We start from the raw sequence: 94,354 nt of genomic DNA, 5'->3' as shown, positions 1-94,354 counted from the left end.
GGGTATCTAATCCTGTTCGCTCCCCACGCTTTCGAGCCTCAGCGTCAGTTACAGACCAGAGAGCCGCCTTCGCCACTGGTGTTCCTCCATATATCTACGCATTTCACCGCTACACATGGAATTCCACTCTCCTCTTCTGCACTCAAGTCTCCCAGTTTCCAATGACCCTCCCCGGTTGAGCCGGGGGCTTTCACATCAGACTTAAGAAACCGCCTGCGCTCGCTTTACGCCCAATAAATCCGGACAACGCTTGCCACCTACGTATTACCGCGGCTGCTGGCACGTAGTTAGCCGTGGCTTTCTGGTTAGATACCGTCAAGGGATGAACATTTTACTCTCATCCTTGTTCTTCTCTAACAACAGAGTTTTACGATCCGAAAACCTTCTTCACTCACGCGGCGTTGCTCGGTCAGACTTTCGTCCATTGCCGAAGATTCCCTACTGCTGCCTCCCGTAGGAGTCTGGGCCGTGTCTCAGTCCCAGTGTGGCCGATCACCCTCTCAGGTCGGCTATGCATCGTTGCCTTGGTGAGCCGTTACCTCACCAACTAGCTAATGCACCGCGGGTCCATCCATCAGTGACGCAAAAGCGCCTTTCAACTTTCTCCCATGCGGAAAATAGTGTTATACGGTATTAGCACCTGTTTCCAAGTGTTATCCCCTTCTGATGGGCAGGTTACCCACGTGTTACTCACCCGTTCGCCACTCTTTTTCTTTCGGTGGAGCAAGCTCCGGTGAAAGAAAAAGCGTTCGACTTGCATGTATTAGGCACGCCGCCAGCGTTCGTCCTGAGCCAGGATCAAACTCTCATAATGATTTGTTTGAATGACCATACGGTCATTAAGCTCATAAAAATTAACTTTGCTAGCTATTGCTTGCATGTATTTGTTTCAATAAATTGAAACGTCCTACACATTGGTTCGTTTGCTTGCTTTGTTCAGTTTTCAAAGGTCTACCGTGCTGTGTTAGCAACTTTTATATCATATCAGAGCGACGTTTGTTTGTCAACTCTTTTTTGAAAAGTTTTTTTCAAGAAGTTGTTATTTAACTTCTTTCTTAACCTCAGCGACTTTTTTATCTTACCATCTCAACCGTTATATGTCAAACACTTTTTTTAAAAGTTTTTTTGATTTATTAGGTTTTTCAGAGAAGATATTTTTTCGACTTTGTTATAATAACACTTGTAAAATGTTTCGTCAACAACTAATTTCAAAAAAAATCAATCAGTGTTTGTTACAAATGTCTTAACAAGGACAAGTAATAATATAGCAATTCTTAAAGGAAAAATCAACTAAAAAAATAGGCTTTTTGGCAACTATTTTTATAAGCGAATTATTCATTGTTAAACGATTCGAACGTTCGTTTATAAGAAGTATTTCGCGGCTAAATCTATCATTAATGGATAAAAAAAGAGAACTTAAGCTTTTCGCCTAACGTTCTCTTTTCGTCCGATCTTCTGATTGGACGATCGGTATATAGATTCGAAAGATCGTTCCTTGACCGATGACACTCTCTGCTGAAATTTTTCCTTTATAGCTTTCCAATAACTGTTTCGCAATAGAGAGCCCTAGCCCGTTTCCGCCTTTGGTTCTAGCACGGGCTTTATCTACCCGATAGAAACGATTAAAGATCTTGTCGAGGTCTTCTTTGGAGATTCCCTCACCAAAGTCTTGAATGGCAATTTCAAAGGATTGCCGATCCAACGAAATGGATAGATGAACTTCTTTTCGATCAGTGGAATATTTCACTGCATTATCCAAGACAATAATAATGATCTGTTCAAAATGATTGCGATAGATTTTCAACTTCAACTCATGATATAAATCATCATCCAATGTAAAAACAAAATCCGGATACAGTATTTTAAAGTTATTGAAGACTTGATAGACAACTTCTTTTGCATTAGTTGTTTCATTTGCATAATGAACATCCACTTGTTCCGCTCTTGAGAGATCCAACATTTCCTGTACGAGCGTCTTCATCCGACTGATCTCTTGCATACTGGCTGCCAGAGACTCATCCAAAATTTCTGGATCGTCTTTTCCCCAACGCTGCAACAGATTCATATGTCCTTCAATGATCGCCACAGGCGTTCGTAATTCATGAGAAACGTCTTCGACGAATCGCTCTTGCTGTTCAATGTACAGGCGCATGCGATCCAGCATTTCGTTAAAGATATCTGCTAAATCAGAGAGTTCATCGTTGGTATTTAATTCTGGCATATGCACCGTTGACTGTGGGTTTTTCCGAACGGTTTCCATCGTATCTCGCAAGACCTTTAACGGCTGAAGGAAATACGCTGATAAAAAGAACCCAAGCACACTACTAAGAATCAGAGAAACGACTTCTAAGATAATCAAAGTCAGCAGCAGTTTGCTGCGTATTTCGTAAAAAGAAGTCAATTCATAAAACGTTTGTGCATAGCCAATCCGCTCTCTGGTGCCTTTTGAATAGATGGGTTGGATCGAGAGAAAGCCTGTGATACCATCCAGCGTTACGATGGTTGGCGCTTTGCGCTGCGTGTCGATCAGTGCTAAATCATTTTCATGGGTTTTAAACACAAGATCCTCATTCAAATTATAAACAAACAAGCTCAACGGCGCTTGGCCTAATTCCGAAATAAAGGAATCGATTTTCATTAAGTTGCCATCGATCGTTGAAGTGCGATCATAAATGCTCGTCGTCCCCGCATCATTTTTGGTTAAATTACGATACGTCCGAACCAATGTTAGTTCTTGATCCGAATTGGCTAAACGAGAAGCGACCTCTGACATCGTTCGCTCCACATTGTTTTCTTCTTTAGCGACGATCAAATTCACCGATGTTTTATAGGTGATCACAGCAAAGATCGTAAATACGACGAATATAAAGAAAGAACTTGCGAAGGCCCACTTTACAGTTAAAGAAGGCCCCTTCAGTTCTTTTAATTTTTTCATTCTTTTTTTAAGGTTCACGACCGCATCACATAACCTGTACCACGAACGGTTTGGATATAGCTTTCCTCCCCTGGCACATCAATTTTATTTCGTAAGTAGCGGATGTAAACATCGACAACGTTGGTTTCAACTTCTGTCTCATAGCCCCAGACTTTGTTTAATAAAACATCTCTGGCTAAAACGACATTGACGTTTTCCATTAAAGTCAACAATAGCTCATATTCGCGTTTTGTTAGTTCAATGACATCTGTTCCACGTCGAACGACACGGTTTTCTTTTTCAATCGTTAGATCGCGGTAAGTGATCGTGGTTTGTTTTGCGACGTTTTTGTCCCCTTCGATATCGATACGGCGAAGCAACGCACGTAAGCGTGCCAGCAATTCTTCAATTGCAAAAGGCTTCACAATATAATCATCAGCACCATGATCCAAACCTGATACTCGATCAATCACAGAATCTCTCGCGGTCATCATGATGATCGGGGTGTTCTTCGATTGACGCACACGTCGGCAAACTTCTAACCCATTTAGCTCTGGAAGCATTAGATCCAATAAGATTGCATCCCATTCATTATTCAGCGCAGCATCCAGTCCCGTCCGTCCGTTGTAATGAACTTCGGTATTATACCCTTCATGCTTCAATTCTAATTCCACAAATCGAGCTAAGTTCTTTTCATCTTCAATGATTAGAATATTACTCATTATTGATAGCCCCTTTATTGATTATTCTGCCTTTAAAATAGACATTATCTGTCTTATTTTATCATGTATCTAAAAAATAAAAAAGAGATTGACCGAAAGTTCTCACTTTCGGCCTTTCTCTTTTGGATTCTCTTAAAGCTTACGCTTCGTCATACCATGAATAATGGAAAATTCCCTCTTTATCTGTCCGTTCATACGTATGCGCGCCGAAGTAATCCCGTTGTGCTTGGATCAAGTTCGCTGGCAAACGATCAGAACGATACGAATCAAAGTACGCGATCGCAGAGGAGAACGTCGGCACAGGGACACCCGCTTGGACAGCTAGCGCAACTACTTCACGTACAGAAGATTGATAGCGTTTCGTGATGTCTTTGAAGTAATCATCTAATAATAAGTTTTCGATGTCAGCATTCTTGTCATAAGCATCCGTGATTTTTTGTAAAAATTGCGCACGGATGATACAGCCTGCACGCCAAATTTTGGCAATCTCACCAAAAGGAAGATCCCAATCGTACTCTTTTGATGCTGTACGTAATTGCGCGAAACCTTGTGCATAGCTCATGATTTTACTGAAGTATAAGGCTTCACGGATCTTATTGATAAATTCTTCTTTGTTTCCTTCAAAAGCAACCGCTTCTGGTTTCGGTAATACTTTGCTGGCATTGACCCGTTCTTCTTTGTAAGCTGAGATATAGCGAGCAAAAACAGATTCAGTGATCAATGGCAATGGAACACCTAGGTCTAAGGCACTTTGGCTCGTCCATTTCCCAGTTCCTTTATTGCCTGCAGCATCTAAGATGACATCAACGATCGGTTTGCCTGTTCCTTGATCATCTTTACGTGTCAAGATATCCGCTGTGATCTCAATTAGGTAGCTATCCAATTCACCTTTGTTCCATTCGGCAAAGATATCAGCCATTTCATCAACAGATAGACCTAAAATGTTTTGCATCAAGTCATAAGACTCCGCAATCAGCTGCATGTCGCCATACTCGATCCCATTATGAACCATTTTTACGTAATGGCCTGCACCATTTGGTCCAATATAAGTTACACAAGGTGTACCATCTTCAGCTTTTGCTGAAATTTGTTCTAAGATCGGTGCAACCAATTCATATGCTTCTTTTTGTCCACCAGGCATGATCGAAGGACCTTTCAAGGCGCCTTCTTCCCCACCAGAAACACCCGTACCGATAAAGTTGATTCCTGAGTTTGCCAACTCTTCGTTACGACGAACGGTATCTTTAAAGAAGGTATTTCCGCCATCGATCAAAATATCGCCTTTGTCTAGATGAGGCAATAGTTCTTGGATCGTAGCATCCGTCGCAAATCCTGCTTTTACCATTAATAAAATACGACGTGGTTTTTCAATTGATTGGACAAATTCTTCTATCGTATAAGTTGCTTTAAAATTTTTATCTGGATGTTCTTTTACTACTTCTTCTGTCTTTGAACCAGTACGGTTAAATAAGGCAACTGAATAACCGCGGCTTTCGATGTTCAACGCTAAGTTTTTGCCCATAACAGCCATACCGACAACGCCGATTTGTTGTTTTGTCATCTTTCATCCTCCTAAGATTCAATTATCTTTTTCATTATAGCGCAAATGTACCTGCTTTTGAACTATTCTCTTTCGCTGGACAAAAAATATTTCTGAAAAGTTCCATCTTTTCCAAAAAAAAACAAAAAAACCTCAGGCTCCATGGTTAGCCTAAGGTTTTAGAATCCTCTTTCTGAAAAAAAGGAATTATGCTTCTTTTGTTGCTACGTCTTTGCCATCGTAATGACCACAGTTAGAGCAGACATGGTGGCTTTTTTTCATTTCACCACAGTTTGCACATTCGTTCAAACCGTTGATTGTCAATTTGTAATGTGTACGACGTTTTGCTTTCTTCGCTTTCGAAGTTTTTCTAGCTGGTACTGCCATTTTGCTACACCTCCTTGTTAATGAACGCAACCTTGAGGCTGCAATTTATTCCAATCCTACGCGTTATCGTCATCTGATTCATTGAATAATTCGGATAATTTTGCAAGACGAGGATCAACTTGTTGAGCTTGCGCTTCTTTTTGATTTGCAAAGTCTTCTTCTGACAAAACAGCCCAATCGTTGCCAGATGGCATTGCTGAACCTTGTTTTTCTTCTTCTGTCAGGACTTGCAAAGGAATCGCAAGTAATAGGTTATCAGCGACCGATTCATCTAAGCTGATGGTTTGACCTTCAATGATCAAAACTTCTTCTTCGACGATCGTTTCATCGCGACGCTGAAATTGCTCTGGTGTCATGAATTGTTCATCCACTGAAAAATCAAAAGGAATCGCTACAGGTGTCAAAGAACGAGTAGATGGCAATGTCATCGTCGTTTCCACTTGATAGTGCAGCAAGTATCCTTGCTTATCAACACTCATCAGCCCTTTTACTTTTACAGGAGACAAATCAATGATCTGTCCATCGCGTTTTATCAGTTGACTTTTTAGGTCAAGTGTTTCTTCAAACATCAGCGGTGTCTCTTGGTATTTTTTTAATTCCAATAAAGACCATTTCATTTTTATCACCCCTAAGCAACAAAAGCAATTATACAGGGCTTCTGAGGCTTTGTCAATGAAATTTTCTTGACACCTTTTTCATTTTTGATCGTGTCATTTTAATGCCTTTTCTCAAGGGATTTCGACACTCTCAAAAAAACAACAGGAAGCGCACAACGTGCACTTGCCTGTTGCTTGATCAATCGTTAAAAATCATTAGATCGCTGTTGTTTCTCCACGATAAACGATACCGCGACGAGAATCAAGAGTAACCAATTCGCCATCTTTGATGGTTGTTGTTGCGTCTTTGGCACCAACGATCACTGGTAGATCTTTCGCGATTCCGACAACTGCTGCATGAGAAGTCAAGCCGCCATCTTCAACAACTAAAGCTGCTGCTTTTTCGATTGCTGGCATATATTCTTTATCTGTTGTTGGTACAACTAAAATCATGCCATCTTTTGCTTTCGCAATTGCTTCTTCGGCACTGTGAGCGATCACGGCATTGGCAACAACTGATTTTTCACCAATTCCTTGCGCTTCAAGCAATTTTGATCCGATCAATTGGATCTTCATTACGTTGGTTGTTCCGCGTTCACCAACAGGAACACCGGCTGTGATTAAGATTAGATCGCCTTCTTTAGCAAAGCCTAAATCAACTGCTTGTTTTGCTGCTAATTCAAACATTTCATCAGTTGTTGATGGTTTTTCAGCAACGGTTGGGTACACACCCCAGTTAAGCATCAAGCCGCGTTTTGTGCGTTCGTCAAATGTGACAGCTAAAATGTCAGCATCTGGACGATATTTAGAGATCATTTTCGCAGTGTAGCCAGATTCAGTGGCAGCAACGATTGTTTTAACCCCTAAGTTTTTCGCTGCACGCGCAACAGATAAACCGATTGTTTCCGTTACATCTGTTTTATCAAATTGGTTGATTTGGAAAGTGCTGTTTTCTGATAAAGCTTTTTCTGCTTCCACGTCGATACGTGCCATTGTTGCTACTGCTTCAACAGGGTAGTCACCGTTTGCTGACTCACCAGAAAGCATTGTTGCATCAGTACCGTCAAAGACAGCATTGGCAACGTCAGAAGCTTCTGCACGAGTTGGACGTGGGTTTTGTTGCATTGATTCTAACATTTGTGTTGCTGTGATAACTGATTTACCAGCAGCGTTACATTTTTTGATGATGCTCTTTTGAACCATTGGTACTTCTTCAGCAGGGATCTCAACACCCATGTCACCACGGGCAACCATGATACCATCAGAAACTTTGATGATTTCATCGATATTATCGATACCTTCTTGTGATTCGATTTTAGAGAAGATTTGCACATGCGTCATGTCTTTTTCTTCTAAAATTTCACGAATTTCTAAAACGTCTTGCGCTTTACGTACAAATGAAGCGGCAATGAAGTCGATATCGTTATCAAGACCAAAACGGATATCTTCTGCATCTTTTTCAGTAATACCAGGTAAGCTGATTGATACGCCAGGAGCATTGACCCCTTTACGTGATCCTAACATTCCAGCATTTTTAACGACAACCACTAATTCACGGGTTGCTTCGTCTTTTTCTTTGATTTCCATGTCGATCAAGCCATCATCAAACAAGATGTGTCCGCCCACATGAACATCTTCAAATAAACCAGGATAAGTTACAGCAATTTTTTCTTTTGTTCCTTTGTGTTCTGGATCCATTGAAATACGTGTTTCATCGCCAACGTTGAATTGGATGTATCCAGCACGACCAAAGTCTGCTTCTGTCGTATTTTGTACAGTTGTACGGATTTCAGCACCTTTTGTATCTAAAAGGATACCGACATCTTTACCAGTTTTCTTTACGGCTTCACGAACCATTGTCATACGCGCTAATTGTTCTTCATGATCTCCATGAGAGAAGTTAAAGCGGAAGACATTCGCACCGGCTTCAATCAGTTGAGAAATAATTTCCACACTGTTACTTGCTGGTCCTAATGTACTTACGATCTTTGTTTTTTTCATTACTAAACGCTCCTATTCATTTATTTAAAATAGCTAATAAGCTTTTTTTACAAAATTACTGTTGCGTTGCTTAAAAATCTCTTTAGAATGAGATTTCTTTGTTCAAGTTATACAAGCTAAGATCTGGTTTGTGACGATTGTTTTCAAGGGTATCGATGATATCAGAAGCAATCATTTCATTGTTTTCGATACCGATACATAGACCGCCTTTGCCTTGTTGCAATAATTCAACGGCATATGAACCAAATTTACTTGCTAACACACGGTCACGAGCGCTTGGTGAACCACCACGGACAACGTGTCCTAGAATTGATACACGGGTATGGAAATCGCCGTATTCAGAAAGTTTGTCAGCAAAATCATTTCCGCCCATCACACCTTCGGCTAAAACGATCAAGCAATGTTTTTTCCCGCGGTCGCGTCCTTCACGGATACGATCAGCAACAACTTGCATGTCAAAATCATGTTCTGGGATGATGATTTCATCCGCACCACCGGCCACACCTGACCATAAAGCGATATCGCCAGCACCACGACCCATTACTTCGATCACGAATGTGCGGACATGTGATGTCGCTGTATCACGGATACGGTCAATCGATTCCAAGACAGTATTGATCGCTGTATCAAAACCAATCGTGAAATCTGTTCCTGGAATGTCATTATCGATCGTTCCTGGAATCCCGATCGCTGGGAAACCGTGACGAGTAAGTGCCATCGCACCATGGTAAGATCCATCTCCACCAATCACGACTAGCCCTTCGATGCCAAATTTCTTTAATTGTTCGATTCCTTTTAATTGTCCTTCTTGTGTCGCAAATTCTGGATAACGTGCTGAATATAAGAATGTTCCACCACGTTGAATTTTGTCACCAACATCAGCAACATCTAAGCGACGAATGTCGCCTGCGACTAGTCCGGCATAGCCATAGTTGATTCCGTATACTTCAAGTCCGTCAAAAATACCCTTTCTGACAACTGCGCGAATCGCTGCGTTCATTCCTGGTGCATCGCCGCCACTGGTTAGAATTCCAATGCGTTTCATTATTCTTTCACCTCATCAAAAGATTTTGTTTAGGGAAGCCCCTGTTTGCTAGTTTTCAAGTAATAACCACGAGACATATTCTACCATTATTCCATGAAAATGTCTTGAAATAGTGGGAAAAAGTTGAAAAAAGTGTAAGTTGAATTACCGTTTTCGGAAAATTACTTGTAAATTACATTTCCATTTCCTAATAATGCGATCAGTTGTTTGACAAAGTTCGGCTCATCCGTCACCCAGTTTTCTTCTGCTAATAACACTTTTTTGCCACTGCTTTCATAGAACATCACCACTGGAATATTTCCGTGGTGCTGCTTCATTTCCTTCGACAATGCTTGCAGGTGCGACGTTTCAGCTTCAGCAGAAATCTTTAAGTAACAAGTTTGTGACGCAATTTTATTTTGAACGTTTTCTGCTAAGTCTATTTTATCAGCAATGAGTTGGATTTCACCATTGTAACGACTTACCTCGACCTTTCCTTCGATGTAGAGAACAGCATTTTCTTCAATCAAGGAACGTACTTGTCGATAAACGATGGGAAAAATCGTTACTGACACTTCTTTGCTGGCATCTGTTCCTTCGACAAACGCCATTTGTTCGCCCTTTTTCGTTCGAATCTCTCGAATCTTGCGCACATATAAAAGGATACGCACCCGTTCATTCGGAACCAGATCAGCAATATCAGTGATTTGTTTTAATTGGTGCAATTTTTGAAACTGTTCCACGGGATGGCCAGACAAATAAACACCTAAGTATTCTTCTTCCAAAGCCAGTTTTTCTTCTAGTTTGTAATCGGCAACGGCTTCTTCTTTTAATGCCATAGTTTCTAAGAGATCCAAACTGCCGCCACTATAAGTAATGTTTTGGATCTTTCCTTCTAGCTGGATCAGTGCTTGTTTTCGATTGGGGGCGATCCCATCGAATACGCCGATGCTCAAAAGCGGCAATAAATAATCCAATTTTAACCATTTGCTGTTCCGCTGATTCAAGCGAAGCAAAAATTGATCCATAGACGTGAAATTACCATGCTCTTTTCTTTCTGCCAAAATGTCTTGGATCATGTCGCGTCGGATTCCTTTGATACTGTTGAAACCAAAACGAATTTGTTTTTCATTTTGCAGTTGAAAACTAAACCCACTGGCATTGATCGAAGGCGGCAGTACTTCTACGCCATAACGTGCGGCTTCATTTAAATATTCTTTCATTTTGCTGGCGGTGTTGCGTACCGAGTGTAAGATCGAAGCAAAAAATGGTGCAGGATAGTGTACCTTCAGATAGGCCATTTGAAAGCCGATAAAGGAATAGGCAAACGCATGGGATCGATTAAACCCGTAATTGGCGAACCGCTCGATATAATCATAGACCAAATTGGCGGTCTTTTCATCGTACTGATTGGCTAAGGCGCCTTGCACAAAATGACGACGTTCCTCATCCAAGACGTCTTTTTTCTTTTTACTGATTGCTCGACGCAAAATATCTGCTTGTCCTAAGCTGAAACCAGCCATTTTGGAAGCTACCTGCATGATCTGCTCTTGGTAGACAATGATTCCGTAAGTGTTTTGCAAAATCGGAATCAAGCTGTCATCTGGATAAGAGACACGCTCTTGTCCTTTTTTCCGCTTAATAAAGGTATCGATATTTTGCATCGGTCCTGGACGATACAAGGCATTGACTGCGGCAATATCCTCGATGCTTTCTGGTCCTAACTTACGCAGCACATTGCGTATCCCCGCTGATTCAAATTGGAAGATCCCTGCGGTCTCGCCTTTTTGAAACAAGCGCAATGTTGCTGGATCATCAAGAGGAATCTCCTTTTGGGTAACGATTTGTTGGCTGATTCGTTTAATGCCTTTCAAGGTATTATCAATGATCGATAAGTTTCTCAAGCCTAAAAAGTCCATCTTCAATAGGCCGATGGCTTCTACGTCATTCATGGTAAATTGGGTCAGCCAGATCCCATCGCTGCCTTCTTGTAAGGGAACCAGATCAAGCAAATTCTTGTCACTGATCACCACACCAGCGGCATGAGTCGATACGTGACGTGGCAAGCCTTCTAAAATTTTGGCGACTTGAAACATTATTTGGTTTCGCTCATTAAACGACACCAATTCTCGCAGCTGATTGGATTGTTCATAAGCAAGATCTAAGGTCATTTTCAAGGCATTGGGGATGGCTTTTGACCAGCGATTGGCTTCACTTTGCGAAAGACCAAAGACACGAGAAACATCTCGCAGAACCATTTTGGCCGCCATAGTGCCAAACGTCGCAATCTGTGCCATATATTCTTGCCCGTATTTTTGGCGCACATACTGTAAAATCTCGTCTCTGCGATTGTCAGGAATGTCTAAATCAATATCAGGCATCGTGTAACGTTCTGGATTCAAGAATCGTTCAAACAAAAGATCGTATTTGATTGGATCTACGTCGGTGATCGATAAAACATATGCCACCAGTGCTCCAGCAGCCGATCCCCGTCCAGCGCCGGTAACGATCTCTTGTTGGTGGGCAAAGTCCATGACGTCCCAAATAATCAAGAAATAGTCATCAAAGCCCATCTTATGGATGACGGACAACTCATAATCCAAACGCTGTTCGTACGCCGATGTAACGTGGGCAACACGCTGAGGCAGACGCTCAAAACAAATTTTCCGCAAATAGTCCGCAGCACTTTCTTCGGCTGGTAGCGGGTAATGAGGCAACAGCCGCTGATGCAGCGGCAGCTCGACAGCGCATTCAGCTGCAATCCGCTGATTATTCATCAATGCCTGCGACCATTCTTCAAATGCCGCGGTCAGTTGGTCTGCTGGTTGTAGAAAAAGCTGCGCAGCCCCTTGCTCTTTAGCCTGACGAAAGTCTTCAATTTGCGAGCCCTCTTTGATATGCGTCATCACTTTGACTGCAAAGGCTTCTTCTTGTGCTAAAGCCGCGATTGGTTGATACGCACATGGTGCAATGTTTTGCTCGTTAAACCAAGCGATCGTTTCTGGATCTAACCCTTTGCTAGTAATACCTAAAAACAAGCTCTCAGAATCAAATTTATGGCTGATTGCTCGCAGTGCTTCTTGATTGGCTTCTAGATCATCGTGCTGAGAAGGCAGAAATCCCTCGCCTTCAGGCAGCAAACCAAAGAGGTCCTGCAAAGAATCACAAGAAGCCAAATTCAACTGCTCGGTGATCATTTTTTCACTTGATAAACGCATCAAGGTTTGATAGCCCTTGAGGTTTTTTGCAAATACGTACAATGGAAAGGACATTGATCCCTCTCCGAAGGTACAGTCGAACAAAGCGCCAAAAATCGGCTTGATGCCCTGTGCTAGGCATTGCTGATAAAACTCGACCGCGCCATAGAGAACATTATGATCGGTCAGACCCAACGTCTGATAGCCCATCTTTTTGGCTTGCTCTATATAGTGAGGAATTTTGATCGTACTTTGCAGCAACGAATAGGCGCTTAAGGTGGTGAGCTGTGAATACATTGAAATCCCTCCAAAAATGAAAATTCTCTTTCTTTCTGCTAGTAATTAGATTTGAAAAACAAAATGAAAAAGTGAAAATCTTTACAATAAATATTTTTGTGATAAACTAAAGTCGAAATGGAAGATACGCAGAAAAGAGGTGTCGTCATGCGTTACTTAGTCACTTTATTTTGGACTTTTGTATTAGGTCAAGTCGTTGGCTATCTAGGCAGCTCACTTGCTGGAGCAACTTATGATTTTCAATTAACTTCAATCATCTCTTTGGTCACAGGTGTGGTGATCATTCTTGTTGGTATTATCGCACCAGCGCCTGAAAAGACAAGCCATTAAAAAAAAACCAGTTACCTTTATTGTAACTGGTTTTTTTTTCTTTTCAACTATTCACTGATGTCCGTTTTACGCAAGCTTTTACGGAAATTAAATCCTGAGATAAAAATATTGATCAGTACAAACCCGCTAGTTACCCAAAAGACGGCGGGATAACCAAAGCCAGCTGCCACCGTTGAGCCGACCATCGGACCTAACACTTGTCCAAAGTTAGAGAACATTTGGTTGTAGCTGTAGATGCGGCTGACCCCTTCCATCGGGGTGATCTTGCTGATCAGTGTGTTGATCGACGGCATCAACGCACCTGTCGAAAAACCAAGCAAGAAGCGCAGCACGCCCAACTGAAACGGTGTGGAGACAAAGCCCATCGGAATGAAACAGAAAAATGACAGCAATAAACCGCCTAACAATACCTTGTGATTGCCGTAACGATCACCGATTTTGCCTAAAAATGGCGAAGAGATGATTGCCGAAACACCAGCAACAGAGACGATCAATCCGCTGACAAACAAAATATTGCCACTGTTCCCGCTTAGATCACGAATATACAATGTAAGGATCGGGCTGATACTCGTTACACCTAGCTGTAAAATCAGTGACGTAATAAACAAACCGACAAGCAACTGCATATTTTTGATTTGACCAAAAATTTCTTTGATGGACAGCAAATCGCCCTTTTCAACCGGCTCAAAATCTTCTTGAACGAGAAAAATCGTAAGCAAGAGCGTAATTAGCAGCACAACACCAGTAATGATAAAAACATTTTTCATGCCGAACCATTGCGCCAACGCCCCACCCATCGATGGACCGATCAAATTCCCTGCGATGGCTCCTGTAGCCAATGTCCCAAGCGCCCAACCGCTTTTTTCTCGAGGCGCCTGCGAAGCAATCAATGCAGTCGCATTGGGAATATACCCCGATAAAATTCCGGTAAAGAAACGCATGATCAACAACCAATAGACATTCGGTACAAAAGCCAAAGACCCCATCGTCACTGTCATCCCCGCAGCCGCGCGAATCATCATTAAGCGACGACCTTTTTGATCTGCTAGATTTCCCCATACTGGAGCAATGATAGCCGCCGCAAACGCCGTTACTGAGATTGCTAATCCAGAAAACAACTCAATTTGACTCTCTGGAGCGCCTAACTCTTCTATATATAAGGGAATGAATGGCATGACAAGACTAAAACTGGCACCCGTAAAAAAACAACCTACCCATGAAATCAGTAGATTTCGTTTCCAATCAATCTTCATTTACAAACCTTCTTTCACAAATACTATACCGTATCGTGAGTAATAATCAAATAAAAAAATCTTTCTGCAGGTAACATACAGAAAGATTTTCTTCATTAAACTTAACTGATCAAAGCCAAAATGACAAAGTTTAGGATAAACAACGCATTGACGACCCAGATGATCGGAGACACTTCGTTGGCTTTTCCTTTCACTACTTTCACTAATGCGTAGAAAATGAAACCAACAGCGATCCCATTGGAAATACTGTAAGACAAGCCCATAAAAATAGACGCGAAGAAAGCGGGAACTGCTTCTTCTAGATCGGTCCACTTGATGTCTGCAAACGAAGCCATCATCATTACCCCAACTAAGATCAACGCTGGTGCTGTCGCTTGTGCGGGAACGATTGAGATCAGTGGAGAAAAGATACTGCTGATTGCAAAGAGTGCTGCCACTACAACAGAAGTCAAGCCCGTGCGTCCACCAGCACCGATACCAGCTGCTGATTCCACATAAGTCGTTGTATTTGAGGTCCCTACGATGGCACCTACAGAAGTGGCTACGGCATCTGCAAAAAGGGCTTTATCCATCTTCGTGTTCAACCCGTTACTGTTTTCAACCGCTTCTTCATCTTTTTTCGAAAAGATCCCTGTACGACGTCCAGTCCCGATAAAGGTACCGATCGTATCAAAGACATCAGATAAGCTAAACGCTAAAATCGTCATGATTACTTGAGGGATTTTGGCAGAATCACTGAATAGTGAGCCCATTCCTTCAGAGCCAAACGCAGCGCCAAATGTGATGCCTAGTTCGCTGATGGAACTTCCTAATGAGTTCCCGTGCCAATCAATGGCACTTAAATCCACCACACCCATCAAAATACCGATGATCGTCGTTCCTAAAATACCAAAAATAATTGCCCCACGAACATTTTTCACCACTAATAAAGTAGTCACTACTAAACCAATCACTGCTAACAAAACAGGTGCATTATTGAAATTCGCCAAAGCTGGGACGATCCCCCCATTAAAATTGGCACTCACGATCGTCTCACCGTCGACAACTGAACCCGTCACTGCCGCAGTGTCTGCACTGAAGTTTAGCAAGTTGGCATTTTTGATCCCTACATAAGCCACAAAGATCCCGATCCCGCCGCCGATTGCATGCTGCATGCTTTCTGGAATCGCATGGATGATCATTTTTCTGATACGAGTGACCGTGATAAAAATGTTGATCAAGCCGCAGATGAAAACCATCGCTAATGCTTGCTGCCACGTATACCCCAAACCAAAAACGACGGTAAAGGTGAAGAATGCATTAAGGCCCATTCCAGGTGCTTGCGCGTAAGGCACATTTGCAAATAAGCCCATGATCAGGGTACCAATCACTGAAGCGATGATCGTTGCTAAGAAAACAGCTTGAAACGGCATGCCTGCAGCAGATAAAATCGTCGGATTCACAAACAAAATATAACTCATCGCGAAGAAGGTGGTGACCCCAGCCATCACTTCTGTGGAAACCGTCGTTTTATTCTCCTTTAATTTGAAAAACTTTTCCATGTTATGTTTCACTCCTGAACTTTAATCGTTTCTATGAAAAGAAAAAATGAATAATTGCGCTTTTCATCGAACAATTACAAATTATAAGGGAATAATTTTCGCTTTTCAAACCTTTTTCCGAATAAAACTAACCAAAAACGTTTAATGTTCGTGTTTTGCTTTGTAAATATTATGAAAACTTATCGAAAACTTACTTGTATTGTGAAATGACAGAAATATGTTACACTTAAGCCACTACCATAAGAGAATGGAGCGAGTCTTTTGAAACCAAAAATCATCGCCATTGATTTAGATGGCACAACCTTAAATACTGAATCCCAACTTTCCCCTCGCACACGTGAGGTACTGGTTCGCGCCACCAAAGCGGGACACTTTGTTACCATCGCTACAGGAAGACCTTTTCGTATGAGCGATCAATTCTATAAAGAATTGGCGCTCACAACACCAATGGTCAATTTTAACGGTGGGTTAGTCCATAAACCTCGACAAGTCTGGGCAAATGAAATGGAGCACTCGATCTCTCGAGAAATTGCGTTTGAGCTCATGGCGCAAAAAGAGCAGCTGGGGCTGACGTTTGTGGCAGCAGAAAATCGCGAAACCTTTTTCATCGATGACCTAAGCGGATTTGATCAGCACTTTTTCTTTTCGGGCAATGCTTCCGAAAAAAATCTATTAGCAAATTTAAAAACGGACCCCACTTCATTACTGGTGAAAACCGAAAATGAATTAGCAGAATCTGTTTCTTTACGTATCAAGGATCAATTCGACGATGCGGTCGATGTTCGAACATGGGGCGGACCTCAAGCTATCTTAGAGATCGTACCAAAAGGGGTCCATAAAGCACTTGGTCTTTCGGTGATCGCGGATTCTTTGTCTTTGGATCGACAAGATATCATCGCTTTTGGTGATGAACACAACGATTTGGAGATGCTGGATTATGCGGGTTGGGGCGTTGCCATGGCGAATGGCACGCAACAATTAAAATCGATCGCCAATGATGTTACCGACAAAACCAATGCGGAAGATGGCATGGTCGATTACTTGGAAAAATATTTAGGTCTATAAAAAAAGCCGATGCGGGATGTCCGCATCAGCTTTTTTTCTGCCATATTCAAATCAAAGTGTTTCATAAACGATTTCTTTGGCTTCTGGAATCGATTCATCAATAAAGAATACTTTATACCAGGTCAAGAACGTAAAGATCGTCCAGATTTTTCGCTGAAGATTCGGTTTTCCTTGGCGATGGTCTTCAAGCATTTGTAAAATGGCTGTTTGATCGAAGAAGGTTGCCGCAAAGTCTGACTCAAAAAGGCTCTTGACTGCTTCATATCCTGTTCCTTCTTTCAGCCATGCCTTGATAGGTACAGGAAAACCGAGTTTTTCACGGTTTGCCCACTCTTTTGGCAAATGACGGTTTGACGCTTGTCGAAACACATCTTTGGTGTTGTTTTGATTGATCAAATATTTCGTCGGGATTGTTTGCGACAGCTTTTGCATCTCAATATCCAATAAAGGAACGCGTAATTCCAAGGAACTCGCCATGGACATTTTGTCTGCTTTTAACAAGATATCCTTTGGCATCCACTGATGAAGATCCAAATATTGCATCTTATTGACCTCGTCTTTGAGACCATTGACTTTCTCATAATGAGGCGCAACGATTTCAGCAACAGAGGGTCCTTTTTGATAGGTTGGTTTTAAAAGCTGCAGTGCTTCCTCTTCTTCAAAGACCAGTGCTTGCCCGATAAAGAAGTCTTGGGCAGGTGCCGTTGCTTCATAAAGATGGATTCGACCATGGAAGTTTTTCATTTTGCCGATTTGACGTCCCAAACGAAAGCGGATGTTTTGTGGCAATTTTTTCAACCCTTGGGCAAAAACGCGCACCGCTTTAGAGTTTGTGTGGAAGCCATAAGCAGCATAACCGGCAAATAATTCATCTGCCCCTTCCCCAGATTGAACGACTCGCACTTGCTGTGCTGCCAGATTGGCTAAAAAGTACAAAGGGACACAGCTTGGGTTAGAATCTGGTTCGTCCAAGTGATACTGAATCAACGGGAATGCCTCAAAGGACATTTCACCATCGATGACCGCTGCTGTGTTGTTCAAACCAAGTTTTTCCGTCAATTTGCGGGCCTCGATCGCTTCGTTGTAGGTTTTGTCATCGAACCCGATTGAAAACGAGCGATCTGGTCGCAAGACAGAAGCTACGTAACTTGAATCGACACCACTGGATAAAAATGAGCCGACTTCAACATCACTGATTTGATGAGCGGCAATTGATTCTTGGACTGCTTGATCGATTTTGTCGACCCATTCTTCTCTTGAATGATTTTCTTTCACTGAAAAATCTGCATCCCAATACTGCTTGATCGTCAATCCCTGTTCATTAAACAAATAATAATGCCCTTCTTGCAAACGATGAACGCCTTTAAAGAAGGTTTCTCCGTTCAAAGGCGAGTATTGAAACGTCAAATAAGGTTTCAACGCCTCTTGGTTCAACTCTTTCTTGAAATCTGGATGAGGCAAAAAGCTCTTGATTTCAGAACCAAACATAAAACTGCCATTCATTTGCGCATAGTAATATGGTTTGATCCCAAAGTGATCCCGTGCGCCGAAAAGCTCTTGTTTTTGAGTATCCCAGATGGCAAAAGCAAACATTCCCCGCAGGCGCTGCAAAACATCAATGCCCCACTCCTCATAGCCATGTAAGACTACTTCGGTATCCGCATGGGTAGAAAAAACATGACCCGCTTGGATCAATTCTTCCCGCAACACTTGAAAATTATAGATTTCCCCATTAAAAATAATGACTTTTGTTCGATCCTCGTTAAAAATCGGTTGTGAGCCACCTTCTAAGTCGATGATCGATAAACGACGAAACCCTAACGCTACTTGGTCGTCGGTAAATTTTCCTGAACTGTTTGGTCCGCGATGAACGATCCGGTCCATCATGCGTTCAATAATGATTTCTTTTTGGTCTTTTGAATTGACAAAGCCGACAATTCCGCACATATTTTCACATCCGTTTTCATAATCCATTTTCATTTTTCTAAAGTAAATCATACCATAGAATTCAAGAGATACGATCTCTTTTCCAAAAAAATACAATCAATATATTTTTGCACAAAACATAATTTGGAGATAAACCTTATGATATCAAGGTTTCTAACCAACTCATACTCTCAATCTTACAAATTTGTTATCTAAGAAAATAGCTATCCTCAAAATTCTTAAGAAATTTTTTATGAATTCTATTTTTCTGAAAATATACAAAGATACTTTTCCCGAATTTACTGACTCCAGGAAACTTCTTTTGCTGCCATTCTCAGGCATTGATTTCTTGAAAAGGATCAGTCAGATTCGTTCGTTTGATAGTTTTATTGGACGAATGTGAAAAAAAGTGTTATTCTAACTATGGAATTTCGTTATCAACTAACCGTTGCCTTTCAATGACAAGTTTTAAGAAAGGAGAATGACTATGACATTCTATAACACAGATCTACAATATCGTGTAACTCTGGATACCAAATTGAATTTATTTATCGTTTTCGATAAAAAAGATGCGAATCATTTTGCGACTGGAATTACGATCGAGCAAGCTGTACAAGAATTGAAAAAAACTGCATAAGGAGTTTATCCAAATGAAGGATACCGATTCGTACTGAAAGCACCTCGCTAAGGAAAAAATTAGCTAGGTGCTTTCTTGTTTTTTGGCTCGCTTTTGTCTTTTGCAGTATCCGCTTTTTGCTTCTGTCCACTTTGCTGTTCATCTAGCTGTAAGATTTCATCAACAGATCCTTGCGTAATAAATTTGCTCAATCCCTGTGCCGCAACTTTTGTGTAACGCATAAAATAATCTTTTTCTTGAAAATCCATCTTCTTCCCTCCTACTGATACAACCATACTTTCATTTCGTTTACTAGCGATTTTACCAGTAATTCTTGAGCGTCACTTCTTTAATACATATGAATGATCCATTAATAGCATACACGTTACATTTGTCAAATCATTCTTTTCCTCTATTCATGAAAAGACAAATCTGTTTTCTGATTCCAGACATAGTACTATTAACTTTAGGAAACTGTTTTATTAGGGGGGATGCTTATGGCTACATTTTTCGCTGGTTTGTTTTTTATCGGTTTGATCGGTTTCATTTTTGGCATTATCTTATTTTATATTGGGTTGATAACTCAAAAAAACAAACGAGATCGAAATGTTTTTCTCATTGTCGCTTCCGCCTTTATTGTCTTGTTTTCGTATGGTGGCTTGTCCTTCTACCAAGATGTGACGTCTTTCGATAGCATCACTGCGCAATTCAGCCTTTCTTTACGTAACGAAGCAAGGAAAAATGAATCCTTTGGCGATGCCACTGCTTCCATGGAACAACCACAAGGAGAACAAACAGCTGGCAACAACGAAGCAAGCAGCGCGCAACAAGAAGAACCCGCAAACAACGAGCAACATACACCTCAACTTTCTCGTGAAGAAAGAAATGCACTGAATCGTGCAGAAAGATACTTATCCAGCAATGCGTTTTCTCAGTCGAGCTTGAAACGTCAACTACTCTATGAAGATTTTTCTGAGAGCGCAGCAGACTTTGCCGTAGCCACCGTGGATGCCGATTGGAACGAGCAAGCTTTGAAAAAAGCAATTCGCTACTCGCAAAATTTATCCTTATCAGATGAGCGTGTGGCGAGCCAACTTTCCTTTGAAGGCTTTACTTCTGAACAAATTGAATACGCCTTAGCGCGTTTGCCCGATTGATTCTTTTCGTTTGTTGCCGCACCACAAGAAAAAAGGGTCCAGCGAATTGGCGTACATTTCTGTTGATTTCCCGATTGAGTGTAAGCTGAGGGTTTTTCAGATGGTCATCGAGCAAACTCGGCAGTCAGTTAGCTTCTCGGCCCATTTTTCTGCCCACAACAAACAAAAAAGCCTATCTCGAAAGATAGGCTAAACGCTCCAAAGCGTTGATATAAGGAGAGTACAAGCCTAAAACCCCCATTAGAAACATTGATTTATAAGCTATTTTTCAGAGTTAATGCAAAATTGATGCAAAATAAATTTTCTTAGTGATAACTGTTTTTTTCACATTATTATTAGTCACTCTTTACATAAAGAACATTCGTTCGTATAATTCTTGCAAGGAGTGATTGATATGCAAATACCTTTAGCAAATAAACGGACATATGCTTTCGAACGATACTACTATGAGTTTATAGAAAGAATGGGCCCAGCGCACTTGCTATATGAACATTTTGCTAAAACTATGCAAAATTTTGGTAAGCCGTACTTTACCGTCCCCGTCAGTTATAGCGGATATTCGGAAGAACTGGCGTTTGTATTCAAGATCGATGGCGAAGATTATTTATTCGATCATGTTAGGACACAAGACAAGATACTTCGAAGATATGATTCTAGTATTAAGTATAAGCCCGGAGGTAACTGATATGAATGTAATCAGCCAATACGAGCAAGGATATTTATCCTATTCCGAGTTTATAAATGAATTCCCAGAAAGTATTTCTGAATCACAGGAAGCTTTATACGGCGCAAGATGTATTGAATTTTATGTCGCTGTCACTTTAGGTAAAACGGATTGTCGTTATTATGTACAAGCTTACGGAGGCGATTGTTATGAAATCGAGGAAAGGTGTAGTTTCAAAGATACGTGTGTTGAAGATGAGCAAAACCCCTTTGGTGCGATTCTCGCTTAATGGAGTGAACTGTTTGATTGCTGCGCATAGTTTAAGCTTCTTAGCCGATGTGGATGAAGGGATGCGGATTGTCGTTGGTGGTGAGTACAACGACTGCAAACAGTTTGTTGTGAAGAAATACGGAGTAATTGGTAAGACTAAGATTATGATTGAGTTTGAATCAATGAAAAAATCCCCCTACTCTAATTGAGTAAGGAGTTTCTCTATTGTGTTATGAATTTACAATTATAATATGCTGAAAAGCTTAAAAGTATTTTAGACGATATTCTAAACAAGAATATCTATTAAATAATAATCATGATAAAATATAGAAATCGAGGAGCATATAGGTACACTTCCCCAAGCATTACCGCCTAATACTCCTCGTATAGTATTGCACGCACCTACTAATCTATAGGATAAACTTAGTTACTGCAAGTAAAATGAATAGGATTTATGCAAACGCCCGCGTAGCGGACTATTTTATTTTTCTTCATTATCTACTTTACGATTTATAGATGAATTAAACGTCTCTATTATTAATTTCATAGAAATTTATACGTTAGTTTTTTAGAAACTTCTTTTAAAATAAATATAAAATATAATACACATGACCAAAGCTATAATTGACGATATCAAACCTAATTTGATAAATGGGTTTGAATAAACAAATCGCACACTATTTTCTCCATTATCTAAGATCACATACATGTAATTCATAGGTCCAATTCTGGGATCAACTTTTTTACCATTTACATAAGCATTCCAGTTTTCATGATATGGAACTAATAGCAAAAGTTTTTCTCCTAAAGAAGCAGATGCTTTTATTTCAAATGTGTTTCCACTATAAACTATATCTTCCACTTTTCCATCTGCGTCATTTCTTGATTTGATGAGTAATTCCCTGTCTTCTGGATTGTTTATTGCAAATCTTCCCTGTTCTCCCTCACTTAAAACAAACGCAATGCTCTGAAAGTTTACATTTTTATAAACAAACCAGTTCTGGTTATTAAAAGAAACATTTTCGATAAGTTGGTACCCTGTAGGATCAACTAGAGGTTCTTTTGAAAAATAGTACTTGACGCCGCTTAATGTATTCATCGTATTATGGCTGGCAAAACCATAGGAGCGCCACTTTAATGATGATTGACTATATTGATCAACAATTTCTTGCGAACGATTATTAATAACGCTAAACCAATAAGACAATCCATAGTAATCGTTAATCATTGCTACATTTTCAGGTCGTCCATTTATACCCGTAAGAATATCATTTGATACTCTATACAACTCAGAATCTTTTTGTACTTTAGTTGAAAAGTTTACGGGTGAGTTGGTATAAACTTCAGAATTTTCATATGCAATAAATTCTTTTGTCCAGTCATAACCGTAGCTACTATAGACACCCCATAAATTGATAATAATATTCACAAATACCATCAATCCTGTTAGAGAAAAAATAATATTTATTTTTTTGCCCTTACTTTTATGTTGAGCAAACTCTTTCTCCAAAATCTTTCTGTATTCGGTCAATACATATGCTAAAATTCCTGACAATAATAAATGAACAATAAATACCCACCTATCATTTGTCTGACCAAAACCATTAAATAGATACCCAGTAATTGGTAATGAATAAGCGACAAAAGTAATTACAAAGAAAATCAAACATTGTAATTTTCTTCTATTGTTAGGTAAAAACAACAATAATACAACTGCCAATAATTCCAGTATGATAATTCCGGACAAAAAATTTGGTGGTTCTACTGCTTGTAGACTAATTAATTTATCAAATTTTATTGAAACATTAGGAATATAGTTATTTGAATTAAAAACTATATTTTGAATTGGCTCGCTTTTTCTTTCACTTAAAAAATAACTTTGAAGAGTTGGAAAGAAAAATGGTGCCGCTAAAAGTATACCAACAGTATAAGCAAAAATAGATTTTACTATTTCTAAAATCATTATTCTAAAACTCTTTTTCTGAAACAAAAGTCTTATAGGGAGGTAAAAAGCTAGAACAACTGAAATCATGAATAAAAAATAAAATCCGCATAGGGCAGCGTACATTACCGATACAATAAAAAGAGTAAACTTTTTATTATAAATAATCTTTTCAACACCTAACAAAATCATCGGAGAAAAAATTAATACGGACAACCACTCAACGTACCTTGTTCCACCCATTACGGAAAAGCCACAAAATACATAAGCCAAAGCACTTATATTAACAGCTACTTTATCAAGATTAAAGTTCGATAGATACTTTATAAGTGATAAACCTGACAACCACATCCTAAATACAATCATAAAAGAAAATAAATATGGGGCATTTCTATCATTTACTAAAATCGCAAATATGTTTAATGGATCACCAAAACCATAGTAGTTTAAGGAACCAATTATGTCTTCTCCCATACCAATTGCAAGATCAAAACTTGGAAACTTTAATTGTCCATTAAAAATCCCTAAAAATATTTCTTGGAGGTATTTTCCAGTATAGATGAAAGCTGGATAATACTGTCCTAAACCATCTATATTCCAAACTAAAGATAAGTTTTGACTCCACAGAGGATAGTATCCTATAAGAATTATCATAACAAACAAAATTGTATACACAATAATATCATGATACCTCATACGTGACTTGTTAATTTTTTTCAATAGTAGTACTCCTTTTATCATATTGGTACATGAATATTCCCTAACACATAATATCAGTAAAATTAACACAGTTCAATTCTATTATTAAACTAAAAATATAAAAAACCCTCATACTCATTTAAAGTATGAGAGCATGTTTCAATTGCAGTAAGAATGTGAGTAGCATGTTCCACAATGCTTTTAATTCTTTAACAGTCACATCAATCTGCTCCTTATTTTTTATGATTCTATGTACAAGCCCGCCGAAGCGGGCTATTTTTGTTGACAAAAAAATCCACTCTTTGCATGAGCAATTCTAAAATCAATTAAATTAACTCACCTTTTGCCTGATCGTTATGTGACAATTCTGTAAGTTGTATTTTTTTACCCTGAGTGCTATTTTTTATTCAAAGAAACTTATTTCAGATAAAAGGTGAAAAAATGTCGACCGTAACCGCACTCACAATTGTTGTCCCTATTTATAATGCTGCAGAACATTTGACTCGATGCATTGATTCAATAACTGCAAATACGTTTAGAAACTTTGAGTTACTGTTAATTAACGATGGGTCAACTGACAACAGCTTAGAGATCCTAAAAGAAAAAGAAATGGAAGATTCAAGAATAAAAGTTATTACAAAAATCAATGAAGGTGTATCTAAAACTAGAAATCTTGGAATAAAAGAAGCGACCGGGAAATTCATAATGTTTATAGATAACGACGATTATATTGAGAAGGATTACATTCAGACATTTATTGATAATTGTATCAAGAACGATGCTGATTTGGTAATCGGTGGTTATAAGCGTGTGAACAAAAGCAAAATCATGTTTTCTGATTTTCCACGGGATTGTGATTGGGGAAAATATGTTATTCTTGCGCCGTGGGCAAAAATTTATAATCGCCAGATTTTGATAGACAACAATATCTTATTCTTAGATTATCCAATTGGTGAAGATGTTTACTTTAATTTAAAAGTATTCAGCAACACCAAAAAAATAGTGTCAATTGATTATATCGGATATAATTGGTATTTTAATGGCAACAGTATCTCAAATACTAGTCAAAAAGGTTTTAATAAAGATATTGATATTCTTTTCTTATTAGATAAGTTAATTGAAGCTGCACATGGCCAATCAGATGCCTACTTAAAATACTTTATTAAGCGTTATTATGTTTGGTTCCTTCTGTTCTCAGGAAGACAGGCTCATAGAAATGATTTTCTAATTGAACATAAACGAATTAAAAAATGGATTTCTGACAGGAAATTTGATAGTACACTCAACCCTTTATCTAATGAACTAAAAGGAGAGGGAATAAAAAACAGGTTAATAGTTTTCGCTTTTCGATCACTCGAAAAATCGCATCTAATTCCTCTTTTTTCTAAGTTTTATTGTAAAGGAACTATCGGCTGCAAATCAAAACAAGCAATTTAATTGAAAACTTTCTTTTCCTAATAATAAAAAAAATGCCCACTCAAAATAAAAGAGTGGGCTTTTTTTTATGCTTCTGTTGCTACTTTGCGAAGATACGCAACTTGAACTGGATCTGTGTGAATCCAAGTGTCGTATCCTGCTTTTTCCATCATCGTTTGGATTTTTTTCAAATCGCCTTCTGATTTCACGTGAGTAAATTTGTTTCCTGTCAAAAAGTAAACTTTCGGATCATTTTGATTTCTAAATAGCAACATGGTTTCTCCTACTTTCTTTGTTTGAATTTGTGGTGTGTTCGCTTGTGTGCTGTTGCTTGTATTGCTGAAAACTGCGTTCTTGAATCGTTCGAATTCACTTGGTTTTGCCACCCAAGGAGCTGGACAGTTTTTGCCTGTTACGTCAAAGTGGCGCCAAATCTTCTCTCTCGTAATATGAGGATAAATGGCGATCAATTCTTTGACTACCTTCACAGCATTTTGGAATGTCTTTTCCGTAATGTTTCCATTCTTGTCTAAGCACATTTCAACACCGATCGTTGAATAGTTGGCGTTGCCTATCTTAGAATACAGTGGACGATAGCGTGAACCATCTGCATTGTATTTGCTGATTTCGTTGGCGTGATACGCAACTTCGTTTAAGGGAATGATACAGAGTGCTTCAATATCATCTATAAACAGTTGAGCAGAAGCATAGGTTCCTTTTAGATTATTAAAATAGTTCTTGTGGTTTCGTGCCGTACCACCATTGTTGGCGGTGTAATGCATGACGATACCATCAATACCGTTATTCCTGATACCTGGTCTTGAGTACTCATTAATATTGATATACTCGTATTTGATGAAACTCATATCAATCATCCTCTCTAAAAAAAGGAGCAGCCGACCGGCTACTCCTTCTTTTCTGTAAATTCTTGGCCATCGCCATATTCTGGAACATTTTCACTATCCAGAGCTTGGGTTTCAGATTGACCATCACCATAATCGATTTTGATTTCTGTTACTTTAGGTTTTGGATTTTCAGTACTATCTTGTAATTTAGTTAGTCTTTCTTTTACCCAGTTTGGAATTGGAATCCCCAGTTGTCCAAGATTTTCAATAATTGAGATTCCATAAACTGCGATATAGAAAAAGACGAATGCGGTCGCAAACGTCTCGAGATTCATAATCTTTAGGTACGGATAAGCAATGATCACTAAGCACACAACTAGCATATGCTTAACAATGCCAAGTAATCCTTTTGTACTATTAGCGTCTTTGATAAATACCCCTTTGCAAAGTCCTGTCACGATATCTCCTACCACTACCCACAAGAACAGCTGAACATAACCATTTGTCAACAACCCTCGAAATTCATTTAGTAACACTCCATTATCAATAATCACCATATTTACCACCTTTTCTATTATTTAAACAAAGTCCGCGTTCCAAAAACTCTTTCATTCTGTTTTCCCCCAACTGAACATACACCTACTTTCCAATAAATTAAAAGAGCAACCTATTCTGGTTGCTCTTTCGTAAATGTTTCTCCGATTTTTTCCTGAACTAGATTCAGAATGAAAGATAGATCCAATTCATCTTTACCAATATTCACTTGACCAGAAAAAGACTGTACATCTCCTACCTTTCCGTCGACATAAACAGTATATCCCTTTACTTGTTTTTGCGCGTCATAATTAAATGTAATACTTGCAATATTCATCGTTTCACCTCCCCTATATACTAACAAATCTAATCCCTGATAGTGAGATATAAGTCACACCACTGTCTGCGGAAGCTACCATCAAATCACCATTTAATTCTACTTGTATACGACCAGATCGACCAGAATTTGCCCCACATAAAAAAAGTTCAAGCATTGAAGCAGCATAAGGAATCGACCCGATTCTTCGTCCGGTTAAATCGAAATTCCCACTGGACGGTCCCACACGACCTCTCAACTGGACTTCATAACTACCATCTATAAGTCTAATTCTCCGATATTGAGGAGTGGCCCCTTCTATTGTGACAAATCCACTTGCTAATGGAATATTTACCCAAGGTGCCGGATTTAAAGCGGCCGCTGGCAAGTAACCACCGACTCCACTTTCAACCATGTATAACTTCCCTTGTCCTAACTGTGTTGTTCTAGCCGGTGCAGAAGAACTAGCTTTGTAGGTATCAACAAATCCTTGGACACGATCCATTGTGGTCGTCCATGTTGACCCGTCCGAACCGGTTCGTGCAATAGTCACATTCCCATCTTTCATAGTAGTAGTTCCAGTATAAGTTACACCAGAATCTGTATAGGAAAATATATTTACAATCTCTGCTCCTTCTAACCTTTTGAACACCCCATTCTCAGAAAGAATGTTGGTAGCAAGCAAGTTATCAATAGGCATCCCCCACATACTCCAAACAGTTCCGTTAAACACTTTAATGATTTGAGGAGTGACGCTGCTGTCTTGCCATAAAGTTCCTTTTGTTGGATTGGCAGGTGCTGTATCAGAGATAACAATCGCATCTTTCCCTTGTTGAGCGACAAGATAGAAATAAGCACTGTAGGTATTATCCGTATATTTGAACCTTGTTCTTGTCCACATATACCAGCCCGCTTTAGGTGTGGGTCTTGTCCCTGACCATCCAGACGTTGGCGGAGTTGTTCCATCTTGAGAAATAGCATAGCTGATTTCCTCTGCAGTAACCCCTTTGCCGGGGTTCCCTGTTGCCCCTTGTAAAGATAGAGCGTAAGAAAACTGCTTCGTAAATGTTTTTCCATCAGCTGTGATTGTGATTGGCACGGTACCGCTTTTTGATACTAATGCAGTTGTAGCTGTTAATGTGATTATTGATCCACTCACACTAGAGGAGAGTCCTGTCGGCTTAGTTCCTACAGTAATGCTAGTAGGCGTAATTTTATTGATGCCTTTATATACGATCACTTCTGTTGTTGTTGATCCAGCCAATGCTGCAGTTGTTGATCCAGCAAAGGTGTAGGATTCGTTCGTCAGAAACACAGTATAAGCATCTGATCCAGGAGGTCCTTCTCCACCGTCTTTGATTCTAGAAATAGTGAATACATCGCTCACAGTCGCATCAGCCGCCTTGATGGTGAATGTATCAAATACAGCTTTTGTAGGATCGATCGTAACAGTGTTGCCTGCTCGAGTAACTCCTGTAGGAACAGCTGAACCAAAATTACCACCGTTTAGACTATACGTCCAATTTAATATAGCGGTATTCACTGCAGTTCCGGTCACAGAAAAACTAGAAGCTGGAGTGATCTTTCCATCTTTATCAACTGTGATCGCTTGTGTTGTTCCTGACAAAGAAATGAGTGGTGCAGGATCACCTTTGTCCCCTTTGGAACCTTTCGTCAATGACCACGTATAATCACTTGGCTTTTTACTATCTGCTTCCGTAAAATCAACATACTGCCCAATATAATCCCCACCGTCTTCTCCGCCATTTCCCGTAAAAGTCAATCCGCCATCATTCGAATATTTGATATGCAGATATGACGTCTTTCCGTCTGGTCCTGGTTCTCCGGGAATACCAATACCAGGATCGCCTTTCGTTTGTTGCCACTTATAAACGCTTGGACTGGTAGGTGCAACGTTCGTTTCCGTTGTAGCATAACCAGTATATTTAGCATTTGCCGGATCTGTAGTCATTCCTGATCCATCGGCATTCTGAGAGTATCTTATCCATAGATAAGCACTCTTCCCATTTTGACCGGGTTGTCCGTCAAAATAATCAACATTTTTTACCGGTGTATAGCCGTCTTTTCCTTGCGGTCCCATGAATGGTATCCATGGTTTGTAATCGTCAGGATTATCAGACCCAACTTGATTCGTATCTGAATAGAATCCTTCGTATTTTGGATAGGCATTTTCGTAGTCTTCATCTGGTCTTGGGGTCCAAATAGAGTTGTAGGTTCCATATGCAAACTTAGCTCTCCATACAATAAATTCAATAGCAGCTCCTACTGACAATCTTGTAATGGAAAATTGCCTAGCTGCCCCAGTAGGGTGCGAGTAGTCTTTAGCTAAGAAAGTAACCCATTTAGCTTCACCTGCTTCAATTCTTGTTGAAGTAGTGATATTACCACCTATATTAAAATCTATTGTACCTGTATTCTTAATATAAATAGAAATATCGTAATTCTCTTTTACCCCAGCAGTGGTCATACTTCCAGCTGGCATCGTACAGGCTATAGTCGAAGTACCACCACTGATTGCATATTTTACAGCTGTCGCGGCATTCCATTCTGGAACTGATAAGTTGGCAGTCTTAGTTGAGGTCGCTCCAGCATAAGCAATAGCATTAGGTGATTCCGAATTTCTAAACAAATTCTCATTCGGATAAACCTTGGTAAAGGTACCGTCTGCCATCAAATATCCACGATGTGGGTAGTATGTTTCGCCTGGTTCTCCTTTCTTACCATCATCGATATTGGTAACTGTCACCTCAGCGCCACCACGCACATTCCCCGAATCGTCTGCTACTTCAAAACGAAAGACTGCCTTTTCTTCGATATCTGCAGCATTGATTGTCACTGTCTTGGTATTTGAAAACAAAGTGCCATCTTTATACCATTTCAGACTAAAGGTATCTGTTACATCCTTGATACCATCTCTAACACGAGCAGTTAATGTGGTACTGCCGAATCCATTCTTAAAAGTCACCCCATCACTAGTGATGATTTCATACGTAAAGACTTTATTTGCTTCTATCAATGCTTGAACACGAGCAAGTAGAGTAGTATCCACTTCTGATTGTAGAATCTGAGCATTAGTAAATTTTGTTTGGTTTCTATTCGGCTCATCAAAATAAATATCTTGTTCACTTACTCGAACAGATAAATTCAACGCCGGCTGATACTCTGTATTCAAAGCCCTGACTGTATCGCCGATTCCAAGATATTCATACGACTTTATTGTTACTGTAACTTCCACCTGTGATAGTTTTTTCAACTGTGCTAATGCTTGGCCTGCTAAGGTGTTTTGGTTTTTAGTTTCATAGGACCAATTCTTTTTGATATACCCTTCGCCATTCATTTTTGCCATAAAAATGTTTCTTGCTTGAACAGCATAAATTATCGCGGAAGCTTTAGGACTGTAAAAAAGTTGATTGCAATCCTTATCTCGTTCATCGATTTCAATACCCGCTATTGTTAAACCATCTGTTCCGATCGGCTTAATGGCAGTTTTTAGGTTATCAATGTTATCTTTCACTTCGATTGTTTCAACATTGTTCCCCCACTCAAGAAGAACATCCTGTCGATTATTTCCTACACCTTGGTTTTTATCATCATTCGCTTTGTACACATTCAAAACAATTTGAGATAGGCCCCAGTGCTGATTCAATTGCGTAACAAACTCAATCTCTGCATCAAACCTCGTTGCTAAACTAAACAAGCGAGCAAGAAGATCATCTTCGCTGCCTTCCCATTCTAATTGCAGTTTTTTGTCCGCTACTTCATTGATCCCCATAACCAATGGATTGTCACCAGCAAACAAAAAGACCTTGAGGTATTCCTCAAAGGTCATCGCTTTTGCGGCTTTATATTCAGAAGCATCTTCATTTCGCAATTCCAAAGTCAGGCTGTCAGCTTGTACGGTAACATACTTCTCATTTTTAACCATATCCGTAATATCAAAATGATAGGCAGTGTTTTTATAAATAAAGGAGATCTTGTTTCCAACTTTAAAATAAGGTGACATAGCAGATTTTTGTAAGATGGAACATCGAAAGAATGCAGCAGTACCTAACAAATAGGTATGTAAATTCCCACCTTCATATTCATCAGTCACACAGAGTAATTGGTCTTTATTATCTAAGATTGCGATTAATGGTCGTTCCATTCTAAACAAACCTCTTTTCATACGTCCCAGTTATTTTAGGCGGAACGGTAGTAAATGGAGAATAAGGGAATTCAATATGATTTTTGCCAGGTACAAGATATGGAAAATTACTTCCCGTGATAAAATCTTCAAGTGTTTGGATTCCGTCCCGATAGATCATGTTCATGCCATTTTCTTTGGTGATAATCACATCTGATCCAGCTGAAAAGCGATTGGGAAGATCTTGCCAATACTGTGATTTCAAATCTGCAACCAACACATCCCTAAGTCCCATATTAGGAACAGCTTGTTGTGGTGTACGATCTGCATATTGACCAGTATAGAACTGGACTCGTTTCACTTTTTTTCCTTTTAAGAAGGGAACATTGACAGAATGATAGCCGCCATTCCAGAAAAACGTGATTTTCTCGCCTTCTTTTCTCAGATCAAACATATTTCGATTGTCATTTCTTGCTTGCGATCCATACGGGTTTGGAGGCAACCAATAAGATGGAGTCAGTGGGATACTTTTATAAATCTTTGTGCCGGCTCCTTCATTAATCAGAAAATACACAGTAGCACTATTTCCGTTCTTGTCTCTTTTGGAAATTGCCATCCCTGCCACAAATAGATTATTCTCGTCAACATAGGCTAATGTCCATTGACCAGTTTGCCCCATTTTTCCTGTTTCAAACCATGCCCTTCCCCACAAGTACGCACTTTCAATTGGATTTGGAAGAATCAGTTCCTTGGCTGTTCCATACCATTTTTTTGTACCTGATTTCTTGGCATCCGCTGGGATACCACCCATCCATCCACCATACGCAGTCGTTACCGGCATCTTGGCAACAATCGCCTTCTCTTGGTTCTCATAAAATGTCGTCGCATCCGTCCAATTGCTAAATACGCCGCCATCCTTTCCGATAATGATCTGCGCTTTTTCTCGGATCTCGCCATCTGCTTCATCAACATAACCAAGTTGTGTTAGAAAGGTATTTTCATCACCATGCATGCCAATAGCACCTAAAAATCCAGTTTCGGCATTATTATGGATCGTAAGTGTTAGCGGGGTTTTATCTGTTCCTTTATAATCAATATCCATCGCAAGAATTCCATTGGAATCAACTTTCGCGACTACACTATCCAGTGAATTATTATGAGCAACTCCATCAGTAATTTGAAAAGTTATAGTTCCTGTTCCATAAGTTTTTTTATCATCAAAACTTTTATCACCTTGAGGTATAGCATAATAAAAGAGATTCGGTTCATCACCAAATACTAATTTCCGAGGTACTTTAGTATTCAAAACACCCGCTAATCCTCTTCTCTTCTCTATCACATTACTTTTTATAAAAAAGGACATCTTGATTAAGGCTTCCTCGTTTGTACTGGAAACAAAAGCGTTACCAGCCTCACCAAAAGATTTTGATTCAATTGTGGTTGAAGGTCCAATCCCTCTGTCTAATGAGGTAATCTCGTCTATAAAAGAAGATAAGTCAACCTCACCAAAGAACACCGGTATTTTCATAACTTACCCCCTATTTCTATAAACTTTGTTTTCCATAATTTCTATACGATCATTTTCAATTTTTACCATTGGTGCTAAGATAGTTCCAGTCTTTTGACCATCTAATAACACTGTACCCTCTATAGTGATATACATAGGTTCATTTTTCTTTTGAGCGAGTGCGCCATCAGCAATAACTCTTTTAGCGGTATAGTTTCCATCAGATATAGTTTTAGATACATCCATTTGAAGTGTTTTATTAGAAAATGCATCTATTTCATCAGCAATAAAACTACTAGAAATACTTGCTGCCATACCTTTTACTGTTGCCTGTACATCTTTAAATTTATCTTTTAATGACTCGTTAAACCCTCCCATTATTGCTTTACCAGCTGGTACTAACAATTTTCGGTCATAAGAAATCGGTCCTTTGTGTTCTTTGATCCAATCTGCAATTCCTCCAACGAAGTTCTTTACTCCTTCCCAAGCAGCTTTTAAACCTCCTAGAAAGCCTTCCATTATCGCAGACCCTGCACCACTGATATCTATATTTTTCAGTCCGTTGATAACATTTTTTACATTATCAATAATGCCTGTTACTTTTGATCCAACGCTTGAAAATATGTTCCCCATAGCACTGAATCCAATACCAACTGTCGATAATACAGATTTAATGATATTTCCTGCAGCTGAAATTACTGATCGAATTGCGCCCCATATACTAGACATAACTCCACTTAATACACTCCCAGCACTTCCTAAGCCACTAAATACGACACGAATGCCGCTAATTGCACCTGATATCAAACTTCCTGCTATAGAGATAGCACTTTTTATATTTGACCATGCACTACTAAGAATAGAACTTAATGATCCCCCAGCACTGCCTAAATTTGTAAAGTACCCAATGACAGTTCCAACCCATTCGGCAACAGTTGTTAATGCCGGTACACAGGCTTTGAACGCTTCAACTAGCCACGTAATAACTGGCGTTAAAAATCCGATTGCACTTGTGATCATGTCGAATGTCGCAGAAACACCCATTAGAATTCCTTTGAAAACTCCTCCTAAAAATGCACCTACAACTTGTAAAACAGGCATCAGCGCACTAGCCAACACAGTGACGATAGGCTGAGCTGCATTCCACATTTTTACAAAAGAATTGACGACCATATCAATAGCAGGACTAACAATTGTCATCATTGTGCTGAAAGCATTCGTTATAGCAGGAATGATTGCAGAGATTACTGCTTGAAGCCCACTAAAATCAAGCTTAGTAAAGGAAGTAGCAATTGTGTTAATTATTGGCGTAAGTGTAGATACCACTGTTTGAAATAGCTGTGGAAGTTGACCAAAGGCTGTTTTAAATGCTTGAATTATTGGATCGATTGCGCTTCGAACGTTTCCTAACAACGTTGATAAACCTCCATCGATCCCAATTCCTAACTGTGACAACAATGCTTCTCCACCTTCGAGAAACCTTGGACCAGCTTCTTGAAATAGTGTAGAAAACACTACCGGCAGACCTTTCAATATATTACCGACCATTGGAATGAAGTTGTCGAATAAAAACGTTGAAGTGGTTTGTGCTAATGCTTGAAGAGAAGGAACTATATCACGTCCCAATGAAAGATTTCCAAGCACATTAGAAAACGCTGATTTCATTGAAGTAAAAGACCCGCTGAATGTTTCTGCAGCTTCTTTAGCTGTAGTTCCAGTAATTCCTAATTCTTCTTGAACAGCATGAATCGCAGTGTACACATCACTCAAATTGTTAATATCATATTTAACACCGGTTAATTTTGTAGCATCTGCTAAAAGTCTTTCCATTTCTGTTTTAGTTCCGCCGTAACCAAGTTTTAAGTTGTCAAGCATAGTATAGTTTTGTTTCGCAAATCCCTGATAGGCATTTTGAATATCACCCATATTTGTGCCCATTTTATTAGCATTGTCGGACATATCAACCATTGCCATGTTCGCTTTATCGGCAGCCTTTTCAGTATCTCCGCCCATAGATTGCAACAAACTTGCACTGAAACTAGTAACATTCTCCATATAATCGTTCGCCGATAATCCAGCCGTTTTATATGCTTCATTGGCGTACTGCTTTACCTTATCAGCACTGCCCTTGAAAAGAGTCTCAATCCCTCCTAATGACTGTTGCAATGCGGCACCCTCTGACAAAGAAGCAGAAATGCCTTTAGTTATAAGTTCGCCAATTTTAGCCGCTGCAATAATTCCACCAATCGCCGTAACTAGCTTACCGCCAATTAAATTTCCAGCACTTGTTCCTGCTGCATCAGCTTCACCAGACAATTGTTTTGTTATGGATCCACTAATTCCCTTGGCAGAGGGCATGATTTGTACAAAAGCTTGTCCTAATTCTGTTGCCATTATTCTTCACCCCTATTCGTTGAATCTCCAATCAGTTGTTTTCTCATACGAGTAAAATCCTCACCAGAATCAAATACAACTTCCTCTCTTTCGTTCATGTTATTTCCGACTAATTTAGAAAGAATCGATTCAGGCTGGTTTTTTCCTTTTTGGCCATCTTTTGTTTTTGCCCAAACCAAAAGCCTTAAGTTATCGTTTATTCCCGCTAATAAAAGAGTATTCAACGGAATTTTTTGCCCACTAAGCTTTTGCTTTATTCTAGATTCATCTCTAAGTCCACATGAAAAAACAGCTACCTTAGAAGCTGGCAGCTGTTTGTAGTCATATATTTTATAGGTTTCGGCTAGATCGCATATCAATGAACTTTCATCGATATTGATCATTCCGGCGAGGATTAGGAGTTTTTTGTTTGATCTTGATTTTGAAAAATATTTCCAAGTTCTTCAACCATTTTAGCAGCAGGAACAATTCCATCTTCATCTCGAACGTGTTCTTTCAAAGCTGCCGCCTGTTCTTTTCCTAAGAGAAGATTTAAAGCTTTCGGCGCAACCACAGGATTTTCATCAATTTCACCAATAACTTCTAAGAGTTCATAATTGTCTAATCGTTTTTCTTCGATAGAATATTTGAATCCTGACTTTGTTTCCCCTTTAATCATTGTCCTGAACCTCCCGTGCTAGCTGTTGGTTTCTGAATGTATTCGAAGTGAGTATTTCCTTCGTCATCAGACGGAATAGCAGTAATAGTTGTTTCATAACCTACTGCATCAGCATCAGTGTAACTAATTTCTCCGATTTCTGTTACTTTTCCGTTTGGGATAACAATTCTTTTAAGAATACCGCCTTTTAGAATCATGTCTGCAACTAAGACGTGTTCTTCAAGTTCTTTTGCGTTCGCTTTAATTTCAATTCCAGTATCAATTGTGCCTGTTACGTTTGTAGATCCATATACTTCCTTCAAGACCTCAGCATTTAACGCTTCAATCAAAGTGTAAGTAAAGGTATCTTCTTTCTCTGTTTGAGGACTTGCAACAGTATCCCCACCCCAGGCTTTAATATTTTCAGAAGAAGGTGTGTTTGAGTTTGTCATACCATCTTCTGAAATATATCCCAAGCTTTTGAATGCAGCATTTAATTCAGTTGTTGCATTTTTTGGCAATGTAGTTCCCAATGGTGCCGAATAAATGGCCCCACCTACCTTAGGTTTTGCAGTTGATACATTTTTTGCATCTGACATTTTTATTCCTCCCAATAACTATTTTCTTATAAAGTCACTTTGATTAATTCGTTGCTGTCTTTTGTATAACTATCTACATACAATTCTTCCTTGTCTCCATTGTATGTAGATTCATAATATTTTCCTTTTGCTGCTTCAACGTCACTTGAAAACAAGCCCTTAATATTTTGCAATGTTTTACACTGCCAGACGCAATAAACTTGTTCCGGCGTGCAACCTAGTTTTTTTGCAATAGCATTTCTTGAAACTTCATTAAATTTGCGGTCCATTTCTTATTCCTCCTAGTAATGAGTGATATCAAATACCGCTTGATATCGGTACTCTTTTGTTGTGGTATCTGTGTAGTTATAATCACTGTTCAGCTTGATCCTGCTGATGTCATTCAGTATGATTATTTCTTTTAAAACTTCTTTCAATTCAGCGTTTAACACAGCTGCTTCATACAATGAAGGTGCATAGCTTTGAAATGCATACGTTGAAGAAGAAATATGATTATTTTCACCACTACCAGTCTTTTCAAAAAGAACGTAGCTTTTTGGCATCTTCCCTTGCTTTTCTAAAAAAGACGGAACAGACAAATGACTATCAAGAAATTCTTTGATCACAATCTCAATCATTTACCGCACCGCCTTGAGCAACGTATTATTTTTCAGGTTGTCCTTTTTCGCTTGATATGTATCAGCATAAACCATCGCATTCGCCCTGGTCTTTCCGACAAACGTATCCTGTTTGTAGCCTTCCCCTGCACGATTACGAATTGCAGTTGCTTTTTCTTCTAGGACACCTTGCATTGCTGTTGATTTCATCAAACTAGCAACCCCACTACGATTTAATTTGAATTTCATGTTAGCCATAGCGTTCCACCATCACTTTCTTATTCCAATCAAGTGGAATTAAATCTTCGATTCCCTCGATAGGAAAACCAAAGGTTCTCCAGCGTTTGCCGAAGAATTTTACTTCCTTGTCTTCCCAATCATTAGTATCTCCTTTGGGAATAGCTAACATATATACCGCTTTTTTACCCGTCAAAGTAAGCTGATTTACAATATCATCAGTAGAAGTCGGACTGACCAAAACATTTTCTACATCGATATCTGTTTCTTCATAGATTGGATTTCCAAAAGGATCAGAACCCGTCTTCTCCAAACCCACTAACTGAATGGTTATGCCCTTCAAAAGTGCCATATGGTTCAATCACTCCCATCCGCTGTCGTCTTAATCCAAGGCGGCTTAATTCGCTATTCTTAATAAATAAACCGCCACCCGGCACAAGATACGATCCAGAAATGGAATAACCCAATGCTCCTTCTGCATATTGGGTCATCGGCTCCTGGTCCGTTGATGTCATAAGCGTTCTAGCTACAACGTCAACTGTTACTGATTTAACAACGTTCAAAAAGTAATCAGGCTTAACGCTGATCATGTTATCTAAATCTTTCCCCACCTTATCGGCTTCCATCCGGAGAGAATCAGAAACAATATTCAACAATTCAGTAGCTCGTGTGAATTCTTCCGGCTTAAGCACACGCCAGAGACTTGTTAGATCTTCAATAGTTGCAAAAGCTGTCATTAAGATCACTTCCCTTGCGACATCATCAATTCATACAATTCGGCTTTTTTAGAAGCAGCATTGTACTCAATTCCAAAAGCATCTAGCTCTTGCATAATTTGCTTTTTGGTAATACCTTCTAACCCATCCACTTGTTCTTCTTTTTCATCGACTTGTTTTTTTGGATCAGCAGCTGGTGTTTTAGCTTCATCGGCAGACTTTTTAACGTCTTCTTCATTCGGTTTTTTCGGCGCGTTTTCTTTTTTTTGTGTATCGGTAATCAAAATCCAATCGCCACCAGAAACAACACAAGGGCTACTAAAAGTAACCCCTGTTTTTGTGTTTTTATACTGCATTATTGTCCGCCTCCTGCTGCTGGTTTAATCACACGAGCAAAGCTATTGCCATCCATAATTCCCCAACCTAAATAAGTTTCAGATCGCAAGTACACTTGGTTGTAACCCTTCAAGTCTTGGCCACTGTTGTCTGGATCGCCATATTTGATAACTTCCAATGGGATTTCTTTCGCATATCCCCATTGGAACATGGAAGCGAAATCTCCAATTACAACTAAGTCATCCCCGCCGTTAGAAACTGTACGGTTGATATCTGTTGGAATTCCGCGAACAGCCCCAGGATTCGCACCCCAAGCAAGCTCCGGAAACTGTTTAACTCCGTTAACTTTATATGCTGCTAAAGCGGATGAAAATTGCGGATCCATTGCCATTCCAGAGATTACGCCTTCCGATCCTTGGATTAGTGAAGCAGCTGTTTCAATGTTGACATCTGGATCAGCTTCATTAAAATCAACTGTCTGAGTTACTTTTCCATCAAAATGATTTGTACCGATAATCGCTGATGCTGCGCCAGTACGTGGATTAACTCCGTGGAACGCCATCAAATCTAACCCACGAGCAAGCTTACGAGCATAGCCATCATTGAACGCTTTTACAATATCAATTTGTTCTGCTTCTGAAGCATACAAGAATTCATCAGAAATACGAGCACCATATTCGACTTTGATTGGTACGATAGTCAAAGGCGCAATAGAAATTCCACCGTGTGTTTTCTTACCATTTTCAGCAACGATATCGATTTCAGAATCCATAGTGAAAGTGAATTCTTTTTGACCGTTAAACGGAATTGGTTTTTGTTGAGATAAAGTAACCAGCGAGCTTTTCCCTTTCACTTTGTTGATAAGGTCTGAAACTAATTCTGGATCAAATAAACTTCCTTTTGATAATGTTGGCATAATATTATTCTCCTTCTAAATTAAGATTTTCAATTAGATTTTTATATGCGCCATCTTTACCTTCATCCAAATTCTTTTCAGTATTTTTCAAAGGTGGAGGCGTTTGTTTCTTGCTTACGAAACCTGCTAACCGTTCTGCATCTGCTTTGATGCTTTCTTCATCAGTACCGATTAAACGATCCGCCAAATCAATAGGCAATCCGTTTTGCAATGCAATTCTAGTACGCAAATTCACTGTTTCTTTCTCAGCAATTTGTTTATTTAGATCAGCTATTGTTTGCTCATGAGTCTTAGCGGCATTGCTTGTTTCCTCGATGGTTGATTTCAATGCATCTACTTCTGTTTCTAACGCAGCGTTACGTGTCTTGATCTCATCGTAATCAGCAAATTTCCCCTTTTCACGATTCAATCTCTCCTGGATAATACGGTCCAGTTCCTCTTGTGTTTCGATTGCCTTGAATGTCATAATACAAACTTCCTTTCTCCTGCTTGCCCGGCAGTTCGGTAATTTTACGTATTAAAAAACGACTACCGTTAAATAGTCGCCTAATACCTTTTTTGTTGTTTTTTCTTGGGCTTATTAATACTGCAAGCCCAATGCGCTAATAGCGCACTATCCATTAAACAGATATCTCTATCATCAAATTGCGATTTATAACCAAATCCACCATTGCTTCCGATATTACGCTTCTCACTGTTCGTAACTACCGAACTTAGTGACGGTTGATCTTTGTGGCAAATGGTTTGTTGGAATATTCCCTGTTCCCACAACGAATTGGCGGTAATGATCTCGGATACTTTAGGAAGCACTGGATCCTTGAGTTTAAAATCTTCCATTTCTTTGGTTAGGATATTTTGGCCACCGGCACCATCTATAACCACTGAATTTACGTTAGCTTTTCTCAAGAAATTAATGATCCATTGATTGCCATTTCTTACAGACACACAATCAATTGTTTCAACGAATATTTTTCCGGATAAAGTTTTAACCGCAATACTCATTGCAACATTCTGACCATCATTCCCATACTTGATACCAACATACAGAGGTCCTTTCAATACAGGCAAAGCTACTACTTTCAATCTTGACCAATCACTAGCAGAAATAGCAGATTTTTGATTGTACTTAGGCCAGTACCCTAAACGCTGCACGTTGTGATCGAGTTTGTCATCACCAAGTTCCGCTTCAATCTTTCTTTCCGTCAAATGATAACCTAATGAAGGATTGGAATTGTACCAAGCCTCGACATCATGGATATCTTTCATATCCTCAACTGACCATTCGGACCAACCAGAATACTTCGATTTACCAAACAACGTTTTGTCGCGATAACTTGTAAAAACAGTACCACTAGATACAGGAGTTGGTGGCGTACCACACATGATCGTCATTGGGTTTTTGCTATCGGTTACGGTATACTTCAACGCTGATTCTTGTTCAGTGGTATATTCTTGGGCTTCATCGATTACAAGCAGATCAAATCCTTCACCAAGACCACCGCTAGATGTTCTTGTTCTAAACTGGATCACGCCGCCAGTCGCATACAACTCCAATCGTTCTTGGCCTTTGGCTTTGATTGAATTGAAGTCTTCGCCCTCAATATATCCCGAATCTTCAAGCAGTTTTTTTACTTGTTCATACGAAGCGTGAGACGTACTGATCCTGTGAGCAGTATGCAATATGCTTAATCCTTCTTCAAGCGCATCTAATTCAACGATGTAAATAACTTCAGTTTTACCGTTTCGCCGTGGAATTGAGAAACCAAACTTTTGGTGAACCCACAAATCATCTTCATCAATGGCCAAAAGAGGTTCAAGCATATCGATTTGCCAATCGTAACAGTTGCGTCCGGTTCTTTGGTATCGTTCAACCGCTCTTTGAGATACAGATCTATCATATGGAAGAATTACCGATTGAGTAGGATGTTGATTACCAAATTTTACTTTAGTAGCCATAAACTATCCCCTTTCAATCTCGATCATGCATGATAACCCTGTCGCTGGGAGATATTGGATCACGCATCCTTTCTCAAATTAAGATTTTTCCTGTTTTGGATTTTTTGTTGCTTTTGCGGATCAGTCCAAGTTTTTGACCAGACATTTTGTTTTCGCCCATCGCCCGGTTTGTATTCGACTATGCATTTACATCTTTCGTGCCTTCTGTAAATATCATCTGGTAAATCGTAATAATCAAATGATCCAGCTAATTTTCTACACCAGTCGCATGCATGCCCAACAAGGGTTCTGTTGATTCTTGGTCTAAGACCTGACTTTGCATGAAAATCGACATTCGCTTTGATGACATCGTCAACGACACTTTGGCTAAAATTCACAATTGGTTCTCCTAATACCCATTTAACAGAGTCGAAATCATCTTCTGTAGATATCTTGTTTACAAGGCCATTTACCCTGTCTTGATTAAAATCAGGCTTCTGACCTCGAATTTTTATTGACGCTTCTTTGTTTAATAACTCTTGAACATCCACAGAAAAATTTGAGATTAAATCATAATTATTTTTCAAAGTCTCGTTGAGCAATCGATCCGCGATATTAAAATACATTTTCCCATCAGGTAGGATATCAACACTGATATGATTACCCAATACATTTGCTAGTATCTCCCCGATTTCAATAGCAAATTCATTTACATTTTTATACGTTACCTTGTTGTTTTTTAGCAAAGAAATAGTAGACTTCAACTTTTTACTGCTGATTGTCTGCTCTTTAAATTCATTATTTATTTTTTCTAACAATGCAGGAACAATATCATTATCCATTGACATCGCCGCCTTTGATTCCTGTTAAATCTCTGATTGTTTCACTGTTGATATAGCCAGGAATAGCTTGATTCAATTTGATTGCACCATCACCGATCAACGTGAGTGTATTGGCATCAGCTTCAAATAGTGGTTCCCATTTCGTAATTGTTTTTGCAAACTGATATCTAAAATAAGGATATTCATCGCGCAAACACGCTGCAATAAATGCTACATTCAATATTCCAGATCCTAACGATCGTTGTGCTTTACGTCCTGCCAGTCTTAAATTTTCATGACTAGCTCGAATCGCTTCAACCGATGACGGATTATCCGAAACAAATCCTAAATCATCCAATGTAAGCCCTGTCTCACCAGCGAATCCAGCAGCCGCCGTTTTCAGTTGTTCTGTAAATGGTGCCATGCTAGAAGTCGTAAATTGACCCACTGTAGGGCTGCCACCGTCTTCACCTTTAGTAAATTCAAGCATCGCCGAAATTGTTGCTTTCCAGGTATCCAACGGTTCTGAATCTTGATCTGTACCCAACACATATTTTTGTGGAAAAGAATAAAATTCTGCCGTGACATCCGCACGTTCCAAAGTACGCTTAGCGTAAGATTGATAATACATGCCTGATCGTGTGATTCGAGATCGACCGAACGGCCGTACTGCATCTGGTCGGTGGATCACCGGTACTAACAATGGATAGTCAAAACTGTGTGTAATAGGTTCGTCTGGTATTTCTTTATCAGCGTAATAGTAATACGTAATACCTGGAAGAAAATAAGCTTCAATTGCAGGATTTCCATCCTTATCTCTTTCAAGTACTGCATACCCCTCGTTTAATAATCCAGTGATTGGATCAATTACCCCTGTTGCGTTACTTGCTTCGATAATCTGCAGTCGCGGAATATCACCCTCTCCTTTTGAAATATAAACGAATGAGCAAGAAGCAATCAATGATGATAAAACCAAGCTATCAAAAAAGACATCTGGGTTATTTGCTTCAAAAATTTCGTTTACTTCAAAATCATCATGTTCAAATTCACGAAATACTAAACGATCCGCAAGTGAATCAACGCCTTTAGCACACCATCCTAAAACTGACCGATACCTTTTTCTTATTTCTGGTGGAATGGTAATGCCGAAAATCGATTCTTTCTTTTTCATATCGTATTGTTCATACCGCATATCAACACGAATTTTATGCGTAGAAAGCTTGTTTCTTAAATAATCAATGCCATAAAATTCCATTATTTTGCTCCTTTCAAAATGTCGCGCGAGAAAATATGTACAGTGACGGCGTGAAGCTCGGCCGCCAAGGCGGAGGGGTACCCATCCCCCCTCTCTCTTTGCGTGTATCAGATTTTAAAAACATTTTCGAATGATTGATTAAGTACAAACTATTTAGCTACCATAAGAAGCCCAATCAGTGCTTTGTGGAAGGTTTCTGTTCCCCACAACTTTCGGTGCCTCATCTTTGATTGAATATAACTTGTCAGACTTCTGTCGGTTGCATGTCCAATGAGCCAGTTGCAAGTTTTCGATGCTCGATGGATGACCACCTTTATTGATTGGTACAATGTGATCCACTACTGGACTCAAAGGATGTGGTGCCTTTAGTGTTTTATCAATAGGCTTACCACAAATGCCACACGTGTTGTGAGTTTTAAGCAATATCCTTTTGTTCTTCTCAAAGGCTACCCGATGAGGTCCTTGTCTGTCTGCTCTTAACGCCATTGTATAGGGTCCTTTCTTTAGGAGGTGGGGTACTAAAACGATTCAATGTTTAAAGCTTTAAATGCAGCTAACAACTTAGGGAATTGAAGTGCAATCCAATCTATTAACTCTTCATCTCTTCCCCATTTGCTGTTGTGATCCAAACCCGATTCAAATAAGATTGCATGAATAAGCTCATGTCTTATGGTTCTCTTTTCATAATGCTCCATAGCCTGCATGTTATTAGGATCACCATCATCAAGGGTAGCAATGAATATTTCTTTAGTTGTGAAGTCAGTGATCCCATCAGCTCCACTTATGAAAGGTCTATCGAGTTCTGTTGTATCTTTGTAAATTGTGTACTGTGTTCCTAGTACATTCACTTTGCTAAACTCTTTCATACATTTCCTCCTTTAATTTAAGTAAATATAAAAAGACAGCACTAGCGAATTTTGATTTGAAGTGATTCACCTCGTTTCAAAATAATGTGCTGTCTTTCTATTTATTCAAAGAAGTTTTGCGATAAGGAGCTTTCCTCCATTCGGTTTATGATTATGTGAGTAGCCATAGACCATCTCTCGTTTCTTCTACGCTATTAATATATTCCATATTAATCAAGTTTAAAACTAGAATTAGTAGTGCAACTTTTGTGCAACTTTTCTCGATGATCTTGCAATGATATCTTCATCTTCAACTTATTTTTGTTTAAAATATACTCATCGACAAAATCAATTGCTTTTCTTAATTCAGTATGTTTCTTTTGAATATAAGATGTACTGTAGTTAAGATCTTCGGCGATTTTTTCTAAAGTCATCCCTTCAACATATTTCAAATACATTATTTGATTGTCTAATCCCTTAAACGATTTTATCAATAGAACCATTTCATTTAGTTGTTCTTCTAGTAATTCAATCTCTTCTTCAATTACTTGAATATTCTCTTCTAAAGAAGCTGACCTTGAGTTTTTTTCAAGTCGGACGTTTGCTAAATCACCACTGACCCACCGTTCCAATTCCAACTTACTTTTGTTAAGATTCCATTTCATGAAGAGGATCTGCTCTTCTAAATCTTGATAATTTTTAAGCCATTGAAACCTCACAAACGCCACCCCTTTATGGTAAAATAGTCTTGTCACAGGTCACTTCCCCAAAAGGTAGTGGCTTTTTTATTTTCCTTCTCTATCGTCCATTTTCTTTCCAACAATAACTGCAACGACCATTATCATTACGAATCCTGTAAACCCTAAAACTGCAACTGTCATAATCATCCTCCACTTTCCATCGCATCTCGTACTAGCGGATCATTGATAATAATCTTGTACTTCATCTGCTCATGCTGCAGCTGTTCTTGTAACTGCTCAATTTGTTCCTGTTGGTCCACAATTGTATAGGATAGCCAACTCAAGCCAGCGATCGTCAGCAGTATTGATACAACAGCTAGTACCGTATAATGATTAACTTTCATCGGCTTGCTCCAATAGTTCTGGGTTCTCATAGATATTTCCGATAACCACATACCCATTTTCTCCTCTAGTCCAATGTTCAAGACCAATAAATGAACTTGAGCAAATTTGTTTGCCAACAAATCCAGTGTCATGCCAAACAATTTTATGATGGCTGACATACCAATTTGATCTATCTTTGTTCTGAGAGCCGATAACATCTCCCTCGAAAATCTCCACGCCGTTCTTGTCTTTCAAACCAGTGGATTGCCCAAGCGTTTCAGGCAGTATTTCAATTAAATATTCATGTAGTCTTTCTGGCGGATAGGCTACTTTGTCTGTCAAAAGAATAGGAATCATGTGGACCACGTTGCAAAAGCTATCTGGAATCGGAACTCCTACAACCCACTCTCCATTGTCTTTTCTTTTACCTCTAAATTTTGGTACCATCTTATCCCTCCTGTTCATTAAATGTTTTAGTAACGAATTCATCAAATTCTTTTAAATGCATAACTTTTTTGAGACAATTTTTGTTATCGCACTGTTCCAGCCCTTGACTTTCAAGACTTTTTCGCCAAAAATCAGCGGTGTCTTCGTGAGACGTACTGATGAGTACGTAAATGGTTATCACTAGACCTGAATACTCGTATAAGCGGCAATATCCCAATGTTATGCGTAAGTTTCCTCCTAATATGGCCTTGTTATATGTATCAAAATTATTTCTTTCGACTTCTACTTACTCAATTTTTTTCTTGAATAATCCTAACAATCTGATCCCTCCTGTTTTTCATAGAAAGCATCTAAAGGTCTAAGGTAAGTAGATAACTCACTAACTTTTCTTTCAATGTCTTCTGCTTGTCCTTTTAACCATTCTTCCAAATCAACATCATCTCTAAAATTTTTCCTGTTTTGCCATGCCATTTCCATCTGTACTGCACTTTCTGCAATACTGTTAGCATAATCAGTAATGTAGTTGAATCTCATTTGACTACAACCAAAGGCCCTCTCCATGTTTATCCCTCCTGTTTGCTATCGCTGACTATTCTTTACTGTGTTTAATGAAATGACAATTCACTTCATTTACCGTTTCTAGCGCTAATTATTTACCAAGTTATTTCATTATGCTATCCTTAATACAACATAAAAGCTTTTATATGAGGAGAATAAACTTATGAAAAAGTCATTTTTTATTTTAGGCTGTGTTCTGGTACTATCTGGATGTTCTAACAAAACGTCCGTCAGCACTGCTTCCGATTCGTCTGATACTTTACAAACATCTTCGACAACAATGGTTTCTTCTGCAATAGAATCACACGAAAATACTACTGAAGATTCTCTCGATAAATATCAATCTACATCGGAATCACAAGATAACACTCTAGAAAGTAGTTTTATTGAAAACTCTAGCAATCAAGAAACTTCAGTCCCTATGACAAATAAAGAAGATGAATACTATCAACAAATTAAAGATGCTTGGCAAAAAGAGAAAGATTATTTAGACTCTGTCACTGACCCAAAAGTAAAACAATCTTTACAAACTCCTTTTGCTGCTGCTAATGCCAAAGCAACTGAATTAGTAATGAATAATCCATCAGATGAAACAATTATTATGAACGCTTTGAAAAAAGTTGTAGATGATCAATAACGTTGTAAATAATCCTTATGAAACTTAAACTAGTTTTCGAACTAGTTTTTTTTATTTCGTCGGATTGCCGTTCATACATTATACTCACTAGATACCTGTTCACCATTTACCCCAATCAATCCCCAAGCTTTCGCTTGAATTTCGTAACGGTGTTTGTTGTCGTACAAATACGCCAATCTGTTTTCAGCTATCTTAGTAAGCACTGGAATATTAATCCCCAACACTTTTGCCTTAATTAATTCATTAGAAATGTCGCTAATTTCATCTTTATGTGACTGGATAATGTCCATAATATTGTCTTTGTTAAGCACTGCTACGTCATCCTTCTATTGGTTATTTTGGTGGATAACTGACTATTCAAAAAAGCAGTTCATCCCATAAAAATACATATTCAATAATTATTCTGTGCTATAATTCGTTTATAAAATAAAAGGAGATATATTATGAAAAAAATTTTTCTATACCTTATTGCTATTGGATTTCTTTCCGGATGCTCGGCAAATAATAACGATACCAAAAATTCTTCAATGCATGAAAGTTATAAAGATTCTTCTAGTAGCTACGTGAGATCCTCAATTACAAAATCTTCTACAACAGTTACAAGTTCTTCAACAAGCAGCTCAAATCATACAATGTCTTCATCAAGACAAGTATCCCTTATTTCAAATGAAGAGGATGCAAAAGAAGCTATTAAACAAAAATACGGATTTTCCGCAGACACAAGACTAACATTTTGGGAAATGATAGGCAGTGACTATCTATTCAAAGCACAAAGTGAAGCCGCCATTGCAAACGGAGGTACTGGCACATTAGGATTCTATCGTGTTACTCCAGATGGAGAAGTGTATGATGCTGATTCAACTGGGGAAATCTATCAATGACTTTGACGGGTGCATTTGCACCTTTTTTTTGAGAACACGTAATTAACAATACCCGTTTCATTTTTCTTTTCCTAAAGTTAGTAGTATCTGTCGTTATTAAATTTTCATATCTGCAAACATTTATAGTATTTATTTATTTTGTTTGTTTATTATGGTATTTTATTTAAAAGGAGTGATTCTATGGCGAACAATATTGAATTTGAAGTTGAAAAAGTTTATAAAGGCAGAACCAACGAAATCTTTGTTATTACTGATCCCGAGACACAGGTACAATATATTCAAACAATTGTTATCGGTTCTGACGGAAAAGGCGTCGCAATTACACCAAGACTAGAGCCAGATGGAAGTATTCATTATAAGGATTAATTAGATCAACTTGTGTTGGTCTTTTTTCTTTCCAAGTTGGTAATTTCTTCCGATTCTGGACTTATTTCAGGTCACTGGATTTAACGAAAACACCATTGACCATCTTTCCAGTCCGTCCTTTGATTTCGTCATAAGAAAAATTCAAACATTCGTACAAGTCCATATCATTTTGCATTGCCAAGATGATCAAGGTTACTACTACATCGCCAATACCATCTCTTAGTGCATCTCGATCGTTTCTTGCTAATGCAGCTGCAACTTCACCAGTTTCTTCGACAACTTTCAACATTTGTTTGCTAGAATCTGCTTTATCCAATCCTTTTTCTTTTGACCATTGTTCTACTAATTCAACTAACTCATTCATGAATTTCCCTCCAATTATTTTGATTAATCGTAATCAACCCCATCGTCAATGGGCCCACTCCAATCCTTATAGCGGTAAGTCCTTCCTTGTTTATCTTCATGACCATAACGTAATAAATCGCTCATCGTTCGATTTGCTTTTTTGCACTTCCGACATACGTCTTTCCGAGTACCTGTGAAAATTACTTCGCCTTTGTAAAGAACCTCTACAATTCGCAAATGGGATTGCTCCCCTCTCCAGAGTTCAACACGCAATGCTTCCAGCTCTTCCTCGCTTATTGGATCAATCTCTCGATCATCAAGGTTAGATAGATAAAGTAATCGTTGTAGTTTTAAAGCACGTTCTCTGTGACGCTTCTTTTTTTCATGTTCTTTCTGCTTCATCACCTGTTGGTTCTGTTTCATGTTGATCACCTCCTGCATCTGCTGGCTTATACACATATTCATAAGGCTCCCACTGCTTATTTCCAAGAAGGCGATAGTACTTCCCTGCAAGTGTAATAATAAAATGATAGGTATCTGCCTTCTCCGGAACGTAACATCTTGCATAGTATTGACGGTAATTCTTGGGATTGTTAGAAAAATACTCAACCGTCCATCCTCGTACCTCGCAAAACATGGTGAATTCGACACGTGCTACTTTAAAACTGGTTATTCTTTCATCCATAGGATCACCAATTCGTTTTATTCAGAAAATCGATGTAGCCCGGCGTAGCAACCTGATAATCTTCCAACTCTTCTTCAAGAATGTACTGACGGCCATATTTTTCTTTCATGTTCTGCCAATCACTCCATGGGATAAACCCAACGGTCTTTTTGATCATGCAGCAAACACCTGCCATCGCTCCTAATTTTTGATGGAGATCCAACAAGGCCGCCTGATTTTGTGTGATCACTGATTTTTTTAATCGATCCGTTGTGGTCATCTTTGCTTCAAAAACAATGGCACGTCCATCCCATAGAGTTCCTTTGTAATCTGGTTGAGCTTTCCCAATCGGATAAACGATCATTCTGCCATCGCCGAGTATCTGCTTCACACGAAACGGTTCAGGTGTTTTTTCAATTAAAGCTATTTCTTTTGTTCTGTAGTACCAGCATCCTTGATCAATCATTTTTTCAAAGATATCGCCCAAATCATTGTTTACTCTATTTTGGTAATTTCTTGAAGACATCGTTTCTACCTACTTTCTGCATTAGTTTAGTAACAAATCCTTCTTTGTCATTTTGACCAAATGTATCTAGTGTTCTACGATAAATGCGCTCATAGTTTGCTTTGTCTTCAAAGCAAACGAATTGTGAAAACCGATCACTCTTAACTATTCCTGCGTATGCTGAATGATCATTTAACTTGTTTGATGCAGCATCGCAAATTTGCTGATTTTGAAGAAACCGGATTTCCTTTTCTTCTGATTTGATTTCCAATGTTTTAATACATGGAGAGAATTTCCCTTTGTTTTGATCATCAATGTTTAACATCAAAAAGACTTCCTGCATTATGTCGATACAATCTGATTTATCAAAGCAGGCGACCAGATACGTTTGTTTACTTTCCATTTCTACCTCTTTCTCTATCCATCATCATTTCTGAACAGTTCGATTTTGAAATACCACCCACGATCCTCATCGTAGATTTTCAATATATCTCCTAAAATCCGGTATTGAGGAAACCTCTTAAGAATTTCCTCTGCTCCATCATCGTTGGACATACCTAATTTATTTAGTTTTCTAAATGACCAATAATCATCATTCGTTGTTTCGTGTGGTTCTTTAAGGTTTCGACTCTTGGACCATCGCTTTTGACCTTTCTTCCACTGGCGATTTTCCCATTTCTCTTGACCAGTTAAATAATTGACCAAGCCTTGCATCCCATCTGAATCGTATTGAATGTTTTGCACTTGCCTTCGACCAAGAGGCTGCTTCTTCTTTCCTCGTCCTTTAGACCAAATACTCTCGATTGCATCCCGTGATGGTCCATTGTTTAAAACGATATGGTGATGGATTCGAGTGATATAGCCTACTTCCTCATCGTATTGATAAGAGGTAAACCACATGTACTTGAGTTCGAACCCTTCTTTCTCATAGAGCCTTTTTAGTTTTTTCAAAGTGTTTTCTTGATCACGCTTTGCATCAGCAGGCTTTTCAGGGAGAAACTGATCGGAATAAGTGAACGTGGCATAGTAATCTTTCTCTCCAAAATTTGCATATAGAAACAATGCAGCCTTTCTTTTACTTTGGGCTTGATTCCATCTTGCTTGAGATAAACCAGTGACTTTTTTTCTCCTACCTCTGGGTTCTCTGCATTTTCGTTCCTGCTCGATCGTCCTACTGTAAATGCGGATTTCTTTATAAGGTCCTGCTTCCACTCTGCGTTCTCTAACAAATGATTTCTTCATGACAAACACCCCAGAATTTTCTACGTCCGTTAAGTTAGTATCTAATACAAGGACGATAAAACGCCGAAATAGCAGCGTTTTTTGCAAAAATAGTCTGAGGATGGTATACTTATCTTGTCGGAGATAAGAAATACCATTCTCAGAAGTCGCCAGTTTTGGCGGCTTTTTTTATTGTTCTGAAAACTGGAAAAGAACCTTTTCTTCGGTTTGTTTTCCAAGATGAAAAACATGATGATACAACGTCCTTCCACGCAACTGAAATGTTTCTACTCTACCTCGTTCAGTTTTCGCTTCAATACTGTATACATAATTCTCGCCACGTTTCCTCATACGAACCTGCATAACAATTGCAGGCATTTTTTCCAAGTAATCGATCGCATTTGATAACATCTACATCACCTGCAGCTTTCACTCATGTTCGAACAAATTTATCTGTCCAGAATTATTGACATCAATTGGATAAACAACTGGTTCCAATTCTCGTTTCGGTAATCCATGATTTGATTCTGCATCGATGGTAATTCCTCGATGATCACTAGTGACTTTGATTCCAACCTTTATTGAAATCGTGCGTTTTGCTTCAATATCCTTTTGAGTATCCTGTAAATCGTTAGTAATTGTTCGAACTTCTGCATCTAGCAAACTATTGACTTTTGCCATCAACTTATCGGCTAAAGTTAGGGCTAACTGGTCATTATTCATATTGAATTCCTCCTTTACTTACTAAATCCGGTAGCAACTTAGGGATTGCCATTTGTAACTTTTGAAACTGGTCATCTGAAACAACAAAATATAACGCAATCTTTGGTGTCTCATCGCTATCAAATGAACGATCCTCTACTTCACATGTCGATTCAAACTTATTCCAGATAATCGACTTAATTTTTTGAGTGTATGGCTTAACATACATTCGATTAGTAGTGAAAATAATTTCTCTTTCTTTAAACATCTAGTTATCCTCCAATCATTAATAGGAAACAAATAGCTAACAAAATACCGTTTAACAATAAGCTGGCATAAGCAATCCCTTGTAATTGACGTGCTTTATACAACGGATTGTCATGGAGCGTAGCTAACCATTTCTTATTCACAAAATTCCTCCTTTCAATCTGACATGATATTTGCCCAGTTTTCTTGCAAATACTTCGCCATTTCTAAAGCATTGAATTTCCAAGGATTCCCTTTGCCTTTTGAGTAACGAACAAAACCGCCGTTCCTGACATCTAGTATTTCTCTGTTTGGATAAAGGATTTTTTCCTTTATCCAATTTTCGTCAGTAGTTTGCAGTCGTTCCTTAAGATCATCCATCGTCCAAGTTTGACCCATCAAATCTTTTTTCTTTAACGATTCATATTCTTCAATCTCAACAACTTTTAAATGTGAAGGTATTAAGATTTGAATAGGGGTATTGATTTCAATAGTTTGAGACATTAAATCACCTCCTTAACATTTTGTACATTTTTCTGTACAAAACCTTTAAAAAAATAATTCCCCAGTTCTTTTGAAGGAATATTTAGCAGTTCAGCCATAACTTTAATCTCAGTTTGCGTGAAGTTTGACTTGCTATTCAATTTTAGATTCAACGATGTTCTGCTCATATTTAGTTTAGGTGCTAAGGTTTCTTGAGTAAGTCCTTTTTCCGATATTTTATCCTTCAGCAATTCATAATCGTAGACAATGTCTATTTTTTTCATTCTTTTCCCCTCCAGACTGTTCGGTTTTCTGTACAAAACCATCATAGTTTATAAAAAAAAGAATGTCAACACATTTTGTTCAGTTTTCTGTATCTTTTGCTTGCTATTCAGAATTCTTAACAGTATAATCATTGTAAAGGGGTGTACAGAATAATGAACAACTTTTCTGATCGGCTAAAAATAGCTTTAAAAAATAAAAATATATCTCAAGCTGAATTAGCTAGACGTACTGGAATTGGTCGTAACTCTATCAGCGACTATATAAATGGGAAATACGAAGCGAAACAAGATAACATCTTTCTTATGGCAAATGCTTTAGAAGTAAATGAAGCATGGCTCATGGGAATGGACTCGCCAATGACCAGAGAAATCCATGAATCTACTTTTTCGAATGAAGTAGATCCAAAACAAATTGAATTAATGGATATTTTCCAAAATCTAGATACTAGTAAAAAAGATGATGTACTCGACTTTGCTAAATACAAAATGCACGAACAGAATAAAGAAAACTTCACTATTGCTGCCCACTCTGACGATCCTAACAAAAGGATTACTCAAGAAGAATTTATCGAACTTAATCGATATCTTGATGAAGCTGATAAAAAATTTGATGGTAAGTAGGGTTGCAAATGGATGATTATGAAAATCTTTTGGATAAAGTTATGAATGAAATTCCGGTAATCGAATTACCGCTTGAAGAAGATACTGGTTATACCGGTCTATATAGAAGCAACCGAATTTACCTAGATAAAACCAAAACTAATAGAAAAAAGAAGGTTGTCTTAGCGGAAGAATATGGTCATCATAAAAAGACCGTTGGTAACATTATTGACTACAAAGCTTCTGGATCTTGGAAAGAGGAATGGAAAGCTAGAAGGTTTGGAATTGAAATTTTGATCACACTTGATGCTCTTTTAGAATGCGGACTGAATGGTTGCACTAATATCTACGAATGCAGTGAATACCTAGATGTAACTCCCGATTTTTTCGAAGATGCTTTAGTCCATTACTTTAACAAATTCGGTAAATTTCACTATCATCGCAACTTCAAATTTACGTTTGACAATGAGTTTATATTAGTCGAACCTTTGAGAGTTTTTGGATAAAAAAAGCCTTTAGAAGCGGCAACTTCTAAAAGCAGGGTTCATTCCTAAGAATGTACAAATATATTATAACAAAGGAATGAGTATTTGAAATGAAAAAATTATTAAGTTTAGGGCTAGTTACTTTATGTGGTATTACTTTAGCGGCTTGTAGCAGCGGAGACTCAGAAGTTAAGGTATCTTCTAATTCAACAAGTACAGCTGTTACTGCTAGTGAAACAGCTTCTTCTAGTACGGCTGAAGAAAGTGCTGTCGGCAAACGTTCTAACCCTGTTCCATTAGGAAGTACAGCAACATTTGATAACACTTACTATGCGGAAGATGGAACAGAAATAAATTCTAATATTTCAATGACGATCAGCAATCCTTTGCGTGGCCAGGAAGCTTACGATTTTTTACTCTCTGAAAATGAGTACAATGAAGCTGCCCCAGAAGGAAAAGAATGGTTAGTATTTGATGTTAAAATGAAGATGAATAAAGGTAGTCAAGATGAGCCATACTACGCAATGCCTTCTTTTACACCTATCAGCTCTAAAGGTGAAGAGGTTGCACAAGATACTTATGGTACATTTTCAGAAGGTAGTGAGTTTGGATACAAAGAACTTTATGAAGGTGGAGAACTTTCAGGTAAAGTTGCATTATTAGTTCCTACAGGTGATGATACTTTAATTTCTTTCACCGATTTTAATTCTAAAGTTTTCTTTAGTCTCAAATAATAAGAAAGCACGTCCCTCTTCTTGGCGGTCGAGGACGTGCTGGACACAAATAAACGTAAGGCTTATTTAGTCATGCCTATTGTAGCAAAACTAAGGAGTTGAATCAATATGGCTAGTATTCAAAAGAAAGATAACGGATGGCAGTATCGTGTCTCTTACAAAGATACTGATGGTAAATATAAAACAAAAACAAAAGGAAAATTTGCAACAAAAAAAGAAGCACATTTAGCTGCTACAGCCATTGAAAAGAAACTAACTGAAGGATTTAGAATTTCTGATGCTGACCAGGAGTTTCCTGTTTATTTTCGAGAATGGTATGAAGTTTATAGAAAAGGAAAGTTTTCTAAAGCAAATGATGCTGATATAGAAAAATCTATAAAATTTGCGGAAGCAAATTTCAAAGGAATAAAACTTAAAGATTTGAATAGGAAAATTTATCAACAGAAGCTGAATGTATTCGCTAAAACGAGACGTTCCTCCACTGTTTCAAAAATTCACATCTATATGAAAGCAGCGATCCAAGATGCACTGCAAGAAGGAATTATTTTCAAGGACCCTACTTATAAGGTTTCATCTCGTGGTGGTATTTCAGATAAATCAGATAGAGATAAATTCCTAAGCTACAATGAAACCAAAAAACTCACAAATTCTTTGATTGATGGCATCAAACCAACATACGTATCCAGATATATGATTCTTTTAGGTATTGCTACAGGAATGCGATATGCGGAAATACTTGGATTGACTTGGAACTGTATAGATTTTGAAGATAAAACTGTTAGAGTTGAGAAGACATGGGACTATGTATACAAACAAGACTTTTCAAATACTAAGAATTACCAATCAATGCGCCTTATTACTGTTGACGACTTCACTCTTGACCTTCTGAAACAATTAAAGAAACATCAACGTGAATATTACTTTGGCAGAATACTAAAGAATGAGAAAAATCTAGTTTTTTTAAATGACGATATGGAGTTAATATCAAACTCTGCAGTAAACAAAACGTTGAAGAAACATCAAAAGAAAATTGGAATAGATCAACCTATAAACTTTCATGGCCTTCGACATACACATGCATCAATACTTATCTATCAAGGTGTTAATCTAAAATACGTTTCCAGACGTTTGGGCCATAAAAAAATTGAAACGACATTAGGTATTTATCAGCATATTCTTGATGAAATGGAACAAAAAGAATCTCAAATCGTTAGCACGACAATGGGTGAGCTATTTGCATGAATCCTTAATCTCGTGCAAAATCGGTGCAAAATAATTTTATTTTCTCTAGTTTTCTTCCACTTTCTTATATTTTAAAAACCAGAAGAACCCTTGATATATAAGCATTCCTTATATAATCAGGGGTTCTTCTGGTTTCTTCATAAGGAGAGTACAGGATTTGAACCTGCGCGCCGGGATGAACCGGGTCGGCGGATTTCGAGTCCGCTGCATTACCACTCTGCCAACTCTCCATAACAGTTATTTTCGCTAGTTTTATTAAAAATGTCAAGAAAAATCTGCACCCAATAAGTAATGGGATGCAGATTTTTTGTTCTTTAATCGAAGATGTAGCTATCTTTCTTTTCGATTACGCCTTCAATGGTCTCGTTGATGATTTTGATGATCTGGTCATCGGTGGGTGTGATGATACCCGCCGACATTAAGGAAGCCAAACCAGTCACAACGATCCATGCGCCATTATGTAGTGCATTTACCGCATCTTCTGAAAGATCCGCATATTTTTCTTCTGATTTGATCAAGGATTTGAAATAGGTCGATGAAAAATCATGCATCAATTTCCCACCGCCATAGTCGTCGATAAAAAGGGCGATGTAGAGATTGTGCTGCTCTTGAGCGAAGCGTATATAATTCAGGCCTAAATCAACAAGTTTGTCTCCTGTTCGAACAACTGGAAAAACATTTTCCGATAAATCTTTGAAAACAGCCTCCACCAAGGTATTTTTTAAGTCCTGCATATTTTCGAACTCAAGATAAATCGGTTGAGTAGAAATTCCCATGTGCTTAGCGATATTCCGGGCCGTAAAATTGCCAAAACCTTCTCTATTGATCAGTTCATAAGCGGCCTTCAAAATGTGTTCTCTTGTATAGACCTTCCTTCGCATCAATAAATCCCCCTTTTTATATTTATTTAATTGTAACCGAGATATTCATTTTTTTAAAATAAAACACTCCATCCGTTATCTTATTTCTATTCACTTTGTTCATTAAAAACGAATGTTTACTAATTAAAAGAAGTGCTTCTCCTTTCATTTATCACAAAAAATCCTACGCATTGACTGCTAGTTATTTTTCAAATCTACTTTTCTTCCTTGTTGAAAACTCGCTGAAATTGTACACTAAGAATGTAGTGCGCAAATTCGATTGAAAAAGGAGTTTGGAAATGGCTGAATCAAAAGAGCTATTATTGGAGACCTGTTTGTTGGCAGGAAAAATCATGATGGAAAACGGCTCGGAAGTCTATCGAGTGGAAGATACAATGAATCGAATTGCAGCAAATGCCGGGGAGCAAGGCAGCATTAGTTATGTAACAGCAACTGGACTTTTTATGGGCTTACGCAGTAGCCACTATGCACAAGTAGAAAATGTTCATGATCGAGTCATCAATCTCGAAAAAATTGTTGCCGTCAACGGATTGTCCCGTGCCTATGCTGAAAAAAAAATCTCATTAGTGGAACTGCACGAGGCATTAAAAAAGGTCAATCCAACGACACCAAGTTTTCCTTATTGGCTGCAGGTGTTTAGTGCGGGCGTGGTCAGCAGTACTTTAATGATTATTTTCGGCGGTGCTTGGTTTGATTTTCTAGCAACGTTTGTCATTGGCTGTCTGGGATTTTTATGCGCCTATTGGGTCAAAAAAGTCATCGATATCCGCTTTTTGGATATGTTTTGCGCCTCTTTACTGATCGGCACTTTGTCTCTTCTAGCGGTCTTTCTTCATGTCGCACAAAACGTCGATAATTTGATTATCGGTGCCGTCATGCCCTTAGTTCCTGGTGTAGCGATCACCAATTCCTTTCGGGATATTTTGGCAGGCCATCTCATCAGTGGGACTGCTCGGGGAACTGAAGCTATTTTCACAGCTGCCGCGATCGGTGTTGGCATCGCCACGGTCTTCACCTTATTTGGAGGGATCTCATGACGATTTTTATTCACCTTTCCTTTAGCTTTTTAAGCACCGTGACCTTTGGTATCTTGACCAATATTCCTAAAAGAGCCTTAGTTGCAACAGGCATCGCTGGAACGGTTGGCTGGATGATCTATTGGTCATTGAAAACGATTGGCTACGGTCTAGGAAGCGCCAACTTCTTAGCCGCATTTGCCGTCGGTTGCGTCAGCATCTTTTTTTCCCGCAGAAAAAAAATGCCCATGATCATTTTTAACATTCCTAGCCTCGTTCCTCTCGTACCGGGTGGTCCTGCCTACAAAGCCGTTCGAGAATTCGCTTTGGGCGACAACTTTGTCGGCTTTGAAAATCTGATGATCGTTGTCATCACCGCTGGGGCGATCGCTGGAGGCTTCATGATGACGAGTGTGGTTGAAAAGATCGTTAATCGTTGGCAAATGAAGCGAACGAAAAAACATCCCTCAGATAAAAAAATCTCCTGAAACTATTGGTGCGCAGAAACTATAAATTTTTCTTATTTCAGACTTTAGTACAATGTTTTCTTTTCGGACTTCTTTTATAATAAAGGCATACCTTACAAAACTGTTTGACGTTTGTCATTTGTTTTACTGGATTTTTCTGGTCTCACCCCGTATAGTGGGATTATGAAACATAAAGGAGATGAAGTCCTGTGAGCATAGCAACTTCTCGTCGTATCATTAATACGATTTCTATTATTGGCTTAGGTTTATCTATCGCATTAACGATCTATTTTATCAATCTAGGTGTTTTCAAAGACATTAATGCACTGCGAGGTCTAGTTGGAAATTCCGTTATCTTAGGACCAATCGTCTTTATCCTTTTGCAGATCTTGCAAGTAGTGATCCCGATCATTCCCGGTGGTGTCTCCAGCGCTGCGGGTGTCTTGATTTTCGGTCCTTATCTAGGATTCGTTTATAACTATGTAGGAATCAGTATTGGTTCTGTCATTATTTTCCTGCTAGGCCGACGATACGGTAAACCATTCATTTTAAGTATGATCAGTGACAAGACTTACGATAAATATATTGGCTGGTTAGATAACCAAAGCCGATTTGAAAAACTTTTCGCCCTTGCAATCTTTCTACCAGTCGCCCCAGATGATGCCCTTTGTCTAATGGCTGGCTTGACCAACATGACAGTGAAGAAATTTACGTTGATTATTTTGTTGGCAAAACCTGCTTCAATTTTCTTGTACAGCATGGCTTTGATTTATGGTGGAACATTCTTAACTGGTTTGTTAGGCGGATAAGAAAAATAGGTAAGAAAAACGATCAATTCATTGAGCCGAACATGAAGGAGCTGCTTTTCATACAGGGATCTATACCTGTGGCGAATGTGCTTCTGAAACTGTTCGACTCTTTTTTTCCGCCTTTCTAGAATAAATAGGAACCAAAATACTTACTTTTGTTAGGATGACGACCATGAATTATTTAAAAAACAGCTTAGTCAACACTTGGGATTTTTTGAAAGACAGCAACGCCTACTTCCGTGATGTGTTACTGATGCACGGTGCTTTGTTGTTCTTAGTGATCCCAATCTTATCGGCTTCCACCAAGTTCGTCTTAAAACGCGGGGGCTTGCCTTACCTTTCTTTTGATAATATCGGCAGTATCTTTACCGACCACCCAGTCGTGCTGCTCTCATTAACACTGATTTTACTTTTGATTTTATTAGCCGTCTTTTTTGAGTTTACTTTTTTGCTGCTAAGTGTCTATTTTATTAAAAAGAAACAGCCGATCAGCTTGCGGCAATTGTTACGGATGACTGTTTTGCAGTTGCGTAAATTACGGCCGATGACCTTTTTATTTTTCCTGTTTTACTTCTTACTGATTTTACCGATCGGTGGGTTGAGTTTTAATTCTGATTTACTCGCAAAAATCAAAATTCCCGCATTTATCATGGATTTCATTTTTGCCAACCGTGTCTTGATCATCGGGGCAGTGCTGTTGGTTTATGTTTTGTTGATTTACTTGGGGATTCGCGTGATCTTTGCCTTGCCAGAAATGATATTACGTGATCTGCCCTTTCGAAAAGCGATCAAAGAAAGCCTCCAAGTAACAAAACGACGTTTTTTTGCCATCGTTGGACAATTTGTCTTTATCGGTGGTAGCATCTTGTTGATTTCAACACTGGGCTTCACTTTGCTGATTACCATTCAGGCGGTGATTGAAGTTGTTACACCGGACTATGCGTTGTATAGTGCTGTTTTTATTATGACTTTCTTGCAATTTATCTTGTTACTGAATGTCATTTTATCGACGGTAGCCATTTTTTACATCATCGTTGATTTCATGGATGATGAAGGCTTTTTACCAGAGATTCCTTCATGGTTCCACCAAGAACCATTGAACCAGCGTCATTTCTTAGGTCTAAAAAGTTCGTTGTTTACCTTGGTAACGGTGCTTTTCGGTGTCGGTGTTAGTCTATATAATATGAACTATCTGACTTCAGCTGCTTCAATCCATCCGGTAACGATCTCCCATCGAGGGGTCAGCGACGGACAAGGGGTCCAAAATTCTCTTGAAGCACTACGCTTTACTAGCGAGAAGTACCAACCGGATTACATTGAAATGGACGTCCAGCAAACCGGTGATGGTCATTTTATTGTTTATCATGATTTTTCTTACCGTCCGTTGACAGGTGGTCAGGGCAAACCAGAGCAATTGCCTTTGAGTTACGCCGAATCACTGACGGTTTCGGAAAACAATCAGACAGCACGTATTCCAACCTTTGATGAATACTTGGCGCTTGCCAACCAATTGGACCAAAAACTGCTGGTGGAGATCAAAACGCAGCGAAAAGATACCGAGGAACTTGTAAATGCCTTTTTAGCAAGATATCAAGAGGACCTCCTTACAAATGGTCATATTATGCAAAGCCTCTCCTATACAGTGGTTGAAGAATTAAAAGATAAAGCACCTGAATTGACGTCAGGATACATCATGCCCTTCAATGTCGTGGGGCCACCACTGACTAGTGCCGATTTTCTGACAATGGAATACAGTACGATCAACCGCAACTTCATCGCTTCTGCCCGAACCGATGGCAAGGAAGTGTTCGTTTGGACCCCCAATGATGCGGATACTATCAGCCGGATGCGTTTTTACGGGGTGGACGGGATCATTACTGACCAGATGGGGATCTTAAATGAAGAGTTGAGTGTGACGGAAGAAGATATGACTTATTCAGACAAACTATTGAATTTTGTGATCGGCGTTGGCTGATCTCACACGAAGAAAAATGCTGCTCACGGTGTTCCGTTGAGCAGCATTTTTTGCTAGTTGGTTAGGCAACGTTCGTTTGCGTACAAATTTTATTGAAACTGACGATCATCCGACGATTACAAGCTTCTACTTGTGCTTGATCTTCTTCTTCATAACTTGAAACGACGATCAACGCCGTATGTACGTATAGTTTTTCCACCACACCAATCACAGGCTTGCTCGCCCCGACAGGTTGGCAGACATATTTTTCACCGATCGTAATATTCTCCATATCCTCACCTCAACCGTTTTCTTTCTTAAAGATATAATAACAAAAAAGCATCGAATTGAAAACGTTTTATTTCAATTCATCACGCATTTGTCACCAAAAAATGACAGTTTCGTTCGTTGAAACCCACTGCTTTGTTCGTGCGACTTCTTAAAAAGCATTTTATACTAAAGGAAATCAAAAGGAGATGAGTCAAATGCCAATTATTCAAACCTGTATCTTTGGACTATTGTCTGCTGCGTTGCTTTGGGGATTAAAAGAAGACCGCTGATTTATTGGACCAACGATCTAGTAACACAACAAATGCGAAAATAAAACAACGCCTTGAGCCAATCAGACTGGCTCAAGGCGTTTCTTTATCGAATTATAGACGTTCGTTCAATTCTTTTGCAAGATCTTCAAAACCTGGTTTGCCAAGTAAGGCGAACATGTTTTTCTTGTACGCTTCAACCCCTGGTTGGTCAAATGGGTTCACGCCATTTAAGTAGCCAGAAATACCTACAGCGATCTCAAAGAAGTACATGGTGTAACCTAACGTGTATGCATCCATTGTAGGAATTTTTACTAACAGATTTGGGACATCCCCATCTGTATGTGCAAGTAATGTTCCTTCAAAGGCTTTCGTATTAACAAAATCAACTTCTTTTCCTTCTAAGTAGCCAAGACCATCAAGATCTGCTTCTTGTGTAGGGATCACAATTGATTTGCGTGGTTTTTCAACTTTAACAACTGTTTCAAAGATATTGCGACGGCCTTCTTGGATGTATTGCCCAAGAGAATGCAAGTCTGTCGAGAAGTTTGCACTTGAAGGATAGATCCCTTTTTGGTCTTTTCCTTCAGACTCGCCGAATAATTGTTTCCACCATTCTGAGAAGTATTGCATGCCTGGTTCGTAGTTGATCAGCAATTCGGTTACTTTGCCTTTACGATAAAGGATGTTACGCATTGCTGCATATTGATACGCTTCATTTTTTTCAAGGTCGTCACTTGCGTAAGCATCGCTAGCATCTGCTGCCCCTTGCATCAAGGCATCGATATCCGCTCCGCTGGCAGCGATTGGTAATAAACCAACAGCAGTCAATACAGAGAAACGGCCGCCGACGTCATCTGGAATCACAAAGGTTTCCCAGTTTTCAGCATCTGCTTCAACTTTTACTGCACCTTTCGCTTTATCCGTTGTTGCGTAGATCCGTTTGTTGGCTTCTTCTTTGCCGTATTTTTCAATCAAACGTTCTTTGAAAACACGAAAAGCGATCGCTGGCTCAGTAGTTGTTCCTGATTTTGAGATCACATTCACAGAGAAGTCACGGTCACCGATGATTTCGATCAAATCTGCTAAGTATGTTGAAGAAATCGAATTACCTGCAAAAAAGATTTGTGGTGCTTTGCGTTCTTCATTTGGTAGCAAGTTAAAGAAAGAGTGATTTAAGAAATCAATCGCTGCTTTCGCTCCTAAATAAGATCCGCCGATCCCGATCACGACTAATACTTCAGAATCAGATTGAATTTTTTCAGCCGCTTTTTTGATACGCGCAAATTCATCTTTGTCATAGTTTTTAGGAAGGTCGATCCAACCTAAAAAGTCGCTACCAGCACCTGTTCCTTCGCGTAATTGTTTGTCTGCTGCTGTAACTTGACTTTGCATGTAGCTCAATTCGTATTCGTTCACGAATGGTGCTACTTTCGAATAGTCAAACTTGATGTGTGACATGATTTGTCCTCCTTGAAAAAATAGTTTTTCATACACTACCTACTTTACGTTTTTTTTCAACTTTTTTCAAGTAATTCCGGATAGGTAGCCTGTTGGGTGATTTTAGACAAGTCCTTGAGCAAACATTGCTTTAGCAACTTTTTCAAAGCCTGCGACGTTCGCACCTAACATAAAATTATTTTTTTGATCGAAGGTTTCAGCAGTATCACGGCATGCTTCATAGATCGACTTCATGATATCGTCCAATTTGGCATCGACTTCAGCTTTTTCCCATTGCAGTCGTTGGGAGTTTTGACTCATTTCTAACGCAGAAACGGCCACGCCGCCAGCATTGGCTGCTTTTCCTGGGCAGTAGAAAATTCCTTCTTCAATAAAATATTCTGCTGCTTCTAATGAGCTAGGCATATTCGCGCCTTCAGAAACGACCCGGACACCATTGGCTTTTGCACGTTTGGCTTGTGAGAGATCAATCTCGTTTTGGGTCGCGCAAGGAAAGGCTAATTCCGCTGGTGTATCAAAATCCCAGACAGATGCCCCTTCATGATATTCGGCTGATGGACGTTCCTTGGCGTAAGCCGTCAACCGTTCACGCTTCACTTCTTTGATCTCTTTTAACAAGGCCAGATCAATGCCGTCTTTGTCATAGATAAAACCAGAGGAATCAGAACACGTGACAGGGATCGCACCTAATTCTTGCAATTTCTCAATTGCATAGATCGCAACATTGCCGCTTCCAGAAACGATCGCTTTTTTGCCTGCAAAGGTTTCACCTAGGTCTGTCAATAAATGCTTAACGAAATAAACGGCGCCATAACCCGTTGCTTCTGTGCGGTTTTTACTGCCCCAGAAGTCTAATGGCTTACCAGTTAAAATACCAGCATCGTATTGCTTCAATCGTTTGTAGGCACCAAACAAATAGCCGATTTCTCGGCCTCCGACACCAATGTCGCCAGCTGGAACATCTAAGTCAGGTCCGATATGTTTTGACAGCTCCGTCATAAAGCTTTGGCAAAAACGCATCACTTCGGCATCTGATTTGCCTTTTGGATCAAAATCACTTCCGCCTTTGCCGCCGCCGATCGGCAGACCTGTCAAGCTGTTTTTGAAGATTTGCTCAAACGCCAAAAACTTCAAGATACTCAAGTTTACACTTGGGTGAAAACGCAAGCCGCCTTTGTAAGGCCCCATTGCCGAGTTGAATTGAATCCGATAGCCACGGTTTACTTGCCAGTTGCCTTGATCATCTTGCCACGGGACTCTGAATTGGATAAAACGTTCTGGTTCAGTTAAGAGTGCAAGGATATTTGATTCAATATATTCTGGATGCTCCTCTAAAAAGGGAACGATCGTAGGCAAAAATTCATCAATTGCTTGAAGAAATTCCGGTTGGTGTTGGTCTTTCTCATGAATCTTCGCTTGAATTTCTTTCACGTAAGCTGAAGCTTTGGTCATAGTGCATTACCTCCTTTAAGATATTTTCTATTTTAAAGAAATTTTCTGAAATTGCACGCTTTTTTTTAGAATTGTCAGAATTTTTTATTATTCGAAAAAAATCGACCAATCCTTTCAGCACTCATAGCCGATGTGTTACAATCCCAAAGAGGTGAAAAGAATGGAAAAAACCTATGATGTCATTGTTGTTGGTGCAGGTACGAGCGGCATGATGGCTGCGATCACTGCTGCCAAACAAGGTGCGCGGGTGTTATTAATCGAAAAAAACAAAAAAATCGGCAAGAAATTATTGATGACTGGCGGCGGACGCTGCAATGTAACCAATAATCGGCCGGTAGATGATTTAGTTGCTCATATTCCAGGAAACGGCAAGTTTTTGTATAGCACGTTTTCTCAATTCAATAATTATGATGTAATGGCGTTTTTCGCAGACTTAGGTGTCGTCTTAAAAGAAGAAGACCACGGACGGATGTTCCCTGTGACGAACAAATCAAAAACGATCGTCGAAGCGTTGCTTCAAGCAATCAACGATCATCACGTCACCCTATTGACGAACACGGTCGTCACAAAGCTGATCCATGACGGCAGTCAAATTCGCGGCGTGCGAACCGAAACCGATGAGTTCTCTGCCCCTAGTGTGATTTTGACGACAGGTGGCCGTACCTATCCTTCCACGGGCGCAACGGGGGACGGCTATAAGATGGCAAAAAAAGTCGGCCATACCATTACGCCGCTTTATCCAACCGAATCGCCGCTTGTTTCAGAGGAATCCTTTATTCAAGAGCGGACGTTGCAAGGCATTTCCTTGCAAGACATCACGTTGAGTGTCTTGGATCAAAGAGGAAAGTCCATCGTCGCCCATACCATGGATCTTTTGTTTACCCACTTTGGATTATCTGGTCCAGCTGCTTTACGCTGTTCCTCCTTCGTAAATCAAGAATTGAAAAAGCAGCAACCCGTGACGGTTGTTCTGGATTGTCTGCCAGCAAAATCTCATGAAGCCTTGACCCAAGAATTGATTCAGTCTGCGGCTTCGAAGAAACAATTGCCGAATGCTTTAGCTGGCTTTTTGCCTGAGCGCTTGATGACCTTCTTTTTGCAGCAGCTAGACCTGCATGAGCTGGTTGCTGAAAAAGCCTCACCAGAACAGTTGGCGGCGCTCGCTTCCTTGATCAAAGGCTTTTCAGTCACTATCGTTCGCACGTTCCCGTTAGAAAAGTCTTTCGTGACTGGTGGCGGGGTCCATCTGAAAGAAATCAATCCAAAAACCATGGAGAGCAAGAAAATCAATGGCTTGTATTTTGCTGGTGAATTATTGGATATCAATGGGTTTACAGGTGGTTTCAACATTACAGCAGCGTTTTGTACTGGACATGTTTCGGGGAAAAACGCAGCAGAAACAGCTAGTTATTTCAGTTATTGATCGATGACCCAGGTGTTGGCAGCAATATCCTTGCCGTTGCTACCAACACCTGGGTCTCCTCTCTTTTTGCTTATTAGTTGGGTTTTTCTCAAAGTAGGCGTAGACTAAAGATAGCAAGATTGAGGGAGGTTTTATAATGAAACGAATTTCAAGAGGTAAATTTGAACGAATGCAAAAACTTTCAAATGAGGATGGTGTGATTGCCGCACTAGCGATCGACCAACGTGGTTCCATGAAAAAAATGATGAAGGCAGCAACTGGACCGGATGACTTTACGATGGAACACATTTATGAATTCAAGCAGTTGGTTTCCCAAGAATTGACCAAATATGTCAGCAGTATTTTGTTAGATGAAGAATATGGCTTCTTAGGGATCGAAGCAAAGAATCCCAATGCTGGCTTGATCCTTTCCTATGAAAAAACGGGGTATGATGTCAATACGCCGGGTCGTTTGCCAGAGATTTTACCCAATGAATCGCTGCAGCGCTTAGTGAAAAAAGGGGCAGATGCTGCGAAAGTTTTGGTTTATTATAATCCAGATGAACCGCAAGAGATTTTAGATACCAAACATGCGTTTTTAGAACGTTTAGGTACGGAGGCGCAGGCGGCCGATATTCCGTTATTTGTGGAACCAATCGTCTATGACGATGAGATCACAGATGACAAATCACCTGCTTTTGCCAAGATCAAACCGAGCAAGGTCATCCGAACCATTCAGGAATTGACGAAAGATCACTACCATATCGATATTTTGAAAGTCGAAGTACCGGTTCAGTTCGACTTGGTTGAAGGTTTCCAAAAAGAAGGCTTAGAGGCCGTCTATACGCAAGAAGAAGCCGCCAATTACTTCAAAGAAGCTAGTGACGCTGCGACGCGACCATTTATCTATTTGAGTGCGGGTGTCCCAGCGAATGTCTTTCGCGATGAATTGACCTTTGCTGGTCAACACGGTGCTAAATTCTCAGGAATCTTAGGTGGTCGAGCAACTTGGCGCGATAGTGTCGAAATTTATGGGAAACAAGGGGCCAAAGCGTTATTGGAATGGCTGGACACCCAAGGGAAAGAAAATGTTGAAGAATTAAACGCCATTCTAAAACAATATGCCACTCCATGGTTTGACTTTTATGGCGGTTTAGAAAATATTGAGGTTTTCGATATTGAAGTCATGGAATAAAATAGTACAAAAGAATCCCCGTGAACGGCATTTCAAGATGGTTCACGGGGATTTTTTATTCGTGTTCAGGTGCCAACAAATCGGCAAAGACCGCCCTAGTCAATTGTTGCAACGCTTGTGGGGCAAGCCCCATCTGCAACCCGCGCTTTCCTGCAGAAACCACGATTTCTTCCAGTGTATCTGCCTTATGATCAATATAAGTAGGAAAGAGCTTTTTCATCCCAATCGGCGAACAGCCGCCGCGAATATAGCCAGTCGTTTCTTCTAAATCTCTCAGATGCAGCATCTCTACTTTTTTGTTTCCACTGACTTTTGCTAACTTTTTCAGATCCACTTCTCTGTTTCCAGGAATCACAGCCACCAGCGGACCTGTTTTGTTGCCCACTGCCACCAGCGTTTTGTAGATGGCTTGCGGGCGTGCTAGTTGCGCAGCGACGGATTGCGCATCGAGATGGTCTTCCGACCACTCATAGGTGTATTCGTTATAAGCGATTTTCTGTTGTTCTACTTGACGGATCGCATTGGTTTTTTGTTTCTTCTTCGCCATTTTATCCCTCTTTTGTTTTGGTTTCTTTTAAGAGAAGGCCTTGGCTGGTCTTACTCATTGAGTGAAAATTCTTGTAAGTAGTTGGTCATTCGTTCGATCGGTATTTGTCCAGGTGCTGATGCCCCTTGCAACGAAGCAAAAGTAAAGACCGAACCAGTCAATGCCCCACTAACCCGGCTGATTTTCCCCAGCTCCCCCATCGACATGATCGCCAACGGCAGTTGGTTGAAGCCACGAGCTTTAGTAATGATCCCCATCAAACGTAAAACATCTTGGACTTGCTTGGGCATCATCGCTAACTTACCAACATCGGCACCAAATTGATTCATTACGCCGATCTTTAAAATCAACACAGCATCTTCTGGCGTTTTCTCAAAATCATGATTGCTCAATATCAGCTTTACCTGTGCCTTTTTGATTTCTTGAATAAAGGCTCGACCTAAAAATTCAGCTTTCTCTAATTCGACATCGATCCAATCGATCAAGCCTGAATCAGCAGCAGCTAAACACAATTCTTTGTACTGGGTCAATGTGAACGCCCGCTCGCCCCCTTCTTCCAAGGTTCGAAAAGTGAAGAGCAGCTCTTTGTGCTTTAATGTCGTGCGAATATGTGATAACGCATCTAAGACCGCTTGCTTGTCTTCGACATGTTTGTAATGATCAACACGCCATTCGACGATCTGTGCCTCTGATTCCTCAGCAGCGATGGCTTGTTTCAAGATCTCTTCATTGGTTTTCCCAATCAATGGCACACAAATCAACGGTGTTTTCCCGTCTAACGTTACTGGTTTTGATCGGCTCATCTACTTCACTCCTTTTTCATTTGATAAAAGAATACTTTCAGATAGTTCCCTTCGGAAAAATGCTTATCTACCGCAAAGTCAGCTGGTAGACGATAACTTTGAATACATTCATAAGCAACGTGTGCTTTCTCTAAGGATGCTTCGATCATTTCTTGAAACTTCCTCGGTGAAAGATTGGCCGCATTCGTTGAGGCGATCAATAAGCCATCAGGCGCTAAAATCGCCAAACTATCAGTGACTAAGTCGCCATAATTTTTCGCAACCGAGAAGACCTTTTTCTTGTTGCGGGCAAAACTCGGCGGATCTAAAACGATCACATCAAAGCGCAAGTCTTTTTTGCTGGCATAATTGAAGTAATTGAAAACATCCATGACATGGATACGCTGGGTATCTGGATCAATGCCGTTGACTGCAAATTGCTCGCGGGTCTTTTCTAGACTGCGTTTTGCCAAATCGACGCTCGTTGTTTGAGCAGCGCCACCGACAGCAGCAGCGACAGAAAACGCCCCCGTATAACTGAACATATTTAAAACCGTCTTGCCAGCTGCCAAGCCATCAACAAGTTGCCCACGAACTTCTTTTTGATCCAAAAAGATGCCCGTCATTAGTCCTTCGTTCAAATACGTCGCATACGTGACGCCATTTTCCTTCACCAGTAAGGGTTCAGGTGCCGTTTTTCCATAGACCCATGCTGATTCAGGCAGTTCAGACGTAAAGCGGATTTTTTCATAAGCCCCTTTGATTTCGGGAAAGATTTGACGAAAAGCCGCCACGATCGCTTTTTTATGTTGATAAAGGGTGGCATTGTACCAAGAAAAAACGACATACTCGCCATACAAATCTACGGTAAGTCCCCCCAATTGATCCCCCTCGCCATTAAACAGACGAAAGGCATCTGTCAGGTCATCTTGATAGTAAGCACTACGCTTGCCTTTTGCTTTCGCAAAACGTTGGGCAAAAAACGCTTGGTCGATCACTGTTTCTTCAAAGGATACGACCCATCCGATCCCTTTATTTTGTTCCCCAAGATAGCCGACACCTAAGAAATGGTTGGCCTGATCAATAAAGGTGACCCACTCCTTCGTCTCGATTGCTTGTTGAAGATCTTCTCTTTGGATCAACGGATTCTTTTTGCGAAGCTTCGCTGATCCTTGCTTCGTTAGTTTTATTTTCATGTTCATCTGCTCCATTCATTCTCCTTTTTAGTATAGCAAAAAGCGACTGTATTGTCTGTATCCTTGAAAGTAAAGAAATACTTAATTCCGCGTCATGACAAGGAATTCATTTGACACGTCTTTCACAGCCTAGTAAAATGTACTGTGATGTAAAATCGTAATTTACCGGTTATACTGGAAAAAGAGAGGACGATTCCTTTGAAAAAAAATAAAGTATCCACCTTTGTGAATACAAGAATGGGCTTTTTTTTCCTATTAGCCCTATTATTTTGGCTAAAAAATATCTTTGCCTATATGGTGGACTTCCACCTAGGTATTGAAAGCAGCATTCAGTACTTCATCTTATTCATCAATCCGATCGCAACGACTTTGTTGCTGCTGTCGATCGCATTGTACGTAAGAAGAACCAAAGCAGCTTATATCACGATGCTTGTGATTTATTTCTTGATGACTCTGCTGTTGTTCTCCAATGTTTCGTACTATCGAGAATTCACTGACTTTATCACCATCAACACGATGCTTGGTGTAGGAAAAGTGGCAAGTGGTCTAGGAGAAAGCGCAATTCGCTTGTTCCGTCCCTACGATGTGTTGTATTTCATTGACTTTATCGTGCTGATTGCAGCCTTTTCAATGAAAAAAATCAAAATGGACACTCGTCCTGTGCGGGCACGGATGGCTTTTGCGATCTCAACCTTAGCTGTCATGGTCTTTTCTGCCAATCTTTTCTTAGCAGAAGCGGATCGTCCTGAACTGCTTACTCGAACGTTTTCTCGTGACTATTTAGTGAAATACCTTGGGATCAACGCCTTTACGGTTTATGACGGCGTGCAAACCTATCAAGCTTCGCAAGTACGTGCCGAAGCAAGTCCCAACGACATGAACGAAGTAGAAAGCTATGTCAGAGAACATTACGCGGAACCGAATGATGATCTGTTCGGTATCGCAAAAGGCAAGAACGTCATTTATATTCACTTAGAAAGTGTTCAGCAATTCTTGATCGATTATAAATTAAAAGATGAAGATGGTGTTGAACATGAAGTTATGCCATTTATCAATAGTTTGTATCATAGCGATAGCACCTTTAGTTTCGATAACTTCTTCCATCAAGTAAAAGCTGGGAAGACCAGTGATGCGGAAACGTTATTCGAAAATTCCTTGTTCGGATTGAATCAGGGGGCATTATTCACTCAACTGGGTGGGAAAAATACCTTTGAGGCAGCGCCAGATATTTTAGGTCAAACCCAAGGCTATACCAGTGCGGTTTTCCACGGAAATACGGGTACCTTCTGGAACCGAAATGAAACCTACAAACGGTTTGGCTATGATTATTTCTTCGACGCATCGTATTATGATGTCAATGATGAAAATTCATTCCAATACGGTTTACATGACAAACCGTTCTTTGAACAATCGGTACAATACTTAGAACGTCTGCAACAACCGTTCTATTCAAAATTCATTGCAGTTTCTAACCACTACCCATATTCTGAATTTACCAATGAAGAAGGCGGCTTCCCGCTAGCGAACACTTCTGATCAAACGATCAATGGGTATTTCGCAACCGCGAATTATTTAGATAAAGCCGTAGAAGAGTTCTTTAATTACTTGAAAGAAAGCGGCTTGTACGAAAACTCAGTCATCGTTTTATATGGTGACCATTACGGAATTTCCAATTCTCGGAACCGCAACTTAGCAGAATTGCTTGGAAAAACAAGTTCGACTTGGACAAACTTTGACAATGCTTCATTGCAACGTGTCCCTTATATGATCCATATTCCAGGACAATCAAACGGCGGCATCAATCATACGTATGGTGGCCAAGTTGATGCGTTGCCAACCCTCTTGCACTTACTCGGTGTAGATACATCGAACTATATTCAATTGGGACAAGATTTATTCTCTGATCAAAATGAACAACTGGTTGCCTTCCGCGATGGCGACTTTGTGACACCAGACTACACTTACTATAGCAGTACATTGTATGACAATCGTACCGGCATGCCGATCAACGATCCATCCGATGAACTGCAAGCGAAAGTCGATGAATGGAAAGCCAAAGTTGACAAACAGCTGTCGGTTTCTGATCAGATCAACAATGGTGATCTCTTACGTTTCTATGCGAAGAGCGGTTTAGAAGAAGTCGATCCTTCGACCTATAATTACAAAGACGCCCTTCAGCAAATGATGGCTATCGAACAGAATCTAGGCAGTGATTCAACCAGCGCCTTTTCTCAAAACGGCAATCAATCGACCGTCGATCTGTACCAAACAAAAACCTTCCAAGAATACCAGCAGATGACGGAACAAGATAGCGGAGAATAACCTATAAGTACTACAAGATCGATCCAGCAAGGCGGATGCTTTGCTGGGTTTTTTTCGGCTGTTTTGTTCGTAAAAACCCGATTTTTTCTATTGCTTTTTTAGCTTCGATATTTTACTACAAGAACTTCATACTTTATTCAAACTCCCCTTTTATACTATGAAATAGGATGAGGTGAACTAGATGAAAACTATACATTTTGCGATTGCCAGCATATTTTATCATAAAAAAGCCATGGTGCTTTATACGCTTGTATCCTTCTTTGCCGTGATTGGCTTGATCGTGACCTTCGCCTTGATCTACTCAATGGATCAAGTGATCGCTCAAACCAGAGATCTCTTAACAACAGAAGATTTGCAAACGAAAGTAGCGGAAGAGATCCAACCAGTCACGACGATCTATCATCAACTGTTCTATTTGATTTTTAGTGCCTTTACACTGGTCTTTATCGGCTTTCAAGTTTATTACCAATTATCGAAACGCTCAGAGTACACTGCCTGGTTAGCAAGCGGTGCCACCACCAGACAATGGGTGGCGATGCAGTTGCTTGAAATGCTCTTGCCGCTTTTAGCAGCTGCCGTGATCGCCTTTGTGTTGTTGCTGCTCTTCCAGCCTTATTTCCAGCGAGAATTGCTTAGCGGGCATATCATCGCTCTTGATCGTGAGCGTGCTTCGGATCACTTTTGGGAGGCTGTTCAAAGTCTTCCTGGTCAAGAATTCGCCATTACGATCCCGCAAAACAGTCAAATTCTTGTCCAAAATGTTGACTTGAACAGCACCACTTGGCTGGCTATTTTATTTGAGAGTACGCGCCACACACTTATCGTATTGCTTGCTGCTGTTACCAGCTTTACTGGTCTGATTGCTAGCGGACATAGTCTGTATTGGAGGAAAAAACAATGGAAAAACCAACTCAGCTAACGAAATCAATTGGTTTCTTTTATGTTGCGAAAGACAATGAAACAAAAACATCTGAATTAAGCTTGCTGCTTTCACAAAAAAAAGCAATCTTGATTCGCGCACAGTGGCCCTCCGTCCCCTTTTTATCGGTCATGGACAATGTATCTCTTGCAAATAAAAAAGGGGGCGATTTAGAGGAAGTGCTGCCTTATGTACAGCTTCCCTTATCGGCTTTGAAAAAAGATCGAACAGAGTTAACACCCTTTGAGGAGCTCAAAATTCAACTGCTCTTAGCTTTACTTTCAGAAAGAGAAACCCTTTTAATCGAAAATGTCTTGAGCACATTAACAACGAAAGAGGTTCAAACCCTGCTGCCCTTGTGTCAAGAAATCGCCGAACAATTTGCTGTTGCCATCTATTTGATTCATGAAGACGAATGCTTTGCCCATACCCCTTATACTACTTATCTATAGTTTACATAGCCCCCAAACAAGAAGGCTTGCTTGCAAAAGCAGGTCTTTTTGTTTGGACTGCTGCCACTGAACCGCAAAAAAAATCGACCGGCTAAGCGAATTGCTGCCGGTCGATTGCTATTCTTCATTTAAGTCGATATCAGGAAAAGAGATTTTAAACGTCGTGCCTTTGCCAAGTTCACTTTCTACACTGATCTTTCCTTTGTGCAGGCGTACGAGCTGTTCAACGATCGATAGGCCCAAACCTGATTCACCAAATTGACGGTTTTTACGGGAAGGATCGACTTTGTAATAACGATCCCAAATATTCTTGACTTGTTCTTCAGACATGCCGATTCCCGTATCACTGATTTCGATGATCGTTTCCAAGTAGCCTTTTTCGATTCGAACCCGAATTTCTCCATCTTCCGTAAACTGGATCGCATTTTGTAAAATATTGACCATGATTTGGACGAAACGATCGTAGTCGGCATAGACGTCAATTGGCTCTGTTGTTTCTAAAATCAACACATCTTTGGCGATTTCTGCCTTGCTCTCAAGTTGCGTCAGCAGATTTTTAATGGTTTGCGTTGCATCGAATTTTTTGATGACCATCGAGATTTGATTGGTTCGGATTTTCTCGTAGTCAAGGTTTTCGTTGACTAACCGAATCAAGCGATTGGTTTCATTTTTCATCAAGCGGATCGCATTGTCCTTTTGATTTTCAGGAATCGCGTTGTACTCTAACCCTTCCAATAAGCCATTGATGGTCGTCAAAGGCGTGCGCATCTCATGAGAAGCGTCTGCCATAAATTGCCGACGACGTTCTTCTTGTCGTTCAATTTCCTCTTGCGACTCTTTTAAGGATTTCGTCATTAAATTAAAATCTTCGGCTAACTCATCAAATTCATCCCGATTATGCACTGGCAAGAAGATATCAAAATTGCCATTGGTGATCTCCTTGGTTGCTCGTTTCATGCGATTGATCCGCCTTACTTGGAACGTAGCAAATAGGTAACTGATCAATAAGGAAACGACGATCGAGATCAAACATACTTTAAACAAGTTTTGGTTAAAAGCACTGACAAGATTCAAGATGCTGCTTGCCGATTGTGAAACCACCATCACCCCGTAAAAATCCGTTCGATTGACAGAAAAAGGAATCAAAACATAGGAAGTCAGTTCTTTTTCCCCATATAGATTCGTGGGTGATGTCAATTGCAGACGCGCCCCGTTTTCTAAGGATTGCCAGTCTTTTTCAGAAATTGGAAAATCCACCGCACGAGTCGTATCTAATGGATAAATAATGTCATCGGGGCTTTTAAAGAAAGCAAAAGAAATGTCTTGGTTGCTCAAAATATTTTCAGCCAAATGCAGAGAATATTGCAGATAGCCATCTCGCGTCATATTTTGCTGCAAATATTCTGAATCGCTGATTTGCGAAATCGTCGCGACCGACGAAGCATACCCCATTAACTGCTCATAATTTCGTTCTTGTAATGTTTGGCGCGTCATTTGTGTAAACGCAATACCAATCGTCATCAAAATCACGAAGATCACAACAAAAAACGCAATCAGCTGTTGATACAAGTAGCGCATTAAGCAGCACCTGCATCGTCAAATTTATACCCCACACCCCAGACGGTTTGAATGATCTGAGGTCCCACTTTTTCTATTTTTTGTCTTAGTTTTTTGATGTGCGCATCAACCGTCCGTTCATCACCAAAATATTGGTAATCCCAAACTAGTTCTAACAATTGCTCTCGTGAAAAGACTTGCCGCGGTTTTTTCGCTAACGTATAAAGCAAATCAAATTCCTTCGGCGTCAACCCATCGATGGGTTTGCCATTTAAATAGGCTTCCCGTGTTTTTGTGTTCATTTTGAAATGATCGGTCACAACATCAAAAGTTGCATCGGAAGCTTCAGGCGTTGTTTTTTCAACCAATTCACTGCGGCGGTGTAAGGCTTTGATCCGCGCGATCAAGGTCAGTGGACTAAATGGTTTCGTCACATAGTCATCTGCCCCCATCTCCAACCCGATGACTTGGTCGCTTTCTGAATCACGAGCCGTCAACATAATAATAGGTACTGTACTGGAGATTTTGCGAATTTCGCGCGCCACCATCATGCCATCCATGGAAGGAAGGTTCAAGTCAAGGGTGATCATGTCCCATTTGTCTGGTTCAGCAGCAAAGGCTTCCAGTCCTTCTTTGCCGTCGTACTTAAAAGCCGCTTCCCATCCTTCATTCAAGAAAAACATTTGCATCATTTCAGAAACAGATTCGTTGTCTTCAATCATTAATATATTCATTTTCTTCACCTCTATGTTCTTTATCAAATCGTTGCAGATTCTCTTCGATCAGGCCAAAGATCGGCACGATGAACCAAGGGATCGCGATCATTTCAACTAGGAAAAAATTGGTCCATTCTTGCCATTTCAAGACAAACCCAATGAGAGCCATGATTCCGCCAAAAAGCAGAAAATAACGGGCGCATAGTTTCTGAGCATGCCGCCAGTTGCGTTCATTTTGTTTTGCTAAATAGGAACGGTAGCCATAAATAAGGTTCATTTTTTTTGATGGAAAAAGAAAAAAAGTGAGACCAATCAAGAAAAAAATGATGCCAATTACTAAAAAAATCATCGTTTCACTCCATTCTTCCTATAGTATACTCGAATTTCTTTCTTCTACCAACAACTTCACCGATTATTCATAAAGGTTTGCCTTTTTTTCAATCTTTGATAAGATTGTGAGTGGACTATGACTATAAACCTTAGGAGTAAGATACATGACCTATAAAGCATTAACTTTTTTTGATCTTGACGGTACGCTTTTAGATGAACACTCGCAAATCACATCCGAAATCGCTGAAGCGATGGCGATGTTGCGAAAAAACCAAGTACTGCCGATCATTGCAACGGGAAGAACCGAACCTGAAGTTACCGCCATTCGTGAAGCAGCTGGGATCACCTCGAACATCGTTATGAACGGTGCCTTTATCCGTATTGACGGCAAAGAAGTTTTTTCCGATACCCTTGAACCCGAACTTTGCGCACGGATGTTCCAAGCAGTGAAAGACAATGGCGATGAACTGTGTTATTACAATGAGAAAGGCTATTGGGCGACTGGACATACTGAGGAAATGATTGGTGCGTACAACTACGTCCGCAGTCCTTTACCAGAAATCGATCCTCTGCATTATGAAACAGATCGGACCAATATGTTGTTGGTTTTAGGTGTCGGCAACGATGCTTATTATCATGAGCGTTTTCCAGAATTAACTTTTTATCGTAATACCCCCTTTTCCATCGATGTCGTAAAATCTGGCACCTCTAAAGGGACGGGCGTAAAAACCTTGGTAGAATTGTTGGGTCTAGAAGATGTACCTACCTTCGGCTTTGGTGACGGCAGCAACGACTTCGCTCTTTTAGAAGCCTGCGACCACAAAATTGCAATGGGAAATGGAATTCAAGAGTTGAAAGAGTTGGCAGACTTCGTGACCCTGAAAAATACCGAAGGCGGGATCGTGCACGCCCTGAAACACTTTGACTTAATCTGATTCTTTGCATACAGGCAAAACTATGGTATACTAATGAATGGTAGCGATACCCCTTTTATCAAGGGGATGTTACGGATTCGACAGGCATAGTTGAGCCTGAATTGCGCTTCGTAGGTTACGTCTACGTTAAAACGTTACAGTTAAATATAACTGCTAAAAACGAAAACTCTTACGCTTTAGCTGCCTAAAAACAGTTAGCGTAGATCCTCTCGGCATCGCCCATGTGCTCGAGTAAGGGTCCTATTCTAAGTGGGATACGTTTTATCTTTCCGTCTGTAAGATAAAAAAGAGATCATCAGACTAGCGATACAGACTGCCTGTCACTCGGCAAGCTGTAAAGCGAACCTTCAAATGAGTTGACTATGAGCGTAGATTTTTAGGTAGCAATATGTTTGGACGCGGGTTCGACTCCCGCCATCTCCATAAAGAAAAATCGATTAGATTTTCGTAGTTTTTCCTAAGTGTTCAAAACCTTGATTTAAAGAGGTTTTGAACACTTTTTTTGTATTTTCGGATTCGCAATGTTTTTCGTAGTTTTTCTTATTTGGTAGTCATTTGGTAGTCAAATGGTGGTCAAATTTTATCTTCGCATCGATGTGCTTTTCCTCGCTTTTCTTAGATTGTATTTCTTATACCGATTGAACCTAAATTAATTGTTCAAGTGAAGTCAGATGCTTTTTTAAGCAATCAATGCTCTTCAATGGCGTACCTTCTCACCAAATTGTATACGAATCTCTTTTTTGCGAGTTTTTCTTGGGCTGATTTTTTTACTCTATTTTTGATTTAAGGCTTTTTACTCCTTAGTATCTTTAGATACACTTTTTTTCCACTCCTGTTTTGTGTTCTCAACGGCTTTCTTTGCTTCTAAAATAGTTATTTTCCCTGCCTCATCGCATGAAATTTTTTGAAGATGTTTCTTTTCATCAAAGCTTGATGTAAGTTTCATAATCTGCTTGATCATCAGCAATCTATGATAGTTCGTTGCTGGCTTGATATGACTCTGCCTCAGTAAAAAAAGTGCTAATTAAAGTGTTTTCGATTTCTCTACAATTTCCTTTACTCGTTCACAAAAACTATCTGGATTCATTCCAGGTTCCATTTTCTCAGCCTCATCAGGAAGTAAATCATTCAGGTACAATGTAGCTTCCTTGTTTTCGGTATACATTTCCTCGTAGTGATCGACTAAATAATGTTCCAAATCTATGGAAAACATAAAAAAATTGATTTCTTCGGAAAGTCCTTTTTTAATAAAATTGAAAAATTTATCCATTCATCACACCACCTTGACTAAAGTTTATCAAAATATTACAAAGCGTTCTTTACCTTCTCCTTGAATCTTGTAAGGTCTTCTTAAAATTTAGCATGTTCCTTCTTCTCTTTATGATCCTCAGTATCAATTTTTCTTCCAATCAAACAATTAGTGATTTATGTTCCATTCCTCTGTCCACCATAATTTTATGTACAATAATAGTACTCAACCATTGATTTATGATTGAGTGCTATTTATCTTCTATTAACTCGATTGATTTCAAATCTGATTCAGCATAGATTGCGGATCCAATTGATATTTCTTCTTCTCCAGAAACAGAGGTATACCCATCAGTTTTAATCGCTTATTTTCATCTGTATAGAATCTACCCGTCTGTTATGCCTCGCAGAAACGACACAACGCTTAGAATCGTACGTGATCAAATGATAATCGCCTTCCCTTCTTTCTTATCCTTTGATATGATGTTTGCATCAAACGAAGGACGTGATTAAATGAAACTGACCTTATTGGCACCCTCTTTTTCTGTCATCCAAGTAGAGCGTATTGATCCTTCGATACTGAAGATCGTTCCTCTATTTTTTGCCCATACGTCAGAAGAACTTTCTTTGGTGTTACCAACGGCAAAGGTTCCAGCTGAAACACTAAACAGAGAAGATGGATGGAAAGCGATGAAAATAATTGGTGTGCTGGACTTTAGCTTAATTGGCATTATTGCAAAAATCTCTTCCCTTCTAGCCGAGGAGTCAATCAGTATTTTTGCTGTTTCTACCTTCAATACTGATTATATTTTAATCAAGGAACATCAGGTAGAACAAGCTCGTACTGTTTTAACCGCCAATGATTATTCCTTTGTCAATTGAGAAAAACTTGTTCTTCCTTACGATAAGTTACTCTCGCTCGCTTTATGAAATACAAAAGAACGACTGAACCAAAGAAGTTCAGTCGTTCTTTTGTATTTCACTTGTCGTTTAACAAAGATAAGAGTACTAGGTATCCCAAATAAAAGACTTCCCCAAGCTTTCATTTGCCCCAGTACTCTTCATTGCTCGTTGTTAAGATAATCATAATACAAAAATGATTTTTATTCAATAAATATGCTTTAAAAATAAGCAAAATGCTATTTTGTGACAATTTATAGGGGTTTCACTTCATTTCTAGCTAATATTCCCTATATCTGTTTATATTCTAAATGGTTCCATGAAGCATCAGTTGATGAGATGCGATCCCTTCGATAGCGATCCTCCTTCTTTTAAAGTTTTGAATTTGAGAAAATTCAGCCTTGTCAATCTCGCCTTCTCATGCTACCATGATTATGCAAACGTTAACATAAAAATGCACACGTGAACATTAATTTGAGGAGGATTTTTAATGGCAAAAATTACAGATGTACAAACAGCGTATTATCGAATACCTCTTCCAGAAATCATGGAAGATGCGAAACACGGCTTACACACCCACTTTGAAGTGCCTATCGTCAAGATCGTTACTGATGATGGACGTGAAGGGGTTGGCTATACGTATACTGGTGGCTTCGGTGGCGAATCGATCGCCAAACTGATCGATAAAGAACTAAAAGCGATCCTTTTAGGGAAAGATCCAGCATGTGTGGAAGCCTTGTGGGATCAGATGAACTGGGGAATCCACTATGTTGCCAGAGGCGGTTTAGCAAGTTTTGCCATTGCGGCTTGTGATATCGCCTTGTGGGACTTACGTGCGAAAAAAGCACAAGAACCCCTCTACAAACTTTTAGGCGGCGCAAGCAACAAAGTAAAATGCTATGGTGGTGCGATTGATCTAAACTTTCCTCTTGAAAAACTCTTAGCCAATAATCAAAAATATTTAGACATGGGATTAAAAGCGGTCAAAATCAAATTGGGACAAAAAACACTTGCCGAAGATATTGCTCGAATAAAAGCGGTCAGAGAATTGATTGGTCCCGATGTTGTCTTTATGGTGGATGCCAACATGAGCTGGTCTGTTGAAAAAGCGATCAAAGCCGCCAAACTGATGACGCCTTATGACATTTTGTTCCTTGAAGAACCAACGATCCCCGAAGATTACGAAGGCTACGCTCGTATCGCTAAAGAAGGGCAAATTGCGGTGGCAGGCGGAGAAAACTTGCGCACCCCTATCGAATTTGCTCATATGATCAAATATGGCAATGTCGATTTTCCGCAACCCGACGCTTCCAATTGCGGTGGGATCACCGGCTGGTTGAAAATTGCTGCCTTAACACAAACAAGTAACTTATCTGTTTCTACACATGGCATGCAAGAATTGCACGTTAGTCTACTGGCAGCGATGCCTAACGCTGGGTATCTCGAAATGCACAGTTTCCCAATCGATCAATACACCACGAGACCGTTAGTGATCGATCCATCCGATGGCTGTGCGATTGCCCCAGAAGAACCAGGGATTGGCGTCACCTTTGACTGGGAGAAACTTGCTCCTCATAAACAACCCTTTTAACTGAAAACCCACGCTGATTTCCTTTAGGATGAGGAAATCAACGTGGGTTTTTATTACAGAATCAATGGTTTTTCTTCAAATGGAAGCCACCGTTCATCAATCAGGGAACGATACCAAGCGGCTGATTTTTTTAATGACCGAGTCCGTTCTTCATTCAGCTCGATTCGTACGAGACCATAGCGGTTTTTGAACGCATTCATAGGTGAAACACAATCGGTAAATGCCCAAAGCATATAGCCTTCGCAGTTGGCGCCTTCCTCGACGGCTTTTAGCAGCCAGTAAAGATGTTCGGTAATAAACTGAATCCGATAATCATCTTGGACTTGACCTGTGGCATCCATATACTGTTCTTCATTTTCCCGCCCCATACCATTTTCAGTGATCAGCCATGGAATATTGCCATAATTTTCTTTAAGATAATTAGCCATATCGTACATGACCTTCGGATAGATTTCCCAGCCACGGGAGTTATTCATTTGTTTTCCTGGCAAATCAAAGGTCTCATAAAAAATTTCTGGATGAAATGGTGTATCCGAATGCCATTGATATCGTGGTGCCCGCACGCGTTTCGGGTAGTACTGATTGACACCTAAGAAATCCACCGTATGGGTGCGGATCGTTTCCAAATCTTCTTCTGTCGGATCAAAGTAGATGTCATAGGTTTGGCAAAGTGTGATAAGTTCATTTGGATAATGCCCCTTGACCATTGGATCAAAAAAGATTCGGTTGAAAAAAAGATCGTACATTTTTTGTGCGTTTTGATCCTCCGGTGAGGAAGAGCGTGCGTAAACCATTTCTGGATTCAGTACACAACCGATGCGCCCCTCGTAGCCTTTTTCATGATAGACAGCCACCGCTTGGGCGGATGCCAATACTTTGTGATAGTTCCAAAGCATCCATTTTTTTGTGTTTTGCTCATGGGGCCAACGTATCGCATCGAGATAGCAACGAGTCTGAATAACGATCGGCTCATTGAAGGTAAACCACTGTTTGACTCGATCACCGTAACGCTCGAAGGCGATTTCGGCATAACGAGTATATAGATCGACCACTTTCCGCGAGCTCCAGCCATCATAGGCATCCATCAAACTAGCTGGCAGTTCATAATGTTCCAAACAAAGCATCGGTTCGACCCCAGCCGCAAGCAATTGGTCGATAAGCTGATCAATATGAGCAGCATAATCTTCGTCAACGATCAGCTGTTCATGGTCGGTAAAGAAGCGCGCCCAGTTGATCGATGTTCGGTAATGGGTCAAATGAACTTCTTGCATCAGTTGAATATCTTCTGAAAACTTTTCCATAAAATTCGTCGCAACAACCGGCCCGTAGCCATTATGCCAGACAAAGCGTTCTTCTTTGTACCAGCGGTCGAGATACGAATCTTGTCCTTCTTTCTTTCCTTGCCAGCCTTCTGTCTGCCAAGCAGACGAAGCAGCCCCTAAAATAAATGTTTCAGGTATTTTTACCATTTTTTTAAAACTCCTTTATGCAACTTCATTGGTCGTACGATTCATTACCAAAACAAAAGGTAGATAGATCAAAATTGCCACGACAATACAGATAACTTGCGTGATCACAGCCCCGATATCTCCAGCAGTAGCTAGATAAGCATTGACGATCGGTGGCATCGGCCATGGGACCATTACCACGGCTTTAGCGGCAAAGCCTAGACTTGTCGCCACGTACCCAATCGTTCCTGTTACTAACGGTGTCAGGATAAAGGGAATCGCCAAAATGGGATTCAGCATAATTGGCATTCCGAAGATCACTGGCTCATTGATATTGAAAATCCCAGGTGCTAATGACAATTTAGTGATTTGGCGCATGTCCTCCCGCTTGCCGACGATCAAAATCGCAATCAGCAACCCAATCGTAACCCCAGAACCGCCCATACTCATATACATATCCCAAAACGGCATCGTAATAATATTGGGTACTTCTTTTCCAGCTTCAAAAGCTTCCGTATTGACAGCGATCGCTGCCAGCAACAATGGTTCGCGAATGGGTTTGACCATCTGGTTCCCATGAATCCCGATGACCCAAAAAACTTGTGCGATAAACATCAACAACAAGATACCTGGCAATCCTTGGACGATTCCTTCCAGTGGTCGTTGGACGACATTGTAGATGATATCGTAAGCATACATCCCTGTGAGTGCTTTGATAGCAAAACCAGCGGTGGCGATGATGGTCACGGTGAAAATCGTTGGAAACAATGCCGAAAAACTTGCCGAAACATTCCCAGGAACACTATCAGGCATCGTGATCTGCAGCCGTTTTTGTCTTCCTAACCACGCATAAAGCTCGATGGAAACGATCGCAACGAACATGCCTAAAAATAGGCCTTTCGTGTCAGTATATTGCTTAGCCAGCACGTTTTCGGCAACCACCGTCGCATCTTCGTGCAAAAATTCAAAGATCATTGGATTAACAGAAAGATAAGACATTACTGCGATGATTCCTGGAAAGACCCCAGAAATATTATTTAATTTTGCTAGCTCAATCCCGATCAGAAACACTGCATAGATCGTTAAGAAACTCAACGTCACATAACTGACCGCAGATGAGATCGGTTTTAAACTTTCTAAAAAGCGCAGTGCCTCGATTTGTGCCAATCCATTTTCAGCATCAAAAACCATTGCTGAAAACAATGTACCAAACGCTCCTGTAATGATTACTGGAATCAAAGCAGCAAAAGCATTTTTAATGACCATGATGTAGCGTAAATTGTTGATCCTATTGGCAAACTTTCCTAAAACGTCAGCGAGTCGATCCATAAATCCTTGCATAAAACTCCCTCCTATACCCCTATTCTTCAATTGTTAGAAAACGATTACATTACAAATGTAATTCATTTCCTGAAGAATGTAAACGCAGGAAAAGCCTTCAAAACAGGGTATGTAAAGCTCCAAGTTTACATACTTCGTTTTATCACTTATTATTATTTTGAGGTGAAGCAAATGGCGAACTACCATGACATCGCTGCCGATTTACGGAGCAAAATCAATCACGGGTTTTACGAAGAAGAGAAAAAATTGCCGAAGCAATCCGAACTGGCTGCGGATTATCAAACGAGCCGCGTGACAATTCAAAAAGCATTGAATATTTTACAAATGGAAGGCATTATTTACGGTAAAAAAGGCACGGGTACGTTTATCAGTGATTCCTATTCAACCTTCGATTACAACGCCAAGATCAATCGCGGGCTGACGAAGCGCCTTGGAGAGACAGGAAAAATCACCAGCAAGATCATTTCTTTTGCCATTCTTTTTCCCGATGAGAAAGAACAAGAAAAACTAAAAATTCGCAGTGACCAGCAAATTTATGATATCGTTCGTCTGCGTCTATTTGACGATGTACCCGTTGTTTTAGAATATACCATCATGCCGCTTCATGTCATTCCTGGCATTACCGAAGAAGTCTTATCCTCTTCCGTCTATAGCTACATCACGAACCAACTCCACTCCTCGATTGGAACATCTGTCCGTCGTATCAAAGCGGATCGTGCAGACACCTATGACCAGCAATACTTAGCTTGTGCCGCCACCGATCCCATTTTAGAAGTTGAGCAAACGGTTTACCTCGGCGATGGGACGCCTTTTGAATTTTCCCAATCACGGCACCGCTATGATATGGGGGATTTTATTGTTGTAAATAATTAATACGCTGCGGATCAAGTGCCTCTAAGTGAGGAGCGATACGCAGCGCATTTTACTTAAAAATATTGCTGATAGACTGTTTGACCAATTTCTCTTAGCCAACTGATCCCTTGACCACTACCGGTTTTATCATAGGAAAATGCCGCAATGATGATCGTCGTTTCATTGGCTTGTAAATACGCTACATCGTGTTCGATGCGGTCAAGACGGCCTGTCTTATTAAAAATGCGGCAAGCGGGCTGCGCAGTTTCCGCAAAATTTCCCGCTAATCCTTCTTGAAATTGCTGCTGATTTAAGGGTGAAAACCCTAGTGCAGCTTCTTCTCGTTTAACACACTTTAGTAGTAGTTTAGCAGCCGCCGAGGGGGTCAAGCGGTTCTCTTTGTCTTTGATCGGTCGCATCATATACCGTTCAAATTGAATCTCTGGCTCCTGAATCCAGGCCTGAAGCGTGGGCAACCCTACTAAGTCCAATAGTACATTGGTCGCAGTATTATCAGATACGGCGATCATCGCCGTGAGAAGTTCACTGATGGTCCAACCTTTCTTCTGAGGAAAAAGACGGATCACCCCAGCACCACCTGTCAGATCAACGGCGTTCACACCGATCAGCTGTTGCGGATCGATTTTTTCTTCGTTAATCTGTTCAAGATAATAGGCATACAAAACAAGCTTACTGATACTCGCTGCCGAAAACGACTTTTGACTCTGATAGTCAACAAGACATTCCGTTGGCGTACCGATCCATAAACCCATTTCCAAGGTTGTCTGATAGTTTTCTAGAATAGGCTTAATTGCTACACGCAAGTCATCTTTTCCCATCAAATGCCCCTTTCCTTACGATCATGAAAAGAATGTTCATGATCATTCCTGTGATGCATTCGGCTGGTTTTGCCAATAACGCGCCACAACTGCGAGTTCTGGTTCATAATTAGAGCCAGTGATTTTGGTTTTCATGACCCGTGACCCAGGTGTTCTTGAATGAATCATTTCGTCATCCCCCAAATATAGACCGACATGATGGACTTCGCCTTTTCCTTCTTCATAAGCAAACAGCAGCAGATCCCCTGGTTGTGCCTGACTGTAAGGTACGATGTTTGCTTGTTGTGCTTGCTCGATCGTATCTCGGGGGATTAAAATACCATGAAGTCGATGCAGCGAATACATGAATCCAGAACAATCAAAGCCACTGCCGCTAATGCCTGCCCAGACATAGGGCTGGTTTATAAATTGTTCTGCTAAGGCTATTATTTTTTCTGGGAGCTTTGCCCATGTGTCCGATAGGACGTGAGCAAAAGCTTTAGCGATCGTTGCTGGTCCATTAGGCGTAGCCACTTGATAGGAATCTGCGGTTTCCCCAACAAGTGGTAAAACTGTTCCAAAAGAAACAAGTCGTGTGGTCGAGTCAAAAACAAGCACGGCTTCTTTTGCAATCACCCCAATCCTTCTTTTAGCTGGTGAATAATCTGGTGGCAATGGCTTCAATACCTCGTTCGGCAGATAACCGGGATACCCGAGTGGGTGTTTATTGCTTTTTTGATCCAAGACGATCACATGGGACCAACCATCCGTTTGGGTGATGACTTCTACTATCGTCCCATATAATACTTCGGAGTCCACTAAGCTTTCCTGATAAAGCCGCATCGTATCTTCATCAGTCAAAAAAGTGTGCAGCGCTTCTAAAGGAAATGCTTTGATTTTTGCTAGTACTTTGTTTTCTTTGGGTTCCTTCCATAAGAAGGAAGAGCCAGCCTGAACAATTTGTTTCATCTTTGCTCCTCTCATAACTATTTATTCGTTGATTCCTAGACCGATGCGTTCGGTGACTCTCAAACTTCCTGGACGCTGAAGAATCCCTTGCATTTCAGGGGAAGTCGTTTGGGTCTCCCACATAAAAGGAACGTCCAGATCATAAAATTGGACGTCGGCCATCCCCAAGGCAAAATGGGCGGCTGCCGCCATTCCCCCATACCCTTCAATCATCGAACCGACCATCACTGGCATTTGATGCTCTTTTGCCAAGTGATAAATTTTTTGTCCCTCTTTGATCCCGCCGCTTTTCATCAATTTAATGTTCAAATAATTGCAGCAGTTTTCAGCAATCAAACGCTTGGCATCCTCATAGGAAAAAAGACTTTCATCAGCCATGATTGGAATCGTCGTACGAGCAGTCACATAGCTGAGTCCAGCAAAATCATGGGCTTTTACTGGCTGTTCAACAAACTCGATCGGAATGTCTTGCCATTGGTCTAAAATCTGCACCGCTTCTTCTTTGGTCCAGCCTTGATTCGCATCAATTCGAAAGGGAATCTTTCCTGCCAAGCGTTCATTGATGCGGCGAATTTTCGCAACTTCCTCTTCGATCGTTCCTGCCCCTAGTTTGATTTTCAAGGAGCGAAATCCTGCCTGGACTTTCGCTTGGGCATCATGCAGCATCTGCTCCTGTGAGCCAACACTGATCGTATAGTCGGTTGTCAATGTATTGGCAGAACCACCTAAATAGCGGTAAAGAGGCAAGTTGGCCGCTTTTGCCAGTGCATCATGCAACGCGATATCAATCGCCGCTTTAGGGCTCGTATGATGCTGGATCAACGCATGAAGTTCATCCATTACTAGCAATTGGGCATCTACCTTTCTGCCTAACAGGAACGGGGCAAAGACCGTTTCGATATCTTTTAAAATACTTTCTTTTGTATCACCGGTGATCACTTCGGTAGGTGCTGCTTCTCCGATGCCAACGATCCCATTATCAAAAAAAAGCAGCACTCGAATCACTTCGACGGCGTGCACTTCTCTGAGCGCCGTTTTAAAGGGTGCATTCAGCTGGATCGGAATTCGTTTGGTTTCAACTGCTGTGATTTTCATTGGTGTTCCTCCCAAAAAGAAAAGCAGTTCTTATCTAGCTAAAATGAATACGTCATTGTTCGCTGCTAGAAAAAGAACTGCTTTATTCCTTGTTATCAAGTTGGTAAACATTCTAGTAACGTTTTTCTCGTCTGCTGCCCTCTTTAACGAAGTCAGACAATGAATAGACAAAAGGAGCTTTTTTCTCCTTATTCTTCGACAAAGACATTTTTATAATCATAGGCCGCGCCAACACTATGAACGATGAGGCCTTTGATTTTTGGCGACCGTAGATGTGCTTCAGCACTTTGGAAGAGTGGAATAACGCCTAAGTCGTCGTTTAAGATTTTTTCTGCTGCTACCATATTTTCCCAACGGGCTTCTGGATCGTTAGCATTTTCATTGGAGGCTTGTTCGATCAATTGATTGTAGTCATCATTTAGCCATTTTCCACGATTATAGGAACTGTCTTTTTTGAACAATTCCAAAAAGTTGATTGGATCTGCATAATCCCCGATCCAGTTGTTCATGACCATCTCAAAATCGCCGCTATTTGAACGATCCAAGCGCACAGAAAATGGAACGTTTGTGACTTCGACAGTCAGCCCATCCAGTGTTTGCTGCAAGGTGCCTTGAATGTATTCTGCCATTTTTTTCGATTGATCGGTATCTGATGTCAACAGTTCAAAAGACAATGTATCGATACCCAGTTCAGCTTTTGCCTTTTCCCAATATTCTTGGGCTTTTTCTTCGTCAAAGGCTAACGTGGTTGCCGCATCCTCGACAAAATCAGCCTTTGTCTCTGGATTAAACGCTAGGTCAGAAGGAACAAAACCGACAGCCGGTAAGGAGCCGTTGCCTAAAATATTGTCAACGATTTGTTGTCGATTCATACTATACGAAATGGCCTGGCGCAGATTTGCATTTCGAAAAGGCGAATCTTCTGGTGCTTGATTCATTTCTAAATACTGAGTGGTTGCACTAGGCTGAACAATGTAATCAGGATGATTCACATTCTGCATCGCCAATTCACCGCTTAAAATAATGTCATCGGCTTGTCCGCTTTCGTACAAGTTATAAGCGGTCGATGAGTCTTTCACGACATCAAAATTAATTGTTTCAAGTTTGACCGAATCGGCATCCCAATAATCGGGATTTTTCGCCAATGTCCATTGGATGTCGGTGCCTGGTCCAGCATAATTGGTCAATAGGAATGGTCCATTGTACGCCGCGTTTTCACTGGTTAAGGCATATTGGTCACCGAACTCTTCCACGACACGCTCGTTTTGCGGGAAGAAAGTTGGAAAAGCCAGTAAAGATAAAAAGTAAGGCGTCGGTTTTTCTAACGTGATTTTCAATTGATAATCATTGACTGCTTCGATCCCTAACTCGCTTTTATCTAGCGTACCATCTGAAATAGCGGCAGCGTTTTTAACGGGTGCCAGCATATAAGCATAATTGGAAGCAGTGGCTGGATCAACGGTTCGCTGCCAGCTAAAAACATAATCAGCTGCAGTAACTGGATCGCCATTGGACCATTTTGCCTCTTCCCGCAGTGAAATGATGTAAGAAAGCCCATCTTCACTAACTTCAGCGTCTTCGCTTGCGCCAGCAATCACAGGAACATTGTTTTCATCTAAGCGATAAAGACCTTCATAGGCGTTGTTTAACGTGATAAAGCTGTAAGAGTCGGTTGCTAAAGAAATATCTGCACTGCCCATCTCTGCCGAAAATTGCACATTGATCACTTGCTCTGCAGAAGAAGCTGCTGATGAATCCGTCTCGTTATCTTGATTGCCATTTTGACAAGCTGCTAAAAATAAGCTGCCTAGTAACACAAGCGATACTGCATATTTGCTACGTTTCCCCATTTCTACTCATCCCCTTCTAACATTCAGATAATTCAAAAAATTCTGTTTGTTGTACCGAGTTTACCGCATGTTTATGCAGCCTGTCAATTTAACACGACCAAAAAATGTAAGAGGTTACATAGTTGTGTCAGAAACGCTCTTCTGAATGTAAAAAGTAGAAAAGAGCGACTTTATGCTGAATATCGTTGAAAGGAGTCGTGCCAAGAAAGCATACAAAAAAGTTCTGATCTTCTAGTAATCAGAACTTTGGCTACTCTCTTATACATCATTTCGAAGAAAAATGGATAAAAAAACTTTCTTAATTTTCCTTCCCTTTCACAAAAAAAAGAAGACATAAATTTCGTCTTCATAGCGCTTTCTCAGAGCCTTCCCACTTTTTTGCCTTTCAACTCAAGGAATAAAAGAAATCTCCTCAGAAAGTAAAAAAAACGTATCTATTTTAAAATGGGAGTGGTACACTAAACAAACGAAGAGTACTGCACGTGAGAAAAGAAAGACTTCCCCAAGTATCCATTTTCTCCAATACTCTTCGGACTCTTCAGTACGTATATTAATTATACGTACTTTTTTCATTTGTTCAAGGCTTTTGAGGAATTTGATCAAAAAATTACTATCGATAAAAAAATTACAAGATTCCACAGCTAATTGACAATCATTCTCAATTAGCGCTATACTAAACCAAATCGTCCCGAGTCAAAGGAGGAATTTCATGTATATCCGTACCGTTGCGTTTGAAGTCATTCCAGAAGGAAAAGAACTCTTTCTTGCTAAAATGAAAAAAGATACCGCCTCAATGAAAACATTTGCTGGCTGTCACTCTGCTGAAGCTTGGTTTTCAGAATCAAAAGACCGCCTCGTTTTCCAGTTGGTGTCAAAATGGACTGAGAAAAAAGCCTTTCAAGCTTGGTTAAAACGCCCCGAACATCTGCAAAAGCACAGAGAGGCGTATCGAGCAGAAAAAGAAGGAACTGCAAAACCGAACCTTGTTTTGTCCAAAACAGGTCAAGAATTTGTCTTGATCGATGAAGAGCCTACTCCTAGTTAAACTATACGAGCGATCCACCAAAGCTGATTCCGTTCGCTTTGGTGGATCGCTTTCTTGTTCAGTATCTCTCTATTCTATTCCACCGTTCGCTCGTTCAGGGTTCTTCCTTGCTGATCTTTTAATTGAAGCCAGCCATTGGTCCCCCCATAGTAAAGAAACATGCCGACCTCATTGACACTTTTTAATACGACGTCTTCAATCGTTCGTCCCTCTTTGATCGCTGATTGATTCTCTTGCCGTATCTTTTCTGCTAATCGAGCTGAAAAGCCCACCGAGCCGTCTTTGTTCAAAGGAACCTCTTGACGCAAAGTAGCGCCTTTTTCAATTCGAACCTCGTTGCGTTTCTGCCAATAGACCGTTGCTGTACTTCCTTGATAATCCACCATAAAGGGTTCATCTTGTAATTCTTTTGACCATTTATGACGAGGCTTACCCCCTTTTTTCACCGCTTTCGTTTCCTTTTTGCTGGTAGATACATAACCCAGAAAATCGATCAAGCAATCAAATGGTTCCGCACAAATAGCGACCCCTTGTTGCAGTTCCTGTGGAATCAAGATAGGTGCGTTGGAAGCATTGGACAGTTGATATTTCTCTTGATAATAGGCTGCTAAGTATGGCGCCATGATCTCCCAAGGTGGTGTAAGGATCATTAAGCGATCATATTCTTGCTTGTCATCAAATGTTTTCTCATCTGCAACTGATAGTAATTGGCCTTCTTTTATGGCTAAAAGGACGGTATTGTCTTTTGTTTCAATAAGTTTTCCTTTAACAATTTGCAGTTGCCCTGCTTCCTTCGGCAATTCAAAAAGCATCTGTTTGTCATCAATGACCGTTTTTTCTAATTCCATTTCGCTCCCTGCTTTCTGCTAGTTTCTCGCCCATTATAGCATGTATTTTTCTACGCAGCGGTGTCCAAGAATCAAAAAAAGAGGCTGCTTCCAAGAAACAGCCCCTTTGTTAAGGGAATTGGTTTACGTGCATGGCTTCGCTTGATTGGGATTAACCCTTAGCTAGAAAAGCAATCAACCAATGCTGGTTGATAGATCTCGTTGTATTTTGCCACAACTCGTCCACAACGTTCTTCAAGCTCGTCATGATCGGTCTCTTCATAACGGATCACATGCAAAACGGCACAACGTTCCATTTTTCTGACCACTTCTCCGATAACGCGGCTTTCTAAGCCAACTGGTTTACATTCATATGCTTTACCTAATACAATTGTTTCTGCTTCCATAATGCGCTCCTTACTACTCGTTTCTCTAATCGTATTATCATCTTATCATCTAATTCTAATAAAATAAAGCGATATGCATGTCCATTTAAAACGAAAATGAAAAAAGTGCCCATTATTCAATGAACACTTGCTTCGTAAACGTTATATTGTTTTTTGATAATTATTAAGAAATGACGATTTATTTACGACTCGCTACTAGAATCGCCGCAAATTCTTCAAGATATTTCTGATCGATCTCATCATAGCTGTTCGTTTTGCCACTATCGATATCCAACACACCAATCAATTGATCATCAGCTATCATAGGAACAACGATTTCAGACATAGCTGCCGAGTCACAAGAGATATAGTTCTCATGTTCTTTGACATTCGGGACAATCAATGTCGTTTGTTTTGCCGCTGACTCTCCACAAACCCCTTTGCCCATAGTAATTCTGGTGCAAGATACTCTTCCTTGGAACGGGCCTAAGATCAGTTCGCCTTCTTCAAACAAATAGTAGCCGGCAAACACCGTATCTTCCAATGTTTCATTTAATAAAGCAGAAGAGTTTGCTAGATTAGCGATCCAATTACTCTCTGCTTCTAGTAATCCTTTTAATTGCAGAAGCATCAATTCATACGCTTCGATTTTTTTATTCATTTTCTCACCTCTGTCCTTGATTATAAGCAAAGACAGAGGATTTGTCTTGTCTAAATTACTGAGTATGGGAAACAATAATGTGAAAAAAGAACTGTTGCCTAAAATAGCCTATCCATCCACTCGTACCAATAGTCAACACTACTCATAGCATTTCCTTCTCAGTCGTCTTTGAAAACTTACTAGGCATCAATCACAGTAAAGCGAGTGTTTTCATGTTGTACTGTTTCGATCTCATCGATAATTGCCTTAGCTAACGTACCGCTAGATGTCACCGATTCCTTTTGTTCGTTGAATAGTAAGTGATCTTTCCCTAAAATCGCTGGTTTAGCTGGTCCTTCTTGAAAGACATTCCCAGGAGAAATCCCCACCCAAGGGACATTTTTGACTGTTTCTAAAAAGAGATATTCGTCTAGCTGATTTTCTGGAATCGCAATCCAACTTTCGCTTCCTGGTGCTTTTTTCAACTCAGAGAGATTACGTTCCCCCGCTTCATTGAATAAACTGCCGGCTCCTAAGATGAAGAACAAACGAGTGTTTTTTTCTCGAAACAGGTGCACTAATTTTGTTGCCAGATCCACATGCAAGTAAGCTTTGTCAGGACTTGTTGCAAACGCGTCAACAAGCACATCAAAGTCACTGAGCTCTTCTTCTGTGAGGGAAAAAGCATCCTTTGTAAGTGTTTTGACCGTCTCACCAAGTTGTTCTTTGGCCTTCCCTTCATTTCTCACGATAGCAGTCACTTCGTGTCCTCTCTGTACTGCTTCTTGATAAATTGCTGAACCTGCATTCCCTGTTGCGCCAATAATACCGATTTTCATAATGACCATCCTTCCTACTTTTGTTTTTTTCAAAATCAGTTGTTACAAATTAAGTTACAACTAGAGTATAAAAGAAACTTTCTTCCCTGTCAAGAATTTGCCTAGCAGGTGAAAGTTCTTTTTTTACAGCCTTCCATGTGACACTTTTAATGATTGGCTTCTACTTGAATGCCGTCAATGATGGATTGTAGTGAGATAGCGCTCATTTCCTGCTCAATTTTCTTTTGCAGCACATCGTAAGTTTCCTCTAATACCGTTTGGATATTCCCCCCAATCAAGCAATTGGGATTGGTCTTCTTGTCCGCATGTAAAAGATGCTGATCTTTTTCAACACTCGCATAAATGTCTAACAAAGAAATCTCATTTGGTTCCTTCGTTAGTTTAGGGTTTGGTTTTCCTCTTTGGCTTTCGATCAATCCTGCAATACGCAGATCACTCATAATCCGGCGAACATAAGCAGGATTCGTTTCAACACTCTGGGCGATCCGATCACTTGATAGATCAGTTCCTTTAAAGAGGTGGATGTAAGCGAGGATGTGAATGGCGTCGCTGTATTTCGTTGAATATTTCACTTCGTCTCCACTCCTTTTTCTTGTATCATACCTCTTTTTTCAGATTTAGACAAAGGGTACTGACCAATCTTACAAAACTCGAGAATCCCGTCAAGAAAAAGCAGCCCTCAAAAAGTTAGCACAAAAGCCTAACTTCTTGAGGGAACTGCATACTGAACCATTTTTTTCCTTTTTATTTAAACGAGCACTTTGCTAATAGCCCTTCATCCAAGCAGACTCAATCTGATTGCCGTCAGGATCAACGATTTCATAACCGACCATCATGTCCTCTGGAATCCCCATATCAACTTGGAACGACTGTCCACCATTTTCTTCAGCGATTTTTGCAAAATTCTTTGCTTCTTCTGGTGTGTCAAAACTAAACGCGATCAATGCGCCACTCGTCTTCTTTGTATCTGCAATACTTCTACCATTTAGAAATTGTTGGTAAAACGCATGTTCTAACAGCATTAACCAAATCGATTCACTCCAAACCATTCCACTGCTGGTCTCGTTTGAGAACTCTTCATTTTTTACAAACCCCAGCGCTTCATAAAAGGATGTTGCACGTTTGATATCAGTGACAGGCAAGTTAATAAACACCATTTTGTTCGCCATTTTCTTGCTCCCTTTCTTTGGTAAGCTGCACTGCTGAATCCGTTCTCATTATAGCACCTATCGGTTCATTCACAAAAACATCAGTCTTTGTCCTCTGCTGCTAGTCTGAATAACTTGATCCAAAATTTTTTTCAAGTAAAAAAAGGCCTTGCACACATAGGCCTTTTAGCTTTTCTCATCTATGAAAAAGTAACTTGATAAGCATTAGCAAAGAATCATGTTTTCGCTAATACAATCAGCCCAAACTACTTTATTTAATACTCAAAGCTCAAGTCTTGAGTCGATCACGGTTACTTTCCCACGATAAATTTTTCGATACTCTTTGGGCGTATAAGAAGTTGCTTTTTTAAATTTCTTACTAAAATAATTTGGATCATTGAATCCTACTCTAACAGAAATTTCACTGATTGATCGATCACTTGTTGAGAGTTCTTTTTTGGCAACTTCAATACGATAAATCATCAAGTACAATGAAAAGGTCATTCCTAATGTATTCTTGATCAAACGGCTGGTGTGATACCGACTTAAATGCAGGTGATCTGCTAAAGTGTCTAACGTAATATGTTCTCTATAATTTTCATGAATATAGCGCAATATCTTATGTCTTAAAGAAAGCGAAGGAGAAGCTTCATTGTTTTTCTCGACGTGCAGCAAGGAAATCTGATTGATGGATTGAATCCCTCGGTCCAATGCATAAACAAAATCATTGGTGATCGGTTCGACCAAATAATCGATCAAGTCGTAACGCAA

At 39.9% G+C, this 94,354-nt stretch carries 105 protein-coding genes, 1 tRNA gene, 1 rRNA gene, 1 other RNA gene and 1 pseudogene (2 of these 109 running past the window's edge); 30 read left to right on the top strand and 79 right to left on the bottom strand.

From position 1 onward, the window contains the following. The 9 genes from P0G38_RS05290 to dnaE all read right to left on the bottom strand — a co-directional run. Positions 1 to 814 (bottom strand): 16S ribosomal RNA (locus P0G38_RS05290); it reaches 745 nt to the left of the window's first position. Positions 815 to 1,429: 615 nt separating this feature from the next. Further along, positions 1,430 to 2,935, bottom strand: a complete 1,506-nt coding sequence (locus P0G38_RS05285) for a HAMP domain-containing sensor histidine kinase (RefSeq protein WP_034696083.1) — start codon at positions 2,933 to 2,935, stop codon at positions 1,430 to 1,432. Positions 2,936 to 2,949: 14 nt separating this feature from the next. Further along, entirely contained in the window at positions 2,950 to 3,636 is a 687-nt protein-coding gene (locus P0G38_RS05280; RefSeq protein ID WP_005229193.1) for a response regulator transcription factor, read from the bottom strand. A gap of 139 nt (positions 3,637 to 3,775) precedes the next feature. After that, entirely contained in the window at positions 3,776 to 5,197 is a 1,422-nt protein-coding gene (gndA, locus tag P0G38_RS05275) for an NADP-dependent phosphogluconate dehydrogenase (RefSeq protein ID WP_005229192.1), read from the bottom strand. A gap of 186 nt (positions 5,198 to 5,383) precedes the next feature. Further along, positions 5,384 to 5,563 carry a 50S ribosomal protein L32 gene (gene rpmF / locus P0G38_RS05270; RefSeq protein ID WP_005229191.1) on the bottom strand — a complete coding sequence of 60 codons (180 nt, stop codon included), beginning with the start codon at positions 5,561 to 5,563 and terminating at the stop codon, positions 5,384 to 5,386. A 56-nt stretch (positions 5,564 to 5,619) separates the two neighbouring features. Beyond that, the gene (locus P0G38_RS05265) at positions 5,620 to 6,180 is read right to left on the bottom strand and encodes a YceD family protein (protein WP_010749661.1); all 561 of its coding nucleotides are present in this window, start codon (positions 6,178 to 6,180) and stop codon (positions 5,620 to 5,622) included. Positions 6,181 to 6,375: 195 nt separating this feature from the next. Then, positions 6,376 to 8,160 carry a pyruvate kinase gene (pyk, locus tag P0G38_RS05260; RefSeq protein WP_005229179.1) on the bottom strand — a complete coding sequence of 595 codons (1,785 nt, stop codon included), beginning with the start codon at positions 8,158 to 8,160 and terminating at the stop codon, positions 6,376 to 6,378. A gap of 82 nt (positions 8,161 to 8,242) precedes the next feature. Continuing rightward, positions 8,243 to 9,205 (bottom strand): 6-phosphofructokinase, encoded by a 963-nt coding sequence (gene pfkA / locus P0G38_RS05255; protein ID WP_005229169.1) that lies wholly within the window; start codon positions 9,203 to 9,205, stop codon positions 8,243 to 8,245. Between the two features lie 161 nt (positions 9,206 to 9,366). Continuing rightward, the gene (dnaE, locus tag P0G38_RS05250) at positions 9,367 to 12,678 is read right to left on the bottom strand and encodes a DNA polymerase III subunit alpha (RefSeq protein ID WP_074535991.1); all 3,312 of its coding nucleotides are present in this window, start codon (positions 12,676 to 12,678) and stop codon (positions 9,367 to 9,369) included. Between the two features lie 147 nt (positions 12,679 to 12,825). On the opposite strand from dnaE, the gene P0G38_RS05245 reads away from it, so the two are divergent. Then, positions 12,826 to 13,008, top strand: a complete 183-nt coding sequence (locus tag P0G38_RS05245; RefSeq protein ID WP_008377814.1) for a YjzD family protein — start codon at positions 12,826 to 12,828, stop codon at positions 13,006 to 13,008. Positions 13,009 to 13,055: 47 nt separating this feature from the next. Here the strand turns inward: P0G38_RS05245 and P0G38_RS05240 are convergent, their stop codons facing one another. Together P0G38_RS05240 and P0G38_RS05235 are read right to left on the bottom strand one after the other, a co-directional pair. After that, positions 13,056 to 14,261 (bottom strand): multidrug efflux MFS transporter, encoded by a 1,206-nt coding sequence (locus P0G38_RS05240; RefSeq protein ID WP_005231893.1) that lies wholly within the window; start codon positions 14,259 to 14,261, stop codon positions 13,056 to 13,058. A 101-nt stretch (positions 14,262 to 14,362) separates the two neighbouring features. Continuing rightward, positions 14,363 to 15,802 carry an NCS2 family permease gene (locus P0G38_RS05235; RefSeq protein ID WP_005237180.1) on the bottom strand — a complete coding sequence of 480 codons (1,440 nt, stop codon included), beginning with the start codon at positions 15,800 to 15,802 and terminating at the stop codon, positions 14,363 to 14,365. 261 nt (positions 15,803 to 16,063) lie between these two features. Between P0G38_RS05235 and P0G38_RS05230 the strand changes: the two genes are divergently transcribed. After that, positions 16,064 to 16,867, top strand: coding sequence for a Cof-type HAD-IIB family hydrolase (locus tag P0G38_RS05230; RefSeq protein ID WP_005229159.1), 804 nt, complete (start codon positions 16,064 to 16,066; stop codon positions 16,865 to 16,867). A 51-nt stretch (positions 16,868 to 16,918) separates the two neighbouring features. Here P0G38_RS05230 and asnB read toward each other — a convergent pair whose 3' ends face one another. Then, on the bottom strand, positions 16,919 to 18,814 hold the full coding sequence (gene asnB / locus P0G38_RS05225) for an asparagine synthase (glutamine-hydrolyzing) (protein WP_010749664.1): 1,896 nt from the start codon (positions 18,812 to 18,814) through the stop codon (positions 16,919 to 16,921). A gap of 466 nt (positions 18,815 to 19,280) precedes the next feature. Here asnB and P0G38_RS05220 point away from each other — a divergent pair, with 466 nt between their 5' ends. Next, positions 19,281 to 19,430, top strand: coding sequence for a hypothetical protein (locus tag P0G38_RS05220; RefSeq protein ID WP_005229155.1), 150 nt, complete (start codon positions 19,281 to 19,283; stop codon positions 19,428 to 19,430). Between the two features lie 59 nt (positions 19,431 to 19,489). On the opposite strand, the gene P0G38_RS05215 is transcribed toward P0G38_RS05220, so the two are convergent. Continuing rightward, positions 19,490 to 19,678: a hypothetical protein gene (locus P0G38_RS05215; RefSeq protein ID WP_074535993.1), complete on the bottom strand. Its 189-nt coding sequence runs from the start codon at positions 19,676 to 19,678 to the stop codon at positions 19,490 to 19,492. Between the two features lie 228 nt (positions 19,679 to 19,906). On the opposite strand from P0G38_RS05215, the gene P0G38_RS05210 reads away from it, so the two are divergent. The 4 genes from P0G38_RS05210 to P0G38_RS05195 all read left to right on the top strand — a co-directional run bounded on the left by P0G38_RS05210 (position 19,907) and on the right by P0G38_RS05195 (position 21,709). Then, positions 19,907 to 20,566: an Ltp family lipoprotein gene (locus P0G38_RS05210; RefSeq protein WP_074535995.1), complete on the top strand. Its 660-nt coding sequence runs from the start codon at positions 19,907 to 19,909 to the stop codon at positions 20,564 to 20,566. Between the two features lie 394 nt (positions 20,567 to 20,960). Next, positions 20,961 to 21,251: a DUF5960 family protein gene (locus P0G38_RS05205; protein ID WP_275854261.1), complete on the top strand. Its 291-nt coding sequence runs from the start codon at positions 20,961 to 20,963 to the stop codon at positions 21,249 to 21,251. Between the two features lies 1 nt (position 21,252). After that, complete coding sequence (locus tag P0G38_RS05200) at positions 21,253 to 21,519, top strand: hypothetical protein (RefSeq protein ID WP_275854259.1); 267 nt, start codon at positions 21,253 to 21,255, stop codon at positions 21,517 to 21,519. Then, positions 21,440 to 21,709, top strand: a complete 270-nt coding sequence (locus P0G38_RS05195; RefSeq protein ID WP_275854256.1) for a hypothetical protein — start codon at positions 21,440 to 21,442, stop codon at positions 21,707 to 21,709. The genes P0G38_RS05200 and P0G38_RS05195 overlap by 80 nt, the downstream gene beginning before the upstream one ends. A 359-nt stretch (positions 21,710 to 22,068) precedes the next feature. On the opposite strand, the gene P0G38_RS05190 is transcribed toward P0G38_RS05195, so the two are convergent. Continuing rightward, the gene (locus P0G38_RS05190) at positions 22,069 to 24,162 is read right to left on the bottom strand and encodes a YfhO family protein (RefSeq protein WP_275854252.1); all 2,094 of its coding nucleotides are present in this window, start codon (positions 24,160 to 24,162) and stop codon (positions 22,069 to 22,071) included. 420 nt (positions 24,163 to 24,582) lie between these two features. Here P0G38_RS05190 and P0G38_RS05185 point away from each other — a divergent pair, with 420 nt between their 5' ends. Further along, positions 24,583 to 25,578 carry a glycosyltransferase family 2 protein gene (locus tag P0G38_RS05185; RefSeq protein ID WP_275854250.1) on the top strand — a complete coding sequence of 332 codons (996 nt, stop codon included), beginning with the start codon at positions 24,583 to 24,585 and terminating at the stop codon, positions 25,576 to 25,578. Positions 25,579 to 25,643: 65 nt separating this feature from the next. Here the strand turns inward: P0G38_RS05185 and P0G38_RS05180 are convergent, their stop codons facing one another. From P0G38_RS05180 to P0G38_RS05055, 26 genes and pseudogenes are all read right to left on the bottom strand, one after another. Continuing rightward, on the bottom strand, positions 25,644 to 26,423 hold the full coding sequence (locus tag P0G38_RS05180) for a peptidoglycan recognition protein family protein (RefSeq protein ID WP_275854247.1): 780 nt from the start codon (positions 26,421 to 26,423) through the stop codon (positions 25,644 to 25,646). Positions 26,424 to 26,590: 167 nt separating this feature from the next. Continuing rightward, positions 26,591 to 26,959: pseudogene (locus P0G38_RS05175) on the bottom strand (phage holin family protein); the annotation flags it as partial. A gap of 110 nt (positions 26,960 to 27,069) precedes the next feature. Further along, positions 27,070 to 27,273: a hypothetical protein gene (locus tag P0G38_RS05170; protein ID WP_086295606.1), complete on the bottom strand. Its 204-nt coding sequence runs from the start codon at positions 27,271 to 27,273 to the stop codon at positions 27,070 to 27,072. 13 nt (positions 27,274 to 27,286) lie between these two features. After that, positions 27,287 to 31,417 carry a phage tail protein gene (locus P0G38_RS05165; protein ID WP_275854241.1) on the bottom strand — a complete coding sequence of 1,377 codons (4,131 nt, stop codon included), beginning with the start codon at positions 31,415 to 31,417 and terminating at the stop codon, positions 27,287 to 27,289. A 1-nt stretch (position 31,418) separates the two neighbouring features. Continuing rightward, positions 31,419 to 32,924 carry a distal tail protein Dit gene (locus P0G38_RS05160; RefSeq protein ID WP_275854239.1) on the bottom strand — a complete coding sequence of 502 codons (1,506 nt, stop codon included), beginning with the start codon at positions 32,922 to 32,924 and terminating at the stop codon, positions 31,419 to 31,421. A gap of 3 nt (positions 32,925 to 32,927) precedes the next feature. Continuing rightward, positions 32,928 to 35,297 carry a phage tail protein gene (locus P0G38_RS05155; RefSeq protein ID WP_275854237.1) on the bottom strand — a complete coding sequence of 790 codons (2,370 nt, stop codon included), beginning with the start codon at positions 35,295 to 35,297 and terminating at the stop codon, positions 32,928 to 32,930. After that, positions 35,297 to 35,680 (bottom strand): DUF5361 domain-containing protein, encoded by a 384-nt coding sequence (locus P0G38_RS05150; RefSeq protein WP_275854235.1) that lies wholly within the window; start codon positions 35,678 to 35,680, stop codon positions 35,297 to 35,299. The genes P0G38_RS05155 and P0G38_RS05150 overlap by 1 nt, the downstream gene beginning before the upstream one ends. A gap of 11 nt (positions 35,681 to 35,691) precedes the next feature. Further along, positions 35,692 to 35,955 carry a hypothetical protein gene (locus tag P0G38_RS05145; RefSeq protein WP_154694545.1) on the bottom strand — a complete coding sequence of 88 codons (264 nt, stop codon included), beginning with the start codon at positions 35,953 to 35,955 and terminating at the stop codon, positions 35,692 to 35,694. Beyond that, positions 35,952 to 36,533: a phage tail tube protein gene (locus tag P0G38_RS05140; protein WP_154694546.1), complete on the bottom strand. Its 582-nt coding sequence runs from the start codon at positions 36,531 to 36,533 to the stop codon at positions 35,952 to 35,954. Before P0G38_RS05140 ends, P0G38_RS05145 begins: the two co-directional genes overlap by 4 nt. Before the next feature lie 26 nt (positions 36,534 to 36,559). Then, a complete protein-coding gene (locus tag P0G38_RS05135) occupies positions 36,560 to 36,802 on the bottom strand; it encodes a DUF6275 family protein (protein ID WP_275854232.1) in 243 nt (80 codons plus the stop codon). A 12-nt stretch (positions 36,803 to 36,814) separates the two neighbouring features. Then, a complete protein-coding gene (locus P0G38_RS05130; protein ID WP_275854230.1) occupies positions 36,815 to 37,150 on the bottom strand; it encodes a hypothetical protein in 336 nt (111 codons plus the stop codon). Further along, positions 37,151 to 37,387: a hypothetical protein gene (locus P0G38_RS05125; RefSeq protein WP_275854228.1), complete on the bottom strand. Its 237-nt coding sequence runs from the start codon at positions 37,385 to 37,387 to the stop codon at positions 37,151 to 37,153. Continuing rightward, positions 37,380 to 37,718 (bottom strand): hypothetical protein, encoded by a 339-nt coding sequence (locus tag P0G38_RS05120; RefSeq protein WP_275854226.1) that lies wholly within the window; start codon positions 37,716 to 37,718, stop codon positions 37,380 to 37,382. The genes P0G38_RS05125 and P0G38_RS05120 overlap by 8 nt, the downstream gene beginning before the upstream one ends. Then, positions 37,660 to 38,103, bottom strand: coding sequence for a phage Gp19/Gp15/Gp42 family protein (locus P0G38_RS05115; RefSeq protein WP_275854224.1), 444 nt, complete (start codon positions 38,101 to 38,103; stop codon positions 37,660 to 37,662). The genes P0G38_RS05120 and P0G38_RS05115 overlap by 59 nt, the downstream gene beginning before the upstream one ends. A 5-nt stretch (positions 38,104 to 38,108) precedes the next feature. Beyond that, a complete protein-coding gene (locus P0G38_RS05110) occupies positions 38,109 to 38,438 on the bottom strand; it encodes a hypothetical protein (RefSeq protein WP_275854222.1) in 330 nt (109 codons plus the stop codon). Then, positions 38,438 to 39,334 (bottom strand): phage major capsid protein, encoded by an 897-nt coding sequence (locus tag P0G38_RS05105; RefSeq protein ID WP_275854220.1) that lies wholly within the window; start codon positions 39,332 to 39,334, stop codon positions 38,438 to 38,440. Before P0G38_RS05105 ends, P0G38_RS05110 begins: the two co-directional genes overlap by 1 nt. A gap of 4 nt (positions 39,335 to 39,338) precedes the next feature. Next, the gene (locus P0G38_RS05100) at positions 39,339 to 39,800 is read right to left on the bottom strand and encodes a capsid assembly scaffolding protein Gp46 family protein (protein ID WP_275854218.1); all 462 of its coding nucleotides are present in this window, start codon (positions 39,798 to 39,800) and stop codon (positions 39,339 to 39,341) included. Positions 39,801 to 39,880: 80 nt separating this feature from the next. Beyond that, a complete protein-coding gene (locus P0G38_RS05095) occupies positions 39,881 to 41,290 on the bottom strand; it encodes a DEAD/DEAH box helicase family protein (protein ID WP_275854216.1) in 1,410 nt (469 codons plus the stop codon). Positions 41,291 to 41,349: 59 nt separating this feature from the next. Beyond that, positions 41,350 to 42,111: a hypothetical protein gene (locus tag P0G38_RS05090; RefSeq protein ID WP_275854214.1), complete on the bottom strand. Its 762-nt coding sequence runs from the start codon at positions 42,109 to 42,111 to the stop codon at positions 41,350 to 41,352. Next, positions 42,104 to 43,345 carry a hypothetical protein gene (locus P0G38_RS05085; RefSeq protein WP_275854212.1) on the bottom strand — a complete coding sequence of 414 codons (1,242 nt, stop codon included), beginning with the start codon at positions 43,343 to 43,345 and terminating at the stop codon, positions 42,104 to 42,106. Before P0G38_RS05085 ends, P0G38_RS05090 begins: the two co-directional genes overlap by 8 nt. Before the next feature lie 153 nt (positions 43,346 to 43,498). Then, complete coding sequence (locus tag P0G38_RS05080) at positions 43,499 to 43,831, bottom strand: HNH endonuclease (RefSeq protein ID WP_275854210.1); 333 nt, start codon at positions 43,829 to 43,831, stop codon at positions 43,499 to 43,501. A 32-nt stretch (positions 43,832 to 43,863) separates the two neighbouring features. Further along, complete coding sequence (locus P0G38_RS05075) at positions 43,864 to 44,211, bottom strand: zinc metalloprotease (RefSeq protein WP_275854208.1); 348 nt, start codon at positions 44,209 to 44,211, stop codon at positions 43,864 to 43,866. A gap of 209 nt (positions 44,212 to 44,420) precedes the next feature. Beyond that, entirely contained in the window at positions 44,421 to 44,909 is a 489-nt protein-coding gene (locus P0G38_RS05070; RefSeq protein WP_275855218.1) for a hypothetical protein, read from the bottom strand. Positions 44,910 to 45,073: 164 nt separating this feature from the next. Continuing rightward, positions 45,074 to 45,274: a hypothetical protein gene (locus P0G38_RS05065; RefSeq protein WP_275854206.1), complete on the bottom strand. Its 201-nt coding sequence runs from the start codon at positions 45,272 to 45,274 to the stop codon at positions 45,074 to 45,076. Beyond that, on the bottom strand, positions 45,264 to 45,701 hold the full coding sequence (locus P0G38_RS05060; RefSeq protein ID WP_275854204.1) for a YopX family protein: 438 nt from the start codon (positions 45,699 to 45,701) through the stop codon (positions 45,264 to 45,266). Before P0G38_RS05060 ends, P0G38_RS05065 begins: the two co-directional genes overlap by 11 nt. A 312-nt stretch (positions 45,702 to 46,013) precedes the next feature. Further along, a complete protein-coding gene (locus P0G38_RS05055; RefSeq protein ID WP_275854202.1) occupies positions 46,014 to 46,262 on the bottom strand; it encodes a hypothetical protein in 249 nt (82 codons plus the stop codon). A 160-nt stretch (positions 46,263 to 46,422) separates the two neighbouring features. On the opposite strand from P0G38_RS05055, the gene P0G38_RS05050 reads away from it, so the two are divergent. Continuing rightward, positions 46,423 to 46,896: a membrane lipoprotein lipid attachment site-containing protein gene (locus P0G38_RS05050; RefSeq protein ID WP_275854200.1), complete on the top strand. Its 474-nt coding sequence runs from the start codon at positions 46,423 to 46,425 to the stop codon at positions 46,894 to 46,896. Between the two features lie 71 nt (positions 46,897 to 46,967). Here the strand turns inward: P0G38_RS05050 and P0G38_RS05045 are convergent, their stop codons facing one another. Next, complete coding sequence (locus tag P0G38_RS05045) at positions 46,968 to 47,207, bottom strand: hypothetical protein (RefSeq protein WP_275854198.1); 240 nt, start codon at positions 47,205 to 47,207, stop codon at positions 46,968 to 46,970. 132 nt (positions 47,208 to 47,339) lie between these two features. Here P0G38_RS05045 and P0G38_RS05040 point away from each other — a divergent pair, with 132 nt between their 5' ends. Both P0G38_RS05040 and P0G38_RS05035 read left to right on the top strand, forming a co-directional pair. Next, a complete protein-coding gene (locus P0G38_RS05040; RefSeq protein ID WP_252704427.1) occupies positions 47,340 to 47,777 on the top strand; it encodes a hypothetical protein in 438 nt (145 codons plus the stop codon). A gap of 180 nt (positions 47,778 to 47,957) precedes the next feature. Continuing rightward, positions 47,958 to 48,143, top strand: coding sequence for a DUF6440 family protein (locus P0G38_RS05035; RefSeq protein ID WP_003126526.1), 186 nt, complete (start codon positions 47,958 to 47,960; stop codon positions 48,141 to 48,143). Positions 48,144 to 48,204: 61 nt separating this feature from the next. Here the strand turns inward: P0G38_RS05035 and P0G38_RS05030 are convergent, their stop codons facing one another. The 12 genes from P0G38_RS05030 to P0G38_RS04975 all read right to left on the bottom strand — a co-directional run bounded on the left by P0G38_RS05030 (position 48,205) and on the right by P0G38_RS04975 (position 52,593). Further along, positions 48,205 to 48,507, bottom strand: coding sequence for a MazG-like family protein (locus P0G38_RS05030; protein WP_275854188.1), 303 nt, complete (start codon positions 48,505 to 48,507; stop codon positions 48,205 to 48,207). 23 nt (positions 48,508 to 48,530) lie between these two features. Then, positions 48,531 to 48,911 carry a hypothetical protein gene (locus tag P0G38_RS05025; RefSeq protein ID WP_275854186.1) on the bottom strand — a complete coding sequence of 127 codons (381 nt, stop codon included), beginning with the start codon at positions 48,909 to 48,911 and terminating at the stop codon, positions 48,531 to 48,533. Beyond that, a complete protein-coding gene (locus tag P0G38_RS05020) occupies positions 48,871 to 49,173 on the bottom strand; it encodes a hypothetical protein (protein ID WP_196044482.1) in 303 nt (100 codons plus the stop codon). Before P0G38_RS05020 ends, P0G38_RS05025 begins: the two co-directional genes overlap by 41 nt. Before the next feature lie 4 nt (positions 49,174 to 49,177). Then, the gene (locus tag P0G38_RS05015; RefSeq protein WP_269924015.1) at positions 49,178 to 49,678 is read right to left on the bottom strand and encodes a Holliday junction resolvase RecU; all 501 of its coding nucleotides are present in this window, start codon (positions 49,676 to 49,678) and stop codon (positions 49,178 to 49,180) included. Next, positions 49,653 to 50,060 (bottom strand): hypothetical protein, encoded by a 408-nt coding sequence (locus P0G38_RS05010; protein ID WP_275854181.1) that lies wholly within the window; start codon positions 50,058 to 50,060, stop codon positions 49,653 to 49,655. Before P0G38_RS05010 ends, P0G38_RS05015 begins: the two co-directional genes overlap by 26 nt. Positions 50,061 to 50,074: 14 nt before the next feature. Continuing rightward, the gene (locus P0G38_RS05005; RefSeq protein WP_275854179.1) at positions 50,075 to 50,899 is read right to left on the bottom strand and encodes a rolling circle replication-associated protein; all 825 of its coding nucleotides are present in this window, start codon (positions 50,897 to 50,899) and stop codon (positions 50,075 to 50,077) included. A gap of 168 nt (positions 50,900 to 51,067) precedes the next feature. After that, positions 51,068 to 51,289 (bottom strand): hypothetical protein, encoded by a 222-nt coding sequence (locus tag P0G38_RS05000; RefSeq protein ID WP_275854177.1) that lies wholly within the window; start codon positions 51,287 to 51,289, stop codon positions 51,068 to 51,070. An 18-nt stretch (positions 51,290 to 51,307) separates the two neighbouring features. Next, positions 51,308 to 51,601 (bottom strand): hypothetical protein, encoded by a 294-nt coding sequence (locus P0G38_RS04995; protein WP_275854176.1) that lies wholly within the window; start codon positions 51,599 to 51,601, stop codon positions 51,308 to 51,310. Then, on the bottom strand, positions 51,594 to 51,848 hold the full coding sequence (locus tag P0G38_RS04990; RefSeq protein WP_275854175.1) for a hypothetical protein: 255 nt from the start codon (positions 51,846 to 51,848) through the stop codon (positions 51,594 to 51,596). Before P0G38_RS04990 ends, P0G38_RS04995 begins: the two co-directional genes overlap by 8 nt. 4 nt (positions 51,849 to 51,852) lie before the next feature. After that, positions 51,853 to 51,990: a hypothetical protein gene (locus P0G38_RS04985; RefSeq protein ID WP_179190645.1), complete on the bottom strand. Its 138-nt coding sequence runs from the start codon at positions 51,988 to 51,990 to the stop codon at positions 51,853 to 51,855. A 13-nt stretch (positions 51,991 to 52,003) separates the two neighbouring features. Then, positions 52,004 to 52,330 (bottom strand): DUF771 domain-containing protein, encoded by a 327-nt coding sequence (locus tag P0G38_RS04980; protein ID WP_275854174.1) that lies wholly within the window; start codon positions 52,328 to 52,330, stop codon positions 52,004 to 52,006. Continuing rightward, on the bottom strand, positions 52,330 to 52,593 hold the full coding sequence (locus P0G38_RS04975; protein WP_275854173.1) for a DUF739 family protein: 264 nt from the start codon (positions 52,591 to 52,593) through the stop codon (positions 52,330 to 52,332). Before P0G38_RS04975 ends, P0G38_RS04980 begins: the two co-directional genes overlap by 1 nt. Positions 52,594 to 52,746: 153 nt before the next feature. On the opposite strand from P0G38_RS04975, the gene P0G38_RS04970 reads away from it, so the two are divergent. The 4 genes from P0G38_RS04970 to P0G38_RS04955 all read left to right on the top strand — a co-directional run bounded on the left by P0G38_RS04970 (position 52,747) and on the right by P0G38_RS04955 (position 55,654). After that, on the top strand, positions 52,747 to 53,214 hold the full coding sequence (locus P0G38_RS04970) for a helix-turn-helix domain-containing protein (protein WP_275854172.1): 468 nt from the start codon (positions 52,747 to 52,749) through the stop codon (positions 53,212 to 53,214). 8 nt (positions 53,215 to 53,222) lie between these two features. After that, positions 53,223 to 53,699, top strand: coding sequence for an ImmA/IrrE family metallo-endopeptidase (locus tag P0G38_RS04965; RefSeq protein ID WP_275854171.1), 477 nt, complete (start codon positions 53,223 to 53,225; stop codon positions 53,697 to 53,699). 89 nt (positions 53,700 to 53,788) lie between these two features. Then, positions 53,789 to 54,412, top strand: a complete 624-nt coding sequence (locus P0G38_RS04960) for a DUF4352 domain-containing protein (RefSeq protein WP_275854170.1) — start codon at positions 53,789 to 53,791, stop codon at positions 54,410 to 54,412. A 108-nt stretch (positions 54,413 to 54,520) separates the two neighbouring features. After that, entirely contained in the window at positions 54,521 to 55,654 is a 1,134-nt protein-coding gene (locus P0G38_RS04955; protein ID WP_275854169.1) for a tyrosine-type recombinase/integrase, read from the top strand. A 142-nt stretch (positions 55,655 to 55,796) separates the two neighbouring features. Here P0G38_RS04955 and P0G38_RS04950 read toward each other — a convergent pair. Both P0G38_RS04950 and P0G38_RS04945 read right to left on the bottom strand, forming a co-directional pair. After that, positions 55,797 to 55,884, bottom strand: a tRNA-Ser gene (locus tag P0G38_RS04950). Positions 55,885 to 55,968: 84 nt separating this feature from the next. Beyond that, a complete protein-coding gene (locus tag P0G38_RS04945; protein ID WP_010749693.1) occupies positions 55,969 to 56,535 on the bottom strand; it encodes a TetR/AcrR family transcriptional regulator in 567 nt (188 codons plus the stop codon). A gap of 278 nt (positions 56,536 to 56,813) precedes the next feature. On the opposite strand from P0G38_RS04945, the gene P0G38_RS04940 reads away from it, so the two are divergent. The 4 genes from P0G38_RS04940 to P0G38_RS04925 all read left to right on the top strand — a co-directional run bounded on the left by P0G38_RS04940 (position 56,814) and on the right by P0G38_RS04925 (position 60,802). Further along, on the top strand, positions 56,814 to 57,572 hold the full coding sequence (locus tag P0G38_RS04940) for a threonine/serine exporter family protein (protein ID WP_074535996.1): 759 nt from the start codon (positions 56,814 to 56,816) through the stop codon (positions 57,570 to 57,572). Next, positions 57,569 to 58,039, top strand: a complete 471-nt coding sequence (locus tag P0G38_RS04935; RefSeq protein ID WP_016608602.1) for a threonine/serine exporter family protein — start codon at positions 57,569 to 57,571, stop codon at positions 58,037 to 58,039. The genes P0G38_RS04940 and P0G38_RS04935 overlap by 4 nt, the downstream gene beginning before the upstream one ends. A 188-nt stretch (positions 58,040 to 58,227) precedes the next feature. Then, positions 58,228 to 58,827 (top strand): TVP38/TMEM64 family protein, encoded by a 600-nt coding sequence (locus tag P0G38_RS04930; protein WP_005229140.1) that lies wholly within the window; start codon positions 58,228 to 58,230, stop codon positions 58,825 to 58,827. Positions 58,828 to 58,999: 172 nt separating this feature from the next. After that, positions 59,000 to 60,802 carry a glycerophosphoryl diester phosphodiesterase membrane domain-containing protein gene (locus tag P0G38_RS04925; RefSeq protein ID WP_074535998.1) on the top strand — a complete coding sequence of 601 codons (1,803 nt, stop codon included), beginning with the start codon at positions 59,000 to 59,002 and terminating at the stop codon, positions 60,800 to 60,802. A 61-nt stretch (positions 60,803 to 60,863) separates the two neighbouring features. Here P0G38_RS04925 and P0G38_RS04920 read toward each other — a convergent pair whose 3' ends face one another. From P0G38_RS04920 to gdhA, 3 genes are all read right to left on the bottom strand, one after another. After that, the gene (locus tag P0G38_RS04920; RefSeq protein WP_005237189.1) at positions 60,864 to 61,073 is read right to left on the bottom strand and encodes a hypothetical protein; all 210 of its coding nucleotides are present in this window, start codon (positions 61,071 to 61,073) and stop codon (positions 60,864 to 60,866) included. A gap of 361 nt (positions 61,074 to 61,434) precedes the next feature. Then, positions 61,435 to 62,781 carry a glucose-6-phosphate isomerase gene (locus tag P0G38_RS04915; protein ID WP_074536000.1) on the bottom strand — a complete coding sequence of 449 codons (1,347 nt, stop codon included), beginning with the start codon at positions 62,779 to 62,781 and terminating at the stop codon, positions 61,435 to 61,437. A 102-nt stretch (positions 62,782 to 62,883) separates the two neighbouring features. Then, positions 62,884 to 64,233 carry an NADP-specific glutamate dehydrogenase gene (gene gdhA, locus P0G38_RS04910; RefSeq protein WP_010749697.1) on the bottom strand — a complete coding sequence of 450 codons (1,350 nt, stop codon included), beginning with the start codon at positions 64,231 to 64,233 and terminating at the stop codon, positions 62,884 to 62,886. Between the two features lie 160 nt (positions 64,234 to 64,393). Here gdhA and P0G38_RS04905 point away from each other — a divergent pair, with 160 nt between their 5' ends. Both P0G38_RS04905 and P0G38_RS04900 read left to right on the top strand, forming a co-directional pair. Then, positions 64,394 to 65,656: a BaiN/RdsA family NAD(P)/FAD-dependent oxidoreductase gene (locus P0G38_RS04905; protein WP_074536002.1), complete on the top strand. Its 1,263-nt coding sequence runs from the start codon at positions 64,394 to 64,396 to the stop codon at positions 65,654 to 65,656. A gap of 136 nt (positions 65,657 to 65,792) precedes the next feature. Then, on the top strand, positions 65,793 to 66,830 hold the full coding sequence (locus tag P0G38_RS04900; RefSeq protein ID WP_005237193.1) for a tagatose 1,6-diphosphate aldolase: 1,038 nt from the start codon (positions 65,793 to 65,795) through the stop codon (positions 66,828 to 66,830). A 55-nt stretch (positions 66,831 to 66,885) separates the two neighbouring features. Here the strand turns inward: P0G38_RS04900 and ybaK are convergent, their stop codons facing one another. From ybaK to P0G38_RS04885, 3 genes are read right to left on the bottom strand one after another with little or no spacing between them, the layout of a single operon-like run. Then, the gene (gene ybaK / locus P0G38_RS04895; protein WP_074536003.1) at positions 66,886 to 67,377 is read right to left on the bottom strand and encodes a Cys-tRNA(Pro) deacylase; all 492 of its coding nucleotides are present in this window, start codon (positions 67,375 to 67,377) and stop codon (positions 66,886 to 66,888) included. 50 nt (positions 67,378 to 67,427) lie between these two features. Next, positions 67,428 to 68,180 (bottom strand): type I 3-dehydroquinate dehydratase, encoded by a 753-nt coding sequence (gene aroD / locus P0G38_RS04890; RefSeq protein ID WP_074536005.1) that lies wholly within the window; start codon positions 68,178 to 68,180, stop codon positions 67,428 to 67,430. A 5-nt stretch (positions 68,181 to 68,185) separates the two neighbouring features. After that, positions 68,186 to 69,355: a class I SAM-dependent rRNA methyltransferase gene (locus tag P0G38_RS04885; RefSeq protein WP_060792547.1), complete on the bottom strand. Its 1,170-nt coding sequence runs from the start codon at positions 69,353 to 69,355 to the stop codon at positions 68,186 to 68,188. 237 nt (positions 69,356 to 69,592) lie between these two features. Between P0G38_RS04885 and P0G38_RS04880 the strand changes: the two genes are divergently transcribed. From P0G38_RS04880 to P0G38_RS04870, 3 genes are all read left to right on the top strand, one after another. Beyond that, a complete protein-coding gene (locus P0G38_RS04880; RefSeq protein WP_275855216.1) occupies positions 69,593 to 71,677 on the top strand; it encodes an LTA synthase family protein in 2,085 nt (694 codons plus the stop codon). Between the two features lie 181 nt (positions 71,678 to 71,858). Next, the gene (locus P0G38_RS04875; protein WP_005229124.1) at positions 71,859 to 72,596 is read left to right on the top strand and encodes a hypothetical protein; all 738 of its coding nucleotides are present in this window, start codon (positions 71,859 to 71,861) and stop codon (positions 72,594 to 72,596) included. After that, on the top strand, positions 72,575 to 73,048 hold the full coding sequence (locus tag P0G38_RS04870; RefSeq protein ID WP_074536007.1) for a hypothetical protein: 474 nt from the start codon (positions 72,575 to 72,577) through the stop codon (positions 73,046 to 73,048). The genes P0G38_RS04875 and P0G38_RS04870 overlap by 22 nt, the downstream gene beginning before the upstream one ends. Before the next feature lie 117 nt (positions 73,049 to 73,165). Here the strand turns inward: P0G38_RS04870 and P0G38_RS04865 are convergent, their stop codons facing one another. From P0G38_RS04865 to P0G38_RS04855, 3 genes are read right to left on the bottom strand one after another with little or no spacing between them, the layout of a single operon-like run. Next, on the bottom strand, positions 73,166 to 74,626 hold the full coding sequence (locus tag P0G38_RS04865; protein ID WP_005229120.1) for a sensor histidine kinase: 1,461 nt from the start codon (positions 74,624 to 74,626) through the stop codon (positions 73,166 to 73,168). After that, the gene (locus tag P0G38_RS04860; RefSeq protein ID WP_010749704.1) at positions 74,626 to 75,339 is read right to left on the bottom strand and encodes a response regulator transcription factor; all 714 of its coding nucleotides are present in this window, start codon (positions 75,337 to 75,339) and stop codon (positions 74,626 to 74,628) included. Before P0G38_RS04860 ends, P0G38_RS04865 begins: the two co-directional genes overlap by 1 nt. Beyond that, the gene (locus tag P0G38_RS04855; RefSeq protein ID WP_010749705.1) at positions 75,320 to 75,670 is read right to left on the bottom strand and encodes an SdpI family protein; all 351 of its coding nucleotides are present in this window, start codon (positions 75,668 to 75,670) and stop codon (positions 75,320 to 75,322) included. The genes P0G38_RS04860 and P0G38_RS04855 overlap by 20 nt, the downstream gene beginning before the upstream one ends. Before the next feature lie 145 nt (positions 75,671 to 75,815). On the opposite strand from P0G38_RS04855, the gene P0G38_RS04850 reads away from it, so the two are divergent. Beyond that, on the top strand, positions 75,816 to 76,586 hold the full coding sequence (locus tag P0G38_RS04850; RefSeq protein ID WP_005231883.1) for a Cof-type HAD-IIB family hydrolase: 771 nt from the start codon (positions 75,816 to 75,818) through the stop codon (positions 76,584 to 76,586). Positions 76,587 to 76,648: 62 nt separating this feature from the next. Next, positions 76,649 to 77,012, top strand: a transfer-messenger RNA (tmRNA) gene (gene ssrA, locus P0G38_RS04845). Positions 77,013 to 77,379: 367 nt separating this feature from the next. Here ssrA and P0G38_RS04840 read toward each other — a convergent pair. Continuing rightward, complete coding sequence (locus tag P0G38_RS04840; RefSeq protein WP_240934873.1) at positions 77,380 to 77,532, bottom strand: 3-oxoacid CoA-transferase; 153 nt, start codon at positions 77,530 to 77,532, stop codon at positions 77,380 to 77,382. A gap of 78 nt (positions 77,533 to 77,610) precedes the next feature. Further along, complete coding sequence (locus tag P0G38_RS04835) at positions 77,611 to 77,856, bottom strand: nitrogenase subunit molybdenum-iron protein alpha (RefSeq protein WP_074536011.1); 246 nt, start codon at positions 77,854 to 77,856, stop codon at positions 77,611 to 77,613. Between the two features lie 491 nt (positions 77,857 to 78,347). Here P0G38_RS04835 and P0G38_RS04830 point away from each other — a divergent pair, with 491 nt between their 5' ends. Both P0G38_RS04830 and P0G38_RS04825 read left to right on the top strand, forming a co-directional pair. Then, entirely contained in the window at positions 78,348 to 78,716 is a 369-nt protein-coding gene (locus P0G38_RS04830; RefSeq protein ID WP_010749708.1) for an ACT domain-containing protein, read from the top strand. A gap of 508 nt (positions 78,717 to 79,224) precedes the next feature. Continuing rightward, entirely contained in the window at positions 79,225 to 80,325 is a 1,101-nt protein-coding gene (locus tag P0G38_RS04825; RefSeq protein ID WP_275854155.1) for a mandelate racemase/muconate lactonizing enzyme family protein, read from the top strand. A gap of 53 nt (positions 80,326 to 80,378) precedes the next feature. Here the strand turns inward: P0G38_RS04825 and P0G38_RS04820 are convergent, their stop codons facing one another. Next, positions 80,379 to 81,794, bottom strand: a complete 1,416-nt coding sequence (locus P0G38_RS04820; RefSeq protein ID WP_275854153.1) for a glycoside hydrolase family 1 protein — start codon at positions 81,792 to 81,794, stop codon at positions 80,379 to 80,381. Positions 81,795 to 81,809: 15 nt separating this feature from the next. After that, positions 81,810 to 83,114 carry a PTS sugar transporter subunit IIC gene (locus tag P0G38_RS04815; protein ID WP_275854151.1) on the bottom strand — a complete coding sequence of 435 codons (1,305 nt, stop codon included), beginning with the start codon at positions 83,112 to 83,114 and terminating at the stop codon, positions 81,810 to 81,812. A gap of 171 nt (positions 83,115 to 83,285) precedes the next feature. Between P0G38_RS04815 and P0G38_RS04810 the strand changes: the two genes are divergently transcribed. Further along, positions 83,286 to 83,987, top strand: a complete 702-nt coding sequence (locus P0G38_RS04810) for a GntR family transcriptional regulator (protein ID WP_010749712.1) — start codon at positions 83,286 to 83,288, stop codon at positions 83,985 to 83,987. Between the two features lie 53 nt (positions 83,988 to 84,040). Here the strand turns inward: P0G38_RS04810 and P0G38_RS04805 are convergent, their stop codons facing one another. From P0G38_RS04805 to P0G38_RS04790, 4 genes are all read right to left on the bottom strand, one after another. Next, positions 84,041 to 84,805, bottom strand: a complete 765-nt coding sequence (locus P0G38_RS04805; RefSeq protein ID WP_275854148.1) for a serine hydrolase — start codon at positions 84,803 to 84,805, stop codon at positions 84,041 to 84,043. 42 nt (positions 84,806 to 84,847) lie between these two features. Further along, positions 84,848 to 85,753, bottom strand: a complete 906-nt coding sequence (locus P0G38_RS04800; RefSeq protein ID WP_275854146.1) for a C40 family peptidase — start codon at positions 85,751 to 85,753, stop codon at positions 84,848 to 84,850. Positions 85,754 to 85,774: 21 nt separating this feature from the next. Further along, positions 85,775 to 86,848, bottom strand: a complete 1,074-nt coding sequence (locus tag P0G38_RS04795) for a dipeptide epimerase (RefSeq protein ID WP_060792528.1) — start codon at positions 86,846 to 86,848, stop codon at positions 85,775 to 85,777. A 188-nt stretch (positions 86,849 to 87,036) separates the two neighbouring features. Then, on the bottom strand, positions 87,037 to 88,698 hold the full coding sequence (locus P0G38_RS04790) for a peptide ABC transporter substrate-binding protein (RefSeq protein WP_010749716.1): 1,662 nt from the start codon (positions 88,696 to 88,698) through the stop codon (positions 87,037 to 87,039). 709 nt (positions 88,699 to 89,407) lie between these two features. Between P0G38_RS04790 and P0G38_RS04785 the strand changes: the two genes are divergently transcribed. Next, on the top strand, positions 89,408 to 89,743 hold the full coding sequence (locus P0G38_RS04785) for an antibiotic biosynthesis monooxygenase family protein (RefSeq protein WP_142968785.1): 336 nt from the start codon (positions 89,408 to 89,410) through the stop codon (positions 89,741 to 89,743). Positions 89,744 to 89,817: 74 nt separating this feature from the next. Here the strand turns inward: P0G38_RS04785 and P0G38_RS04780 are convergent, their stop codons facing one another. From P0G38_RS04780 to P0G38_RS04750, 7 genes are all read right to left on the bottom strand, one after another. After that, a complete protein-coding gene (locus P0G38_RS04780) occupies positions 89,818 to 90,591 on the bottom strand; it encodes a hypothetical protein (protein WP_142968784.1) in 774 nt (257 codons plus the stop codon). A gap of 158 nt (positions 90,592 to 90,749) precedes the next feature. Then, positions 90,750 to 90,977, bottom strand: coding sequence for a hypothetical protein (locus tag P0G38_RS04775; RefSeq protein ID WP_221693205.1), 228 nt, complete (start codon positions 90,975 to 90,977; stop codon positions 90,750 to 90,752). Between the two features lie 178 nt (positions 90,978 to 91,155). Beyond that, positions 91,156 to 91,617 carry a GAF domain-containing protein gene (locus tag P0G38_RS04770; RefSeq protein WP_015510123.1) on the bottom strand — a complete coding sequence of 154 codons (462 nt, stop codon included), beginning with the start codon at positions 91,615 to 91,617 and terminating at the stop codon, positions 91,156 to 91,158. Between the two features lie 179 nt (positions 91,618 to 91,796). Beyond that, positions 91,797 to 92,444, bottom strand: coding sequence for an NAD(P)H-binding protein (locus tag P0G38_RS04765; protein ID WP_275854138.1), 648 nt, complete (start codon positions 92,442 to 92,444; stop codon positions 91,797 to 91,799). Between the two features lie 137 nt (positions 92,445 to 92,581). Then, the gene (locus P0G38_RS04760) at positions 92,582 to 93,007 is read right to left on the bottom strand and encodes an Rrf2 family transcriptional regulator (protein WP_010749722.1); all 426 of its coding nucleotides are present in this window, start codon (positions 93,005 to 93,007) and stop codon (positions 92,582 to 92,584) included. 192 nt (positions 93,008 to 93,199) lie between these two features. Continuing rightward, positions 93,200 to 93,604 (bottom strand): VOC family protein, encoded by a 405-nt coding sequence (locus tag P0G38_RS04755; RefSeq protein WP_005229066.1) that lies wholly within the window; start codon positions 93,602 to 93,604, stop codon positions 93,200 to 93,202. 261 nt (positions 93,605 to 93,865) lie between these two features. Further along, positions 93,866 to 94,354: the 3' portion of a response regulator transcription factor gene (locus P0G38_RS04750; protein WP_171805173.1), read on the bottom strand. 231 nt of this gene lie beyond the right edge of the window; only the last 489 of its 720 coding nucleotides appear in the window; the start codon falls outside the window, past its right edge — the gene reads right to left on this strand; its stop codon occupies positions 93,866 to 93,868.

Origin of the sequence: Enterococcus casseliflavus (genome assembly GCF_029215545.1) — a bacterium.
GTDB classification, from domain to species: Bacteria; Bacillota; Bacilli; order Lactobacillales; family Enterococcaceae; genus Enterococcus_D; species Enterococcus_D casseliflavus.
This window is presented reverse-complemented; position numbering and strand designations above follow the sequence as displayed.

Excerpts from the sequence above, each read along its gene's own strand:
- P0G38_RS05200 (WP_275854259.1), top strand. The coding sequence starts at position 21,253 with ATGAATGTAATCAGCCAATACGAGCAAGGATATTTATCCTATTCCGAG.
- P0G38_RS04815 (WP_275854151.1), bottom strand. The coding sequence starts at position 83,114 with ATGCAAGGATTTATGGATCGACTCGCTGACGTTTTAGGAAAGTTTGCC.
- pyk (WP_005229179.1), bottom strand. The coding sequence starts at position 8,160 with ATGAAAAAAACAAAGATCGTAAGTACATTAGGACCAGCAAGTAACAGT.
- P0G38_RS05150 (WP_275854235.1), bottom strand. The coding sequence starts at position 35,680 with ATGATCAATATCGATGAAAGTTCATTGATATGCGATCTAGCCGAAACC.
- P0G38_RS05050 (WP_275854200.1), top strand. The coding sequence starts at position 46,423 with ATGAAAAAGTCATTTTTTATTTTAGGCTGTGTTCTGGTACTATCTGGA.
- P0G38_RS05155 (WP_275854237.1), bottom strand. The coding sequence starts at position 35,297 with ATGGCAACAGAATTAGGACAAGCTTTTGTACAAATCATGCCCTCTGCC.
- P0G38_RS05265 (WP_010749661.1), bottom strand. The coding sequence starts at position 6,180 with ATGAAATGGTCTTTATTGGAATTAAAAAAATACCAAGAGACACCGCTG.
- P0G38_RS04810 (WP_010749712.1), top strand. The coding sequence starts at position 83,286 with ATGGCGAACTACCATGACATCGCTGCCGATTTACGGAGCAAAATCAAT.
- P0G38_RS04935 (WP_016608602.1), top strand. The coding sequence starts at position 57,569 with ATGACGATTTTTATTCACCTTTCCTTTAGCTTTTTAAGCACCGTGACC.
- P0G38_RS04820 (WP_275854153.1), bottom strand. The coding sequence starts at position 81,794 with ATGGTAAAAATACCTGAAACATTTATTTTAGGGGCTGCTTCGTCTGCT.
- P0G38_RS04970 (WP_275854172.1), top strand. The coding sequence starts at position 52,747 with ATGAACAACTTTTCTGATCGGCTAAAAATAGCTTTAAAAAATAAAAAT.
- P0G38_RS04805 (WP_275854148.1), bottom strand. The coding sequence starts at position 84,805 with ATGGGAAAAGATGACTTGCGTGTAGCAATTAAGCCTATTCTAGAAAAC.
- P0G38_RS04905 (WP_074536002.1), top strand. The coding sequence starts at position 64,394 with ATGGAAAAAACCTATGATGTCATTGTTGTTGGTGCAGGTACGAGCGGC.
- P0G38_RS05105 (WP_275854220.1), bottom strand. The coding sequence starts at position 39,334 with ATGCCAACATTATCAAAAGGAAGTTTATTTGATCCAGAATTAGTTTCA.
- P0G38_RS04960 (WP_275854170.1), top strand. The coding sequence starts at position 53,789 with ATGAAAAAATTATTAAGTTTAGGGCTAGTTACTTTATGTGGTATTACT.
- P0G38_RS04955 (WP_275854169.1), top strand. The coding sequence starts at position 54,521 with ATGGCTAGTATTCAAAAGAAAGATAACGGATGGCAGTATCGTGTCTCT.
- gndA (WP_005229192.1), bottom strand. The coding sequence starts at position 5,197 with ATGACAAAACAACAAATCGGCGTTGTCGGTATGGCTGTTATGGGCAAA.
- P0G38_RS04770 (WP_015510123.1), bottom strand. The coding sequence starts at position 91,617 with ATGAATAAAAAAATCGAAGCGTATGAATTGATGCTTCTGCAATTAAAA.
- P0G38_RS04825 (WP_275854155.1), top strand. The coding sequence starts at position 79,225 with ATGGCAAAAATTACAGATGTACAAACAGCGTATTATCGAATACCTCTT.
- P0G38_RS05235 (WP_005237180.1), bottom strand. The coding sequence starts at position 15,802 with ATGGAAAAGTTTTTCAAATTAAAGGAGAATAAAACGACGGTTTCCACA.
- P0G38_RS04830 (WP_010749708.1), top strand. The coding sequence starts at position 78,348 with ATGAAACTGACCTTATTGGCACCCTCTTTTTCTGTCATCCAAGTAGAG.
- P0G38_RS05085 (WP_275854212.1), bottom strand. The coding sequence starts at position 43,345 with ATGGAATTTTATGGCATTGATTATTTAAGAAACAAGCTTTCTACGCAT.
- P0G38_RS05055 (WP_275854202.1), bottom strand. The coding sequence starts at position 46,262 with ATGGAGAGGGCCTTTGGTTGTAGTCAAATGAGATTCAACTACATTACT.
- P0G38_RS05245 (WP_008377814.1), top strand. The coding sequence starts at position 12,826 with ATGCGTTACTTAGTCACTTTATTTTGGACTTTTGTATTAGGTCAAGTC.
- P0G38_RS05020 (WP_196044482.1), bottom strand. The coding sequence starts at position 49,173 with ATGGATGAAAGAATAACCAGTTTTAAAGTAGCACGTGTCGAATTCACC.
- P0G38_RS05220 (WP_005229155.1), top strand. The coding sequence starts at position 19,281 with ATGACATTCTATAACACAGATCTACAATATCGTGTAACTCTGGATACC.
- P0G38_RS05215 (WP_074535993.1), bottom strand. The coding sequence starts at position 19,678 with ATGGATTTTCAAGAAAAAGATTATTTTATGCGTTACACAAAAGTTGCG.
- P0G38_RS05120 (WP_275854226.1), bottom strand. The coding sequence starts at position 37,718 with ATGGCACTTTTGAAGGGCATAACCATTCAGTTAGTGGGTTTGGAGAAG.
- P0G38_RS05285 (WP_034696083.1), bottom strand. The coding sequence starts at position 2,935 with ATGAAAAAATTAAAAGAACTGAAGGGGCCTTCTTTAACTGTAAAGTGG.
- P0G38_RS05130 (WP_275854230.1), bottom strand. The coding sequence starts at position 37,150 with ATGATTGAGATTGTGATCAAAGAATTTCTTGATAGTCATTTGTCTGTT.
- P0G38_RS05145 (WP_154694545.1), bottom strand. The coding sequence starts at position 35,955 with ATGATTAAAGGGGAAACAAAGTCAGGATTCAAATATTCTATCGAAGAA.
- P0G38_RS04860 (WP_010749704.1), bottom strand. The coding sequence starts at position 75,339 with ATGAATATATTAATGATTGAAGACAACGAATCTGTTTCTGAAATGATG.
- P0G38_RS04880 (WP_275855216.1), top strand. The coding sequence starts at position 69,593 with ATGGGCTTTTTTTTCCTATTAGCCCTATTATTTTGGCTAAAAAATATC.
- P0G38_RS04835 (WP_074536011.1), bottom strand. The coding sequence starts at position 77,856 with ATGGATAAATTTTTCAATTTTATTAAAAAAGGACTTTCCGAAGAAATC.
- aroD (WP_074536005.1), bottom strand. The coding sequence starts at position 68,180 with ATGAGCCGATCAAAACCAGTAACGTTAGACGGGAAAACACCGTTGATT.
- P0G38_RS04775 (WP_221693205.1), bottom strand. The coding sequence starts at position 90,977 with ATGGAAGCAGAAACAATTGTATTAGGTAAAGCATATGAATGTAAACCA.
- P0G38_RS05280 (WP_005229193.1), bottom strand. The coding sequence starts at position 3,636 with ATGAGTAATATTCTAATCATTGAAGATGAAAAGAACTTAGCTCGATTT.
- P0G38_RS05015 (WP_269924015.1), bottom strand. The coding sequence starts at position 49,678 with ATGTCTTCAAGAAATTACCAAAATAGAGTAAACAATGATTTGGGCGAT.
- P0G38_RS05040 (WP_252704427.1), top strand. The coding sequence starts at position 47,340 with ATGAAAAAAATTTTTCTATACCTTATTGCTATTGGATTTCTTTCCGGA.
- P0G38_RS05165 (WP_275854241.1), bottom strand. The coding sequence starts at position 31,417 with ATGGAACGACCATTAATCGCAATCTTAGATAATAAAGACCAATTACTC.
- P0G38_RS04945 (WP_010749693.1), bottom strand. The coding sequence starts at position 56,535 with ATGCGAAGGAAGGTCTATACAAGAGAACACATTTTGAAGGCCGCTTAT.
- P0G38_RS05080 (WP_275854210.1), bottom strand. The coding sequence starts at position 43,831 with ATGGCGTTAAGAGCAGACAGACAAGGACCTCATCGGGTAGCCTTTGAG.
- rpmF (WP_005229191.1), bottom strand. The coding sequence starts at position 5,563 with ATGGCAGTACCAGCTAGAAAAACTTCGAAAGCGAAGAAAGCAAAACGT.
- dnaE (WP_074535991.1), bottom strand. The coding sequence starts at position 12,678 with ATGTATTCACAGCTCACCACCTTAAGCGCCTATTCGTTGCTGCAAAGT.
- P0G38_RS05110 (WP_275854222.1), bottom strand. The coding sequence starts at position 38,438 with ATGCAGTATAAAAACACAAAAACAGGGGTTACTTTTAGTAGCCCTTGT.
- asnB (WP_010749664.1), bottom strand. The coding sequence starts at position 18,814 with ATGTGCGGAATTGTCGGCTTTGTCAATTCAAAAGACCAAAAAGAAATC.
- P0G38_RS05025 (WP_275854186.1), bottom strand. The coding sequence starts at position 48,911 with ATGAAACAGAACCAACAGGTGATGAAGCAGAAAGAACATGAAAAAAAG.
- P0G38_RS05185 (WP_275854250.1), top strand. The coding sequence starts at position 24,583 with ATGTCGACCGTAACCGCACTCACAATTGTTGTCCCTATTTATAATGCT.
- P0G38_RS04965 (WP_275854171.1), top strand. The coding sequence starts at position 53,223 with ATGGATGATTATGAAAATCTTTTGGATAAAGTTATGAATGAAATTCCG.
- P0G38_RS05180 (WP_275854247.1), bottom strand. The coding sequence starts at position 26,423 with ATGAGTTTCATCAAATACGAGTATATCAATATTAATGAGTACTCAAGA.
- P0G38_RS04795 (WP_060792528.1), bottom strand. The coding sequence starts at position 86,848 with ATGAAAATCACAGCAGTTGAAACCAAACGAATTCCGATCCAGCTGAAT.
- P0G38_RS05035 (WP_003126526.1), top strand. The coding sequence starts at position 47,958 with ATGGCGAACAATATTGAATTTGAAGTTGAAAAAGTTTATAAAGGCAGA.
- P0G38_RS05210 (WP_074535995.1), top strand. The coding sequence starts at position 19,907 with ATGGCTACATTTTTCGCTGGTTTGTTTTTTATCGGTTTGATCGGTTTC.
- P0G38_RS04975 (WP_275854173.1), bottom strand. The coding sequence starts at position 52,593 with ATGAAAAAAATAGACATTGTCTACGATTATGAATTGCTGAAGGATAAA.
- P0G38_RS05125 (WP_275854228.1), bottom strand. The coding sequence starts at position 37,387 with ATGGCTAACATGAAATTCAAATTAAATCGTAGTGGGGTTGCTAGTTTG.
- P0G38_RS05060 (WP_275854204.1), bottom strand. The coding sequence starts at position 45,701 with ATGGTACCAAAATTTAGAGGTAAAAGAAAAGACAATGGAGAGTGGGTT.
- P0G38_RS05005 (WP_275854179.1), bottom strand. The coding sequence starts at position 50,899 with ATGAAGAAATCATTTGTTAGAGAACGCAGAGTGGAAGCAGGACCTTAT.
- P0G38_RS04980 (WP_275854174.1), bottom strand. The coding sequence starts at position 52,330 with ATGTCTCAAACTATTGAAATCAATACCCCTATTCAAATCTTAATACCT.
- P0G38_RS04855 (WP_010749705.1), bottom strand. The coding sequence starts at position 75,670 with ATGATTTTTTTAGTAATTGGCATCATTTTTTTCTTGATTGGTCTCACT.
- P0G38_RS05240 (WP_005231893.1), bottom strand. The coding sequence starts at position 14,261 with ATGAAGATTGATTGGAAACGAAATCTACTGATTTCATGGGTAGGTTGT.
- pfkA (WP_005229169.1), bottom strand. The coding sequence starts at position 9,205 with ATGAAACGCATTGGAATTCTAACCAGTGGCGGCGATGCACCAGGAATG.
- P0G38_RS04920 (WP_005237189.1), bottom strand. The coding sequence starts at position 61,073 with ATGGAGAATATTACGATCGGTGAAAAATATGTCTGCCAACCTGTCGGG.
- P0G38_RS04875 (WP_005229124.1), top strand. The coding sequence starts at position 71,859 with ATGAAAACTATACATTTTGCGATTGCCAGCATATTTTATCATAAAAAA.
- P0G38_RS05100 (WP_275854218.1), bottom strand. The coding sequence starts at position 39,800 with ATGACATTCAAGGCAATCGAAACACAAGAGGAACTGGACCGTATTATC.
- P0G38_RS04925 (WP_074535998.1), top strand. The coding sequence starts at position 59,000 with ATGAATTATTTAAAAAACAGCTTAGTCAACACTTGGGATTTTTTGAAA.
- P0G38_RS04915 (WP_074536000.1), bottom strand. The coding sequence starts at position 62,781 with ATGTCACACATCAAGTTTGACTATTCGAAAGTAGCACCATTCGTGAAC.
- P0G38_RS05160 (WP_275854239.1), bottom strand. The coding sequence starts at position 32,924 with ATGAAAATACCGGTGTTCTTTGGTGAGGTTGACTTATCTTCTTTTATA.
- P0G38_RS04870 (WP_074536007.1), top strand. The coding sequence starts at position 72,575 with ATGGAAAAACCAACTCAGCTAACGAAATCAATTGGTTTCTTTTATGTT.
- ybaK (WP_074536003.1), bottom strand. The coding sequence starts at position 67,377 with ATGGCGAAGAAGAAACAAAAAACCAATGCGATCCGTCAAGTAGAACAA.
- gdhA (WP_010749697.1), bottom strand. The coding sequence starts at position 64,233 with ATGACCAAAGCTTCAGCTTACGTGAAAGAAATTCAAGCGAAGATTCAT.
- P0G38_RS04765 (WP_275854138.1), bottom strand. The coding sequence starts at position 92,444 with ATGGTCATTATGAAAATCGGTATTATTGGCGCAACAGGGAATGCAGGT.
- P0G38_RS04940 (WP_074535996.1), top strand. The coding sequence starts at position 56,814 with ATGGCTGAATCAAAAGAGCTATTATTGGAGACCTGTTTGTTGGCAGGA.
- P0G38_RS05205 (WP_275854261.1), top strand. The coding sequence starts at position 20,961 with ATGCAAATACCTTTAGCAAATAAACGGACATATGCTTTCGAACGATAC.
- P0G38_RS04900 (WP_005237193.1), top strand. The coding sequence starts at position 65,793 with ATGAAACGAATTTCAAGAGGTAAATTTGAACGAATGCAAAAACTTTCA.
- P0G38_RS04885 (WP_060792547.1), bottom strand. The coding sequence starts at position 69,355 with ATGAAAATAAAACTAACGAAGCAAGGATCAGCGAAGCTTCGCAAAAAG.
- P0G38_RS05140 (WP_154694546.1), bottom strand. The coding sequence starts at position 36,533 with ATGTCAGATGCAAAAAATGTATCAACTGCAAAACCTAAGGTAGGTGGG.
- P0G38_RS04995 (WP_275854176.1), bottom strand. The coding sequence starts at position 51,601 with ATGAATAATGACCAGTTAGCCCTAACTTTAGCCGATAAGTTGATGGCA.
- P0G38_RS05090 (WP_275854214.1), bottom strand. The coding sequence starts at position 42,111 with ATGGATAATGATATTGTTCCTGCATTGTTAGAAAAAATAAATAATGAA.
- P0G38_RS04790 (WP_010749716.1), bottom strand. The coding sequence starts at position 88,698 with ATGGGGAAACGTAGCAAATATGCAGTATCGCTTGTGTTACTAGGCAGC.
- P0G38_RS05010 (WP_275854181.1), bottom strand. The coding sequence starts at position 50,060 with ATGGAAAGTAAACAAACGTATCTGGTCGCCTGCTTTGATAAATCAGAT.
- P0G38_RS04990 (WP_275854175.1), bottom strand. The coding sequence starts at position 51,848 with ATGTTTAAAGAAAGAGAAATTATTTTCACTACTAATCGAATGTATGTT.
- P0G38_RS04780 (WP_142968784.1), bottom strand. The coding sequence starts at position 90,591 with ATGGAATTAGAAAAAACGGTCATTGATGACAAACAGATGCTTTTTGAA.
- P0G38_RS05095 (WP_275854216.1), bottom strand. The coding sequence starts at position 41,290 with ATGGCTACTAAAGTAAAATTTGGTAATCAACATCCTACTCAATCGGTA.
- P0G38_RS04785 (WP_142968785.1), top strand. The coding sequence starts at position 89,408 with ATGTATATCCGTACCGTTGCGTTTGAAGTCATTCCAGAAGGAAAAGAA.
- P0G38_RS04800 (WP_275854146.1), bottom strand. The coding sequence starts at position 85,753 with ATGAAACAAATTGTTCAGGCTGGCTCTTCCTTCTTATGGAAGGAACCC.
- P0G38_RS05000 (WP_275854177.1), bottom strand. The coding sequence starts at position 51,289 with ATGTTATCAAATGCGATCGATTACTTGGAAAAAATGCCTGCAATTGTT.
- P0G38_RS05065 (WP_275854206.1), bottom strand. The coding sequence starts at position 45,274 with ATGAAAGTTAATCATTATACGGTACTAGCTGTTGTATCAATACTGCTG.
- P0G38_RS04755 (WP_005229066.1), bottom strand. The coding sequence starts at position 93,604 with ATGGCGAACAAAATGGTGTTTATTAACTTGCCTGTCACTGATATCAAA.
- P0G38_RS05135 (WP_275854232.1), bottom strand. The coding sequence starts at position 36,802 with ATGGACCGCAAATTTAATGAAGTTTCAAGAAATGCTATTGCAAAAAAA.
- P0G38_RS05170 (WP_086295606.1), bottom strand. The coding sequence starts at position 27,273 with ATGAATATTGCAAGTATTACATTTAATTATGACGCGCAAAAACAAGTA.
- P0G38_RS05195 (WP_275854256.1), top strand. The coding sequence starts at position 21,440 with ATGAAATCGAGGAAAGGTGTAGTTTCAAAGATACGTGTGTTGAAGATG.
- P0G38_RS04840 (WP_240934873.1), bottom strand. The coding sequence starts at position 77,532 with ATGAAACTTACATCAAGCTTTGATGAAAAGAAACATCTTCAAAAAATT.
- P0G38_RS04850 (WP_005231883.1), top strand. The coding sequence starts at position 75,816 with ATGACCTATAAAGCATTAACTTTTTTTGATCTTGACGGTACGCTTTTA.
- P0G38_RS05030 (WP_275854188.1), bottom strand. The coding sequence starts at position 48,507 with ATGAATGAGTTAGTTGAATTAGTAGAACAATGGTCAAAAGAAAAAGGA.
- P0G38_RS04865 (WP_005229120.1), bottom strand. The coding sequence starts at position 74,626 with ATGCGCTACTTGTATCAACAGCTGATTGCGTTTTTTGTTGTGATCTTC.
- P0G38_RS05075 (WP_275854208.1), bottom strand. The coding sequence starts at position 44,211 with ATGAAAGAGTTTAGCAAAGTGAATGTACTAGGAACACAGTACACAATT.
- P0G38_RS05115 (WP_275854224.1), bottom strand. The coding sequence starts at position 38,103 with ATGACAGCTTTTGCAACTATTGAAGATCTAACAAGTCTCTGGCGTGTG.